This is a genomic window from Planococcus sp. NCCP-2050 (assembly GCF_023708025.1).
Taxonomy (GTDB): domain Bacteria; phylum Bacillota; class Bacilli; order Bacillales_A; family Planococcaceae; genus Planococcus.
This window is the reverse complement of the sequence record NZ_BRCX01000002.1, coordinates 284336-396515: the sequence shown is the minus strand read 5'-3', so window position 1 is coordinate 396515 and position 112180 is coordinate 284336. Positions and strand designations below refer to the sequence as shown.

Annotated in this window: 127 protein-coding genes, 2 riboswitches and 1 other annotated feature (2 of these 130 cut by a window edge); of the genes, 98 read left to right on the top strand and 29 right to left on the bottom strand. The window is 45.9% G+C overall.

Going from position 1 to position 112180, the window contains the following annotated elements:
- The 4 genes in view from NFU07_RS11360 to NFU07_RS11345 are tightly spaced (at most 27 nt apart) and all read left to right on the top strand, a layout consistent with a single transcriptional unit that may run on beyond the window.
- On the top strand, positions 1–120 hold the end of the coding sequence (locus NFU07_RS11360) for a DUF2785 domain-containing protein (protein ID WP_251478154.1). 678 nt of this gene lie to the left of the window's left edge; only the last 120 of its 798 coding nucleotides appear in the window; the start codon falls outside the window, past its left edge; the stop codon is at positions 118–120.
- Positions 121–144: 24 nt separating this feature from the next.
- Positions 145–1101, top strand: a complete 957-nt coding sequence (locus NFU07_RS11355) for an MBL fold metallo-hydrolase (RefSeq protein ID WP_251478151.1) — start codon at positions 145–147, stop codon at positions 1099–1101.
- A gap of 5 nt (positions 1102–1106) precedes the next feature.
- Entirely contained in the window at positions 1107–1592 is a 486-nt protein-coding gene (locus NFU07_RS11350) for a tetratricopeptide repeat protein (RefSeq protein WP_251478149.1), read from the top strand.
- Between the two features lie 27 nt (positions 1593–1619).
- The gene (locus NFU07_RS11345; protein ID WP_251478146.1) at positions 1620–2147 is read left to right on the top strand and encodes an SF0329 family protein; all 528 of its coding nucleotides are present in this window, start codon (positions 1620–1622) and stop codon (positions 2145–2147) included.
- 48 nt (positions 2148–2195) lie between these two features.
- Here NFU07_RS11345 and NFU07_RS11340 read toward each other — a convergent pair whose 3' ends face one another.
- On the bottom strand, positions 2196–4619 hold the full coding sequence (locus NFU07_RS11340) for a bifunctional diguanylate cyclase/phosphodiesterase (protein ID WP_251478143.1): 2424 nt from the start codon (positions 4617–4619) through the stop codon (positions 2196–2198).
- Between the two features lie 309 nt (positions 4620–4928).
- On the opposite strand from NFU07_RS11340, the gene fliW reads away from it, so the two are divergent.
- From fliW to NFU07_RS11315, 5 genes are all read left to right on the top strand, one after another.
- Entirely contained in the window at positions 4929–5375 is a 447-nt protein-coding gene (fliW, locus tag NFU07_RS11335) for a flagellar assembly protein FliW (protein WP_251478141.1), read from the top strand.
- 3 nt (positions 5376–5378) lie between these two features.
- Entirely contained in the window at positions 5379–5600 is a 222-nt protein-coding gene (gene csrA, locus NFU07_RS11330; RefSeq protein WP_052653967.1) for a carbon storage regulator CsrA, read from the top strand.
- A 182-nt stretch (positions 5601–5782) separates the two neighbouring features.
- Positions 5783–6784 carry a flagellin N-terminal helical domain-containing protein gene (locus tag NFU07_RS11325; protein ID WP_285835956.1) on the top strand — a complete coding sequence of 334 codons (1002 nt, stop codon included), beginning with the start codon at positions 5783–5785 and terminating at the stop codon, positions 6782–6784.
- 321 nt (positions 6785–7105) lie between these two features.
- Complete coding sequence (locus NFU07_RS11320) at positions 7106–7240, top strand: flagellin (protein ID WP_309296776.1); 135 nt, start codon at positions 7106–7108, stop codon at positions 7238–7240.
- A 430-nt stretch (positions 7241–7670) separates the two neighbouring features.
- Entirely contained in the window at positions 7671–7847 is a 177-nt protein-coding gene (locus tag NFU07_RS11315; protein ID WP_251478139.1) for a YjfB family protein, read from the top strand.
- 326 nt (positions 7848–8173) lie between these two features.
- Here the strand turns inward: NFU07_RS11315 and NFU07_RS11310 are convergent, their stop codons facing one another.
- The gene (locus NFU07_RS11310) at positions 8174–9052 is read right to left on the bottom strand and encodes an endonuclease (RefSeq protein ID WP_251478137.1); all 879 of its coding nucleotides are present in this window, start codon (positions 9050–9052) and stop codon (positions 8174–8176) included.
- A 189-nt stretch (positions 9053–9241) separates the two neighbouring features.
- Here NFU07_RS11310 and NFU07_RS11305 point away from each other — a divergent pair, with 189 nt between their 5' ends.
- From NFU07_RS11305 to flgL, 13 genes are all read left to right on the top strand, one after another.
- Positions 9242–9997: a glucosaminidase domain-containing protein gene (locus NFU07_RS11305; protein ID WP_251478135.1), complete on the top strand. Its 756-nt coding sequence runs from the start codon at positions 9242–9244 to the stop codon at positions 9995–9997.
- A 157-nt stretch (positions 9998–10154) separates the two neighbouring features.
- A complete protein-coding gene (gene flaG / locus NFU07_RS11300; RefSeq protein ID WP_251478133.1) occupies positions 10155–10502 on the top strand; it encodes a flagellar protein FlaG in 348 nt (115 codons plus the stop codon).
- Between the two features lie 12 nt (positions 10503–10514).
- Positions 10515–12044 carry a flagellar filament capping protein FliD gene (gene fliD / locus NFU07_RS11295; RefSeq protein WP_251478130.1) on the top strand — a complete coding sequence of 510 codons (1530 nt, stop codon included), beginning with the start codon at positions 10515–10517 and terminating at the stop codon, positions 12042–12044.
- Complete coding sequence (gene fliT, locus NFU07_RS11290; RefSeq protein ID WP_251478127.1) at positions 12045–12434, top strand: flagellar protein FliT; 390 nt, start codon at positions 12045–12047, stop codon at positions 12432–12434.
- A 14-nt stretch (positions 12435–12448) separates the two neighbouring features.
- On the top strand, positions 12449–12826 hold the full coding sequence (gene fliS, locus NFU07_RS11285) for a flagellar export chaperone FliS (RefSeq protein WP_251478124.1): 378 nt from the start codon (positions 12449–12451) through the stop codon (positions 12824–12826).
- 429 nt (positions 12827–13255) lie between these two features.
- Complete coding sequence (motA, locus tag NFU07_RS11280; RefSeq protein WP_235197859.1) at positions 13256–14053, top strand: flagellar motor stator protein MotA; 798 nt, start codon at positions 13256–13258, stop codon at positions 14051–14053.
- Positions 14043–14816, top strand: coding sequence for a flagellar motor protein MotB (gene motB, locus NFU07_RS11275; RefSeq protein ID WP_251478121.1), 774 nt, complete (start codon positions 14043–14045; stop codon positions 14814–14816). Before motA ends, motB begins: the two co-directional genes overlap by 11 nt.
- Positions 14817–14833: 17 nt before the next feature.
- Entirely contained in the window at positions 14834–15259 is a 426-nt protein-coding gene (locus NFU07_RS11270; RefSeq protein ID WP_251478118.1) for a flagellar basal body-associated FliL family protein, read from the top strand.
- 63 nt (positions 15260–15322) lie between these two features.
- Positions 15323–15757, top strand: coding sequence for a flagellar protein (locus NFU07_RS11265; protein WP_251478115.1), 435 nt, complete (start codon positions 15323–15325; stop codon positions 15755–15757).
- Between the two features lie 20 nt (positions 15758–15777).
- Positions 15778–16050, top strand: coding sequence for a flagellar biosynthesis anti-sigma factor FlgM (flgM, locus tag NFU07_RS11260; RefSeq protein WP_235197863.1), 273 nt, complete (start codon positions 15778–15780; stop codon positions 16048–16050).
- 28 nt (positions 16051–16078) lie between these two features.
- Complete coding sequence (locus NFU07_RS11255) at positions 16079–16564, top strand: flagellar protein FlgN (RefSeq protein WP_251478111.1); 486 nt, start codon at positions 16079–16081, stop codon at positions 16562–16564.
- 24 nt (positions 16565–16588) lie between these two features.
- Positions 16589–17800, top strand: coding sequence for a flagellar hook-associated protein FlgK (flgK, locus tag NFU07_RS11250; RefSeq protein ID WP_251478107.1), 1212 nt, complete (start codon positions 16589–16591; stop codon positions 17798–17800).
- A 27-nt stretch (positions 17801–17827) separates the two neighbouring features.
- Entirely contained in the window at positions 17828–18646 is an 819-nt protein-coding gene (flgL, locus tag NFU07_RS11245) for a flagellar hook-associated protein FlgL (RefSeq protein WP_251478104.1), read from the top strand.
- A gap of 254 nt (positions 18647–18900) precedes the next feature.
- Here the strand turns inward: flgL and NFU07_RS11240 are convergent, their stop codons facing one another.
- Positions 18901–19743, bottom strand: coding sequence for a flagellar hook-basal body protein (locus tag NFU07_RS11240; RefSeq protein WP_251478101.1), 843 nt, complete (start codon positions 19741–19743; stop codon positions 18901–18903).
- An 18-nt stretch (positions 19744–19761) separates the two neighbouring features.
- Positions 19762–20616, bottom strand: coding sequence for a flagellar hook-basal body protein (locus tag NFU07_RS11235; RefSeq protein WP_251478098.1), 855 nt, complete (start codon positions 20614–20616; stop codon positions 19762–19764).
- Positions 20617–20831: 215 nt separating this feature from the next.
- A riboswitch (cyclic di-GMP riboswitch) is annotated at positions 20832–20918 on the top strand.
- Positions 20919–21001: 83 nt separating this feature from the next.
- On the opposite strand from NFU07_RS11235, the gene flgB reads away from it, so the two are divergent.
- The 33 genes from flgB to NFU07_RS11065 all read left to right on the top strand — a co-directional run bounded on the left by flgB (position 21002) and on the right by NFU07_RS11065 (position 49755).
- Positions 21002–21403, top strand: coding sequence for a flagellar basal body rod protein FlgB (flgB, locus tag NFU07_RS11230; RefSeq protein ID WP_251478270.1), 402 nt, complete (start codon positions 21002–21004; stop codon positions 21401–21403).
- Positions 21404–21408: 5 nt separating this feature from the next.
- Entirely contained in the window at positions 21409–21864 is a 456-nt protein-coding gene (gene flgC, locus NFU07_RS11225) for a flagellar basal body rod protein FlgC (protein WP_052653900.1), read from the top strand.
- Between the two features lie 317 nt (positions 21865–22181).
- Positions 22182–22478 carry a flagellar hook-basal body complex protein FliE gene (fliE, locus tag NFU07_RS11220; RefSeq protein WP_235197869.1) on the top strand — a complete coding sequence of 99 codons (297 nt, stop codon included), beginning with the start codon at positions 22182–22184 and terminating at the stop codon, positions 22476–22478.
- A 32-nt stretch (positions 22479–22510) separates the two neighbouring features.
- The gene (gene fliF / locus NFU07_RS11215) at positions 22511–24151 is read left to right on the top strand and encodes a flagellar basal-body MS-ring/collar protein FliF (RefSeq protein WP_251478095.1); all 1641 of its coding nucleotides are present in this window, start codon (positions 22511–22513) and stop codon (positions 24149–24151) included.
- A gap of 11 nt (positions 24152–24162) precedes the next feature.
- On the top strand, positions 24163–25176 hold the full coding sequence (gene fliG / locus NFU07_RS11210; protein WP_251478092.1) for a flagellar motor switch protein FliG: 1014 nt from the start codon (positions 24163–24165) through the stop codon (positions 25174–25176).
- The gene (locus tag NFU07_RS11205) at positions 25169–25966 is read left to right on the top strand and encodes a FliH/SctL family protein (RefSeq protein ID WP_251478088.1); all 798 of its coding nucleotides are present in this window, start codon (positions 25169–25171) and stop codon (positions 25964–25966) included. Before fliG ends, NFU07_RS11205 begins: the two co-directional genes overlap by 8 nt.
- Positions 25947–27269, top strand: coding sequence for a flagellar protein export ATPase FliI (gene fliI / locus NFU07_RS11200; RefSeq protein WP_251478085.1), 1323 nt, complete (start codon positions 25947–25949; stop codon positions 27267–27269). The genes NFU07_RS11205 and fliI overlap by 20 nt, the downstream gene beginning before the upstream one ends.
- Positions 27266–27733: a flagellar export protein FliJ gene (fliJ, locus tag NFU07_RS11195; protein WP_251478082.1), complete on the top strand. Its 468-nt coding sequence runs from the start codon at positions 27266–27268 to the stop codon at positions 27731–27733. The genes fliI and fliJ overlap by 4 nt, the downstream gene beginning before the upstream one ends.
- Positions 27730–29055 (top strand): flagellar hook-length control protein FliK, encoded by a 1326-nt coding sequence (locus NFU07_RS11190; protein ID WP_251478079.1) that lies wholly within the window; start codon positions 27730–27732, stop codon positions 29053–29055. Before fliJ ends, NFU07_RS11190 begins: the two co-directional genes overlap by 4 nt.
- 20 nt (positions 29056–29075) lie before the next feature.
- The gene (flgD, locus tag NFU07_RS11185; RefSeq protein WP_251478076.1) at positions 29076–29543 is read left to right on the top strand and encodes a flagellar hook assembly protein FlgD; all 468 of its coding nucleotides are present in this window, start codon (positions 29076–29078) and stop codon (positions 29541–29543) included.
- Between the two features lie 30 nt (positions 29544–29573).
- The gene (locus NFU07_RS11180; protein ID WP_251478073.1) at positions 29574–30362 is read left to right on the top strand and encodes a flagellar hook-basal body complex protein; all 789 of its coding nucleotides are present in this window, start codon (positions 29574–29576) and stop codon (positions 30360–30362) included.
- A gap of 19 nt (positions 30363–30381) precedes the next feature.
- Complete coding sequence (locus tag NFU07_RS11175) at positions 30382–30627, top strand: flagellar FlbD family protein (protein ID WP_397443726.1); 246 nt, start codon at positions 30382–30384, stop codon at positions 30625–30627.
- Positions 30628–30641: 14 nt separating this feature from the next.
- Positions 30642–31631: a flagellar motor switch protein FliM gene (fliM, locus tag NFU07_RS11170; protein ID WP_251478070.1), complete on the top strand. Its 990-nt coding sequence runs from the start codon at positions 30642–30644 to the stop codon at positions 31629–31631.
- Positions 31621–32685 (top strand): flagellar motor switch phosphatase FliY, encoded by a 1065-nt coding sequence (gene fliY / locus NFU07_RS11165; RefSeq protein WP_251478068.1) that lies wholly within the window; start codon positions 31621–31623, stop codon positions 32683–32685. The genes fliM and fliY overlap by 11 nt, the downstream gene beginning before the upstream one ends.
- Positions 32686–32711: 26 nt before the next feature.
- Positions 32712–33377 (top strand): flagellar biosynthetic protein FliO, encoded by a 666-nt coding sequence (locus NFU07_RS11160; protein ID WP_251478065.1) that lies wholly within the window; start codon positions 32712–32714, stop codon positions 33375–33377.
- Positions 33377–34069: a flagellar type III secretion system pore protein FliP gene (fliP, locus tag NFU07_RS11155; RefSeq protein ID WP_235199235.1), complete on the top strand. Its 693-nt coding sequence runs from the start codon at positions 33377–33379 to the stop codon at positions 34067–34069. Before NFU07_RS11160 ends, fliP begins: the two co-directional genes overlap by 1 nt.
- Before the next feature lie 16 nt (positions 34070–34085).
- Positions 34086–34355 (top strand): flagellar biosynthesis protein FliQ, encoded by a 270-nt coding sequence (gene fliQ, locus NFU07_RS11150; protein ID WP_235197880.1) that lies wholly within the window; start codon positions 34086–34088, stop codon positions 34353–34355.
- 9 nt (positions 34356–34364) lie between these two features.
- Positions 34365–35144 carry a flagellar biosynthetic protein FliR gene (gene fliR / locus NFU07_RS11145; protein WP_235197881.1) on the top strand — a complete coding sequence of 260 codons (780 nt, stop codon included), beginning with the start codon at positions 34365–34367 and terminating at the stop codon, positions 35142–35144.
- Positions 35145–36233 carry a flagellar biosynthesis protein FlhB gene (gene flhB / locus NFU07_RS11140; protein WP_235197882.1) on the top strand — a complete coding sequence of 363 codons (1089 nt, stop codon included), beginning with the start codon at positions 35145–35147 and terminating at the stop codon, positions 36231–36233.
- A 253-nt stretch (positions 36234–36486) separates the two neighbouring features.
- On the top strand, positions 36487–38547 hold the full coding sequence (gene flhA / locus NFU07_RS11135; RefSeq protein WP_251478063.1) for a flagellar biosynthesis protein FlhA: 2061 nt from the start codon (positions 36487–36489) through the stop codon (positions 38545–38547).
- Complete coding sequence (gene flhF, locus NFU07_RS11130; RefSeq protein WP_251478061.1) at positions 38544–39710, top strand: flagellar biosynthesis GTPase FlhF; 1167 nt, start codon at positions 38544–38546, stop codon at positions 39708–39710. The genes flhA and flhF overlap by 4 nt, the downstream gene beginning before the upstream one ends.
- Positions 39703–40560, top strand: a complete 858-nt coding sequence (locus NFU07_RS11125; protein ID WP_251478059.1) for a MinD/ParA family protein — start codon at positions 39703–39705, stop codon at positions 40558–40560. The genes flhF and NFU07_RS11125 overlap by 8 nt, the downstream gene beginning before the upstream one ends.
- Before the next feature lie 450 nt (positions 40561–41010).
- Positions 41011–41787 (top strand): FliA/WhiG family RNA polymerase sigma factor, encoded by a 777-nt coding sequence (locus NFU07_RS11120; RefSeq protein ID WP_251478267.1) that lies wholly within the window; start codon positions 41011–41013, stop codon positions 41785–41787.
- Between the two features lie 29 nt (positions 41788–41816).
- The gene (locus NFU07_RS11115; RefSeq protein WP_251478057.1) at positions 41817–42287 is read left to right on the top strand and encodes a DUF6115 domain-containing protein; all 471 of its coding nucleotides are present in this window, start codon (positions 41817–41819) and stop codon (positions 42285–42287) included.
- A gap of 14 nt (positions 42288–42301) precedes the next feature.
- Entirely contained in the window at positions 42302–42739 is a 438-nt protein-coding gene (locus tag NFU07_RS11110; RefSeq protein WP_235197888.1) for a YaaR family protein, read from the top strand.
- A 33-nt stretch (positions 42740–42772) separates the two neighbouring features.
- A complete protein-coding gene (locus NFU07_RS11105; protein WP_235197889.1) occupies positions 42773–43129 on the top strand; it encodes a PilZ domain-containing protein in 357 nt (118 codons plus the stop codon).
- 346 nt (positions 43130–43475) lie between these two features.
- On the top strand, positions 43476–44849 hold the full coding sequence (locus tag NFU07_RS11100) for a purine-cytosine permease family protein (protein WP_251478265.1): 1374 nt from the start codon (positions 43476–43478) through the stop codon (positions 44847–44849).
- A 19-nt stretch (positions 44850–44868) separates the two neighbouring features.
- Positions 44869–45429: an SRPBCC family protein gene (locus NFU07_RS11095; protein ID WP_309296775.1), complete on the top strand. Its 561-nt coding sequence runs from the start codon at positions 44869–44871 to the stop codon at positions 45427–45429.
- A gap of 136 nt (positions 45430–45565) precedes the next feature.
- Entirely contained in the window at positions 45566–46339 is a 774-nt protein-coding gene (locus NFU07_RS11090; protein ID WP_251478055.1) for a hypothetical protein, read from the top strand.
- 1 nt (position 46340) lies between these two features.
- Positions 46341–46910: a histidine phosphatase family protein gene (locus NFU07_RS11085; RefSeq protein ID WP_251478053.1), complete on the top strand. Its 570-nt coding sequence runs from the start codon at positions 46341–46343 to the stop codon at positions 46908–46910.
- The gene (locus NFU07_RS17755) at positions 46907–48040 is read left to right on the top strand and encodes a GNAT family N-acetyltransferase (protein ID WP_309296774.1); all 1134 of its coding nucleotides are present in this window, start codon (positions 46907–46909) and stop codon (positions 48038–48040) included. Before NFU07_RS11085 ends, NFU07_RS17755 begins: the two co-directional genes overlap by 4 nt.
- Before the next feature lie 40 nt (positions 48041–48080).
- Positions 48081–48536, top strand: coding sequence for a hypothetical protein (locus NFU07_RS11070; RefSeq protein ID WP_251478051.1), 456 nt, complete (start codon positions 48081–48083; stop codon positions 48534–48536).
- Positions 48537–48636: 100 nt separating this feature from the next.
- Positions 48637–49755 carry a GGDEF domain-containing protein gene (locus tag NFU07_RS11065; RefSeq protein WP_251478049.1) on the top strand — a complete coding sequence of 373 codons (1119 nt, stop codon included), beginning with the start codon at positions 48637–48639 and terminating at the stop codon, positions 49753–49755.
- Positions 49756–49910: 155 nt separating this feature from the next.
- On the opposite strand, the gene NFU07_RS11060 is transcribed toward NFU07_RS11065, so the two are convergent.
- Positions 49911–51143 (bottom strand): IS110 family RNA-guided transposase, encoded by a 1233-nt coding sequence (locus NFU07_RS11060; RefSeq protein WP_251478047.1) that lies wholly within the window; start codon positions 51141–51143, stop codon positions 49911–49913.
- A 248-nt stretch (positions 51144–51391) separates the two neighbouring features.
- Positions 51392–51766: a DUF3899 domain-containing protein gene (locus NFU07_RS11055; protein ID WP_251478045.1), complete on the bottom strand. Its 375-nt coding sequence runs from the start codon at positions 51764–51766 to the stop codon at positions 51392–51394.
- A 137-nt stretch (positions 51767–51903) separates the two neighbouring features.
- Between NFU07_RS11055 and NFU07_RS11050 the strand changes: the two genes are divergently transcribed.
- From NFU07_RS11050 to NFU07_RS11025, 6 genes are all read left to right on the top strand, one after another.
- Complete coding sequence (locus NFU07_RS11050; protein WP_251478044.1) at positions 51904–53556, top strand: peptide ABC transporter substrate-binding protein; 1653 nt, start codon at positions 51904–51906, stop codon at positions 53554–53556.
- A 104-nt stretch (positions 53557–53660) separates the two neighbouring features.
- On the top strand, positions 53661–54590 hold the full coding sequence (locus NFU07_RS11045) for an ABC transporter permease (RefSeq protein WP_251478042.1): 930 nt from the start codon (positions 53661–53663) through the stop codon (positions 54588–54590).
- A gap of 26 nt (positions 54591–54616) precedes the next feature.
- Complete coding sequence (gene opp3C, locus NFU07_RS11040; protein ID WP_251478256.1) at positions 54617–55636, top strand: oligopeptide ABC transporter permease; 1020 nt, start codon at positions 54617–54619, stop codon at positions 55634–55636.
- A 15-nt stretch (positions 55637–55651) separates the two neighbouring features.
- Positions 55652–56686, top strand: a complete 1035-nt coding sequence (locus NFU07_RS11035) for an ABC transporter ATP-binding protein (protein WP_251478040.1) — start codon at positions 55652–55654, stop codon at positions 56684–56686.
- Positions 56687–56744: 58 nt separating this feature from the next.
- On the top strand, positions 56745–57368 hold the full coding sequence (locus tag NFU07_RS11030; RefSeq protein WP_251478038.1) for an NUDIX hydrolase: 624 nt from the start codon (positions 56745–56747) through the stop codon (positions 57366–57368).
- 53 nt (positions 57369–57421) lie between these two features.
- Positions 57422–57655 carry a hypothetical protein gene (locus tag NFU07_RS11025; RefSeq protein ID WP_251478036.1) on the top strand — a complete coding sequence of 78 codons (234 nt, stop codon included), beginning with the start codon at positions 57422–57424 and terminating at the stop codon, positions 57653–57655.
- A 43-nt stretch (positions 57656–57698) separates the two neighbouring features.
- On the opposite strand, the gene NFU07_RS11020 is transcribed toward NFU07_RS11025, so the two are convergent.
- Genes NFU07_RS11020 through pxpB form a run of 4 tightly spaced genes read right to left on the bottom strand, consistent with a single transcriptional unit; the run spans position 57699 to position 61331 of the window.
- Complete coding sequence (locus NFU07_RS11020; protein ID WP_235197898.1) at positions 57699–58886, bottom strand: NRAMP family divalent metal transporter; 1188 nt, start codon at positions 58884–58886, stop codon at positions 57699–57701.
- 15 nt (positions 58887–58901) lie between these two features.
- Positions 58902–59672, bottom strand: a complete 771-nt coding sequence (locus NFU07_RS11015) for a LamB/YcsF family protein (protein WP_052653795.1) — start codon at positions 59670–59672, stop codon at positions 58902–58904.
- Between the two features lie 2 nt (positions 59673–59674).
- Complete coding sequence (locus NFU07_RS11010) at positions 59675–60649, bottom strand: 5-oxoprolinase subunit C family protein (RefSeq protein ID WP_285835955.1); 975 nt, start codon at positions 60647–60649, stop codon at positions 59675–59677.
- Positions 60633–61331 (bottom strand): 5-oxoprolinase subunit PxpB, encoded by a 699-nt coding sequence (gene pxpB / locus NFU07_RS11005; RefSeq protein ID WP_052653789.1) that lies wholly within the window; start codon positions 61329–61331, stop codon positions 60633–60635. Before pxpB ends, NFU07_RS11010 begins: the two co-directional genes overlap by 17 nt.
- Positions 61332–61551: 220 nt before the next feature.
- On the opposite strand from pxpB, the gene NFU07_RS11000 reads away from it, so the two are divergent.
- The 5 genes from NFU07_RS11000 (at position 61552) to NFU07_RS10980 (ending at position 66754) form a co-directional block, all read left to right on the top strand.
- Positions 61552–62694 carry a sensor histidine kinase gene (locus NFU07_RS11000; RefSeq protein WP_251478034.1) on the top strand — a complete coding sequence of 381 codons (1143 nt, stop codon included), beginning with the start codon at positions 61552–61554 and terminating at the stop codon, positions 62692–62694.
- Positions 62691–63323, top strand: a complete 633-nt coding sequence (locus NFU07_RS10995; RefSeq protein WP_251478032.1) for a response regulator transcription factor — start codon at positions 62691–62693, stop codon at positions 63321–63323. Before NFU07_RS11000 ends, NFU07_RS10995 begins: the two co-directional genes overlap by 4 nt.
- Positions 63324–63434: 111 nt before the next feature.
- Entirely contained in the window at positions 63435–64367 is a 933-nt protein-coding gene (locus NFU07_RS10990) for an ABC transporter ATP-binding protein (protein WP_251478031.1), read from the top strand.
- A 12-nt stretch (positions 64368–64379) separates the two neighbouring features.
- Entirely contained in the window at positions 64380–65648 is a 1269-nt protein-coding gene (locus NFU07_RS10985; protein ID WP_251478029.1) for an ABC transporter permease, read from the top strand.
- Positions 65649–65650: 2 nt separating this feature from the next.
- Entirely contained in the window at positions 65651–66754 is a 1104-nt protein-coding gene (locus NFU07_RS10980; protein ID WP_251478027.1) for an ABC transporter permease, read from the top strand.
- 109 nt (positions 66755–66863) lie between these two features.
- Here the strand turns inward: NFU07_RS10980 and NFU07_RS10975 are convergent, their stop codons facing one another.
- The 3 genes from NFU07_RS10975 to NFU07_RS10965 all read right to left on the bottom strand — a co-directional run bounded on the left by NFU07_RS10975 (position 66864) and on the right by NFU07_RS10965 (position 70098).
- On the bottom strand, positions 66864–67436 hold the full coding sequence (locus NFU07_RS10975) for a hypothetical protein (protein ID WP_251478025.1): 573 nt from the start codon (positions 67434–67436) through the stop codon (positions 66864–66866).
- Between the two features lie 14 nt (positions 67437–67450).
- Complete coding sequence (locus NFU07_RS10970) at positions 67451–69076, bottom strand: sodium:solute symporter family protein (RefSeq protein ID WP_052654697.1); 1626 nt, start codon at positions 69074–69076, stop codon at positions 67451–67453.
- A 176-nt stretch (positions 69077–69252) separates the two neighbouring features.
- Positions 69253–70098, bottom strand: coding sequence for a transporter substrate-binding domain-containing protein (locus NFU07_RS10965; protein ID WP_251478022.1), 846 nt, complete (start codon positions 70096–70098; stop codon positions 69253–69255).
- 160 nt (positions 70099–70258) lie between these two features.
- On the opposite strand from NFU07_RS10965, the gene NFU07_RS10960 reads away from it, so the two are divergent.
- Genes NFU07_RS10960 through NFU07_RS10950 form a run of 3 tightly spaced genes read left to right on the top strand, consistent with a single transcriptional unit; the run spans position 70259 to position 73412 of the window.
- Complete coding sequence (locus NFU07_RS10960; protein ID WP_251478020.1) at positions 70259–70879, top strand: TetR/AcrR family transcriptional regulator; 621 nt, start codon at positions 70259–70261, stop codon at positions 70877–70879.
- A 12-nt stretch (positions 70880–70891) separates the two neighbouring features.
- On the top strand, positions 70892–71815 hold the full coding sequence (locus NFU07_RS10955) for an ABC transporter ATP-binding protein (protein WP_052653765.1): 924 nt from the start codon (positions 70892–70894) through the stop codon (positions 71813–71815).
- Entirely contained in the window at positions 71808–73412 is a 1605-nt protein-coding gene (locus NFU07_RS10950; RefSeq protein WP_251478018.1) for an ABC transporter permease, read from the top strand. The genes NFU07_RS10955 and NFU07_RS10950 overlap by 8 nt, the downstream gene beginning before the upstream one ends.
- Before the next feature lie 199 nt (positions 73413–73611).
- On the opposite strand, the gene NFU07_RS10945 is transcribed toward NFU07_RS10950, so the two are convergent.
- Positions 73612–74301 (bottom strand): LrgB family protein, encoded by a 690-nt coding sequence (locus tag NFU07_RS10945; RefSeq protein WP_251478017.1) that lies wholly within the window; start codon positions 74299–74301, stop codon positions 73612–73614.
- Between the two features lie 2 nt (positions 74302–74303).
- Positions 74304–74675, bottom strand: a complete 372-nt coding sequence (locus tag NFU07_RS10940; RefSeq protein ID WP_251478015.1) for a CidA/LrgA family protein — start codon at positions 74673–74675, stop codon at positions 74304–74306.
- A 199-nt stretch (positions 74676–74874) separates the two neighbouring features.
- On the opposite strand from NFU07_RS10940, the gene NFU07_RS10935 reads away from it, so the two are divergent.
- The 5 genes from NFU07_RS10935 to brnQ all read left to right on the top strand — a co-directional run bounded on the left by NFU07_RS10935 (position 74875) and on the right by brnQ (position 79756).
- Complete coding sequence (locus tag NFU07_RS10935; protein WP_251478011.1) at positions 74875–75522, top strand: LysE family translocator; 648 nt, start codon at positions 74875–74877, stop codon at positions 75520–75522.
- Between the two features lie 58 nt (positions 75523–75580).
- Positions 75581–76279, top strand: a complete 699-nt coding sequence (locus tag NFU07_RS10930; RefSeq protein WP_251478008.1) for an AIM24 family protein — start codon at positions 75581–75583, stop codon at positions 76277–76279.
- Positions 76280–76356: 77 nt separating this feature from the next.
- Entirely contained in the window at positions 76357–77274 is a 918-nt protein-coding gene (locus tag NFU07_RS10925; RefSeq protein ID WP_251478005.1) for a DUF2971 domain-containing protein, read from the top strand.
- Positions 77275–77299: 25 nt separating this feature from the next.
- Positions 77300–78076 carry a glucose 1-dehydrogenase gene (locus tag NFU07_RS10920; RefSeq protein ID WP_251478002.1) on the top strand — a complete coding sequence of 259 codons (777 nt, stop codon included), beginning with the start codon at positions 77300–77302 and terminating at the stop codon, positions 78074–78076.
- 300 nt (positions 78077–78376) lie between these two features.
- On the top strand, positions 78377–79756 hold the full coding sequence (brnQ, locus tag NFU07_RS10915; RefSeq protein ID WP_251477999.1) for a branched-chain amino acid transport system II carrier protein: 1380 nt from the start codon (positions 78377–78379) through the stop codon (positions 79754–79756).
- A 60-nt stretch (positions 79757–79816) separates the two neighbouring features.
- Here brnQ and NFU07_RS10910 read toward each other — a convergent pair whose 3' ends face one another.
- Positions 79817–80467: a GntR family transcriptional regulator gene (locus NFU07_RS10910; RefSeq protein ID WP_251477995.1), complete on the bottom strand. Its 651-nt coding sequence runs from the start codon at positions 80465–80467 to the stop codon at positions 79817–79819.
- Between the two features lie 181 nt (positions 80468–80648).
- Between NFU07_RS10910 and NFU07_RS10905 the strand changes: the two genes are divergently transcribed.
- Positions 80649–81026 carry a SpoIIAA family protein gene (locus tag NFU07_RS10905; RefSeq protein WP_251477992.1) on the top strand — a complete coding sequence of 126 codons (378 nt, stop codon included), beginning with the start codon at positions 80649–80651 and terminating at the stop codon, positions 81024–81026.
- A gap of 18 nt (positions 81027–81044) precedes the next feature.
- Here the strand turns inward: NFU07_RS10905 and NFU07_RS10900 are convergent, their stop codons facing one another.
- Positions 81045–81248 carry a hypothetical protein gene (locus NFU07_RS10900; RefSeq protein ID WP_251477989.1) on the bottom strand — a complete coding sequence of 68 codons (204 nt, stop codon included), beginning with the start codon at positions 81246–81248 and terminating at the stop codon, positions 81045–81047.
- 136 nt (positions 81249–81384) lie between these two features.
- Here NFU07_RS10900 and NFU07_RS10895 point away from each other — a divergent pair, with 136 nt between their 5' ends.
- The 7 genes from NFU07_RS10895 (at position 81385) to NFU07_RS10865 (ending at position 88807) form a co-directional block, all read left to right on the top strand.
- Positions 81385–82578, top strand: coding sequence for a class I SAM-dependent rRNA methyltransferase (locus NFU07_RS10895; protein ID WP_251477986.1), 1194 nt, complete (start codon positions 81385–81387; stop codon positions 82576–82578).
- 123 nt (positions 82579–82701) lie between these two features.
- Entirely contained in the window at positions 82702–83019 is a 318-nt protein-coding gene (locus NFU07_RS10890) for a DUF3817 domain-containing protein (RefSeq protein ID WP_251477983.1), read from the top strand.
- A 164-nt stretch (positions 83020–83183) separates the two neighbouring features.
- The gene (locus NFU07_RS10885; RefSeq protein ID WP_251477979.1) at positions 83184–84395 is read left to right on the top strand and encodes an MFS transporter; all 1212 of its coding nucleotides are present in this window, start codon (positions 83184–83186) and stop codon (positions 84393–84395) included.
- Positions 84396–84419: 24 nt separating this feature from the next.
- Positions 84420–84980, top strand: a complete 561-nt coding sequence (locus tag NFU07_RS10880) for a GNAT family N-acetyltransferase (RefSeq protein WP_251477977.1) — start codon at positions 84420–84422, stop codon at positions 84978–84980.
- Between the two features lie 45 nt (positions 84981–85025).
- Positions 85026–86765, top strand: a complete 1740-nt coding sequence (locus NFU07_RS10875) for an ABC transporter ATP-binding protein (RefSeq protein ID WP_251477974.1) — start codon at positions 85026–85028, stop codon at positions 86763–86765.
- A 94-nt stretch (positions 86766–86859) separates the two neighbouring features.
- The gene (locus tag NFU07_RS10870) at positions 86860–87624 is read left to right on the top strand and encodes a MerR family transcriptional regulator (protein WP_251477971.1); all 765 of its coding nucleotides are present in this window, start codon (positions 86860–86862) and stop codon (positions 87622–87624) included.
- Between the two features lie 346 nt (positions 87625–87970).
- Complete coding sequence (locus tag NFU07_RS10865) at positions 87971–88807, top strand: endonuclease/exonuclease/phosphatase family protein (protein ID WP_235197925.1); 837 nt, start codon at positions 87971–87973, stop codon at positions 88805–88807.
- Positions 88808–88853: 46 nt separating this feature from the next.
- On the opposite strand, the gene NFU07_RS10860 is transcribed toward NFU07_RS10865, so the two are convergent.
- From NFU07_RS10860 to NFU07_RS10850, 3 genes are all read right to left on the bottom strand, one after another.
- Positions 88854–89483, bottom strand: a complete 630-nt coding sequence (locus NFU07_RS10860; protein ID WP_235197926.1) for a queuosine precursor transporter — start codon at positions 89481–89483, stop codon at positions 88854–88856.
- Between the two features lie 13 nt (positions 89484–89496).
- Positions 89497–89991 (bottom strand): preQ(1) synthase, encoded by a 495-nt coding sequence (gene queF, locus NFU07_RS10855; protein ID WP_246809568.1) that lies wholly within the window; start codon positions 89989–89991, stop codon positions 89497–89499.
- Positions 89992–90086: 95 nt separating this feature from the next.
- A riboswitch (PreQ1 riboswitch) is annotated at positions 90087–90134 on the bottom strand.
- A gap of 56 nt (positions 90135–90190) precedes the next feature.
- Positions 90191–91516: a cytochrome P450 gene (locus NFU07_RS10850; RefSeq protein WP_251477968.1), complete on the bottom strand. Its 1326-nt coding sequence runs from the start codon at positions 91514–91516 to the stop codon at positions 90191–90193.
- 115 nt (positions 91517–91631) lie between these two features.
- On the opposite strand from NFU07_RS10850, the gene NFU07_RS10845 reads away from it, so the two are divergent.
- The 4 genes from NFU07_RS10845 (at position 91632) to NFU07_RS10830 (ending at position 94107) form a co-directional block, all read left to right on the top strand.
- On the top strand, positions 91632–92561 hold the full coding sequence (locus tag NFU07_RS10845) for a phosphotransferase family protein (RefSeq protein ID WP_251477965.1): 930 nt from the start codon (positions 91632–91634) through the stop codon (positions 92559–92561).
- A 94-nt stretch (positions 92562–92655) separates the two neighbouring features.
- The gene (locus NFU07_RS10840; RefSeq protein ID WP_251477961.1) at positions 92656–93189 is read left to right on the top strand and encodes a TraR/DksA C4-type zinc finger protein; all 534 of its coding nucleotides are present in this window, start codon (positions 92656–92658) and stop codon (positions 93187–93189) included.
- A 103-nt stretch (positions 93190–93292) separates the two neighbouring features.
- Positions 93293–93640: a nuclear transport factor 2 family protein gene (locus NFU07_RS10835; RefSeq protein WP_251477958.1), complete on the top strand. Its 348-nt coding sequence runs from the start codon at positions 93293–93295 to the stop codon at positions 93638–93640.
- A 68-nt stretch (positions 93641–93708) separates the two neighbouring features.
- Positions 93709–94107, top strand: coding sequence for a thiol-disulfide oxidoreductase DCC family protein (locus NFU07_RS10830; RefSeq protein WP_251477954.1), 399 nt, complete (start codon positions 93709–93711; stop codon positions 94105–94107).
- 557 nt (positions 94108–94664) lie between these two features.
- On the opposite strand, the gene NFU07_RS10825 is transcribed toward NFU07_RS10830, so the two are convergent.
- Positions 94665–95876 carry a DUF3238 domain-containing protein gene (locus NFU07_RS10825; protein ID WP_251477952.1) on the bottom strand — a complete coding sequence of 404 codons (1212 nt, stop codon included), beginning with the start codon at positions 95874–95876 and terminating at the stop codon, positions 94665–94667.
- Between the two features lie 178 nt (positions 95877–96054).
- Between NFU07_RS10825 and NFU07_RS10820 the strand changes: the two genes are divergently transcribed.
- On the top strand, positions 96055–96933 hold the full coding sequence (locus NFU07_RS10820) for an STAS domain-containing protein (protein ID WP_251477949.1): 879 nt from the start codon (positions 96055–96057) through the stop codon (positions 96931–96933).
- Positions 96934–96948: 15 nt separating this feature from the next.
- Here NFU07_RS10820 and NFU07_RS10815 read toward each other — a convergent pair whose 3' ends face one another.
- Complete coding sequence (locus NFU07_RS10815) at positions 96949–97452, bottom strand: metallophosphoesterase family protein (protein ID WP_235197935.1); 504 nt, start codon at positions 97450–97452, stop codon at positions 96949–96951.
- Between the two features lie 155 nt (positions 97453–97607).
- Between NFU07_RS10815 and NFU07_RS10810 the strand changes: the two genes are divergently transcribed.
- The 4 genes from NFU07_RS10810 to NFU07_RS10795 all read left to right on the top strand — a co-directional run bounded on the left by NFU07_RS10810 (position 97608) and on the right by NFU07_RS10795 (position 100014).
- Complete coding sequence (locus NFU07_RS10810) at positions 97608–97883, top strand: hypothetical protein (protein WP_235197936.1); 276 nt, start codon at positions 97608–97610, stop codon at positions 97881–97883.
- 127 nt (positions 97884–98010) lie between these two features.
- Positions 98011–98541 (top strand): dihydrofolate reductase family protein, encoded by a 531-nt coding sequence (locus tag NFU07_RS10805; RefSeq protein ID WP_251477946.1) that lies wholly within the window; start codon positions 98011–98013, stop codon positions 98539–98541.
- A 296-nt stretch (positions 98542–98837) separates the two neighbouring features.
- Complete coding sequence (locus NFU07_RS10800) at positions 98838–99461, top strand: cell wall hydrolase (protein WP_251477943.1); 624 nt, start codon at positions 98838–98840, stop codon at positions 99459–99461.
- 118 nt (positions 99462–99579) lie between these two features.
- Positions 99580–100014: a DUF2269 family protein gene (locus NFU07_RS10795; protein ID WP_251477940.1), complete on the top strand. Its 435-nt coding sequence runs from the start codon at positions 99580–99582 to the stop codon at positions 100012–100014.
- 48 nt (positions 100015–100062) lie between these two features.
- On the opposite strand, the gene NFU07_RS10790 is transcribed toward NFU07_RS10795, so the two are convergent.
- From NFU07_RS10790 to NFU07_RS10780, 3 genes are read right to left on the bottom strand one after another with little or no spacing between them, the layout of a single operon-like run.
- On the bottom strand, positions 100063–100872 hold the full coding sequence (locus NFU07_RS10790; protein ID WP_251477938.1) for a carbohydrate ABC transporter permease: 810 nt from the start codon (positions 100870–100872) through the stop codon (positions 100063–100065).
- Between the two features lie 18 nt (positions 100873–100890).
- Positions 100891–101766: a carbohydrate ABC transporter permease gene (locus NFU07_RS10785; protein WP_251477937.1), complete on the bottom strand. Its 876-nt coding sequence runs from the start codon at positions 101764–101766 to the stop codon at positions 100891–100893.
- Between the two features lie 4 nt (positions 101767–101770).
- Positions 101771–103036 (bottom strand): ABC transporter substrate-binding protein, encoded by a 1266-nt coding sequence (locus tag NFU07_RS10780; RefSeq protein WP_251477935.1) that lies wholly within the window; start codon positions 103034–103036, stop codon positions 101771–101773.
- Positions 103037–103247: 211 nt separating this feature from the next.
- Positions 103248–103458: a binding site (T-box leader), on the top strand.
- 75 nt (positions 103459–103533) lie between these two features.
- Here NFU07_RS10780 and trpE point away from each other — a divergent pair.
- Both trpE and NFU07_RS10770 read left to right on the top strand, forming a co-directional pair.
- A complete protein-coding gene (gene trpE / locus NFU07_RS10775; RefSeq protein ID WP_251477933.1) occupies positions 103534–104874 on the top strand; it encodes an anthranilate synthase component I in 1341 nt (446 codons plus the stop codon).
- The gene (locus tag NFU07_RS10770) at positions 104871–105461 is read left to right on the top strand and encodes an anthranilate synthase component II (RefSeq protein ID WP_251477931.1); all 591 of its coding nucleotides are present in this window, start codon (positions 104871–104873) and stop codon (positions 105459–105461) included. The genes trpE and NFU07_RS10770 overlap by 4 nt, the downstream gene beginning before the upstream one ends.
- 59 nt (positions 105462–105520) lie before the next feature.
- Here the strand turns inward: NFU07_RS10770 and NFU07_RS10765 are convergent, their stop codons facing one another.
- Complete coding sequence (locus NFU07_RS10765; RefSeq protein WP_251477929.1) at positions 105521–106375, bottom strand: dimethylarginine dimethylaminohydrolase family protein; 855 nt, start codon at positions 106373–106375, stop codon at positions 105521–105523.
- Between the two features lie 144 nt (positions 106376–106519).
- Between NFU07_RS10765 and NFU07_RS10760 the strand changes: the two genes are divergently transcribed.
- Entirely contained in the window at positions 106520–106936 is a 417-nt protein-coding gene (locus NFU07_RS10760; RefSeq protein WP_251477926.1) for a GNAT family N-acetyltransferase, read from the top strand.
- A 160-nt stretch (positions 106937–107096) separates the two neighbouring features.
- Here NFU07_RS10760 and NFU07_RS10755 read toward each other — a convergent pair whose 3' ends face one another.
- Both NFU07_RS10755 and NFU07_RS10750 read right to left on the bottom strand, forming a co-directional pair.
- A complete protein-coding gene (locus NFU07_RS10755; protein WP_397443725.1) occupies positions 107097–107474 on the bottom strand; it encodes a nucleotide excision repair endonuclease in 378 nt (125 codons plus the stop codon).
- Positions 107475–107566: 92 nt separating this feature from the next.
- The gene (locus NFU07_RS10750) at positions 107567–108214 is read right to left on the bottom strand and encodes an SDR family oxidoreductase (RefSeq protein ID WP_251477923.1); all 648 of its coding nucleotides are present in this window, start codon (positions 108212–108214) and stop codon (positions 107567–107569) included.
- A 130-nt stretch (positions 108215–108344) separates the two neighbouring features.
- On the opposite strand from NFU07_RS10750, the gene NFU07_RS10745 reads away from it, so the two are divergent.
- Positions 108345–108623: a DUF6509 family protein gene (locus NFU07_RS10745; RefSeq protein WP_251477920.1), complete on the top strand. Its 279-nt coding sequence runs from the start codon at positions 108345–108347 to the stop codon at positions 108621–108623.
- Between the two features lie 48 nt (positions 108624–108671).
- On the opposite strand, the gene NFU07_RS10740 is transcribed toward NFU07_RS10745, so the two are convergent.
- Positions 108672–109400: a SurA N-terminal domain-containing protein gene (locus tag NFU07_RS10740; protein ID WP_251477917.1), complete on the bottom strand. Its 729-nt coding sequence runs from the start codon at positions 109398–109400 to the stop codon at positions 108672–108674.
- Positions 109401–109543: 143 nt separating this feature from the next.
- Between NFU07_RS10740 and NFU07_RS10735 the strand changes: the two genes are divergently transcribed.
- From NFU07_RS10735 to NFU07_RS10725, 3 genes are all read left to right on the top strand, one after another.
- Positions 109544–110440 (top strand): DMT family transporter, encoded by an 897-nt coding sequence (locus NFU07_RS10735; protein WP_251477914.1) that lies wholly within the window; start codon positions 109544–109546, stop codon positions 110438–110440.
- 100 nt (positions 110441–110540) lie between these two features.
- A complete protein-coding gene (gene hisC / locus NFU07_RS10730; RefSeq protein ID WP_251477909.1) occupies positions 110541–111650 on the top strand; it encodes a histidinol-phosphate transaminase in 1110 nt (369 codons plus the stop codon).
- A gap of 132 nt (positions 111651–111782) precedes the next feature.
- Positions 111783–112180: the 5' end (the start) of an NAD(P)/FAD-dependent oxidoreductase gene (locus NFU07_RS10725; RefSeq protein ID WP_251477906.1), read on the top strand. Its footprint extends 511 nt past the window's final position; 398 of the gene's 909 nt are visible here — the first part of the coding sequence; it begins with the start codon at positions 111783–111785; its stop codon lies off the right edge, out of view.

Here is a 112180-nt window from a genome sequence, read left to right as displayed (position 1 = left end):
TGGTTTTTGGTGGCGAACTGCAAAGGGTTATTGAAGAGTTTCTATGTGGAAACCGGTAAGAAGCTGAATTTATCAATCTTGCAAAAGAATATTGGAGAGAGCTTAAAAGCGATGGAGTAAAGGTTTGCGGACGGGAGAGGAATTATGGGGGAGTTAAGGGCAGAAACCGATTATTTTCACTTATATGAAATGGCTGCAGGGATATTTGCGGCGGTCGCGAAACCCGGCACCGGCGCTTGGAGCAACGCGGGAGTAGTGGATTTAGGAGAAGAGCTGTTGGTCTTCGATTCGTTCAGTACGCCTTCTGCGGCACAGGAGCTGCGAAATCAAGCAGAGAAACTGACCGGAAAAAAAGTGAAGCATCTTATTAACAGCCATTATCACGGCGACCACGTTTTTGGCAATCAAGTATTTGAAGATGCTGCCATCATTTCAACTTCATTGACCCGGCAGTTATTTGAAGAACAAAACGTTCTAAAGGAAATTGCCGTTGAACAAGCGGAAATGGCGCATTATCTTCTCAGTTTGGAACATCAAATCAAAGCGGCCGAAAATCCGGTGATCCGGGCGAGCCTCATCAATCAATCGGAAGAGATGGCAAGAGTGAAAGAAGAACTGCCGCATATGAAAATGGTCTTGCCCACTGTTGCGTTTGAAGACAGCCGCATTTTCCAGGGCTCAAAACGGACGGTGGAACTGCATTGCCTGGGCGGAGCGCATACACCGAGCGATAGTTTTCTGTATCTCCCTGAAGAAAAAATCCTGTTTGCGGGCGACATCGTGACAGAAGCGTTGCATTTGCCTATCTACGACCCCGATGGCTTTTTGAAAACCTTAGAAGCATTAAAAACTTTCGAAATTGATGCGGTGCTGCCTGGCCATGGCGCGATCCACTCGGTGAAAATCATCGAAGCGATGCATGATTATCTCCTGCTGCTGAGTGATTCGGCGAAGCAAGCACACGATGAAAAAGTGGCTCTCGAGGAGTATGTAGCGGAATTTTTATTGCCGGAAGCTTACGCGAAATGGCGAGGGACGAATGGCATCCAGCGGAACTTGAAGACTGTCTATAATTTCTATGAGGCAAAAGAGAAGGAATGAATAGGATGGAAGAACAATTAAACCAAGCGATCCAGTTAAGAAATGAAGGCAAAACAAGGGAATCGAATAAGTTGCTGGTGGAATTAGCCGAGCAGTTTCCAAAAGATGCTTTGCTGAATTACCAGTGTGCCTGGAGCTTTGATGTATTGGGCGAAGAAGCGGAAGCTGTCCCTTATTACGAAAAGGCAATTGAATTGGGCTTGTCCGGAAAAGATCTGGAAGGGGCCATCATTGGCCTCGGAAGTACTTGGAGAACTTTAGGCGAGTATAAAAAATCGCAGAACGTCTTTTTGAATGGAATTGAACTTTTTCCGGAAAATCGAGCCATCCGTGTGTTTTATTCGATGACGCTCTATAATCTAAAACAGCATAGCCAAGCGATGGAAATCTTGCTTCGCTGTTTGGCTGAAACAACGAGTGACGAAGAAATTTCAAGCTATCAGAAAGCAATCGGCTTTTATGCAGGAGACTTGGACAAAGTGTGGAACTGAAATCCGAAATGATACAGGAGAAAACAAATGTACAGTCCAAAATGGAGCAAAGCGAAAAAGAAGTTGAAGAGCCTGACCTGTGAATCGCTCGCTGGCCGAGTAGATTTCCAAGTCATGAACTACCGGAAAGCACATGATGGGCTTGGGCGCGCGGTTATCACGGTAGACGGAAAAGAATTGCTCAGCATGTGCACGATCACGGCGGAGCGGGAAGAGTATGAAAAGGAATGGGCGCTGCGGCACTCGCAGGAATTCTATGAATTTGACGATGTCGATGAAAACATCCGCATCCAGGATACCGCCCATCAATTAATCAAACAAGAAGGCATCTACGCACAATACGATTTCTTCGATGCGCTCGAATCCTATTTCAATGCGCCGATCTCTGAATCGCTGGCGTCGAAAAACCACATCATCCAAATCCTTAGCTTAGTGGACCGGCGCGTCGGCAAGCGGACACTTTTGAAAATGGAAAAGAGAATCGTTCACGAACATGAATGGATCCAAAACGTTTACAAGCTCCGATGCGAAGCGGAAGGAATTTTGACAGTATAAAACAAAAAAGGCTCTCGAGACATTTCGTCTCAAGAGCCTTTTCCCATGTTACACCCCGGCAGGCGCCGGGTCTCCGTACAATCTCAAAATGTCTTCTGCAGGCAGCGGGCGGTTGAAGTAATAGCCCTGTGCCTGGTCGCATTGGCGTTCTTTCAGGAAATCCAGCTGCTCGTTCGTCTCCACACCTTCTGCAATCACGTTCAACTCGAGGTTATGCGCCATGCGGATAATCGTATCGACAAGCGCCGCGTCTTTCACATCGACATGGATATTGCGTGTGAAATACTGGTCGATTTTCAAAGTGTTGATCGGGAAAAGCTTCAAATAGCTCAGTGACGAATAGCCGGTTCCGAAATCATCGATCGACAAATGAATACCCATCGCTTTCAGTTCCATCATCGTCGCAACCGCGCTCGTCGATCCTTGAATGATGCTTTCGGTCAATTCCAGCTCCAAATACTTCGGCTCCAGGCCAGAATCGGTAAGGGCGCTGTGGACCAAGTCGCTAAGATTCGTCTGCGAGAACTGGCGCGACGAAATATTGATGGCCACACGGAATTTCGGAAGCCCCGCATCTTGCCAGGCTTTGTTCTGCAGGCAGGCATTTCGCATAACAAATTCGCCGAGTTGGATAATCGTGCCGGTTTCTTCCGCAATCGGGATGAATTCGCCCGGGGAAATCGGCCCCATATGCGGGTGCACCCACCGGACGAGCGCTTCCACGCCGATGATCTTACCGGTTTTGATGTCGATTTGCGGCTGATAGTTGATCGTAAATTCGCCGCGGTCCAAGCCTTTCCGGAGGCCGATGGCGATTTTCGAACGCCGCGATACTTCCTCGTTCATGTCTTTCGTGAAAAACTGGTAATTGTTCTTGCCTTCCTCTTTCACCCGGTACAAGGCAAGGTCCGCATTCTTGATCAAAGTTTCGGCGTCTCCCCCATCAGTCGGGTAAAGGCTGATGCCGATCGACGGTGTGATGAAAACTTCCTCGCCATTAAACTGGAACGGCTCGTTAAAGCAGTCGAGGACTTGCTGGGCAAACTCCGCCGCTTTGCTGGAATCGGTCTGCGGCAATAAAAGAATGAATTCGTCGCCGCCGAGGCGGGAAATGGTATCCCGCTCATCGGCATGCTTTTTCAGACGCTCCGTCACTTCAATCAGTAATTGATCTCCGGTCGCATGTCCAAAGGTATCGTTGACCAATTTAAAATGGTCGATATCCAAATACAGCAAGGAGAAACGCTGCTGGTTTTCAGCGGCACGGGACAACATGGAAGCAAGCCGGTCATTGAACAAGCGGCGGTTCGGCAAGCCGGTCAATGGATCCAAGTAGACAAGGCTGCTGATTTTCTCGTCCGTTTGTTTCCGTTCAGTGATGTCGCGAATGATGCTGCTGAAGAACACACCGTCTTCCGTTTCCCAAGTGCCAAGCGACATTTCGATCGGGAATACGGTTCCGTCTTTATGCAAACCTTCCAGTTCAATCGTTTTGCCGATGACTTGCGGCATGCGGGATTGATAGTAGCGAAGCATGCCGTCTTCATGCGGTTTGCGATGATGTTCCGGAATGATCATTTGCAGGTTTTCGCCGATCATTTCTTTTTTGGCATGGCCGAAAATACGCTCGGCTCCTTGGTTCCATTGGGTGATTAGGCCAGTATGGTCTGCGACGATGATGGCATCATTCGCCGATTCGATGACCGACTGGAATTTCAGCTCTGATTCATCCGACTGGGCGGCAATCCGGCGGTCGATGCGGACGCTGTTGTAAGCAAGGCTCAAAATCAGCATCGCACCAAGCCCGACCGCGTAGCCGAGCAGCGTGCCGTTCATCGATGAAGCGCTGCCGTGCACATGGCCTTCCACCGGCGTAAACGTCGCCGCGGCCATCCCGGTATAATGCATGCCCGCTACAGCAAAGCCCATTAATATCGCACTGCCGAATTTGCCCCAGTGGAAATTGGACAACCCGCGCAAACGGAATAATAAATAAAGCGCCGCAAGAGACGTAGCGAAAGCAATCAAGGCAGACAAAGCGAAAAGAAACGGATCATACTGAATATCCGCGCCCATCTGCATCGCTTCCATGCCGATATAATGCATTGAAATGATGCCAAGTCCGATAAAGAACGCCCCGACAAGCAGCCGTTTCCACGAATTCGACGGGCGGCTGATGATGCGGAAAGCCACCCAGCAGGAAGCGAGCGCCGGCAAAATCGACAGGATGACAATCGGTACACTGTAGCTGACTTCCATCGACATATGGAAAGCGAGCATGGCGATGAAATGCATCGCCCAAATGCCGAGCCCCATGACGATGGCGCCAGACAAGATCCAGCGCTTCTTCAAACCTTGCTTTGAAATGGCGAGGCGGCTGCTGATGTCGAGGGCCACGAATGCAGAAAACATTGCGACAAAGATGGAAAGGATGACGAGCGGCCAATTATAAGTGAATGAAATAGGTTCCATGATTACACAACTCTTTCTCGGTTAATGATAAGGGATTCTCGAAAAGGCGATTTATGGTAAAATTACGAGAATAACCAAAGAATACTTTATTGGAATAAAGCGAATTTCCTACTGTCTTAGGAGATAGCTCTATTAAGATAGCACATGACTAGTCTTTTTTCACTAGTTTAGAGCAGGAAATTGTAAAGATTTTATAAATGTTTAAACATTTAGGGCATAAGATATGTCTTGAAGCTTCAAAAATATCGGTTAAGCTAATAAGAGAACCTACTCATTTTATGTAATGGAACAGACAGAAAGGGGCCCATCATGAAAATTCAAACAAGCCAATTCGGCGAAATTGAACTTGCGGACGACCGCGTCCTGACATTTACAAAAGGAATTCCAGGCTTTGAAGAAATGAAAAAGTATGTTTTACTGCCTGCAGATGAAAGCAGCGACTCGCCATTCTTTTTCCTCCAGTCAATTGAATCGGCAGAACTCAGCTTTTTCCTCGTTGATCCGTTTTCATTCTTCCCGGAATACGACATCAAACTTGCGGAGCAATTGGTGGAGCGGCTGGAACTGGAAGAACCGACAGACGCCATCGTCTTAACAACCGTTTCCGTTACCGGAGAAATGAAAGACGCGACGACCAACTTGAAAGCGCCGCTCGTCATTAACAATAGGAAGAAAATCGGCATGCAAATCGTCTTGGACAATAAAACCTACCAGATCAAACAGCGTTTATTCCAGACTGAACAAGGGCAGGTGTAAGCGATGCTCGTACTTGGCAGAAAAAAAGGCGAAACGATTGTCGTCGACGACAATATCGAAATCACGGTTACGGCCATTGAAGGGGACATGGTCCGGCTCGGCATCAACGCGCCGAAGCACATCACCATCCACCGGAAAGAAGTGTATTTGGAGATTCAGGAAGAAAACAAGCAAGCGACGTCGAATGTGATTAATATCAGTGATTTTTTGAAGATGAAGAAGTGAGGAGAGGCCTGCAGAGATGCAGGCTTTTTTGATGGAAGAAAAGAAAATGGAAAAACTTTATAAAAAACTTTTAAAAAAAGCTAAACATTTCGAAACGCCCTCCGATATAAATACTGTAAGGCAGTCCAAACGGATTTGGGCGCTTGCAAAAAACAAAAAACATTACACGGAGGTAATACAAAATGATTATCAATCACAATATCACAGCTTTAAACACGCACCGTCAAATGAGTTCAGCAACTAGTGCTCAAGCGAACAGCATGGAAAAACTTTCTTCTGGTCTTCGCATCAATAGCGCGAAAGACGATGCAGCAGGTCTTTCAATTTCTGAGAAAATGCGCGGACAGATTCGTGGTTTAGAACAAGCTTCTAAGAATGCTCAAGATGGAATTTCTTTACTTCAAACTGCTGAAGGTGCATTGAATGAAACACATTCTATTCTCCAACGAATGAACGAACTTGCTACACAAGCATCAAATGGCACTTTGAGCGAAAATGACCGTACAGCTGTACAAGATGAAGTTGATGCATTGAATACTGAAATTGATAGAATTGCTTCTGCAACTAAATTTAACGGTCAGACATTGATTGACGGTAAATTTGGAACGCAGTTAGATGCTACTTCTACAATGGCAGTAGGAAATAATGGTGTGACTTCAATTGATATTAGTGGGGCAGAAAGTGGTACAACTTATACTCTTGCTAGCACAGCTGATGGTATGGAATTATCAGATGGAAAGGGTAATGCCCAAACAGTTAAAAATACTGAAGGTGATGCTGGAGTATTAGATTTTAGTCAATTAGGAGTTAAAATTGGGGTTAACGCTAACTGGACAGAAGCGGCTACTGCAGGCACAATTGTTACGAACTCCAATGATAAAGTTACTCTTCAAATTGGATCTGAAAATTCTACTGACCAACAATTAGGACTTTCTATTGACAAGATGAACAGTGATGCAGATTCTTTAAATACTAAGTCTATTGATGTGAAAACTGCAACAGGTGCACAAGCTGCAATTACAGTCATTCAAAAAGCGATTGACACTGTTTCTTTGGAAAGATCTAAGATGGGTGCAGCTTCAAACAGACTTGAGCATACAATCAATAACTTATCTAGTACTTCTGAAAACTTAACAGCAGCGGAATCACGTATCCGCGACGTTGATTATGCCGAAGCCGCGTAAGCGAGCAGAGGTACAGTCGTCCTGGCCGGTAACAGCCAGAGATTACGACCGGGTGAATTGCTGGAAACCCCTTATAGCTTTTATTGCCACAACGCAGCTGGAAACGGCAGACGTGATGGTTCGAAAAAATAAAAGATTGGGCAATCAGCAGCCAAGCTCCTGTCTCGAAAGAGTGGAGAAGGTTCAACGACTAGGATAGACCATCTAATGCGCAAGCTATGGTGATGAAATCCGTAGGTGACACAGTGTACATCAGCACTGACAGATCCGAAGTGCCCGGCCCCTACTAAATTAGAGGGTGAAGATATAGTCTAGTCATTTATGAAAGTAAATGTTCGCACGATGGCGAAAGAAATGATGGAACAAACAAGAAATTCAATTCTTGCACAAGCATCACAAGCAATGTTGGCTCAATCCAATCAAATGCCTCAAGCAGTATTGCAACTGTTGAGATAATTGATCGAAGGGCGTCTAACCGGGTAACGGGTTAGATTATGACTGGGTGAATTGCTGGAACTTCCTAAAGCTTCATCAACCACAGCGTAGCTGGAAACGGCAGGCGTCACGGTTTGAAAATGATGAGGATGGACCAATGGATAATCAGCAGCCAAGCTCCTGTGAAGAAATTCTGGAGAAGGTTCAACGACTAGGATAGACCGTCTAAGGCGAATGCTATGACGATGAAATCCGTAGGGTGGCAAACGCCATTCGAAGTGCCCAGCCCCTTAAGTGTTAAGGGTGAAGATATAGTCTATTCTATGATCGAAAGACATAGCGGCAAAGCAAGCCAACCAACAGCCACAAGCTGTTCTTCAATTACTACGTTAATCTTAATGAAAACCGGGAGCCTAGAAATAGGCTCCTTTTTCTATAAGGAGGATTTCAAATGGATATCGCAGCTTTATCAATGGCATTGAGCCAGATGAATGTAAGACAGGAAGCGAGTATATCAGTTATGAAGAAGTCGATAGATCAAGCAGAAGTGAATGGTGACAGTGTTGTAAAGATGCTGGAGCAATCTGTTCAGCCGCACCTTGGCGGGTCGGTGGATTTGAAAGGATAAGTTTTTAATGAAATGAGCAGCTACAAAATATCTGTGACTGCTCATTTTAATTTTGTGAAAAGGAGAATGGGATAATGAAAGAACAAAAAGAAGTTCTGGAGTAGCAACTTCAATGGACAAAAGAGCAAATCAAGATTTTAGATGATATGGATGAAAAGCTGCAAGTAATGAAAATGATAGCAGAATATGCTTCTGGAAATGATCTTTCATATAGAAGAAGTAGAAAAGTTGAACGGCCAAATAAAGATTTACAAATTGAATACAACTTTCTTGAAGCTCAGCGGAACATTAATTTTCATTAGGAGGGAGTATAATATCTTTTGAATTTATAAACGGAAGCAATATGCGGTTATTTGGCTAATAGTTAATCCGGTCTTACACTTTAATCTTACTAGAAGATCTTTATAATCTTCTTTAATTTTTATCTGATACGGTCTAGTAGCAATTGTTTTATTTTGTGCCGAAATATTCTCTTTGAAAAATTCGGTATGATTTTCAGAAAGCGCCATTAAAAAGGGCAATTTTTTATAATGATTGTTTATTTCAACAGTAGGGTTTTTAACAATAAATTCGGTAGGCAAGTAAATAGTGGAGCGTTCTGCAATTACTTTAGATCCATTTAAACTTTGCCTTTTTCTGTTCATAGATTCGTGTATATAAGGACCGACTAACTTTAAGAAATAGAGGATTTGAAATTGGTCATACAAGATAAGCCGGTTTTGAGCATCGATTGAGAAGCTAAGATGATATTTCTTTTGAAGAAAGTCAATGAGGAATTGATTCTCTAAAGGTGTGAAGCTATCAGTTGAAAAGATAACTTTTTTCACAATGCCATTCTCTTGTTTTAAATGGCCGTCATCTTGATACCACCAAGCAAATGTTTTTTCGTTGAAATGTTTCTCAATATAAGAGAAAGGTAATTCTTTCTTTCCATGAGGGTACCAAATTTCGTATAGCTTACTAAATTCATCTGAAGTACGGGATTGGACAATATAACTTTCTGTGAATCCGGCTGTCATTCTTGTATCTACAATTTTTCTGTATTTGGGAAGGTTTAATGGAAGGGATTCTGAAAGTTGTTCATAACAATTTTCACTCCAACCTTTATCGTTTTTACAATGAGTAAATTGGAATCTCGGTTTTCTTGTTCCTTGTTTTGTCAAGCATCCGTCACCTAGTAACTTTCCGCAAAGTAAATCGTGCATTTCCGCCGCCTCCTAAAACACTCCGTTTTTTCTAGTATAAGAGGGTATCTTTCACTAAGTAAAATCTGGACAAGTTTAATTTCTCCTAACAATTTTTTATTATTGCCACAATTATCCTATTCTTTTTTCCTCCAATATCCTATACAATAAACGTGCATTCATTTAAGCAAAAAGGTGGGAACCCTCGAAATGACCGGTCCAGTTTCTTCAAATTGGTTTTATTACATGACTATGGCTTCTATGGCGCAAGCAGCGCCTTCGATAAATCAGACAAATGCGGCATCGCCGATGGGCGGCATGCCGAACGATAATTCGCTGTTCATGATGATCCTGAATGCAGCGATGCAGAATATGCAGCCGGCTTCTGAACAGACGATGCAAATGCCAACTCAATTACTTCCACAGACAAACGGTTCGTTTACACCGATTCAAGTGACGATCAAACCACTCGAATCGGAAACAGCATCGACTGCTAAGAATACGGCTTCGCCAATCGATACGAGAGCCGTTCCGACAAGTCCGCAAGATACGAGTGACTTCGGCTTTAAGCCAGTGCAGTTTATTAAGCTTGAGAATACGCTCGACGGAAAACTCAGCGGCGCGGCGAACCATTTCATCAATGCCGGGAAAAAATACGACATCAATCCTAACCTTCTTTCAGCAATCGCCATTCATGAAACCGGCAACGGCTCGTCAAACGCCGTCAACCAGAAGAACAATGTTGCCGGCATGATGGGCAAGAACGGCCTCCGCAGCTACGACTCGATCGAAGATAGCATTTTCGACATGGCACGGAACTTGCGGAAGAATTATTTGAATCAAGGAAAAGACACCATCGCAGCAATTGGCGCGAAATACGCTCCAGTTGGTGCAACGAACGATCCGACTGGACTCAACAACCACTGGACGCAAGGCGTCAGCAAGCAATTCAATAACCTAGCTTAAAGAAAGGCCGGTTCCTCCGTGAATCGGTTTTATTTTTTTGCGGAAATCCGTTAAAAAATGATTTCGTTTGCCGATAACTACTATAGATAGGTGACGGTTCGAGCTCGCTTTCGGGATTCAACCGACCCGCTAATTGAACGGTAAGGGAGAGTTAACCATGGAAGTGAAGCAGCCGCCTGTAGTTTATATTCCAGTCAAGACAGTTGAAGCAGCAATTGTACCTGCTGTTCAGCCGAAAGAAAAAACAGTGGAACTCGAAGCCGAAAAAACGGCGAACGTTACAAAAGAAAAGCTCATTGAAAAAGTGGAAGGCATGAACGATTTCCTTGAGCCGACGAATACATCGGTTAAATTCCAATTCCATGACGAACTGGGCGAATATTACGTCCAAGTCATCGATACGATCACCGACGAAGTGATCAAAGAAATCCCGAATAAGAAATTCCTCGATATGTATGCCTCTATGGCCGAATTCGCAGGATTGCTAGTAGACGAAAAACTGTAAGGAGTGAGCCTCATGCGTATTGGTGGATTAGCATCAGGAATCGACACAGATTCCTTAGTAAAAGAAATGATGGCGGCACAAAAATTGCCGCAGGATAAATTGACACAGCAAAAGACGTTCACGGAATGGCAGAAAGACGCTTACCGTGACGTAAACTTATCGCTATCAAACTTGCGGACACTCGCAAGTGATATGCGTCTTCAAAGTTCGTTCAATTCATACAGCTCGACCGCTACAGGAGGCAGTGTGACGCCGGAAACAACTGCGCTGTCGGTTAGCGGTTCTTATACGGTTAAAGTGAATAGCTTGGCAGCGGGTGCGAAAATCAACTCAGCGGCACCGATTAAAAGTTTTGCTAATCCGGCTGTTGCAGCAAAATCGACTGATGCAATCGGTACAGCTGGAAGCATCACCATTAAAGGGTCGGGCGCAACTGCAACCGACATTGTTGTACCGATCTTGGCTACTGACACGTACGAACAAGTAGCGAAAAAAGTCCAAGAAGCGACGGCTGCAAAAGTTCCTGAGCTGCGGATGAGTTTTGATAATACGACATCAAGCTTTTTCATCTCGACAAAAGGCATGGGTGGAGATCAGAACTTCACGATGAACTTCAGTACGCCGGAACTGGCAGGGCAAGTCATTAATGCTAAAGATGCGGCAAATGGAGATGCCGTTATTACAAACTTTTCAACAAGCGCTGCAACAGAAAATAGTTTCATGAAAGCCGCAACAAATGGCTCGGTAAAGTTTGACGGCATCACAGTTGATAACCTGACGTCCAATAAAACGACAATTAACGGTTTAACTTTAAATCTAGTTCAGGTCGGGGAATCAACTATCACCGTCCAAGCAGATCCAACAAAAACTTTCGATAAAATCAAAGGCTTTATTGATAAATACAATGAAACGATTGCGGACATTGAAAAACAATTAGTCGAAAAACGCTATCCGGATTTCCAGCCGCTTTCTGCAGAACAAAAGAAAGAAATGACAGACAACGAGATCGAATTATGGGAAGAAAAGGCGCGCAGCGGCTTGCTTCGAAACGATCCGATTTTAAGAAGCGCCATCCAGGAATTGCGCCAGTCGTTTACAAGTCCGGTTGCGGGCATGCCTGCAGGCAGCATCAATATGCTGTCGCAAATCGGCATCAATACCGGAACATGGTCGGAAGGCGGAAAGCTTTTCATTGATGAAGATAAATTGAAAAAAGCGTTGACGGACAAGCCGGATCAAGTAATGGCGCTCTTTACGAATCGGGTTGATGATAAAAACGTCGGTGTCGGCGGACGTGTTTATGATGCTTTGAATAATGTCGTGAAAAAACTAAGCGATAAAGCGGGCAGTCCAACAAGCCTGGTCGATAATAGCCAAATTACGAAATACATCAAACAGATGGACGAAGAGATCAGCCGCTGGCAGACACGTCTCGAAAAAATCGAAGACCGCTACTGGAAGCAGTTCACGGCGATGGAAAAAGCCATCAGCCAGATGAACTCGCAAAGTTCATGGATTTCACAAAGCTTAGGAATGATGTAAATGGACAAACAGCATGAAAATTTGCAGGAGCTTCTGGAATTGACGGAAGCGATCCTTGCAAAAGCAAAAACAATTGGTTCCAAAATGGACGATAACCAGACGGAAGACTTGGTGGAAATCCAGATTTTATTCGATAGGCGGCAAGGAGTGATTGACCGCATGGAAGCTTCGAAAAACGGAGCGGAGTTCAACTGGTCTGCTGAAGGCAAAGAAATGGTGAAGAGCTTACAGACAGCGGAGCTCGAATTGAATCCGCTCATGAACAGCCTGCACCAAGCATTCACGAACCAGATGAATCGCATCAACCAAACGAAACAAATGTCCAAGAAATACCGCGGCGCTTACCAAAGCACACCAGTGGACGGGACGTTTTTAGATATACGGAAGTAAGAGGGGGAACTACGATGGCAACGATTAATCCTTATCAGGCGTATCAGCAAAACTCGGTGATGACGGCATCTCCGCAGGAATTGACGCTAATGCTTTATAACGGCAGTTTGAAATTTATGAAGCTCGCAAAAAAGGCGATGGCGGATAACAATTTCCAAGAAAAGAACACCAATATCATTAAAGCGCAGAACATCACGCAGGAATTGCGCGTTACTTTGGATCCGGACGCTGAGATCTCAAAGAATATGGAACAATTATATGAATACATGTACACGCGCTTGATCGAAGCGAATACGAAAAACGACGTGACGATCTTGGAAGAAGTTGAAGGCTTGATGATAGAGCTTCGCGACACATGGAAACAGGTTATGGGGCTTGTGAAGAACAGCTGATTTAAGTAAATTGAATAAAAATAATCCTTTATAACCGCGCCGGTCGCTTTGGGCATGACTCCCGCAATAAGCCGAGAAGAACACTCGTCTTATTGCTTCGTCTAGCCCTTGGACGCGCCGGCGCTAAGAAATTCCTTGGTATGGAGCAAAACAGCGGAGACTCCCGTGGGATAGCGAAGTGCCGAACTAACTTGGGCGTTAGCCCAAGTTAGTTCGGCGCAAGCCAAGAGTTGACCGAAGCCTGCGAGGGCAAGTCTTTGCGACGAAGCTAGCGCAGCGATGCAGGAGCACAGGTTTTGAAAAGCGGAGCTGTTTTGCGGAATATCATCTAGTATAACTAGCTAGTTCTGACAGAAATAGAAAAACTCAAAAGCAGGCACAGCAGGGGTAGAAAACATACTTTTTAACGAGTGAAATGAGGTTTTTGGTGTGGATAAGACATCATGGATAGGCGTAATACTTGGTTTTGTCGTATTGGTCGGCGGGATGATCCTTAAGGGATCAGATCCGGTCGCTTTATATAATCCGGCGGCGCTGGTTATCATCTTCGGCGGAACGATTGCCGCAGTGATGGTTGCGTTCCCGATGGATGAATTGAAAAACGTTCCGGGCCTGTTCAAAGTGCTGTTCGGCGGTCCGAAAATCATTCCAATCAAGGAAATGATTCCGACGTTCACGGAATGGGCATTATTGGCACGAAAAGAAGGCTTACTAGCTTTGGAAGAGCGCGCAGAAGAAGTGGAAGATCCATTTTTGCAGCGCGGCTTGAAAATGGTCGTTGACGGCCAGCCGCAAGAATACATCCGCAGCTTGATGGAAGAAGAAATTGCGGCAATGGAAGAACGCCATGAAGTAGGCGCGAAGATTTTCTCGCAAGCGGGGACGTATGCACCGACGCTCGGAGTTTTGGGAGCGGTTATCGGACTCGTTTCGGCGCTTGGCCACTTGGACGATATCGCACTTCTTGGGAAATCGATTTCAGCGGCATTTATTGCGACGCTATTCGGGATTTTCACGGGTTACGTGCTTTGGCATCCATTTGCGAATAAGCTGAAGCGCAAATCCGAACAGGAAGCGAAGATGAAAATGATCATGCTGGAAGGCTTGCTTGCCGTACAGGAAGGCTTGCCGGTCCGCACCGTGGAAGAGAAATTATTGACGTACTTGCCGGCGAAAGACCGCGTCTTGAAAGAACCGGAAAAAGTGGGTGGTCAGGTTGAAGCGTAAGAAAAAGCATGAAGATCATGTCGATGAGTCGTGGTTGATCCCTTACGCCGATATTTTGACGCTGCTTCTCGCGCTGTTCATTGTTTTATTCGCCGCGAGTGAAGTGAACTCGCAGAAGTTCCAGGAAATCTCGCAGTCGTTCAATAAAGAATTGCAAGGCGGCACGGGCATCCTGGAAAACCAGGCGCCGGTCGAGACGCCGGACACGACTTCGAAATTAGCGGATCTCGGGGAAGACGAACCGGGAGACGACGAGGGGCCGAAAACGGCTGAAGAAATCGCTTTGGAACAGGATTTTAAAGAGCTCGGAGAAGTACGTGAAAAGATTGAAGCGTACATCAAAGAAAAAGGGCTGTCGACCAGACTGGAAACAGAACTTACCGGAAAAGGCTTGCTTTTGACGATTAAAGAAGGCGTCTTATATCCTTCCGGAAGCGCGGAGATTACAGAAAATGCTGAGAAAATGGCGGCTGAAATCGCCGAACTTTTGATTACCGATTTGCCGCGGAATATCTATATTGAAGGCCATACCGACAATGTGCCGGTCCAGACCGATGATTATCCGTCCAACTGGGAACTCAGTTCGGAACGCGCCATCAATTTCATGAAGATCCTTCTTGAAAACGATAAGCTCGATCCGCGGACATTCAGTGCGACCGGCTACGGCGAGTACCGTCCGATCACATCAAACGATACAGCGGAAGGCCGTGCAGAAAACCGCCGCGTGGAAGTGTTGATTTCCCCGTACGGCGAAGAAATTTAACGAGATAGAGGTGCACCATGGGGAAAATGAAAGTGTTGGTTATTTTATTGATCGCGGTCGTGGTCCTTGGCGGAGGTGCGATGTATTATTTGAAGAGCACAACTGCTGAAGCGGAGACGGAAAAAAAGCTGTCGGCTGAAGAGTTGGTGGAAATGAGCATCGACACGGATATCATTACAACAAACCTTGCGACTGGCGAAAATTATGCCGTAGTCCAGTTCAATATCCAGCTGAACAGCAAGAAAGCGAAAGAAGCGACGGAAAAGCGCACAGCTGAAGTGCGGGCAGCGATCATTTCAACCGTAGCCGGATTCACGAAAGAAGAATTGGTCGGCAAAGAAGGCATCGCGATGCTTGAGACGGAGCTGAAAACGAAGTTGAGCGAAACCATCACCGAAGGCAAAGTGGAGCGCGTGCTTGTGACTGAATTTAAATTGCAATAAAATTAAATTTGGACTAAACATTTTGGCGGGGATGCCGATATAAATAATAGAAAGCACCAGGTGATGGATGTGCACTCAAACCAATTGGAAAATTGTGTACTATGCGGCCGGCTTTATTTGAAATCCTACACCGATTTTTGCTTGGATTGCTACAAGGAAATCGAGGCGGATTTCAAGAAAGTCGATGCCTTCATAAAAGACGAAGCGAACCTCGAGGCGACACTTGAAGAGCTGAGCGAAGCGACAGATGTCTCTGAAAAGCGCATTGCCGATTTTATTCGCGACGGGCGCATTTACGGGGAGGATTTCCCAAACTTGGGTTACCCGTGTGCGCATTGTGGTACAGTGATTAAAAGGCAAGTGCTATGCAACTCCTGTTACCAGGAGTTCTCTTCGGAAATCAACCGGACCTTGAAGCGCGACAAACTCGTGGACGAGATCGGCAGAAAGCCGCAGGAGCGGGCAGGAAAGTACTGGCAGGTCAAGCAGGACAAATAAACGAACAGGGCGGTGAAGGAATGAATATCGATAAAACAAATGGTTCTTCCTTTATTCAATCTTATCAAAAACAGATGCAGGTCTCGCCGGTGGAACGGTCAAAGCCGATCCAGAAGGAAGACGAAGTGCAGATCTCAAACCGGGCAAAAGAGATGTTTGAGAAGAACACAGGGGTAGACATGGACAGACAAGAAAAAATCAATGCTTTGAAACTCCAGATTCAATCAGGCGAATACGAAGTCAACAGTTCGAAAGTGGCTGAAAGCGTCTTTGATTTCTGGTATGACAAGTAGAACGCTGCTTTAAAGAGGAGGGTGTCGAATGCTTACATCATTAGCCGCGACGCTAGAAGAATTAATCGGCATCCAGAAGCAGCTCCTGGACTTTGCGGAACAGAAACGGATTGTTTTGATCGAGCGCAAAGTCGATGAGCTGAATGGATTGGTAAAAGAGGAAGCGAAGCTTGTCAAACAGCTGAACCTGGCTGAAAACGGGCGGGAACAACTGGCGGCACAACTTCGGCAAGAACATCCGGACCTGACGTTCAGTGAGTTCGTGGCACAGCTTCCGGACGAAATCATGAAAAAGAGATTGCAGACGCAGATCGAAACACTGCAGGAATTGCTGGTCGAACTGCAAGCGAAGAATAAAATCAACGAGCGGCTCCTGATCGATTCGATGAGCTTTGTGCAGCACATGATCGATCAAGTCACGAAAACAAAACAGCAAAACTTCAACTACCAATCGCCAATGGGCCAACCAAAATCACAAACCGGCAACCGCGGCTTTTTCGATACAAAAGCGTAAACGTGCCAGAAAGCAGGGAATTACATGGTTTCAACATTTCATGGATTAGAGCTAGGGAAGCGCGGCTTAAACGTCGCCCAAACGAATATCACCACAACGGGCCACAATATCGCCAACGCTAACACAGAAGGCTATTCACGCCAAAAAGTGAACTCCAGCTCGACGCCGTCTTTGGATATCTGGACAAATGGCCAAACCAGCCAGCTTGGAACCGGAGCTCAAGTTGACTCGATCATCCGTGTAAGAGACCGCTTTCTGGATGCGCAGCACCGCGACCAATCGTCGACACTCGGCGAATGGAAAGTACGGCAGGAAACACTCGGCCGCCTTGAAGTGGCGATCAATGAACCGAGCACGACCGGATTGAACGCCGCGATGGACGGGTTGAGTGCAGCGTGGCAGGATGTGCAGAACAATCCGAGCGACGCATCGGCTCAAGCTGTGTTGAAAGAACGTGCAGAAGCGTTTGTGGAAACAGCTCAAGCGATGAATAAATCAATGGGTAATATTACGGCGGATCTTGAATCGCAGCAAACGGCGGCGCTAGAAGAAGCCGGCAGCTTAATGAAGCAAATCGATCAGTTGAACGCGAGCATTAAGAAAAGCGGCAACTTGTCGAATGACTTACAGGACAAGCGGGATGTATTGATTGGCAAGCTTTCGGAGATTGTGCCGGTGACGGTTACAGATAAGAAAGACGGGACAGCGGAAGTCACATTGCCGGATGTCTTTGATACAGATGCGGACGGCGGATTGATGCTGAAAGCGGGCGCAGATGTTCCTGGCGGGAAATTGGCTGGGATTCAGAAGTCACTTGAAATCGCAGACGGATATCAAACAGAGTTAAATTCAACAGTTGAAAAATTCGCTGCAGCGAATGGGAATTTATTCGCATCAAAAGGAATTGCCGATGCTGATTTCATCACGAACTTAACGGTGGGTACGACGATTGATGCAACCACTTTAAATGAAACGGATCTTGAAGCGGCTCAAGGCGACTTCCGCGCACTTGTCAGCAAGCTCGGTGCACAAAGCCAAACAGCGATGAATACCGTAGCAAACCATGAATCGGCATTGCTCGCAACAGACAACCGCCGCCAATCAGTGGTTGGAGTTTCCATCGACGAGGAAATGGCGAACTTGATCATGTTCCAGCACGCATACAGTGCGGCTGCCCGATTCATTACAACGACGGACGAAATGCTCGATACTATCATTAACCGCATGGCGAATTAATGTTTTAAGCAACGGAGGTAGATTGCGATGAGAGTCACTCAACAAATGCTGCATCAAAATTCGGTCCGCAACATGGGACAGAATTTGAGCCGCTTCGAAAAAACCAATAGCCAAGTGGCATCCGGCAAGATGCTTGAGCGCCCCTCAGATAACCCGAATGGGGTCAGCCAAGCGATGAGCTTGAAAAGCTCGCTTGCGGCTAATGGCCAATATGAAAAAAATATCGACACAGCCAATCTGCTGCTTGATGAAACCGATCAGACAATCGGCAAAATGACGGACGTGATGCAGCGTGTCCGTGAACTGGCGGTCAATGGCAACAACGGAACATTAGCACCGGAAGACCGGGCGACAATCGCAGCGGAAATCAAAGAGCTGGCGAACCAGCTTGAAGAGTTTTCAAAAGCGAAAGTGAATGGCCAGGATTTATTCGCTGCAGCTAAGGGTGGGGAGAGAGAATTCACTATCAGCAACGGCATCACGATCAAAGCGACTACTTCAAAAGAAGCTTTGTTTGGAACTGGTGATCAGCTAATCCAATCAGTGAAGGATTGGGCAGACAGCATCAGCAAAGGCGAAGAAGTGAAGCTGGACGAAATCGATGCTACATTCAATGGGTTATTAAGCGTCCAATCCGAAGTCGGAGCGCGCGCAAACCGAGTAGAAGCGTTTGAAAACCGCTTGCTCGACAACAATTTGCAGCTCCAGAAAATGCTATCGAGCATTGAAGATGTGGATTACGCAGAAGCGATGATTCGCTTGAAGAGTGAAGAAAGCGTCTACCAAGCAAGCCTTGCTTCTTCCGCTAAAATCATACAGCCTACATTGATGGATTTCTTGAGATAATATAAATAAAAGCTGGAGCCGTTCTTAATCGAACGGATCCAGCTTTTTTGTTTTGTAATTTTTTTGTTAAGTTTTTTATTGCATCTCAAGTTGTATTTTAGTCGAAATCAATCGCTTATGGTCCGAAATCAACTCTACACGAGCTAAAATCAACCCAACCCCACTCGAAATCAACTCAGTCACCCGCGAAATCAATTCACTCCCGAATTCAGGCAAAAAAAAGAAGCAGCTGCTTTCACAGTTGCTTCAAAATCTTATCCGCGAATTGTATTCACGAGCCCCATCATGTCGTCAGCGAAGGAAATGGCTTTCCCTTGCGACTGGATCAAGCGCTGTGTGGCAATCAGTTCGGTCATTTCTTCGGTCAAATCAACGTTCGACGTTTCAAGAGAGCCTTGGTTGATGCGGAAGTTTTTATTGTTCTGCTGGCTGAGGTCTACTACCTGCAAAGTGCCATTCGCCACCTGTTCCGCTTCTGTGCCAGGAAGCTGGTAACGGTTGCCGCCAATTTTCTCGAGCAGATTGGGACGGTTGATGTCCGCGATGCTTAACTGGATTTGTGTCGGCTGCTTGCCGGCGTCTTTATACGTCACTTGCAGCGTGCCGTTTTGGTCCGCTTTAATCGAAGCAAAATCGTTATCGAAAGAAATCGGATTGTTGTTGCTGTCGAGTACCGCATCGCCGTTCGAAGTCACGAGATTGACTTGGTTGGAATTCAGGACGGGCTGGACTTGGAAAGAGCCATCTTTTGTATAGAAAGTTTTTCCTTCAGAAGCCACCCGAAAAAAGGCGGAATCTCCCTGGATGCTGAAATCGAGCGGCCGATCCGTTTGCTGGATTGAACCTTGCTCGTTGCGGAGGCTTGTCTGCGTCACCCGGACACCGGACCCGACGCGTAAGCCATTCGGCGTTACGCGACCGGTTTCGTTGTTGGCGCCGGCTTGCCGCGTGATTGACTGAACCAGTGTATCTGAGAAATTGGCTTCTTGGCGTTTATAGCCGTTCGTGTTGACGTTGGAAATATTGTTCGCGATCACGTCGACTTTTTTCTGCAGTTCACGCATCGAAGTGGCAGCGGAATTCATTTGAATGTTCATATCTTAAAGACCTCCAGATTAAACGCGGCCAATTTCATTGACTGCTTTTTCCATGCTGCGGTCATACGCTTGCAGCACTTTTTGATTTGTTTCAAAGCCGCGGTACGTAGCCATCATATCCGTCATCGTCTGGGTAAGGTCTACATTTGACTGTTCAATGAACCCTTGCTTGACGAACGAACCGGAATTATTCAATAAAGCGACGGTTTCCGCGTTTTGCGGCGCAGCATCCGGAGCGCCTTCCCAACGGAGCAAACCATGACCTTCTTTAACAAATTGCTGCGGATTTTCGGTATAGCCAATCCATAGGCTATTTGTCGCGTCTCCGTTTGCCAGAGTAATTTGGCCATTATCTGCTACGGTGAAGTCTGTCGAGTTAACGGGAATCGGCTGCATGTTTTGGCCAAGGACGTTATTGCCGTCTGCCGTTTTCAAGAATCCATCTGTACCAACGGAAAACTGGCCGTTTTTCGTATAGCGGACTTGTCCGTTTTCGCCTTGAACCGCAAAAACGAGCGATCCTCTTTGCTGAGTTTCAGGATTCAAGGGAAGCAATTCATCCATAAGTGAAAAGTCCGTGTTGTTGCCTGTATCTTTTAAAGCGCCTTGGGCAAAAGAAGGGATTCCTTCTTGAGCATAAACACCTGTATTCAACTGTCCAATTGTCGTTTGGGAGGATGGACCTTTTTGGCCGTTCGCTGAAACTTTTCCAGCTTCCATAGCTTTGATCAATTGCTCAGGAAATGCACGCAGCACGGTCTGATCTTCTTTAAAGCCGGGTGTAGCGGCATTCGCTAAATTATTTGTTAGGATTTGCTGCTGCCGATTATGGGCAAGCATTCCAGAAGTGGCTGTGTATAAACCACGGAACATAAGCGATTCTTCCTTTCGTACGAAAATGATAGAATATTACCGCGTTAGCATACCATATGACTGGGGCAAAAATATACACGAATATGGAAAAAATAGTACAAAAAATTTTTTGAGAGAAAAATATACAAAAATAAAAAAACATGATACTATAATTTGGTACAATTTTTTGAAAATGGTACTAATTATCGAGGCAAATAAGTAAAATAGTCGTATCATGTCGACAATGGCAAACTTTCTCGAAAGAAAAGGACGCAAAGCCACGGGCCTAAATATTTTATATACAAGGTAGCCGGGTTGCCGAAAGATGGTAGGTTTTTTATAAATCCACCTTTTCTTAGAGGTGGATTTTTATATGAAAAATTATGATGAAAAAAGGAGTCAAACGATGAATATCTTTCCTCAATCGTTTCAAACACTGGAACAAGCCTTGTCTGCATCGGCTTTAAAGCAAAAAGTCCATGCAGCGAATATCGCTAATGTCGATACCCCGAATTACAAAAGCAAGCAAGTGGACTTTCAAGCAATCCTGAATAATGCGGCAGCTAACCAGAAAATGGTCAGCTATAAAACCGATGCGAAACACGTCGAATTCAGTGGCGGTGCTTCAAATGCTGTTCCTGGCATAAAGGAAAATAATTCCACAGCATTTAATCCAAACGGCAATAACGTAGATATGGACTATGAAATGGCGGAATTAGCGAAAAATCAACTACACTATAATGCACTGACAGAGCGAATTGGTGGGAAATTTAGCACTTTAAGCACTGTTATTAACGGAGGTAGGTAAGTAAAATGAGCTTGTTTAATGGATTGAATATTAGTGCTTCAGGTTTAACGGCAAACCGCTTGCGCATGGACGTCGTATCCTCTAATATTGCAAACGCAAATACGACGAGAGCTGAATTGGTGAACGGGGAATGGGTTCCTTACCGCCGTAAATCAGTTCAATTGTCCCAAAGCGGCATCTCACCTTTTCAACAACAACTTCAATCGGCCATGAGCAAAGGGAACTCCCAAGTCTCCGGCGTCGCCGTTTCCAAAATTGAAGAAGACCAAACCCCTTTCGTCCAGACTTACGATCCGACCAATGCTGATGCGGATGAAAATGGTTATGTCCAATCACCGAATGTAGACCCGATCAAAGAAATGGTCGACCTTATGTCTGCAACTCGTTCATATGAAGCGAATGTCACTGCAATGAACGCTTCGAAAAGCATGTTCATGAAAGCATTGGAAATCGGAAAATAATAACTAATATAAGTTGAATTGAAGAATTAGCTTTTACACACCGCTTCGGCCGCTCTGGGCAAAGCTCCCGCAATAAGCCGAGAAGGACGCTCGTCTTATTGCTCCGCTCAGCCCGGGGACGCGCCGGCGCTAAAAGATACCTTGATATGGAGCAAAACAGCGGAGACTCCTGCGGGACTAGCGAAGTGCTGAGATCCACTCGGGCGTATAGCCCGAGTTAGCTTAGCGCGAGCCCGCGGAAAGCGTAGCTGTTTTGTGGAATATCAGTTACAGCTATTCAGTTCAACTTATATAATCACATCGTAACGGAGGCCATGATGGAAAAAATAAGTCAGATCCAAACCCCTTTTATCCAAAACCAATCAATCGCAAAACCCCAAACTGAAAACAAGACAGAAGGATTTAGCGAAATTTTTAAAAACCAATTAGAAGAAGTCAATAAGCTCCAAAATACTTCAGATAAATTAACGAATCAGCTCGTGACGGGTGAAGTGGAAGATGTTTCACAAGTAATGGTCGCGGCTCAGAAAGCCAGTCTTTCTTTGCAGCTTACGGTACAAGTCCGCAACAAAGTAGTGGAAGCCTACCAAGAAGTGATGAGAATGCAATTATGATTCTTAATGCAAAGAAGAGGGATGTATGATTCATGAAAGAAAAATTAACCGGTTATAAAAACAAGGCTCAAGAATCCTGGGGCAATTTATCGCCGACGATCAAATGGACGGTGGCAGGATCGTTTTTTGCAACAATTGTGCTGATTTCTGTTTTTGTGTTCATGAATTCCAAGACCGAATACGCGGTTCTTTATTCTGACCTGTCCGCATCAGAGGCGGGCGAAATCAAAGCTGCCATTGAAGGGCAAGGAATTCCTGTTGAAATTTCAGCAGACAGTAAAACGGTCAGCGTCCCGGCAGAACAAGTATCAAATTTAAAAGTAAGCCTAGCGGCGGATGGCATTCCAGAGAGCGGCAACGTAAACTACAGTATTTTCAGTGAAAATATGGGCTTGGGAATGACCGACCGCCATTTTGATGTCGTCGAACGCGACGCGATGCAAAATGAACTTGCAGGTTTGATTAAACAAATCGACGGTGTGAATGAAGCGAACGTCATGATCACACTTCCAAAAGAAAATATTTGGATCACTGAAGAAGAGCAAGTTGCAACAGCTTCTGTTGTTGTTCAAGGAGATCCTGGTTTTCAATTGGACCAAAAACAAGTAAATGGCTTATACCACTTGATCAGCAAGAGTGTACCGAGCTTGCCCGCAGAAGAAATTGTCATCATGGACCAGAACGGACAAGCTTTTGAAATGATAGAAGAAGGCCAGATGGACACGACGTTGTCTGTCTATCAGCAGCAAAGAGAAATCAAGCAGGATATCGAAAAAGACATCCAGCGCGAATTGCAGCAAATGCTCGGCATGACGCTCGGCCAAGATAAAGTGGTCGTATCGGTTATGGCGAGTGTCGACTTTACAAAAGAAAAGCGCGAAGAAAACTTGGTGGAGCCGGTCAATACAGAAACCGGTGAAGGCATAGATTTGAGCGTTGAGCGAATTGTTGAGTCGTATTCGAGCGAAGGCGCAGTTGTAGAAGAAACAACCGGAACCGGTGATACGGAAATTGCGAACTACCCGGCAGCTGGAGAAGGCGGAACGAGCGAATCTGAAAAAACAGAAGAGCGGATCAACCGGGAAGTCAATCGCATCAACCGGCAGATTGAAGCAAGCCCTTATATCATTGATGATTTGACGGTAAACGTAGGAGTTGAACCTCCGAATCCGCAGAACGTTGCGAGTTTGACGCAGGAAAATATCGACGACATTAGCAACTTATTGAAAAACACAGTAGCGACAGCATTAAGCATGAACGGTACAGAAGTGACGGAAGAAGACTTGGACGACCGGATATCGGTTTTTGCAACGGAATTCCAAGGGAAACCGCAACTTGTTGAAGAAAAACCGGTAGTGACTTCATGGTGGAGCAAAATCCCGGATGGCATTCTTTTAGGAGTTGCCGGAGCGATGGCGTTATTGATCATCGTATTGATCGTTGTATTAGTGAAACGCAGAAGAAAAGTCGATGAATATGACGATGTAGATCTGGACTTCGATATGTTTGAACAGCCAGTCCTTGACGGCGGCGGAATCAACGAAATCGAAGAGATCGATTTGTCGGAACTGGGCTCAAAATCAAATCCGAAGCGTAAGACAATTGAGAAACTGGCTAAAGAACGCCCGGAAGATTTCGCGAAATTGTTGCGCTCATGGATGGCAGATGAATAGGAGAATGGCGCATGTCTAAACGGACAAAAGGATTAAGCGGCGTCCAGAAAGTAGCCGTTTTACTGGTCGGATTAGGGCCGGAAGTATCTGTTGAGATATTCAAGCAGTTGACTGAGGCGGAAATCGACCAATTGACTTTGGAAATTTCCAATGTGCGGCAGTTGAAAAACAGCCAGACGGAACAAGTACTCAATGAATTTTACGGCATGATTCTTGGGCAGGATTTTATGAATGAAGGCGGTTTGGATTACGCGAGGGATATTTTGGAAAAAGCGCTTGGGAAAGATAAGGCGCTCGAAACGATCGGCCGTTTGACGAGCCGTTTGGAAGTGAAACCGTTCAGTTTCGCCAGAAAAGCAGATCCGAATCAGATCTTAACGATTTTGCAGCATGAACATGCACAGACAATTGCCTTGGTTTTATCGTATTTAGATCCAAAACAAGCTTCACAAATTCTTTCGCAATTGCCGCCTGCTAAGCAAGCAGAAGTGGCAAAGCGAATTGCCATGATGGAAAGTACTTCTCCGGAAGTGATCCATCAAGTAGAACAGATTTTAGAACGCAAACTTTCAGCAACGGGTTCACAAGATTACACATCGACCGGCGGCGTAGAAGCCATTGTGAAAGTGTTGAGCAAAGTGGACCGCGGTACGGAAAAAGCGATTCTGACAGAACTCGAAATGGAGTCTCCGGAATTGGTCGAAGAAATCAAGAAACGCATGTTTGTCTTTGAAGACATTGTTCTTCTCGATACACGCACCATTCAGCGCATTATTCGCGAAGTGCAGGACATCGATTTGGTGTATGCATTGAAAGTGGCGAACGAAGACGTCAAAGAAGGCATCTACCGCAATATTTCAACGCGCCGTGCAGACAGCATCAAAGAAGAAATCGACACAATGGGCCCGATCAAGCTGAAAGATGTCGAAAATGCCCAAACGAATATTGTTTCCTTGGTTCGCAGCTTAGAAGAAAAAGGTGAAATTACAGTAGCCCGCGGAGAAGGGGAGGAAATGATTGTCTAATATCATTCGTTCCTATCCGTCTTCCAAACTGGAAAAGAAAATTATACGCACAAAAAAGATTGAAAATAAGGCATTCCAAATAGAGGTCCCAGAATTGGACCCCGTGCAACAAAAACAGAGTTTACTGCAGGAAATTGAATCGCTGAAATTGCAGCATGAAAACTTGCGGAATCAAATCAATCTTGACCAGCAACAAGCACAGCTTGAGATGGCAAATTGGCGCGATTCGCAGCGAGAACAAGCTGAAATCGAAGCGAAGAACTTAGCCGAACAAGCGGCAGAACAAGGTTTTCAATCGGGTTTTGATGCCGGCATGGCTCAAGCTTCGGAAGAATACCGGGAAAAACGTATGTATATGCAAGAACTGATCGAACAAGCTTATGAAGAAAAAGCGAAAATCGTTAAACAGGCTGAACCGTTCCTGTTATCAATGAGTGTCCGGATTGCTGAAAAAATCGTAAAAAAAGAACTCAAACAGCATGATGATCAATTATTGAACATCGTCCAGCTTGCACTTAAGCATCTCGAAGAGTCGGAAGATGTCGTGATGCAAGTGGCTTTAGAAGACTACCCGATACTGTTACCCTTCTTCGATGAACTTAAAACCTATATTCGCGGAGATTCCGAATTAAAATTAATTCCGGTCGCCAATCTTTCAAAAGGCGGCTGCATGATCCATACAGCGAGCGGCTCTTATGACGTCACAGTCAGCGGGCAGCTCGAAGAAATCAAACGCCAATTACTCGCTTATAGTGAGGAGCAGACAAATAATGAACCAACGCACAGATGAGTACCTGGAGCTATTAGAAGAAATCGAACCGGTGAAAAAGCACGGCAAAGTGATTCAAGTCATCGGACTTACGATTGAATCGAAAGGACCTTATGCGAAAATCGGTGAACTTTGTCTTTTGTACCCAAACCATTACGAGCGGCCGATCGAAGCGGAAGTGGTCGGCTTTAAAGAGAATAAGATTTTATTGATGCCGCTGCAGGATCTTTCACAAGTCGGACCGGGCTGTTTGGTCGTCGCAACGGGGGTTCCGCTGCAGATCAAAGTAGGACCGTCCATTCTCGGGAAAATCCTGGACGGCACCGGCAAACCGCTCGATGAGAGCACATTGCCTGCCGGATTAACGAAGTATTCGACGAACAATATGCCGCCGAATCCGTTAAAGCGCCCGCGCATCACCAAGTCTTTGGAAGTCGGTGTCCGTGCTATTGATGGACTCTTGACAGTCGGACAAGGCCAGCGCATCGGCGTATTTGCCGGAAGCGGCGTCGGAAAAAGTACCTTGCTCGGAATGATCGCACGAAATACCGAAGCGGACATCAACGTCATCGCATTGATCGGCGAGCGGGGACGCGAAGTCCGGGACTTTATCGAACGTGATCTCGGTCCTGAAGGGTTGAAGAAATCCGTGGTCGTCGCAGCGACATCCGATCAGACACCGCTTCAGCGCATCAAAGGGGCATTGACAGCGACAGCCATCGCGGAATATTTCCGCGACCAAGGCAAAAACGTCATGCTGATGATGGACTCTGTTACGCGTTTCGCGATGGCGCAGCGTGAAGTCGGCCTCGCAGTAGGGGAGCCGCCGACCAGTAAAGGCTACACGCCTTCTGTATTCGCGCTGCTGCCGAAGCTGCTGGAACGGTCCGGAACTTCAAGCAAAGGATCGATCACTGCATTCTACACCGTCCTCGTTGACGGTGATGATATGAACGAACCGATTGCCGATGCAGTCCGCGGGATTCTCGACGGCCACATTGTACTCGACCGGAAGATTGCACAAAAAGGGCAGTTCCCGGCGATCAATATCATGTCGAGCGTCAGCCGTGTCATGCACGAAGTTGCAACAAAAGAACATAACCAGGCTTCAGTGGAATTCAAGCGGCTGCTTGCAGCGTACGAATCTTCCGAAGACCTGATCAATATCGGTGCTTACAAGAGCGGCGCCAATAAAGAAATAGACGATGCCATCCGTTCCTATCCGCTGATCCGTGAATTCCTGCAGCAGGATATCTACGAAAAAGCCAAGCTTGATGAAAGTGTTGAACGGTTAACCGCACAATTTGGAGGAATCAAAACGTGACACAATTCAACTTTCGATTTCAAAAGATCCTTGATTTAAAAGGAAATGAAAAAGGGTTTGCCCAAATCCAAATGGCCGATGCCATCAAACAACAAGAAGCAGGATACGAACGCAATGCGATCATCTATCAAAAGCTTGCAGAAGCTGAACACATGAAAAACGAGAAGCAAGAAGACGGCGTCAACATCTCTGAACTCCGCATGCTTGTCAATTACATCCACCAGCTGCAAGAGCAATTGCTTTATTCTAACCGTGAACTGGAGCGGCTGCAGAACAATGTCTCCAGATCCCAAAATCATTTGCAGGAAAAAGCACAGGAAGAAAAAACCTGGGACAATTTGAAACAGCATAAAGCCGACCTGTTCCATGAGCAGAATAAAGTCATCGAACAGAATTTCTTCGATGAACTGGCCAGTACGCGTTTCTACCGCACATCCCAATCCAATATCGCTGAAAGAGGGTGAATCCGATCGACGCCTTGAAGGTATCTTTTCAACCAGCGGTCAACCAGACCGCAAAAGCTTCTAAAACAAAAACAGAAGGAACAGCTGCAGAACTTGGCGCCTTTTCTCAGCTTTTAGCTTCTGCTACCGCTGAAACAACGGAAACAGGCTCTGAACCGACGACGGAAATCCAAGCGCAGCTGGAAGAAATCTTGAAGGCCCTTCAGGATTTGCCCGAAGAAGAATTAGCGCCTGAGCAGCAGGAAATGCTATCAGCCATTGTCCAGCTCTTATCCCTTCAAGTGAAACAGCTTGAAACAAGTCTGGAAGAACAAAATTTGATTCAAGCAAAACCGATAAATCCAGAAGTTGTCCCCGCCGCACAATCCGGAGACCAACAAAAGACATCGGTTTTATTGCAGCAGATTCAACAGAAACTCCAGCAATTGATGAATAACGATATTACAGAGTTCGATATACCTAGAGAATTTGTGGGGGTTGAAACAGAAATTCTTTCTGCAGATCCTGAACAGCTTGAACAAGCAGTAAAACAATTAACCCAAATGGTCCAAGAGCTTGAAAATGCAGAAGCGGTGAGCGGGAAACCGACTGCTTCTCAACAGTCAGAGAAGATGGAGCAAGTAATGAAACAACTGGCTCAATTAAATCTGGATGTTGAAGCCCAAGGCCTACCTGCAGAAGTGGCTAAGCCGCCGCTAGCTGAAGCTGGGCGAATGGTTCAAACACCCTCTGCTTTTCAAGCCTTAGAAATAGAGAACTTTTCAGTAGAGTCGGCTCCGCAAACAGAAGCCCCTGCAGCTCCGGTTGAAAGTGCAAAAGCACAAGCTGTTCAACCGGCACCTCGGGCGGAAACACCCGTAGTGCGCATGGCCAATTTAGTGGAGGACTTAAGCGGACTGCTTCGCGGATCGATGCGCTTGAGCGGAACTGGTGAAAACGCCCAGATCAAAGTGAGCATTTTCCCTGAACATCTCGGACACTTGGATATCCGGTTGACGACAGTTGACGGCAAAGTGGCAGCGCAGATTTTCACGAGCAGTTTGATGGCAAAAGAAGCGATTGAAATGCAGCTGAACCAGCTGCGCAATACGATGCTTCAGCAAGGCATCAATCTCGACCGCATCGAAATCACACAGCAAAGCGCGGAGCAATCATTTGGACAGCAAACGGCGAACCCGGAACAGCGCTCGAATCAGCAGCAAAAGCAAGGCACGCCGAACAATAAAAACGGTTATCAGCGAATTGAAGAGGAAGTGGCAGCCGCAACTAGCCGCCGCCAAGCTCCAGACGGTTCAATGATGAAAGTCGATTACACAATTTAACCGGAGAAAGGAGCGTTTCCATGAATGTAGCCAATTCAACTTCAGTCAACACGCAGTCAACCGCAGCAGCAAAAGCGACCGAGCCAAGCAACGCACTCGGCAAAGACGCATTCCTGCGGATTCTGGTGACACAAATGAAAAACCAGAACCCGCTTGAACCGTTGAAAGATACCGAGTTCATCGGCCAGATGGCTCAGTTCAGCAGCCTTGAGCAATTGACGAACTTGAACACGACGATGACCAAATTCGTCGGCGGCCAAGGCAACTCATCCTTAAGCGACTACGCGGATTTGATCGGCAAGAAAGTTTCTTATGAACAAACCGAAAACGGAGAAGTGAAATCAGGGGAAGGCATCATCAAAGCCGTATCGATGAAAAACGGCGAAGTGGTGTTCGAACTTCAAGATCTTGACGCAAAACTGCCAATCGGTTCTATCCAACGCATCGAACAAGCCACGGAATTAAAAAATGAACAGGAGACCGTCTGATCCAGCCGGTACTCGAAAGGGGAAAATCACATGTTGCGTTCAATGTATTCAGGTGTTTCAGGTATGAAAGGCTTCCAAACAAAATTAGACGTTATCGGAAACAATATTGCTAACGTCAATACAATCGGCTACAAGAAAAGCACAATCAACTTCCAGGATCTGCTGAGCCAGAACTTATCAGGCAGCGGCGTGAATCCGATGCAAGTTGGATTGGGCTCAATGACTTCTTCTGTAAATACGATCCATACACCAGGGTCTTCAATGACGACGGGCGTTGGTACAGATATTTCGATTATGGGAGATGGATTCTTCGTGGTCCAAGATCCTGACACTCCTACTAACCAATTCTTAACAAGAGCAGGAAACTTTGTTGTAGAGGCAGATGGAGATTTAGTAACAACTCAAGGCTATAAAGTGTTAAATGCAGCCGGTGCCCCGATTACAGGTTTAAACAATGTTGACTTGAATATAAGTCGTACAGGTGTAATTACAGGTAAAAGAACTGATGGTACAGATATAGCAGCTATTAATATAGGAATAGTGAATCCGCCAAATCCAACTGGATTGAGCAAGTTTGGAGGCTCACTTTATGAACTTACAGATGCTTCAGGTGGAAGAACTGCAGCTGGAGCTATGAATATTCAGACAGTGGCAGACGCTAACACACAATTAGGCACAGGCATGTTAGAAATGTCGAACGTTGACCTTACGGAAGAGTTTACGGAAATGATCGTAGCGCAACGCGGATTCCAAGCAAACTCACGGACAATCACCACTTCTGATGAAATTCTTCAAGAAGTTGTTAACTTGAAACGCTAATTTGGGAGGGACAGGCTGAGTGAGGGGATGCCCCTTCTCAGCTGCTTATATGATCAAATTGACAAAATTGAACCGGACGCCGTTTACGCTGAATGCGATTTACATCGAACGGGTTGAAACGATTCCAGATACAGTGGTCACCATGCTTTCCGGCAAGAAGATCCATGTGCTGGAATCAGTGGATGAAGTCATCGACAAAGTGACGGCTTACTATCAGAAGATTAATCTTCTGCCTAGTCTGCAAAATCCAAATTGGGATGAATGAAGGGAGGGACAACGGTGGAAAATTTATTGACGGATGAAAACATTGAGGCTCTGCTTGCGACCATTAAAGAAGAAGCGCCGAAGCCGAAAGTGGAAATGAAGAAACGGAAAGTGCAGACTTACGATTTCAAAAAAGCGCTGCGCTTCTCACAAGACCAGATCCGGACATTGACGCGGATCCACGAAAACTATGCACGGTTGCTGACTTCGTATTTATCGACTTTATTGCGGAGCTACGTACAGATTTCTGTAACGTCGGTTGAACAATTCTCTTATGAAGAATTTATCCGCAATGTGCAGAAGAAATCGGTGCTGGGCGTTTTCAAAGCTGCGCCGCTCCAGGGCAGCATGCTGATGGAATTTTCTCCGGATGTCACTTATATCATGCTCGACAGAATGCTCGGCGGCCAAGGCGACATTGCCCCGGAACCGAGTGATCTGACTGAAATTGAATTGAGCGTCATCGAGCGGGTCTTCATCAATGCATTAAACAGCTTTCAGGAAGCCTGGTCTTCGGTCGTGAAATTAAATACGGAACTAAAGGAAATTGAAGTGAATCCTCAATTCCTGACGACTTCACCGCCAAACGAAACCGTGATTCTCGTTTCCTTGCATGCGAAGATCGGCGAAGTCGACGGCATGATCAATATTTGTCTGCCGCATGTTGTCTTAGAACAAGTCTTGCCAAAATTGTCGGCGCGCCACTGGCTGGCCAATCAGAAAAAAGCGATTGAGAGCCATGAAGCGGTTGCGCTTGAAAAGAAAGTACAGAACACCCACATGGAAGTCCGGGCAGTACTTGGGAAATCGATGATCGAAGTCGGCGATTTCCTGAACTTGAAAATCGGCGATGTGATTCGGCTTGACGAAGCTTACGACGATCCGGTTGTCGTGATGGTCGATGAAAAACAGAAATTCTTTGCGCAGCCCGGTGTTTCAAAGGGCCGGACAGCTGTACAAGTCACTGCGGTTTACGGAGAAGGAGAAGAATCGAATGACAACTGAGAAATTGTCTCCAGATGAAATCAATGGCCTGCTTGGCCAAGGAGCGGAGGGAAAACCGATGTCCACAAATACATTATTGCAAGTTGAAAAAGAAGCCTTAACCGAATTGCTGAATGTTTCACTCGGCGGTTCATCCACAGTGCTTTCCACGCTGTTCACAGAACAAGCGAAAGTGAGCACGCCTTCCATCTCCATCAAACGAAAAGACGATTTACTATCGGCGACTGCCGCTCCTTTCTTCGTTGTGCTCGGGGAATATACAGGAGGCGCAGAAGGCATCCAGATTCTATCGGTCAATAAAAGCGATGTCCACATGCTCGCAAAAGCAATGGATGCAGAAACTGAAGCGGAAGATATGGAGAAACAATTCCAGATGCTCCAGGAAATGATCACAGCGATGTTTGCTTCAGTGACCCAGTCGATGGAAGCTGTGCTTGAACAGGACATTTCCTACTCACTTTCAGGCATGGACGTCGTGGAAAAGCAAAAAGATTTTCCAGTATCAAAATTCACCCAAGAAGAATGGTTCGTTGAAGCGGGCTTCCAAGTGAAAGTCGGCAGCTTGAACAAAGCGGATTTCCATCTTTGCATTCCGGTGCAGCTGGCGAAACAATTAGTGGGAATTTTAACGAATGACATACAGGAAGAGTACGTAGAGGAGCCACAGCAGATGCAATTTGAATCGAACAACCAAACGCAGTCAACCAGCAAGCTAAGACGGACAAACGAAGAACCGAATATCCAATCGGTGCAGTTTTCGAGTTTTGATGAAACGGCTTCTGTCCAATCCGAACCGAATAATTTGAACATGCTGCTGGATATTCCGCTTCAAGTGACAGTGGAACTTGGGCGTACAAAACGCATGGTCAAAGAAATCCTCAGTGTTTCCCACGGTTCTATCATTGAACTGGATAAGTTAGCCGGAGAACCGGTTGATATATTGATCAACAATAAATTGATTGCGGTAGGAGAAGTGGTCGTCATCGATGAAAACTTCGGCGTCCGCGTCACTGACATTCTAAGTACAGCAGACCGCATTTCCAAATTGCGCTAATGCTTGAAGCAAGGAGAACATCGAGTTTGAACCAGAAAAAAACTTTTTATGTAGCAATGGCCGTCTTTTTCTTATCTCTTTTTGCATGGTTCACGCCGGCTGCAGCCTACGCAGCGGCGGATACGAACGTCACGGACTGGTTGGAAGAAAAAGATAGCGACGCAGAAAAGCCGGCTGAAACTGTAGCAGTAGAGCCGGTGGAAAAGCAAAGCTTCGTATCGATTATTGCCAAACTCTTTTTCTTTACGGCGTTGATCGTCGTGCTGATCTACGGACTGATAAAGTTCTTAGCAGTCCGCCAGCAAAAACTGCAGCCGAACCAGGCTGTTAAATTGATGGGCGGCACCCCGCTCGGGAACAATAAGTCGCTGCAGCTTGTCAAAGTCGGCGGCAAAATCTACATGATCGGTGTCGGAGACGAAGTCACCTTGATCAAAGAATTCACGGATGAAGTGGAAGTTGGCTCAATCGAAAAAGATTTGGAGAAACAGCCGACCCTCTTCTCGAATCCGAAGTTCAAACTGCCAACCAAAATTTTTGGCGGAACGACGGAACCGACAGAAATCGAAATGCAGTCCGACCGAGGCTTTGAGAATTTATTCAAACAAAGTTTGAACAAACAAAAGCAGAAACAGCAGCAGTTCGAACAGCGGCTTTCTGAGAGCGACGATGATAAAGAAGGTAATTCATGATGATGCTAGATATTCTTTCGTTCATAAATATACCAGGCATCGACATCGGCGGCAGTGATGCGCCGGAAGATGTGGGTACGACGCTCCAGCTTTTTGCGCTTTTGACGATTTTGTCGCTGGCACCGGGAATTCTCATCATGATGACAAGTTTTGCACGCATCATCATCGTGTTGTCGTTTGTCCGCACAGGGCTCGGCACCCAGTCGATGCCGCCAAACCAAGTATTGGTCGGCCTGGCCTTATTCCTAACTTTTTTCATCATGGCACCGGTGTTTACGGAAATAAACGAAACAGCGCTTCAACCGTATTTATCAGGTGAAGTGACCCAGGAAGAAGCGCTCGACAGTGCATCGCTTCCGATCAAGACCTTTATGGCAGAACATACACGTGAGAAAGATCTCGCCTTGTTCTTTAAATATGCCGGCCTCGAAAAACCGGACAGCATCGCAGAAATTCCGCTGACTTCCTTGATTCCGGCGTTTGCCATCAGTGAATTAAAGACGGCGTTCCAAATCGGCTTCGTTATTTTCATCCCGTTCTTGATCATCGATATGGTCGTGGCCAGTACGTTAATGGCGATGGGGATGATGATGCTTCCGCCGGTAATGATTTCGTTGCCATTTAAAATCTTATTATTTGTCTTAGTTGACGGCTGGTATTTGATCATCGAATCCTTGCTGGTCAGCTTCTAGCGAAGGGAAGAACACGATGACACCAGATGTAGTAATTAAACTCGCGGAACAATCGATTTATATGATTCTGATCATTTCTGCACCGATGCTCTTAATCGCGCTTGGCGTCGGCTTATTGGTCAGTATTTTTCAGGCGATGACGCAAATCCAGGAACAGACTTTGGCCTTCATTCCGAAAATCTTGGCCGTGTTCTTGTCGATCATCATCTTCGGACCGTGGATGCTGACGCTGCTACTGGATTTCACAAGAGATCTATTCCAGCAGCTTCCGCAAATGATCGGGTAGGGGACGCATATGGAAGAAATTCTTCAAGCATTGCCGTATTTCCTTTTAATCTTAGTCCGCATCAGCAGCTTCTTTATCATCGCGCCGCTGTTTTCACAGCGCGGTGTACCGACGCAGTTCAAACTGGGGCTTGCCGCTTTTCTTTCCTTGCTGGCGCTGTCCGCATTGCCGGTAGAAGAGACGCTTGCGCTGGACGGCTATTACATCATGATGGTCATCAAGGAATTCGGCGTCGGCATTGCACTCGGTTTTACCGCTGCACTCGTCCTGTATACCGTCCAGATTGCCGGCGCGTTCATCGATTTTCAAATGGGTTTCGCGATGGCGAGTGTAATGGATCCGCAAACTGGATCGCAAGTGCCGATTATCGGACGTTTTAAATACATTCTTGCCTTGTTGTTCCTGTTGACGGTCAATGGCCATCACTTGATGCTCGACGGCGTCATGCAGAGCTTGCAGACAATTCCGGTCGAATCATTGTCTTTTGATATCAAGTTTGAAGACCTTGCAAAGTTTATATCGGATCTTTTCGTTGAAATGTTTATGGTTGCGCTGCAAATTTCTTTGCCGATTGTCGGATCTTTGTTTTTAGTGGATGTGGCACTCGGGATTTTAGCGAAAACCGTTCCGCAATTAAACATTTTTGCTGTCGGTTTCCCGGTGAAAATCTTAGTGGGCTTTGTATTATTGATGTTTTCAATGCCCTTTTTCTTTTATTTGCTGCAAATGTTATTCGGACAGATCATGGAAAGCATGGCGGAGTTGACCCGCTTAATAGGGGGAGCATAGATGGCACGGAGATTGACCTTGGACCTGCAGTTTTTCTCAGGCGAAAAAACAGAAAAAGCGACGCCTCAGAAACGGCAGGAATCCAAGCGGAAAGGGCAGGTTGCCAAAAGCCAGGAATTGCCCGCAGCCATGATCATGATCGGCGGCATCATGCTGCTAAGCTTTCTTGGCGGCTGGATGCTGGATCAAATCTTGGCTATCTACCGCGTGAGCTTCACCCAGTATATCGGCTGGGAATGGACACCGAAAAACGTCCGGACCTTGTTTGAACAAATGACCTTCGATGCCATGCTGTTGATGGCGCCGATTATGGGAGTTGCTATTATCTTCGGCATCCTCGGAAACTTCGTCCAAGTGGGTGCTATGTTTACAACTGAACCATTAAAGGCCCAATTGAGCCGGTTAAACCCCATACAAGGCGCGAAGAAAATCTTTGCGGTCCGTGCGCTTGTCGAACTGGCAAAATCGCTAGCGAAGATTGCGATTATCGGCTACGCCGCATTCAGTGTCCTTTGGGGAGAAAAAGATGAACTGTTTTTATTGTCGCAGAAAAGCCTTAGCTACTCGCTGAGCTTCATCGGCGGATTAACGCTGAAAATGGCGCTTGTGGCCGCCATTATTTTATTGATATTAGCTGTATTTGACTATATGTACCAAAAATACGAATTCGAAAAAGGCATCAAGATGTCGAAACAGGACATCAAAGATGAATACAAGAAATCCGAAGGGGATCCTTTGATCAAACAGAAGATCAAAGAAAAGCAGCGTTCGATGAGTATGAACCGCATGATCCAGGACCTTCCATCAGCCGATGTGCTGATCGTCAACCCGACGCATTATGCCATCGCCATTAAATACGACGCGGAAACAATGGCCGCGCCGACTGTCATTGCCATGGGGAAAGACCATCTGGCACTGAAACTTAAAGAAAAAGCAAAAGAATTTGGCGTTGTGATTATGGAAAATAAACCGCTCGCCCGCGCATTATACGCACAAGTGGATGTAGGGGACCCTGTCCCGGAAGACTTGTTCTTAGCGGTCGCAGAAGTTTTAGCATATATATACCGGTTAAAAGGAAAGATTAGATAAGTGGAATAGAAATTAGCTTTTATATGCCGCTTCGGCGCTTTGGGCATGACTTTCGCAATAAGCCGAGAAAACCACTCGTCTTATTGCTTCGTCTAGCCAAGAGTTGGCCGAAGCCTGCGAAGGCAACTCTTTGCGACGAAGCTAGCGCAGCGATGCAGGAGCACGGGTTTTGGAAAGCGGAGTTGTTTTGCGGAGTATCTATAAAAATAGCGAAAACAATCAATCCAATTATAAAGAGTGAGGAGGAGAACGCGTGAAAATTAAAGATTATGCCATATTGGTTTCAGTCATTATGATTGTGGTCATGATGGTAATCCCTCTTCCGACTCTCCTGTTAGATGTATTGATCATGGTTAATATCAGTATCGCGTTAACCATTATTTTAGTAGCGATGAACACAAAAGAAGCGTTGGAATTCTCGATTTTCCCGACCTTGCTTTTGTTAACTACCTTATTCCGCCTCGGCTTGAACGTCTCAACAACGCGCTCGATTTTAACCAACCAAACAGGCGGTGAAGTTATTGAGACATTCGGTTCGTTTGTAGTCGGCGGCAGCGCCATTATCGGGATTTTGGTCTTCTTGATCCTTGTCATCATTCAGTTTTTGGTCATCACGAAAGGTTCGGAACGTGTTGCTGAAGTTGCAGCCCGTTTCACGCTCGATTCGATGCCAGGTAAGCAGATGAGTATTGATGCCGATCTTGGAGCTGGAATGATTTCCGACCAGGAAGCGAAAAAGCGCCGGGAGAAAGTCAGCCAGGAAGCGGATTTCTATGGTGCCATGGATGGTGCCAGTAAATTCGTTAAAGGGGACGCCATTGCCGGTATTATCATTACCGTTATTAATATCGTAGGCGGTTTGGCGATCGGGGTTGTGGTTCACGGCCTGCCATTTGGCGAGGCAGCAAACCTCTTTACGCTCCTTTCCATCGGAGACGGGCTTGTCAGCCAAATTCCGGCATTGTTGATTTCAACAGCTGCCGGCATCGTCGTAACCCGTGCGGTTTCTGAAGGGAACTTGGGATCCGATATCACTAAGCAATTATTCGCGTATCCGAAATTGCTTTATATTGTAGCTGGAACTTTGACTTTGCTTGCTATCTTCACACCGATCAGCCCGATGCTGATCTTGCCGGTCGCAGCGGTCGTTGCCTTTGGTGCGTTCCGGATGCAGAGCAATCTGAAAAAAGAAGAAAAAGTCGAGAAAGAAGCGAACATTGGCGGCCAGGAAGCGGAAGAATTGAAGAAGCCGGAAAGCGTCATCGATTTATTGCATGTTGACGCTATCGAATTTGAATTCGGCTACGGCTTGATTCCGATTGCTGATAAAAACCAGGGCGGCGATTTGCTTGACCGGGTTATCATGATCCGGCGCCAATGTGCGATGGAGCTTGGCATCGTGGTGCCGGTCATCCGTATCCGCGATAATATCCAGCTTCAGCCGAACGAATATGTCATTAAAATCAAAGGCAACCGTGTCGCTTCCGGACAAATCATGCTGGACCATTACTTGGCAATGAGCCCTGGAGTGGACGATGACAGCATCATCGGCATCGAAACAGTGGAACCGGCATTCGGCATGCCAGCGCTTTGGGTCAATGAAGAAATGAAAGAAGAAGCGGAAATGTCAGGCTATGCAATCGTCGACCCGCCTTCTGTTGTATCGACCCATCTGACAGAAGTCATCAAGCGCCATGCACATGAATTGGTCGGGCGCCAGGAAGTGAAAGCCTTGATCGAGAACGTCCGCGAAAATTCGCCGGCCGTTGTCGAAGAATTGATCCCGAATTTGATGGCGCTTGGTGAAGTGCAAAAAGTGCTCATGAAGCTCTTGAAAGAGAAAGTATCCATCCGCAATATGCTGATGATTTTAGAAACCTTAGCAGACTATGCAACTTACTCAAAAGATCCGGATGTCTTAACGGAATATGTGCGCCAAGCCTTATCACGCCAGATTACATTGCAATACGCAACGCCAGGACAGCCGCTGCAAGTCATTACAGCAGGCGCGAGCTTGGAGAAGAAATTTGCAGAATCGGTGCACCGTTCAGACCAAGGGAATTATCTATCGATCGATCCGGAAACGTCGCAAGTGATTTTCCAGAACATTTCTGAACAAGCAGGCCAGCTGCAGCAAACCGGCGTCCAGCCGATTCTGCTGACATCGCCTGCAACCCGCATGTATATGCGTCAATTTATCGAGCGGTTTGCGCCGGACCTTCCTGTTCTCTCTTATAACGAACTGGAGCCGGACATTGAAATCCAAAGTGTTGGAGCAGTGAATATTTCAAGTGGGGCGGTTAGTGGGCTATGAGATTGAAAACATACATCGTCAATAACGTAACGGAAGCGATTCCGATGATAAAAAAGGACCTTGGCACAGATGCCTTGATCTTGAATACGAAAAAAGTGAAAACAGGGGGGTTTCTTGGCTTTTTCAAAACGGAAAAGCTGGAAGTTATTGCAGCAGTGGAAACAAAGGCGCCGGAAAAAGCAAAAGTGAAAGCGGAAACGAAGCCGAAGCAAAAACAGCCGGTGAAAACAGCAAAAACCCAGCAAGCGACGGTCATTCCTTTCCAGCAGCGAGAAGCCATACAAAAGAATGACTCGATGACGGAAGAATTGATGAGCGAAATCAAAGGAATCAAACAATTCATGCTGCAGGTAATGGAAGAAGACCGGTTGCCGGTAGCTTTGAAAGGTTTGAATAAGCGATTGATGGAGCAGGGCGTTTCAAAAGAAATCCAGTCTGAGCTCTATGCGAAGTTGATAACGGCACTGGAACAAAATCCAAAAATGTCTGAATCAGAAATACGCGAATTCGCCCGGACGGAAATCATCGAAATGATCGGCTTCCATCAACCGGCACCGGTTGATAAAAATCCGGAAATCATTTGTTTTATTGGACCGACAGGGGTTGGGAAAACGACGACGATTGCGAAAATCGCGGCTGATTTCATGCTGCGGGAAGACAAGAAAGTCGGGTTGATTACGTCGGATACTTACCGCATTGCCGCAGTTGAGCAACTGAAAACTTACGCTGGTATTTTGAATATCCCGATCGAAGTCGTTGAATCTGCTTCTGAGTTGACCCATGCGATGGAAGTGCTGAGCGACTGCGACATTGTGCTAATGGATACGGCGGGAAGAAACTATCAGCAAAAACAATACATCGAAGAGCTGGAAGCTTTGCTAAGCGACAAAAACAAAGTTCAGATCAATTTGGTGTTGAGCCTGACTTCTAAATACGAAGACATGAAAAAAATCGTCGATAACTTCCAGACGATTGTCATGGATGAGCTGTTATTGACCAAAATGGATGAAACGAGTTCATCCGGTGCGATCTTGAACTTGATCCATCATTATTCCATCCCGATACGTTACATTGCCAACGGACAAAGTGTTCCAGACGATATCTTCACAGTTACTCCTGAATTAATCGCAGACTTCGTATTAGGGGAAGATGAAAATGATTGATCAAGCAAAATTACTAAGAGAAAAAGTTACGCAAAAAAAAGCCAAAAAAGACAAGCGTCCAACGCGGGTCATTGCCGTCACAAGCGGCAAAGGCGGAGTGGGGAAATCCAATTTCGCTTTAAATTTCGCGCTTAGCCTCGTCCAGCAAAATAAGAAAGTGCTGATTTTCGATGTCGATCTTGGATTCGCGAATATCGATGTCCTGCTCGGCCGGTCGCCGCAAGAATCCATTGCGACGATGATTGAAAAGGATCTGTCCATCTGGGACATCATCGAAGAAGGGCCGAATGGCCTCCAATTCATCTCAGGCGGAACCGGATTCGACGAAATGTTCCGGTTGGATGAAACCAAAATGACGAAATTTTTTGATGAACTGAGCCAAATTCAAGGCCATGTCGATTACATCATTCTTGATACAGGTGCAGGGCTTTCTTACGAGAATCTGCGTTTCATCTTAGCTGCTGATGACGTTATTTTGGTGACAACCCCAGAACCGACTTCTATCACAGATGCATATTCCGTTGTGAAAATGGTCCATGCAAAAGACGAGAACGTCCATATCAAATTAGTCATCAACCAATGCACCAGCGATAAAGAAGGCACACAAACAGCCGAAAACTTCAAAAAAGTTACAGAGCAATTCTTAAACAAGCAAATCGGTACCTTGGGCTATATTCCAAGCGATGCGCAAGTGCCGAGCGCAGTGAAAAAACAGGTTCCTTTCACCCTCGCCTATCCGAACGGCCAAGCATCGAAGGCGATGCAAGCATTAACCTGCGATTATCTAGAACTTCCCGTTCCTTATAAACTCGGACTCAAAGGCTTTTTACTTAAAATGCTTTTTAAATAAAATCTTTTTTAGATAAGTTGAATTAAAGATGTAGCATTAATACACCGCTTCGGCGCTATGGACAAGTGCACAAAAGATTATGCTCCTGCGCAAAGCTCGTCGCAAAGGAGGCGCTAAAGCGCTCCTTGGCTCCCACAATAAGCCGAGAAGACCACTCGTCTTATTGCTCCGCCCAGTCCGGAACCGCGCCGGCGCTGGAGAACTTTCTATAGATATGGAGCAAAACAGCGAAGACGCCTTGGGGACCAAGCGAAGTGCTGAGATCCACTCGGGCGTTCAGCCAAGACTTGACCGAGGTTTTGCGAGGGCAAGGCTTTGCGACGAGTTTGCGCAGGAGCACAGGTTTTCGTTAGCTCAGCGCGAGCCCCCGGCAAGCGAGCTGTTTTGCGGAATATCGACTACAAAAACTAACAAAAACAAAACATGATCACATAGATGGTGGTGACACTCATATTGAATACAAGATTATCAAAAGACGAACGCAGTTACTGGAAAGATTGGCAGCAGCATAAGGATCCGGAAGCCGGGAACTACTTAGTCGAACGCTATCTTCCGCTGGTCGATTACATCATACAGCGCTTTGCGTTCAGTTTGCCGAAAACCGTAGATAAAGACGATATACGCAGCCTTGCATACGAAGGACTGCTGGATGCATTTGATAAATTCAATATCGAGCGCGATTTGAAGTTTGAGACTTATGCAACTTGGCGGATCAAAGGAGCCGTAATTGATGGACTCCGGACGCGCGACTGGCTCCCCCGGTCGATTCGCGACAAAGTCAAAAAGATCGAGAAAGCGTATATCGAACTCGAACAGCAAAATAATGCGTCCGTTACAGATGAAGACGTCAGTGCTTATCTCGGCATTACAAAAGCCGAGCTCAACAAAACCGTAGCAGAAGCTGCCTTGTCATCAATGGTTTCAATCGATGAGCCTGATTACAATGAAAACGATCCATCCGGCAAATACAATACGCTTGAAGACAGCGGGGCCGCTTCCCCTGAAAAGCATTTAACGGATCAAGCGATTAAAGAATCGTTGGCACAGGCCATTGATCGGCTTCCGGAAAAAGAAAAATTAGTCGTTTCGCTTTGTTATTTTGAAGAGCTGAAACTGACGGAAATTGCCGAAGTATTGAGCGTCAGCGTTTCCCGCGTGTCACAATTGCATTCAAAAGCGATTTTGCGTTTGCGTGCAGCAACGCTTGCTGTACACGATCATTATTAGAAATAGCTTAGAAGGTCAAGGTGATCCCGATGGAATGGTTATTAATTGAATTGATAGTCCTTGTATTATTGCTGAACATCCGTGCGATTGTAGTATTGGTGCAAAATAAGCAAAAACGCGAGGAATTGAGTGAAGATACAGCCCTTATTCACCAAGGGATGGAAGAATTTGTAGAAAAAATAGAAAAAGAGAACGAAGAACTCTATCAAAAACTTGCTGATTATATTAAAGTAAGAGAAGACAAGTTCGAAAAAAGAATCCGTCTACTGGAAAAGCAGCTAGTTGTGGGGAAAATAGAGGCTCCAGTGCAACTGGAAATGCCTGAACAACAAGAGGAAAGCCATCTTTTTGACGAGGTTGAATCGGATCAAGAGAAAATTTCGAAATTGCATAAGCAAGGGTTTGCGCCAAAGCAAATAGCAAAAGTGCTGAAGATGGAGCATGGCGAAGTGGAATTGATCGTCAATATGCTAAAGAAAAAGAAAAGCTATCAAAAATGAAATGAGGGGTTCTTTTGCGGATCGAAGGTCAAGCAAAATTTCCAAGTGAATTGATGCGTAAAGGGGCTGTCGAAGGGAAGTCTACAGATGCCTTCGCCACTATTATGCGGAATTCTCAGTCAAAACTGCAATTGGATTCACTCAACCAGTTAATGGATCGCATCGATTTTCAAGGCCAGCGTTTAGCGAAACAGCGCACCATTGAAAATCTGATCGATTATAAGAATTCAGTGAAGCAATTTGTCAGTGAATCATTGAGCTACGGCTTGGAACTATCAGAGAAACAAAGTTTCCATCCGAATGGCGGCATGAAATCCCATCAACTGGTGGAAGTGATCGATGAAAAGCTGCTCGCGATCAATGATGAAGTGCTGGACAATGAAAAAGAAGGCATCGAAGTGCTTCGCCTGGTCGGAGAAATGAAGGGCCTGTTAGTGAATCTCTATATGTAAGCAAAGATTTCTACAAGTAATGGGGGAGCAAAAATGAGCAAGAATCGACGTGAATTTTTTCGTGTGGATTTTGATGGGTTGATTGATGGGGAAATTAGACGCGAAGGCTGGGAAGAGGCATTGCCGATTGAAATCGAAAATGTCAGTGCTGGCGGCCTTGTGTTTTACTCTCCTGAGGAATTTCCGATGGATGAAAAGGTTGAATGCAGCTTCCGTATTTTAGGGCGCCCTTTCCTTTTAGATGGATCGATTGTCCGCAAAACCAAGAAAATGGTCATGAATGAACACGGAGTGGCATTTACGGTCGACCAAGGCACGTCATCCGAATTATTCAAGCAATTAAACTATTACCAGATTCGTCAGCGCAAAGGCGACTTAATCGAAGAATAAGGCATCTTTTGGTATGTTAATATATTAAAAAAGAAATAAAGAGTTTGAAATTTTTTCAAAAGAAAAGCGACTCTTAGCCAGTTAAGGCAAAAGCATTTTCTGCTTCGTCACTAAAATGCGCAAAAATATGTTATAATCAAAAAACAAGTGGTTTAACCCGTTCGAGCACAAGATGCTGCCGGGAAAATCCACCTGTTTTTTTTGTTTGAGTGGCGGCATTTCTGCCCGGAAACTCTGCTGTTCCTAGACAAAAGAATATTCTAAGTATGGAAAGGAAGTCGATCGCATGAGATCTGAGATTACTGCAGATCAAGAATGGACGAAAAAGAAAGAAGAACAAAAGAGAATGGTTCCGAAAAAAGAAGCGACAGATGACTATTCCTTTGACCGCGTGCCGCGCGAAGAAAGGAAAATGGGTTGGCTGAGCATAACGAATATCACATTCGGCATCGCTACCGCTATTTTTTATTTTCAGATGGGATCTGTCATGGCCCTGCAGTTTGGAGCCGTCAATGCCCTCATCTCAGCAGGATATGCAATCGTTGTAGCGGGTATTTTAGGTTCAATCATTGTGTATCTATCCGCAAAATCAGGTATGAACGTTAACTTACTTTCCCGCGGAGGATTCGGTTACATCGGAGCTTCCCTCACCTCATTAATCTATGCTTCGAACTTTATCATGTACTGCGCTTTTGAAGGAATGATCCTTGTTTCAGCAGTCCATGCCTACTTCCCCGCCATCCCCATGTGGCTTTTAATCGTATTTTTTGGCGCAATCGTCATTCCGCTCAACTGGTTTGGCATTAAACAATTGGACAAACTCCAAAAATGGTCGCTGCCGATTTTCGGCGCATTCCTAATCGCTGCCATTTACATGGCTTTCAATACAACTTCCGTATATGAAGGCAATTTCTGGACGTATATGCCAGAAGGTGTGCAAGTCGGCGGAACGGCCCTTTTGCTTTGCATCGGCATGCAGCACGGCATCATGGGGCTTACTGCATTGATCGCATCTGATTACGCGCGCTTTTTAAAACCGAAAGACATCAAAATCGGTTCAATCGCCATCGGTTTTATTCCGCAGATTTTCTGTTTCGGTGTAATGGGCGGTTTAGGGATCTGGTTCGGCGTTACCTTAGGCGAATCAAACCCGGGCGTTTACATTGTCTTGCTTCTCGGACTTGGCGGCGTGCTATTTACGATGCTGACGCAAGTGCGCATCAACATCACGAATATCTACAGCAGTTCGCTGTCGTTATCGAGTTTCTTTGAAAACATGTTCCGCTTTACGCCAGGAAGACGTTTCTGGATCGTCGTGGCAGGGGTCATCGCCATTATCCTGATGCTTGGCGGAATCGTCGATCATCTTGGAACGGCAATGACTTTCCAAGGAGTTGCCTTAATGACATGGGCTGCCGTTTTAGTGGCCGATGCTTTAATCGTCAAACGCCTCTTGAAAATCGGGCCGCGCTACTATGAAGCGCGCCAGGAAAAATTGTATAAATGGAATCCGGTCGGCGTCATTTCGCTTCTGATACCGAGCATCCTCGGCACGATTGCAGCGCTTGGCTATATGGGCACGTTCCTGCAAAGCACGGCCGCGTTCTTCTCGGCAATTCTCGCTGCCATCATGACGGTGGTCCTGGCTGTCCTGACAAAAGGCCGCTACTACGGCGACCGCGATGCGGAGGATATTCCAAGCGAAGATTATGTTGCCTGAAACAAAAGCTTGAGCTAATATGGCATTAAAGCTGGTGCTGCAATTGCTTGGCACTCCATTACCGAACGCTGAAAGGGTGGATCTGATGGCAACGTCAACCGTAACTTTAACCATGGCGCGAAGATTTCAAACCACGGAAGAAAAAGTGTTTGCTGCTTGGACCAAACCGGAACTCATGAAAAAATGGCTACTCACTTCTGAAGCAACCAATCAAAAGGCCGTTAACCAACCTGTGCAAGGCGGCAGTTGGGAAATCATCGACCGGCGAGGCGGCACCGATTACCGGGCAATCGGCAATTACATCGAAGTAAACCCGCCGCATAAGCTGGTGTTCACTTTTGAAATGCCGGAATTCAATAGCTTGGAAGACCGCATCACCGTTTGGATTTCTTCAGTAGAAAACAGCGTGGAAATGGTCTTTATCCAAGAAATAGTTGTGCCGCATGAAGAAGGCTGGACAGATGAAGACATTAAGCGAGCCGGCATGGAATTCAGCGGCCAATCCGAAGAAGGTTGGGACCAGATGTTCCAAAACCTGCAGCAATTGGTTGAGAAACCCGCAAGCGATGAAATGGAATGACAAATGTGATAAGGGCTGTGCAATAAGTCAAATAAAGACTTATTGCACAGCCCTTTTGTTTACAGTTTTTTAAAGGAATCACCGCGTTTTGAACCGAAATACATATGTATCGATAGTTTCGAAAGAGGTGGAGAAAATGAATGCACCTGAAGAAATCGTGAAAGTCTGGAGGGAATTTGATGGATTTCCAATGGAAACATTGACGAAAGCTTGGTATTACGAGAAAGCTGGGGCCAAAAAGCAGCGTTCTATTGAATTAATGAAAGCCCATCGCGAAAGATACGGGATTACGGGGAATTGTTTTGATTTGGCGCTTTGGTTATTGGAAGAATTTAAAAAAGCTGGCATAAGGGCATATCCGATTGGCAGCCATTTGGGTACAATTGAAGCACATGCGGCCATTGCTGCTGAGGATAAGGAAGGCTATCGGTATTTATGCGATTTGGGCGACCAATGGCTGGAACCGATACTGATCGAGGAGAGCAGTAAATCGTTTCAAAGCGGTAAGCTAGCCGGCTTTTTTCCGGCTGCTGAAGTGGAAGTATTGCCCGGGAAATCCGAAGTGGAGATTCTCTACTACCGCCCGAACGGAAAAATATCCAATCAGAAATATGCATTGGAACCGGTAAGCGAAGACGCTTTCTGGGAAGCGGCGGAGTTTTCGCAGAACCATATCTATCCGAAAGTGCTTTTTGAAACACGTATGCCCTATAAAAATGAGATTGCCCACTGGGAATTTGAGGACTGGCAAAGTCGTCTAAGCACTTCCCAAGGGCTCATTGAAGATACGCCGCTCTCAACACTGGATGAGTGGGTGGAGCGGCTGCATCAAAAGAGTGGATTTGATCGGAGTTTTTTAAAAGAAGCACTCGAAATTTATAAAGAAATGAATAGCGGAAAGAGTGGATAAATTGCAGACGCATTTATATTTAGTGAGGCATGCACATTCTGTTTATTCAAGGGATGAACGGAATCGGCCCTTATCGGAAAAAGGATTTCAGGACGCACAGAAAGTGGCGGAAGCATTAAATGAAGAAGAAATCGACCATGTGCTGTCCAGTCCGTATAAACGTGCAATCCAAACCGTCGAGGGCTTGGCGGAAGAGTTAGATCAAGAAATTGAATGCTATGAGGATTTTAAAGAGCGTTTATTGAGCAATGAACCATTACTCGACTTTGAATCGGCGATTGCGCGCGTTTGGGAAGATGAGCAATTCGCTTTTCCAGGAGGCGAATCTAACCGTGATGCCCAAAAGCGAGGGGTGGCGCAATTAACGGAAGTTTTAGAGCGTTACGAAGGAAAGCGCGTGGCAATTGGCATGCACGGCAATCTGATGGTGCTGATCATGAATTATTTCGATGCTAGCTATCATGTGGATTTCTGGCGAAAACTTCAAATGCCGGATATCTACTGTTTGAGTTTTGAAGGGACAGAGCTTGTCGCTGTAAAACAAATCACGCTAAAGGTGGAAATCGAGTGATTAAAGCAGTTATTTTTGATTTAGATGGAACCTTGCTGGATAGGGATACCTCATTAAGCGCATTCATTGAGTCACAATATGACCGGTTGAACGAAGTCTTAAAACATATTCCCCGAAAGCAATTTTGTGACCGTTTTATTGAACTGGACGCTAAGGGATACATTTGGAAAGACCAAGTATATGCTCAATTAGCGAAAGAATACGCGATTCAAGGAATATCGCCGGAAGAATTACTGAAGGATTACCTGAAGAATTTTGCAATTCATTGTCAACCCTTCCCGCATCTCATAGCAATGCTTGAAGCATTAAAAAGAAGCGCCTTTCGCCTGGGTATAATTACCAATGGTAGAGGACAATTTCAACTAGATAATATTCAAGCGCTTAACATAGCCTCCTATTTTGATGTGCTGTTAATTTCGGAATGGGAAGGATTGAAAAAACCGGATTCTGCTATCTTTCAAAAAGCTTTGGAAAAACTAGGCGTCCTTGCTGAAGAAGCGGTTTACATCGGCGATCATCCGAAAAACGATATCCAAGCAGCGAAAACCGCCGGAATTCTGGGAATATGGAAAAGGGGTCCCTTTTGGGAACCAGGGCCATCCGGGTTGTCTATCGAAAGCTTGTCGGAAATTCCGGACCTTATTGATAAGATAAATTTATTAGTTCGTCCTTACCGCCCGGAAGACCTGGAGGCGCTCGTCGACCTATTCTACGAAACGGTCCACACCGTCAATGCCGCTCAGTACAAAGAGGAGCAGCTAAATGCATGGGCACCAATAGATGAAAAAGAAGAACGTATCGAAAAATGGCGGGATTCGCTTGGCCGGAATGTCTCGTTTGTCGCGGAACAAGCAGGAAAGATTGTAGGTTTTAGCGACTTGCAAAAAGATGGCTATTTGAACCGGCTTTATGTCCATAAAGACCATCAGCGGCAAGGGATTGCTGCCGCTCTATTAAATGCGGTCGAAAAAGAAGCCGAGAAATTGGCTCTCGCTGAAATCACTGTAGGTGCCAGCTTGACTGCGCAGCCTTTCTTTGAAAAGCATGGCTACGGAATGATGCGGCAGCAAACAGTCGTGCGAAAAGGAGTGGCATTGATCAATTTTAAAATGGTGAAGACAATGTATTGAGCCGCTTTCGTGCGTGGCTATTTAGAAGGGAAGCGATGAAATGAAAGAAAACTTTCATTTTGAATTAACTGCTTTTATGGACGATGAATTTAACATGCGGGTGCCGGAAAATGAAGATTACGGATATTGGCTATTGCTGACGGATCGTTTCTTGAAAACGGCCAATCAGATTGAGATTCATTGCTGGAATGAAGAGTTTGAGGCAATGGAAGGGTTAGAGAGCCACTTGCAAAAGCAAGAGGAAGGACTTTATACCGTATTTTCAGGAGAAATGAGCCCTGCACTAAACCAGCTGTTAACAGAAGAATATTTGGACAGCAAGGGAAGATTTAAGTGGTTTTCGATTTTCCTGTCTTCAAATGGTACAACTGCTTTCACTGCAGAACATTGGGCGACTGAATTTTTTGTCCCTGATATTTCCAAAGAAACGGAGCTTTATATTAGAAAAATAATGCCTGCCGACACCTCCTTCCATTTATATGCAGACAAAGTTTAAAAGTCCCAATAATCGTATATTAAAATGGACTTTGGACTATTTTTTGATACACTTAGGTAATAGTTCAATCGGTTAGTGAAGTGAATTGGGAGTTGGCGCAATGAATGCTTTATTGTTTTTTTTCCTGGAAAATATGGCATTAATCATCGCTTTGATGTATTTAGCCTTGAAATTAAAGGAAGCTCTATTGGTCGAATGGAAGAGTTCCACTCAATTCTTTTGGATCTCTTCGGCATTTTTCAGTTTTTTAGCGTTTTCAGTGATGCACAATCCTTTTATCCATGAAGGGATGCGCCTTGATCTTCGGGAAGTGCCGATATTCTTTATTTCTTATATCGCTGGATGGCCGTTCGGTATGCTATCGGCCATTGTTCCTGGAATTTTCCGGGCATCGCTTGGCGGACCGACTGTGGTCGAAGGAATTTTGCAATCGTTGATTTTGCCTATTATTGTCGGAAGCTTGTTCCGCGAAAAAATTTCCTTTAGTCATTTGTATACGATTGTAAATATTAAGCGGATGTTATTCGGGTTTGTGATATTTGAATTAATCAAAACGATTTGGATGCTGCTTACGACGCCAGCAACGCTGTTTATTGTCGGAGCGATGTTCTTTTTTGCCAGTATTGCCATATTAGCGATGGCTATGATTTTAAACGGGGAAAACCGGAACTTGATCTTGCGGAAAGAGCTTGAATTTTATTCAAACCAAGATCCAATGACGCATTTGCCGAATATCCGTTTCTTTAAAAACAAGGTTGGCGGATTGGTCGATCAAAAACTGCCGATTTCGATCGCCATGGTGGATGTGGACTATTTTAAAGTTTACAACGACACGCATGGACATCAAAAAGGGGATCAAGTGCTGAGGACGATCGGCCAATTGCTCATCGACAGCACTGAAGACCACGATGTAGTCGCCAGGTATGGCGGCGAGGAATTCATCCTTTGTTTTACAGAAGAAACCGATCTGGAACAAATTTTTGCAAAAGCCGACAAAATGCGTAAAGCTATCGAAGAGTACCGGTTTGACGGTGAAGAGCGTCAGCCGGGAGGCATCGTTTCTGTTTCGATAGGCACAAGCTATTCAGACGGCTCAGCGTCTCTTGATCAACTTATCAAAGAAGCCGATAACGCTCTTTACCAATCCAAAAAAAGCGGACGCAACCGTGTAACTTTTTATAAGCAGGAAAATGAAAACCTTCAGCCCATAAACGGCTGAAGGTTTTCTTACGATTAGTCAATAGATTTCCCTCAACTTGAACTAAACTCTTTGGATATTTTTCTCTCCTTGGAGGCGTTTATTGGTTCTGACTAAAAATTGGGCATGCCAAAAAAACCTCCGGCTTTTTCATTTTTTCGCAGGGGCGGAATGTGCTAAACTGTAGGTGCCACGGTGCAGGGGCTCAGCCTGTAGTCGTAGCGTAATTGGTGTGTGATCAAGTGGTGGATCGTTTTGAGCAGCTTGTTCATACACGCCACCACGGCAACCTTATGACATTTGTTGTAAGGTTGCTTTTTTAATTTCTGATAATAATCGACCAGGTGGTTCTGCGACAGGCGCTGTTGCTTAAGCATGTTCATGATGATGATGTAAAGCAGCTTGCGGAGGTGTTTGTTTCCCCGTTTATTGATGCGGTCCCTCGCAAGAAACTTACCGGATCGGTAACGGCAGATATCGATGCCGGCAAAGGCATTCAACTGCTTATGATTCTCAAATCGCCGGATATCGCCGATCTCGGCAAGCAAGCGAACGGCGGTATTGTCTCCGATGCCCGGAATACTTAATAGAATGGCATACTCGTCTAGTGGAAAGGCCAGTGCCGCCATTTTCTCGATACATATCTCTTTCAGGAAGACCAGCTCCTGGAAGCGTTTGGCGTAAAGCCGAACCAGCTCACAAGCAAGGTCATCGACCTTTACTGCAGGATAGGCATTGCCTGCCGCCTCCAACAGTTCGATGGCTTTTTCTTCTGCTTTTTTCGCGGACATCCGCTTCTCGGTGTTGGCGAGAATCCGGTTTTTGAGCACTGTTTTGGAGTTACCCAGCACGAGATCGGGATGCGGAAACAACTGCACCAACCGCAGAAAGAGATCCGATTTTGTCGTAAACAAGCCCGTCAGTTCCGGGAACGTGAGCTGCAGTTCCGCGTGGAGACGTCCTCGTACCACAGCCAGCTCCTCGTCCAGATCCGTGTAATGTCGGGCCATCTTCTTGAGTTGCCGGTAGATATCTGAAGAGGGTGTCTCCAAGCGGCGTTCATTCTGGAAGTGGCTGCTTGCGAGCTGGTGGGCGTCCGCCCGGTCGGTCTTGTGATTCCGCAGCCGGTCGCTCTGCAATTTGGCTTCCAGCGGGTTTAACAGGCAATACGGATAACCGTTTTCCTGCATGAACCGTTCGAGTGGCCGGGAATAGACTCCGGTGGCTTCAAACACTAGGTGAGGCACTTCATCATAACCTGCGGTTAGGTCGTCAATCAGCCTCTTCAGTTCTATGAAATCTGTGCGCGTGTGTCTGATTTCTTTTTCGGCGATACAGGTTTTCAACGCGTTGTAGACCACGACGTAGCTTTTCCCCATACTGACATCAAAAGCGATGACATGTTTCATCTCCCACACTCCTTCGTTTGGTTTGGAAGCTTCACCGGACCTTACCGATTCCCATTTCTTCTACACGATCTCAATGGATCCCACATACTCAAACCTGATTCAGATAAGGGGGTGAAGGAGGTCCGTTTTTATGCCGGATTCTAGATCCCAAAACCGCCTCGACCTCCGCTTCACCTCTACTATAAGAAAAAATAGTAGGACAAACCAATGCCTTGGTTCGTCCTACTAATCTTAGTATGTTTTTATGGTTAGGAGAGAAAATAATAAAGCGCAGAAGACAGGATTAAGCTGCAAAGGCTTAGCGCAATGCCGATAAAGAGCAAATCTTTCCGGATCGGGAAGTTTTTTTGGTAAGGCATAGCGTCGCTTGTGCGCCTTTCGCTTTCGCGTATGTATTTTTCCTTATGGTTAACCCGTGAGAAAAAGTTTTTAAAACTTTTGATGAACGCATTGAAAAATTCCGCTTCGATCAAGACCATTACGGAAGCAGCCATAATCAAAAGCAAGCCGATTAAAAAAACAGCGTCCAGCCATTTGGCCAAATTCCATGGTCCATATAATAAAAAGGATACAGCGAAAGATGCGAGAAGAGATCCCAACAGAATGATGAGTTTATTGGTCATGGGGCATGGTCCTTTCAGTGGATAATTAAAGATTAACACGGTTCCTTTATTTTTGAAAATTAAAATATCTTATTGCGTAATAGTAGAATAACAATTATGATTAAAAAGAATTATTAGAAAAATTAGGGGGTAGGGAAATGGAGAGAAAGATTAGAGCACAAGCATTATTATTGTTGATGGCTTTTGTGTTGATTCTGTCTGGCTGTAATTTTAGTTCTTCTGACAGCGGCAATTCAGAAGGCTCCAACGCAGATGGAGGAGAAGGTGAAGCAAGCCAGGTCTTGAATATCTCGGCAACAGCGGACATTCCTACTCTGGATTCTACAAAAGCACATGACGGCGTTGCATTTACCGTATTGAACAACGTCAATGAAGGGCTTTACCGCCAAGATGAAAACCACCAGCCAATTGAAGCTTTAGTAACGGAACATACAGAAAATGAAGACCAAACCGTCCACACGTTCACATTGCGTGAGTCTAAATGGAGCAATGGGGAGCCTGTAACGGCGCAAGACTTTGAATATGCATGGAAACGCGTGATGAAAGATGCAAGCCCGTACAATTTTATGTTCGTTACGGCAAGCATCAAAAATGCAGAAGCGATCATGAACGGCGAAGCGGATGCAGACGAATTAGGGGTTAAAGCAATCGATGAGCAAACTTTGGAAGTAACGCTTGAAAGCGCCAACCCATTATTGGAATCATTGCTTACTTTCCCGACATTCTTGCCGCAAAACCAGAAATTCGTTGAAGAACAAGGCGACCAGTACGCATTGGAAGCCGAAAACATCCTGTTCAACGGTCCATTTACGTTAACGGATTGGACGCACGAACAAGGTTGGAACTATGAAAAGAACGAAGACTACTGGGATGCAGAAGCAGTTAAATTGGATAAGATTAATGCTTTCGTAGTAAAAGATCCAACGACAGGCGTTAACTTATACGAAACAAACAAAGTTGACCGCATCGAACTTAGCTCAGAATCAGTGGATCAGTATAAAGAAGATCCAAACTTTGACACAATCCTTGAACCAAGCATGATTTTCCTTCGCTTCAACCATACACATCCGGTTCTTGGCAATAAAAACATCCGCCAGGCAATCAATATGGCAATCGATAAAGAAAGCTTGACTGATGTTATTTTGAAAGACGGTTCGACTGCATTAAACGGGGTAGTTCCTAAAGGCTTCTTCCAATCTCCAGAAGGAGAAGATTACCGTGATTTGAACGGTGACTTCAACACAGGATCAATCGAAGATGCTCAAAAACTATGGGAAACTGGATTGAAAGAAGCAGGCGTTTCGGACTTGACTGTTTCGATCAACATCTCTGATTCTGACGACCATAAAAAAGTGGCAGAATATCTTCAAGCACAATTAGAAGATAATCTTCCAGGCTTCAAATTAGAAATCAAAGCGGTTCCTTTCGCTCAACGCCTTGAAATTGAAAAAGCGATTGAATATGATTTGTCCTTGTCTTCATGGGGCCCTGACTACAGTGACCCGATGACTTACCTTGATATGTGGGTAGAAGGCGGATCCGCTAACCGTATGGATTACCATAACCCGAAATTGGACGAATTGGTAAATCAGGCGCGCGTGGAAACAGACCTATCTAAACGCTTTGAAATGCTGTTGAACATCGAGAAAATCCTATTGGAAGAAGATGCAGCAATCGTGCCTCTTTACCAAGATGGAACATCAATCTTGATGAGAGAAAAAATCAAAGGTTTAATTGTACACCCTACTGGTGCTTCACATACGTATAAGTGGGCATCAATCGAAGAATAATCTACAGTTATGCAGCTTTAGATACGAGGGTGTGGCCGGAAATCCGGTCCCCTCGTATTTTTTCATCCAGAAGGTTACTCAACTCATAGAATAGAGGTGTTTCCATGAAGGGATATTTACTTAAGCGGATTGGGTATATGCTGATTACGCTTTTTATCATCGTGACAGCCACATTCTTCCTCATGCAGCTTCTGCCGGGGACGCCGTTTACGAACCCTGAGAAATTAGGCGCTGAGCAATTGGCCGTATTAAATGCAAAATATGGATTGGATCAGCCAGTAGCTATCCAGTATTTTCACTATCTTGGAAATTTGGTGCAAGGCGATTTAGGCTATTCTTTCCAGCATGAAGGCAGAACCGTTACAAGCATGATCAGCACCCGAATCGGGCCGTCCGCCTTTATCGGTTTGCAGGCATTAATCATTGGTGCCATTCTCGGGCTTATTCTCGGCATCATTTCGGCTTTGAAGCATAATTCGATTTTTGATTATGGTTCAGTGGCGCTTGCAGTCATCGGCATGTCGATCCCTTCTTTCGTCTTTGCGGCATTGCTGCAATATTATATCGGTGTAAAGCTTGAATGGCTGCCGGTTGCGCTCTGGGAAGGCTATTCCAGCACTTTGCTGCCGTCTATCGCCTTATCGGTGACAGTCACTGCGACAGTCGCCCGGTTTATCCGCAGTGAAATGCTCGAAGTGCTCGGCCAGGATTACGTCATAACGGCCCGTGCAAAAGGAATGCGGGAAAATCAGGTCATTGTAAAGCACGTCATCCGCAATGCGTTGATTCCGGTGGTCACTATGCTTGGACCGCTAGCGGTTTCGATTATGACAGGGACACTCGTTATCGAGAAAATCTTCTCGGTTCCAGGGCTCGGAGAACAATTCACCTTATCCATCCTGGTACTGGATTACAGCGTCATCATGGGAATCACGATCTTCTATAGTGCGTTATTTATTTTCGTCGTGTTTGTCGTCGATATCATTTACGGCTTCTTAGATCCCCGCATCAACTATAAGGGGGAAGCGACATGAAAGAATTCGACGTAAAACTTCCAACTATGCATGCACAGAACGATTACAGCCTAGACAATATTCCAGACGATTTATTCGTCAAAGCGCCTTTAGATCAAAAGAAGAGCGAAGAGATTTCGACGCCTTCTGTTTCGTTTTGGAAAGAAGCATTTCAGCGCTTGGCTAAAAATAAAGGCGCTATGATTTCTCTCGTATTGCTTGTTATATTGATTATTATGGCGTTGATCGGTCCAAGCATGAATGAATTTACGTACCGGGGACAGAATTTGGCGCATTCGAATATGCCGCCTAAAGTCGCGGGCCTCGAATGGCTCGGCTTTGACGGTTTGAACGCCCAAGGCACCGATGTCTATGCCGAGCGCGAAGTCGCTACAAATTACTGGTTCGGCACAGATGAATTCGGCCGTGATTTATGGACGCGTGTGTGGAAAGGAACGCAAATCTCTCTATTCATCGCGTTAGTTGCCGCATTTCTCGATTTGGCCATCGGCGTTATTTACGGCGGCATCTCCTCGTTCTACGGAGGCCGGGTTGATAATGTCATGCAGCGGATCATTGAAATACTCATGGGGATACCGAACTTGATCGTTATCATCCTCTTCATTCTCGTCCTTCAGCCTGGGATTACATCAATTATCCTGGCGATGATTGTCACCGGCTGGGTCGGCATGGCCCGGGTTGTCCGGGGGCAGATCCTTCAGCTGAAAGGACAGGAATTTATCTTGGCCTCCCGCACATTAGGGGCTTCGAACAAGCGGTTGATCTGGAAACATTTAATGCCGAATATTATGGGTCCTGTCATTGTCACCGTCATGTTCACCATTCCGACAGCGATTTTCTTTGAAGCCTTCCTGAGCTTTATCGGTTTGGGTCTGCAGGCACCACAGGCATCGCTCGGTGTATTGATTGAAGATGGCTATAAATCGATGCGGTATTTCCCGTATAAACTGATTTATCCGGCACTCGTCATCAGTGCCATCATGATTTGCTTCAACTTGCTTGCAGACGGGCTGCGTGATGCGCTCGATCCGAAGATGAAAAAATAGGGGAGGGTCCAGAAAATGAAGAATACTATCTTAAAAGTGGAAGATCTGCATGTTTCATTCAAGACCCAAACCGGGAAAATCACGGCAGTGCGAGGCGTCAATTTCGAGTTGAATAAAGGCGAGACTTTGGCGATTGTCGGAGAGTCCGGTTCTGGGAAATCGGTGACGGCCAAGTCCATTATGCAGCTATTGCCGAAAAGCACGACCGAAATTTCAAAAGGTGATATTGTCTACGATGGCAAAAGCCTGTTGGAGCTTTCAAGCAAACAAATTACCGATATCCGCGGATCGGAAATATCGATGGTGTTCCAAGATCCGATGACCTCATTGAACCCGACGATGAAAGTCGGAAAGCAAATTATGGAAGGCCTTCAGCGCCATCAAAAAATGACGAAGCAGCAAGCGCGGGAGCGGGCATTGGAAATGCTGAAACTGGTGGGTATCCCGAAAGCAGAAATGCGGTTGGACAGCTTTCCTCACCAATTTTCAGGAGGAATGCGTCAACGGGTCGTGATCGCTTTGGCGCTCGCCTGCAACCCGAAAGTGCTGATTGCCGATGAACCGACGACAGCGCTTGATGTAACGATTCAGGCGCAGATCCTGGATTTGATGAAAGATCTTCAGCAAAAAACCGAAACCGCGATTATCTTGATTACACATGATTTAGGAGTCGTGGCGAATATGGCAGACCGGGTAGCGGTCATGTACGGCGGGAAAATCGTCGAACAAGGGACGCTGGACGAGATTTTCTATAATCCTCAGCATCCGTATACATTGGGCTTGATGCAATCCATGCCGAAAATGAACGAAGACCGTTCAAAGCCATTATTGCCAATCGGCGGATCTCCGCCAAATCTGGCAACGCTTGGAGAAGGCTGTGCATTTGCAGCACGTTGCCCTCATACAATGAAAGTGTGCCACAGCTTTACGCCGCGTGATACCGTAGTGGGAGAAGACAACCACACAGCCGCTTGCTGGCTGCAGGATCCGCGTGTGCAGAAGCCGGAAGCAGAACCGCTGGAAACAGCGGAAGTGGTTGGCGCCACTTGAAAATTCAAAAGCCTGCCTGCATTTTGGGGCAGGCTTTTTGATTGGGGAGGCAAAAGACATGGAAACAGAAAAGCTGCGTGTGTTCGATGAAGACGGCAACGCGATTGGCGTAGCAAGCCGCGAAGAAGTGCATCGAAGGGGCTATTGGCATGAAACGTTCCATTGCTGGATGGTTAGCCGGAAAGAAGGAAAAGGTTTTGTTCACCTTCAGCTTCGGAGTCCATTGAAAAAGGATTTCCCCAATCTTTTTGATATTACAGCAGCAGGCCATTTGATGGCAGAAGAAACGGTGGAAGATGGAATCCGAGAAGTTGAAGAAGAGTTAGGGCTGACGGTCGCATTTGAAGAGCTCATCCCTTTAGGCATCATTAAAGACCAAATTCACTTGGATGGTTTCCTAGATAATGAACGGTGCCACAACTTTCTATATCGTATATCAGAAAACCCTCACGCAGTGTTGGAGTTACAAAAAGAAGAAGTGGCAGGCATGGCCACTGTTGAATTCACCGCGTTTGCACAGCTATGCCTCGGAGAAAGAACGGAAGTTGAAGCAAAAGGATTTGAAGTGGCAGAAGATGGCGAAAAGAAACCGTTTGTAACCACTATCCGCATGGATAACCTGGTGCCGCACAGCACGGATTACTTAAGAGAAGTGGTGGAAGGGATATCACGAGTACTTTAAGGACGCTGAAATTCATTTCCTGGGAAATAAGCTTTCGATGAAAGAGGTGTGCGATGAATAGTGATAAGCGGAACCGCTTAGAAGAAAATCCATTCACTTATAGCATCAGTAAAAATCAGACCGTTTTCATTTCTTACGAAGGCAAGCAAATAAAAATTGCTAAAGGAAAAGAAGCGGAGAAATTGATCGGGAAGATTCAGCAAGCTGAAACCGATAAAGACGTGCAGTTGGTTTTGGCAAAGGCGACAGGAAATTTCAAGCACGGCAATGAAAAGATGGGAAAGTAAAAAAGGGCGCCCAGATGGATTTCCACCTGGGCGCATTTTATGCTTATTCGAATAATTGAGGGATGCCGTTCGACAAGGTATAGATTCCCATCCACGCCATGGCAATAACGATGATAATGCCAAAAATGGTCATCCAAAGCGGATGTTTATAGTCTCCGACAATTTTCGCTTTATGGGCAGCAATCAGCATTACGCCGAGTGCAATCGGCAAAATCAAGCCATTCAATGAACCGACAAGCACGAGAATCAGAACCGGCTGGCCAATGAAGACGAAAACGGAAGTCGAAATAACGATGAAGGAAATGACCAGGAACCGATTGTATTTTTCCAAAACCGGGCTGAACGTCCGGATAAAAGAAACAGATGTATAAGCGGCACCGACAACTGAAGTGACAGCAGCTGCCCACATCACGACTCCGAAAATCTTATAGCCGACGTTTCCGGCTGCCAACTGGAATACAGAAGCCGGGGGATTGTCAGGATTCAGGGAAAGCCCTTGGGATACGACTCCAAGTACAGCTAAGAATAAAATGATGCGCATAATGGAAGCGATCCCGATGGCATAGATGGAACTGCGGGTCACTTCCGGAACAGCCGCTCTGCCGGTCAATCCGGCATCGATCAAGCGGTGCCCGCCGGCAAAAGTGATATAGCCGCCGACCGTCCCGCCGACAAGTGTCACAATTGCAAAAATGTCGATATTGTCGGGAATAAAGGTTTTGGTCACTGCTTCTCCAATAGGAGGCTGGGCGGTGAACATGACGTAAAGCGTCAGTGCAATCATCACAAAACCGAGGATTTGAGCAAAGCGGTCCATCGCCTGGCCCGCTTCTTTTACGACGAAAATGCCTACGGCGAGCAAGCCGCTCAAGATAGCGCCTGTTTTCGGATCGATGCCGAAAAGTACATTCATCCCCAGCCCTGCACCGCCGACGTTTCCGATATTAAATGCCAGGCCGCCCATTACCACTAATAAGGCGAGGAAATAGCCAAGCCCCGGCAGCACATCATTGGCAATATCTTGTGCGCGTTTGCCGGAAACCGCAATAATCCGCCAAATATTCGTCTGTGCCCCGATATCGATGATGATGGAAATTAAAATGACAAAACCGAATGAGGCCAGCAATTGCTCTGTAAAAACGGTAGTCTGTGTTAAAAATCCAGGACCGATGGCAGAAGTGGCCATGAGAAAAGCGGCACCTAGCAGAATACTGCGGTTTGATGTTTTCATCCAATCCCTCCTCCTTTAAATGAATTCCTCCACTTTTTGAATCGTGATTCCTGCATGGCTCAGCGACTTCGACAAGCTCTCAGCAAATTCCAACGCCGCCACGCCGTCACCGTGAATGCAAATGGTTTCTGCCTTCAATTCGACGTCTTGATTTTGCAGCGTCTTTACCTTGTTCTCTTTAACCATGCGAATCACTTGTTCTAGTGCCGAGTCTGTATCGGTAATCAGCGCATTCGCTTCTGTACGCGGCGTCAAACTGCCATCGAGTTGGTAAGTGCGGTCTGAAAAGACTTCGCTCGCTGTCCGCAAGCCGACTTTTTCACCGGCTTTCACCAATTCGCTGCCGGATAAGCCGAATAAGATCAGCTCAGGGTCAATCTTATAGACGGCTTCTGCAATCGCTTCAGAAAGCACCGCATTTTTAGCCGCCATATTGTACAAGGCGCCATGCGCTTTCACATGCTGCAAGCGTCCGCCTTCGGCTTGGACAAATCCGGATAAGGCGCCGATTTGATAAACCGTCAAGTCGTATGCTTCTTGCGGCGAAATCGCCATATTCCGGCGGCCGAAACCGACAAGGTCTTGCAATCCGGGGTGGGCGCCGATGCCGACGTTCTTATCCAACGCCATCTTCACCGTTTTCCGCATCGTTGCCGGATCACCGGCATGAAAGCCGCAGGCTATGTTGGCAGAAGTCACGAAATTTAAAATCTCCGCATCATTCCCCATTTGATAAGCGCCAAAGCTTTCTCCCATATCACAGTTTAAATCCACTTTATAGCTCATGTTCATTCCTCCCTTTTCAATTGGATGCCAAGCTTTAATTGGCGGATCTGCTGTTCTTGTTCAAGAAAAAGATTTTGTGCTTCTTCGAGCGTGATTTCTTTGAAGCGAATCCGGTCACCAGGCTTTAATTGAGTGGCGAGCGGCAAGTCGACGGAAGCAATCTGTCCGATTTTGGGATAGCCGCCTGTCGTCTGCCGGTCTGCAAGTAGGATAATCGGATTGCCATCAGCCGGTACTTGGATGGATCCGAAAGCGACAGCCTCCGAAATCAATTCCTTTGGTTCAATCAATGACAAGCGCGGACCTTCCAAGCGGTAGCCCATACGGTCCGAATCGGTCGAGATGGAAAAAGCTTCGGTAAAAAGCTGCTTCTGGCTCATGTCGTCGAATAAATGAAATTGGCGGCCGCGCATCAAACGGACAACGGGCTCAGTTGAGTAGCGATAGGCAGGAACTTGCCATTCCACTTCTTGATGAGCAGCCTTGGCTAGCGCATCTGCTGCCTCGTCTCTTAGCTTTTCAATTTGCAGCTCATCGCCAGCGGCTAAGGCACGCCCTTTAAATCCACCGATTCCTGCCCGCAAATAAGTCGATTTGCTGTTCATGACGGAGGTTAGGGAAATTCCCCCAGCGATGGCCAAGTAAGTGCGGCAGCCAGAGCGGGGAGCGCCGAATTTCAGGACGCTTCCTTTATTTACTGAAAGAGTGCGCCATAGTTTGACCGGGCTGCCGTCGATTTCTGGCGAAAGGTCAGCGCCGCATATGGCGATAAAAGTTTGTTCTTGAAATTCAATGGCCGGACCTACTAAAGCAATTTCGAGTGTGGCTTCTTGTTCCGCATTGCCGACAAGAAGATTCGCTATCCGATGGGCAAAAGGGTCCATCGCACCGCTCGCGATGACGCCGTATTTCTGAAAACCGGAACGGCCAAGATCTTGGACAGTGGTTTGAAGCCCGCCTTTAAGGATTTTCAGCATGGCGATCCTCCTTCCAAGAAGCGTATTCTTGTTCTGTAATTTGCGTAAAAACGATTTTATCGCCAGCGCGCAATAAACTTGGAATTTCCTCTTCCGGACGGAAAAGGCGCATCGGCGTACGACCGATCAATTGCCAGCCGCCGGGAGTTTCAATCGGATAAATTCCTGTTTGCATGCCGGCAATGCCGACGGTGCGTTCTGGAATCCGAAGTCTCGGAGAATCCCGCCTCGGCGCCGCAATTTTCTCAGACATGCCGCCGATAAAAGGAAAGCCCGGGGCAAAGCCGATCATGTAGACGGAATACTCGCCGCCTGTATGGAAATCGATGACTTGCTGCTGGGTGAGTCCGTTGTGCTCAGCTACAAATTCCAAGTCAGGACCGAACTCACCGCCATAGCAAACCGGAATTTCAACAGTTCTCGGGGTTACAGCCAGTTCTTCTCCAGTTTGGCTGAACAACTCTTCAAGTTCTAATTTAACTGTTCCATATAAAGCCTTTATCGGGTCATAAAAAACAGTGACTGTTGTAAAAGCTGGAATGGTTTCAATAAGCCAGGAAGGAGGAGAAGCTTCAAGCAATGCCGAAATGGTGCGTACGGCTTTTTGTGCAGATTCATTAATTTCGTTTCCGACTTCAATGACAATCGCTTGGTCGCTAAGTGGAGAAAAAGAAAAATCCATATTGCCACCTCTTAATTAGATTATTTTAATTATTTTATCCAGTATAAGTCTTAATAGATGAACGTGAAAGGATGCGCTGGAATTTAAAGAATATTTATTGTAAGAATCGAAGGAATCTTGAAACGGAAGCTTGGCGGCTCTCGTATGTAGATTAGAGATTTTCGGATGAATGAAATTTAAAAGCAGTAAAAAATTTAACGCGCTGGAGGCGAAATGCTACATGCGGTCCTATTGGTTTTGGTTAATGGTGTTAGGGATTTCCTGGACGATGGGAATTGTCCAGTTATCGGTTGATATGAGTGAGTTGCCGCTTCGCATCCTTGGAAGTGCATTGTTTTTCGGTTTTTTCTTCTTAGCGCCTTTAGTAAGGAAAACGCCATTGCTCGCATTTATGAATTTGGCATTGATGGCGCTATTGGCGATCCTCATTTTCTGGCCGCAACAAGAAGGGGCCTTGAATCCATATCCGCTATTGGTATTTACTATAATTGCCGGGAAAGCGGTCTATCGTCTTTCTGCAAAGTTGGCTATAGCAATCGCTTTGATATTGGTGGCAGGCGCTTTGCTGCATAGTTTAGCCGGAAATTCAGGGCTAGCACCTGTGTTTATCGGCCTTTACAGTTTAATGGTATGTGCGGCTCTAGTGTTCTTTAAGAGAAGCCATGTAGTAGAAGAAGGACTGAAGGAACGAAATGAAGCGCTGTTGAGTGAATACCGGAAAATGAAGCGCCGGCTCTTGACGAATGAACAGGCAGCGAGGCAGGAAGAACGCACGCAAATTGCACGCGATATCCACGACTCGGTCGGCCATAAGCTGACCGCGCTCTTGATGCAATTGGAAGTCTCGCGGCTGCAAGCGGAAGGCGAAACGGCAAGACAGCTGGAAGAATTAAAGAGCTTAGCGAAAGAAAGCTTAGAAGAAACACGCAGCGCCGTGAAAACCTTGAAACACGATGAACCGGGAGGCGTAACGGCAATCATCAGTTTGATCCGCAAACTGGAAGCTGAAAACTTTCTTCGCATCCAATTTGCGGTTAAGCATGGCGCTTTATCTGCGCCTCTCAGCAATGACCAGATGGTGATTGTTTACCGGGCAGTGCAAGAAGCATTGACGAATATCATGCGGCATAGCGGCGCACGGGAAGCGGATATTGTCTTCGAAGCGCCTGCAGGAAAAGTGTTCCGTTTCGTAATCACCAATAAAGCAGCAAGTACGATTTCATTTCATGAAGGGTTCGGTTTGTCTTCCATGCGGGAGAGAATCGAGCAAATCGGTGGTGAATTCAGGGCAGGGCCGGAAAACGGGTTGTTTGTCGTTAGCGGTTCGTTGCCATTAACGGATGAGGAGAGTGGATTGGAATGATCCGAATATTACTAGCAGAGGACCAGGCGATGGTGCGGCAAGGGTTGAAAATGATGATTGAAACCGCCCCCGGCATTGAAGTGACTGGAGAAGCGGTGAATGGAAAACAGGCAGTCGCGCTATGTGAAACCCAAGCGTTTGATCTGATCATCATGGATATCCGGATGCCTGAGATGGATGGGCTTGAAGCGACGCGCATCATCCTCTCGCGCTGGCCAAAATGCAAAGTGTTGATTTTAACGACTTTCAATGATGATGAATATGCGCTCGAAGCGCTGAAGAGCGGCGCTTGTGGTTATATGTTAAAAGATGCCGATACGTCAGAGTTGATCCGATCCATCCGAAGCTGTTTAGAAGGCGGTTTGGTGTTGGAGGACCAAGTGGCTGCCAATATTATGCCGAAATTGATTAAACAGCCTGTTCAAGAAAAGGTGCTCGAGTCGCTGACGCCGAGGGAACTCGATATCATTTGCCGAATCGGTGAAGGGCGAAGCAACCGGGAAATTTCCGATGAACTGGCTTTATCCGTTGGGACGGTTAAAAACCATATCAGTATGATTTTGGACAAATTGGAGCTTCGCGACCGCACCCAGATTGCGATTTACGCCATCCGCCATGGCCTTGTTTAACAAAAAATGACGGAAGTCATGGCATTTTCTAAAAGTAATGACGCAAGACAGTGGGCGCACTGTCTTTTTTTACATACACTGGGTTCACAAGATCGAAAGGAGAGGGAGATTTTGCTCGAAACCGAAGAACTGAAAAAGGTATTCAAAGGCAAGACCGCCGTGGAAGGGGCCAGTTTGTATTTAGACAAAGGGGAATCGGTCGGGTTGCTCGGGCCGAACGGCGCAGGAAAATCCACGACGATTTCCATGATTTCAACTTTATTGAAACCGACGTCTGGAGATGTGCGGCTTAACGGGAAAAGCGTGATTAAGAATCCAAGTGAGATGAGGCGGGTGCTAGGGGTGGTACCGCAGGAAATCGCTCTTTACGGGGAATTGACGGCGTATGAAAATTTAAAGTTCTTTGGGCGGATCTACGGCCTTTCGGGAAAGGCCCTTGAAGATGCGATCCAACGTTCCTTGAATTTGGTCGGCTTGGTTGAGCGGCAAAAAGAAATTGTTAAAACCTATTCCGGCGGGATGAAGCGCCGGGTGAATATTGCTGCGGCAATGATGCATGAACCTGAAGTGATTATTATGGACGAACCGACTGTCGGAATCGATCCGCAATCCCGGAGCCACATTTTAGAAATGGTGCGGGAACTCAATCAGGAAAAGGGACTGACCGTCCTCTATACGAGCCATTACATGGAAGAAGTGGAGCGGTTGTGCGATCGGGTTTATATCATGGACCACGGGAAAATCATTGCGAGCGGGACAAAAGAAGAGCTGAAAAGCATCCTTTCAAGTGAAGAAACGGTATGGATTGAATTGGACCGGCCCTATCCCGAATTTTTCAAAGAGCTGCAAAAGATTAAAACAATCAAACAGGCAGCGGGGACTGAAAAAGGCATTAAGCTCATTATTCCGAAAGGGAGCCGGATATTAGGCGAAGTATTTCAGGCTTCTGAGCACCATCAAGCACAAATCATCAACGTCAACGTCCAGACCCCGAGCCTCGAAGATGTGTTTTTGCATTTGACCGGCCGGAAACTGAGAGATTGAGGAGGCAGTCCCATGTTTACGTTTTTGAAAAAAGACCTGCTTGTTTTATTTCGCGACCGGACTGAGCTGATCATTCTCTTGGCAATGCCGTTCATTTTGATTGCGATTCTGGGCTTTGCATTAAGCGGGCTTCTTAGTGGGAATTCGGAAGTCCTGTCGATGGAAGTCGCGGTTGTCCAGGAAGACGACGAGCAGCAAGGACTCAGCCGCTTTAAAGGGGTATTGGAGACTTCGGAACTGCCAGCTGAAGCGCAAAACGGCATGATAGCGGCAGCAGAAGAAATGAGCCCTTCGGCTCTGCTGCAGGAAGTTTTGAAAGATGAAAGTTTGAGCAGTTTAGTAACGGCGAGGGAAATGGATTCGGCCGCCGCTAAACGTGCGCTCGAAGATGAGGAGATCGTCGCCATTCTCACACTCCCTGAAAACTTCACGTTCGATGCCTTGCAAAAAATGATGCTGGGCATAGGCAACGGGAGTGAGCTTCAATTGATGATTTCCGATTATGCAGAAACGCAGTCTGGAGTGTTCCAGAATATTTTGGACGAATTTGTTTGGTCGCTGAATTTTGAAAGTGCGATTACGCAAGCAGCAAACGGAGAGCGTGCAGCTAGTGAAACCCCATCCGAAATCGGAGGGGTGGAAAGCGTCTCTGCTGTCGCGCCAATCAGTTCTTTCCAATACTATACGATTGGCATGGCGGTTATGTTTGCGCTTTTTGTGGGCGGTTCCATCGCCGGCATTGCTTTTGTGGAAAAACAGCAATTTGTCTTTAATCGGATCTTGCTGTCAGACCGCCATCCCTTCGCTTATCTTGGAGGAAAAGCCATTTCGGCAACATTGGTCACTTTTTTCCAGTTGTGTATTTTGTTCTTCTTTTCATCGTTGATTTTTCAAGCCTTCGATTTGACGGATCTGTCCTTTTGGCCAGGCATGCTATTGATCGCTTTTTGTTTGGCGCTATGTGTAGGAGCGATTGCGGCATTTCTAACGGCTTTACTGATGCGGTTCAATAATGACACCATCGCTACGGTGTTTTCAGGCGGCATTGTCACGATTTTCGCCTTTTTAGGCGGAAGCTTTACACCGACTGAAGGCTTGCCTGTTTTCATCCGGCAATTGGGAAGCTGGACGCCGAATGGTGCTTCTTTGAATGCTTTTCTGTTGTGGGTGCAAAACTTGGATATCGGCCTGCTTTGGGAACCGCTTAGCCGGGTTCTATTGGCAACGGTCATCCTGTTCGTTTTAAGCTTTCTGTTATTTCCAAGAAAAGGGGAGGCGTAAGCATGAAATCAGTATTTCTATTGCAGTGGCAAAGATTTCGCCGGGCCCCAGTCATGGTCTTGTCATTCTTGGTCATGACCATTGTCTTTGTAGCAGCATTGGCCGGCAATAATCCGGCGGAAAGGTCGGCTATTCTTGCTTATGCTGATGAATCATTGCCTGTAGCGGAGGCCGAAGAATGGGTGGCTTCGTTAAATGAATCGGAAGAGTTTAAGTTTGAATTGATGAATGAAAATGAGGTGCGTGAAGCGGTTTCCGCAGGGGATACCCCGCTTGCGTTGCGACTCATGGATGACGATTACCGGATTGTGCTGGCGGCAGACGATATGGGACGCTTTGTCCTGGAAGCATTTTTGGATCGGAAATACCGCGAGGAAATACGATTTCAGCAAATCGAACAGCAAATAGCCGGAGGCGATATCCGGACAGAAGTGGCAGCTGGTTTGGAAGAACCCGCACTCCAAGTAACGACTTCCACTTTGGACGGCAAGGCGGAATTTCAGTACGACAACCAATTGCAGCTGCTGTTTGGGATGACGCTGTTTTTCTCGGTTTATACCATCATGTTTAGTTTGATGAAAATTGTAGAAGAAAAAAGAATGGGCACCTGGAATCGTTTGATCTTATCGCCAGTCGGGAAATGGGAGATCTATCTTGGCCATCTGGCGTATAGCTTTACCATCGGGTATGTGCAGATTTCCTTGATTTTCATTTTGTTCAAGTATGCGTTCGGATTTGATGTGGGTGACCGTTTCGGTGCCATCTTGCTGATTATCGCTTGCTATACGTTCGCTATCGTCGCACTCAGCATGCTTGTGATGAGCCTTGTCAGCCGACCGCAGCAGCTTCAAGCGATCGTTCCGATTATCGCAACAGGCATGGCCATGATCGGCGGCGCGTTTTGGCCGATTGAATTGGTCAGCAACAACATCTTATTGACGATTTCCAAAATCCTGCCGATCACTTACGGATTGGATGCACTGAAAGGCGTCGCCATCTATAACCGAAGTTGGCAAGAACTGAGTGAACCGTTGTCGATTCTCTTGCTATTCGGCGTTGTCTGCATGGGCATTGGGATCAATTTGATGGAACGTCGGAGTTCTTGATCGAAACGTGCTTTTCTTTTAAAGGCGAAAAATGGAAATAAAACAAAGGAGCTGCCGCATAAGTTATTCTTAACTTATGCGGCAGCTCCTTCTGGTTAAGTGCGGCGAATCATATGACTCCTGTCTCGGCACCGGTGGGCTTGCTTTGTAGTTCAGCTTCTTTTAAAAAGGCTTTCATCACGGAATCTTTTAATTTTATATCTATCTTACCGGACAAGCCGTCGATCACCAGCATATCCGTTTCTTTTCCTTTTAAATAGCCAATCCAGTACGGTACATAGAGCAGAAAAGGGCTCCCGACTTCCAGCCGAATGCTGCTCCGGCGCTTTTCCTTGATGAAAGCTTCACTGTAGACCGCATCATAGGCAAGCGTCGGATTTGCTTCTTCTCCAATAGGCAGAACCGGAACCCCCGCTTTCAATTCATCCAGTCTCTGCTCTACTGGAAGAATGACAGAATGGCTTTCATAAGTTTCGATGCCAATCAATCCGTCGATTGTTTCGTTGATGAAACGGCTCTGCAATTGATAGGGGAAAATATAATACGGCAAAAACACCATTTCGATGGATCTTAATTTCTTTTTGCCATTAAACCATTTCGAAATCCAATTTGCGATATGTTCATGCATTGTTTCGACAGCTGCAGCTTGGGCCACTTCCGGTTTTAAGCAATACTTCTCCATGATTATTTCCCCCTTCAATAAGCGATTTGCAGAAGAATGAGCAAGCCGACCAGCAAGAAGAAATAGGCAATCAAAATAAATGGCCATTTCTTCATGCCTTTGCTGTCTTGTTCCATTACTTCTATGGCTTCGGCTGAACGCTTATCCAATACTTTCTTCGCTTCTTCTTTGTTCCAGATATAGGTGTACTGATCCAATTGTTCGGCATCAGGTTTGCCGGACAGGAAGCTGACGAAATAGCCGACCGCTACCGCCACGACAGCCCCAACCAAATTATTATAGAGATAAGAAATATCGGCCAGGCGGTCGACGAGGAGCACGGAAATCATACCAGCAATGACACCGGTGAATGCACCAAGGCCGTTTGATCTTCTCGTGAAAATAGCCAGGATGAAAACGCCGAGCAAAGAACCATAAAAATAAGAGCCGATCTTATTGATGACTTCAATCAACGGTCCGAGATTTCCGGCGAAGAAAGCGAAGACCATGGCATAAATTCCCCAAAGAATCGTTGCCCAGCGTGAAGCTGACAAATAATGGGCTTCTGAAGCATTTTTCTTCATATACTTTTTATAAAAGCCTTGGATTGAAACGGCTGACAGTGAGTTTAAAGCCGAGTCAAGGCTCGACATGGCACCAGCAAATACACCGGCAATGATAAGGCCCGAAATGCCTGCAGGCAATTCATTGACGATGAACCGGGGAAATAGTTCGTTGATGTCATCGTATTGGGGAGCGCCGGTATGGCTGTAAAATGCATATAACATGACCCCGATGAAAAGGAATAATAGCATTTGAGGAACCAGTAAAAAACCAGTGAAAATCAAAGAATATTGGCTTTCTTTTACGGATTTGCTAGTCAAGACGCGCTGAATCTGGCTTTGGTCCACGCCAAAGTAAGCAGCATGAAGGAAAAAGCCGCCGAATATCCCGGCCCAGATGCTGTATTCCACACTCAGATCAAATGAAAAATCAAAAGCATCGAGCAATTGGGCATCAGATGAAACTTGCAGGATTTCACTCCATCCGCCGGGAATTTGCAAGTAGATGGCAATCGCACTGATGATAGCCCCGAACCATAAAACAATCATCTGGGCGACGTCAGTCCAAATAACCGCTGAAATTCCACCAAAAACCGTATAGGCAATCGATAGAACAGCCATCAAGATAATGGTGAAATTGATATTCCAACCGGTAATGACGGAAAGGACCAAAGCCGGGGCAAAAAGCGTGATTCCTGTCGCCAGGCCGCGGGAGATTAAAAATAAGCTCCCCGTTAAGAGGCGGGTTTTCTTATCAAATCGTTTTTCGAGGTATTCATAAGCAGTGTAGACATTGGTCCGGTAGAAAAAAGGGACAATCGTGACAATTAGGAAAGCCATTGCCAGCGGAACATTAATGAATGTGGTGATTCTTTCCAACCCGCCTTCGTAACCCCAGCCGGGAGTTCCGATAAACGTTATGGCGCCGGCTTGGGTAGCCATCACTGATATGCCGATGGACCACCAAGGAATTTTCCGGCCGCCGAGAAAATAATCTTTGGTTGAATGCTGATTTCTTCCTACATAAACACCAAGTACCGCTACAACTAACAAGTAAGCAATTAAAATTCCATAATCCAACGCAGTAAAATTGGCCAATTGAACCATCCTCTCTTATGTATGAATTAGAGATAGCCACCTCATATGTATTTATTTGGATGTTCCCTAAAAAAATTCAGCATAAACGCTCCGATGTATAGAAAAATCTGTTTTTTGAAAAAGTATTTGATCGTAAAAGAAAAAGAGGAACCGCTGCTCGCGGTCCCTCTTTGCTTTTATTCCTCGATTTCAACTTTCTGGGTAACATCTGCTCCGTTGAAGAATTCAGCGGAAATTTCCGCGATTGTGCCGTCTTCAAGCATTTCTTCAATAGCGCCATTGATGTTTTCAGCCAGTTCCTGATGATCTTTGTTCATTACCACGCCGACATCAGAAGGGCTGTATTTCAAGTTCGGATGAATCGTAATTTCCAGTTCCGGGAAAGCTGCGATCGCCAAAGTCTGCAGGTAATAATCGTTCAAAATGACGTCCGTGCGACCGATTGCCACGTCGCGAAGGTAGACTTCGTTCGTAGCGTTGTCGTAGACAACTTCTTCAGCGCCGTATTCACGTGCTGTATCCATATAGACGGAAGTAGAGGCGCCGGCTGCTTTCTTGCCTTTTAAATCTTCCAAAGTTTCGATGCCTGACAAATCGTCTTTACGGACAATGGCTGTCCCGTATGAATATTTAAAAGGTGTTGAGAAAGTAAATTTCTCTTCACGGTCTTCCGTAATCTCAATGTCGTTAGAAGCAAGATCCACTTGCCCGGTCTGTACGGAAGTCAGCATTTCGTCAAACCCGAGTTCGGTGAATTCAATTTCAAGTTCCAAGCGTTCCCCCAGTTCCCGTACAACTTCCACCTCGAAGCCGGTCAATTTATCTGTACCTTCTTCGCGGTAAGAAGTGGGGAATAAGGTGCCGGATGTCGCCACATTCAACGTACCTTCTTCTTGAATTTCATCCCATGCTGTCGCTTCTTCTTTAACCGTTTCTTCTTCGTTGCCGCAAGCAGCCAATAATGACAAGGAAAGCGTTCCCGCTATCAATGCCAACCCTTTGTTCGTGAATAACCTCTTCATTTCAATCTCCCTTTCTTTTATAAATACTCTATTCAAAACATATCATTTAATTGCGCAAATCAAACCTGTTTCAAAATTCTTTTTATTCTATTGACCATCGTGGTCGAAAGGTGTATTCTAGAGTCGACCAAGATGGTCTAAAGAGGGCGGGGAACGAAATATGGAGAAATTCAAAAGTTTAGATGTGTTGAAACAACAGGCCATTCTAGAAGCGGCATTGGAAGAGTTTGCGGAATATGGATACGATACCGCTTCCACTAATCGCATTGTCAAAAAGGCTGGAATCGGAAAAGGCATGTTGTTTTATTATTTTAATAGCAAGAAAGAATTGTTCCATCATTTGGTGAGTTATAGTTTTGATCTCGTTGTAAAAGAATATTTCAATTTGGTGGACCTGTCAGAAAGGGATTTTATCGAACGGTTTAAACAGGCGTCGAAAGTGAAGTTGAAAGCGCAGACGGAAAACAGGCATGTATTCAATTTTATCGGGATGGTGATGCTCGAAAAGGAGCTGGAGCTGCCGGAAGATCTGCAAAAGCAATTCAAAGAATTACAGCGCTTGGGCTATGCACTGCTTTATGAAGGAATTGACAAATCATTGTTCAAGCAAGAGATGGATGTTGAAAAGACCTTCAATTTAATCCGCTGGGCTATTGAGGGCTATCAAAATGAACTGCTGCGAAAGCTGGAAGGGCAGAAGATGGCAGCGATCGATTTTGATCCGTATTGGGAGGAGTTTTATGAATACCTGGATATTTTAAAACGCAGCTTTTATAAGTAAGGGGTGAAAGTGATGAGCGTATTGAAAACTAGCGGGCTGACGAAAATATTCGGTGATTTTGCAGCGCTAGACGGCGTAGACATTGAGGTAGGCGCAGGTGAAGTGTACGGCTTTATCGGTCCGAACGGCGCCGGTAAATCGACGACAATCCGAGTGCTGTTAGGGATTTTAAAAGCGAGTTCCGGCAAAGCGGAAATCTTTGGGATGGATGCTTGGAAAGAATCGGTGAACATTCATAAAAGGGTGGCGTACGTACCGGGAGATGTGAACTTATGGCCAAATTTGACGGGCGGTGAAGTAATCGACCTGTTCATGAAGTTGAATGGAAACGGTGATAAGGGGAGAAGAGACGAATTGATCCGTCGATTCGATTTGGATCCGACCAAAAAATGCCGGACCTATTCGAAAGGGAACCGGCAAAAAGTCGCGCTGGTTGCCGCTTTTTCGTCTAACGCAGATTTGTATATTCTGGATGAACCGACTTCAGGCTTGGATCCGTTGATGGAGCGCATCTTCCAAGAATGTGTCATGGAAGCGAAAGTACAAGGGAAAAGTATTTTATTGTCGAGCCACATCTTATCGGAAGTGGAAAAATTATGCGATAAAGTGGCGATCATCCGGCAAGGGAAAATTATCGAAACCGGCAGCTTGCAGGATCTCCGGCATTTGACAGGGACGGTCATGCTTGTCGAAACACAACGGCCGATGCCTTTATTGCATGAAGTCAAAGGAGTTCGAGGCATCAAGGAACAAGGGGATGCCCTTTCTTTCCAAGTGGATGCGGAGGAATTGGATCGTGTGATCCGCTATGTCAGCGAATTTGGCATCGTCCGGATGGAAAGCGCTCCGCCAACATTGGAAGAATTGTTCATGCGCCATTACGAAGAAAGCAGCGAAGTGGACCGGAAAGCGGAGGAGGCGGTACACCGTGGCTAATCACCTTTTTGACGGAACCGGTGAGCTGATTCGGTTAATCGTGCGGCGCGATCGCATCCGGATTGCCGCTTGGCTCCTAGGCTTTGCGCTGATGACATTGGCCACCGCCGCCGCTTTTACCGATTTGTATCAAAATGCGGCAGAACGGCAAGCGCTCGCGGAAACGATGAAGAACCCGGCGATGACCGCGATGGTAGGACCAGGATTCGGTCTGGCGAACTACACGAACGGAGCCATGATGGCGCATCAAATGCTCTTGATGACCGCAGTCGTTGTCGGATTGATGAGTGTGTTGCTGGTGACGCGGAATACCCGTGCAGAGGAAGAAGACGGACGAACAGAAATGATCCGATCACTTCCGGTTGGCCGGTTGTCCGGATTGCAGTCGACTTTATGGGTCATGCTGGCAGTCAATGTCCTGCTCACTTTAATTATCGGTTTCGGTTTGTATGCGCTCGGAATTGAAGGCATGGATTTGGAAGGCTCTCTTTTATACGGGGCAGCTTTAGGCTCAACAGGTTTTGTGTTCGCCGCTATTACGGCCGTATTTGCCCAGTTGTCTCAAAGTTCGCGGGGAACGCTTGGCTGGTCAGTAGCTGTATTGGTGCTCGCGTATTTGATCCGAGGGATTGGAGATGTCGGCAACGAAGTCTTGTCCTGGTTCTCGCCGCTTGGCTGGGCAGTCCGCTCGGAAGTCTACGTCAATAACTACTGGTGGCCGGTTTTATTGACCATTGGTGTGGCTTTGGCAATTTCAGGACTCGCCCTTTACTTGAATTCGATCCGTGATTTGGGTTCAGGATTCTTTCCGGCAAGAACGGGCCGGACCCACGCATCTCCGGCAATGTTGAGCCCTTTCGGTTTGGCGTTCCGTTTGCAGCGCACCGGAATCATCGCTTGGGCGATCGGCATGTTCGTGCTCGGAGCTTCTTATGGCTCGGTGCTTGGAGACTTAGAAGCCTTTTTCGCCGATGTGGATTTGATGCAGGAGCTGCTGGTCGTCCAGGAAGGCTTTACTCTAGTGGAACAATTTTTGCCGATTTTGATGTCTGTGCTCGCGATTATCGGTGCCATTCCGTCTCTCCTGGCCTTTTTGAAATTAAAGAGTGAAGAAAAAAATGGCCGTATCGAACATCTCCTGGGAAGAGCGGTATCGAGAACCCGTTTGATGGGAAGTTATTTGGTGCTCGCTTTTCTTATCAGCATTGTGATGACTTCCATGGCGGGCCTCGGAATGGGGATCGTCGGCAATTCGTTGATGGACGAAACACTGCCGCTTTCCACTTTCTATTATGCAGCCATCGTCTATTTGCCTGCTATTTGGGCGATGATTGGCTTGTCGGCCTTGTTAATGGGGTGGTTCAAATCGTTGACCGGTTTTGTCTGGCTTTATTTGGCGTTTTCCTTTGTGGTGGTTTACATGGGCAGCCTGTTTCAATTTCCGGAATGGGTGGTGAAAATTTCACCATTCGGCCACATCCCCAGATGGCCGATCGAATCGATGGATTTCGGAACAGCCGCCGTGCTGACAGGAATTGCAGTCCTATTGGCGATTGCCGGCGGTATCGGCTACAACAAAAGAGATATCGGACTGTGAACAAGCCGGTGGAAGATGAAATCCTTCATTTTCCGCCGGCTTTTTGCGTGGATTCGGCTGAACGCGCGTATTTTTGTTTGAGCGCGCGCAAATCTTTCTGAACGCGCGCATTTTCAAACCAACGCGCGTATTTAGAGCTGAACGCGCGCATTTCGAAATAATCGCGCGCAATTTCGCCAAAACAAAAAGCTGTTCTTCGCTAAAAGAACAGCCAAACGATAGCGGGACCGAGAAATGAGCCGACAACCGCACTTAATGTCATCGCAACAGAGCTCATGGACGCTTCTTCGGGTCCGTATTCAAATGCTTTCGAAGTCCCAAGGCCATGAGCTGAGGAGCCGAGGCCGATGCCGCGCCCAATGGGTGAGTCGATGCGCAGCACTTTCAAAAGCCAAGGGCCAGCCAGGATGCCGGTAAATCCGGCTACCATGACGAACACAGCTGCCAGCGAAGGAATGCCTCCAAAGCCTTCTGCCAGTTGCATCGCCACCGGAGTGGTGATGGATTTCGGTAAGATGGTCAGCACGACTTCTTCCGAAAACTGAAAAGCCTGGGCGAGCAGCATGCCGCTGAACATTCCGACTGCAGCACCGCCCGAAACACCGATGACAATCGGCAGCAAATTTTGCAGCAGCAAATCGCGCTGCTTATAGAGTGGAACTGCTAAAGCGACAACTGCCGGCCCGAGCAGTGAACCAATCCACTGGCCGCCAAGCATATAGCGGTCATAAGGAATGTCGAAAACGAGCAAGAGAGCAATCAACGCAACTGTCGTAGTCAAGACCGGCGTCAGAATGGTCCATCTATATTTGACATATAGACTGTTTAAAACGAGGTAAAGGCCGATTGTCAGCCCGGCAAACAGCAAGGATAAAAGAAAAACAGCCATGGTCAGTCCACCTCTCTTTCGCGAGGGGAATGCGCCGTTCGCTGGCTAAGATAGCCGGATACAGCCATCGTCAAAAGTGTGCTGAAAACGCCAATGACAATCAGCAAGATGCCTTTTCCTGTAAAGACATCGCCGTAGTTCATAACGCCGACTGTCGCGGGAATGAAATAAAGCGACAAGAAAGCGAGCAGGAACTGGGCACCGGATTCGATCCAGCGAAGGGGATAAATTTTCAAGGCTAAAGCTGAGAATAACAGCAAGAACCCGATGATGCTGCCGGGAAGCGGCAAATGCAGGAAGTCGCCCAGCCATTCACCGGCTAAATAAAACCCGTATAAAACGAGAAACTGAATAAAGATAATGAAAAACTTCATAAGCGATCGCGCCTTCCGATTGAAATGCGAAACAAAGCGGTTAAGCTTCATTGTAAATAATTCTACATCATTTTAAGCGAAAAGCGAGGGGCTGCGGCTTAGAAAGGAATTCGATCCGGTCTTAAACGAATCGATGTTTAAGCTCGAAGGAAAATGGATAAGGGAAGCAAAACGCCAAGGCAATGATGGAGGTGCGGTGATGGCTGCAGACTTGTTGGGGTTTGTCGTTCTTGGGTTCTCGCTTTCTGTTCCGGTCGGCGCAATCACGATTGAGATGGTGAAAAGAGGGATGCATGGCGGTTTTTGGCCCGCCTGGTTTGTCGGGTTAGGCGGCATGTCAGCGGATATTCTCTTGATGCTGCTGATTTATTTTGGAATAGCCGCTATGTTGATGACGGCTGCTGCGCAAACCGTAATGTGGAGCATCGGCTTCATCGTGCTGGTCTATTTAGGGATGGATAGCATTCGGTCGGCGGCCGCACCTTTTGACTTGGACCCGGGAAGAAGGGCGGGAAATAAATCACTGGCGGCTTGCTTTTGGTCCGGCTTTGCCATTGCGATTTCCAATCCATTGAATATCCTTTTCTGGGTAGGCATATACGGAGCGGTCCTGTCGTCCACGCTTCAAGGCAAAAGCGGTGGAAGTGTCCTTTTTTACAGCAGCGCCATTTTCATCGGCATCGCAATCTGGGACGCAATCGTTGCGGCAGCAGTTCATTTTGGCAAAAATTTTGCGGGGCATAAATTTATGAAAGTCTTTTCAATTTGCGCAGGCTTCGCCCTCATCGGTTTTGGTTTATATTTCGGGTGGCAGGCGCTGCAAAATATTCTGGCGAGTTTTGTTTGAAACCTGCGAACCCGCTATCCGTAAATGAAGACAGGCCAATTGAAAGGGGAAATGGAACATGGGGAATTATACAATTTCAGAATTTGTGCGCAAGACACAGCAAGACGAACAGGAAAATGATTATTTCGAGCTTGAGACCGAGCGGATATTGGAAGTGAATTTAATGGATACGGTATGGGCAAAAGCCGGCTCCATGATTTCTTATACCGGCCAGATTAAATTTGAACGTGAGCGCATGCTTGAACATGGCGTCAGCAAAATGTTCAAAAAAGCATTGACCGGCGAAGGCACTTCATTAATGAAGGCAACAGGGCAAGGCCGCCTGTATTTAGCCGATCAAGGGAAGAAAGTGACCATCTTCGATTTGAACAATGAATCCATTACGGTAAACGGCAATGATTTATTAGCTTTTGAACCGAGCATTGAATGGGAAATCAAACTGATGCGAAAAGTCGCCGGCATGATGGCCGGGGGATTATTCAATGTCCAGTTAAGCGGGAAAGGCCGAGTCGCCATCACTTCCCATTACGAGCCGCTCACACTTCTCGTACGCCCAGGAGAATCGGTTATCACGGATCCTAATGCAACAGTTGCTTGGTCAGGGAATCTGGTGCCGGAATTCAAGACTGACATCAGTTTCCGGACCTTGATCGGCCGAGGAAGCGGGGAATCGATTCAAATGGAGTTCAAAGGCGAAGGTTTTGTCATTGTTCAGCCATTTGAAGAAGTTTACAGTGCCGGAACAACCACTTCCTAATTTCAATTAGCGGGTGCTGTTTCAGGCAAGGAGATTCGGGAATAAGGGAACCATCAACCTTAAGAAAGGGGGGAGCCATGGCCAGGCACTCCCGATTGGAGGATGAGCTGGAATGGCAGTTTCAGAACCAACTCGATAAGCAGATACGAAAAACGTATGAAACCGGTCAGACGCTCTACCACTACACAAGCTTGCAAAGTTTGATGGGAATGGTGGAAACCAATAATTTGTGGATGAGTAAAGGGACTTTTTTGAACGACTCGAGTGAATTGATTTATTTTTCGAATGTCTTGAAAACGGTAATCGGCAAGATGGAGATCCAAACAGAAACTGAACTGTGGAAGTTATTTATCAACGAGCTCGAAGCGGCAATGGACCATTTTTTGAAGGAAATAGAAGAAAGCGGATTTGAAGTTTATATCTTCTCTCTATCTCATTCTCGGGATTCATTGGCTCTTTGGTATAACTACGCAAAAGGAGAAGGCTATAATCTGGGGTTTTACGCAGAAGATCTTTTGGGGAAACTGGGGAACTTGCCAGATGGGCACCGGGCGCTCCACGGCTTTGTCGAATACGATTGCAAAGAACAGGAATTGCTATTGATGAACTTTTTAATGGAAACATTTAAAGTGGCTATCAATCACGACATCCAAAAAGTGAAAAAAGCATTGCCCAAGCATTTCTTTACGGTGATTTCCAGCTGCGCAGTCTTTTTCAAAGACCCTGCTTTTAAAAGTGAAGAAGAATACCGCATCGCTTTATTGGATACAGGCGATAAATTAAAGCAGGCGGTGAGCTTTAGGGCCCAAAACGGCATCATTATCCCTTATATCGCAGTGGACTTTAAGGGGAGATTGCCGCTCAGCCACATTACCATCGGCCCTAAGAACAATATCGATATCGCCAAAAGAGGCATGGAACATTATATGAAGAGCAAAGGATATGACATGGACCAACTCACAATCAGTAAATCAGTAGCGGCCCTTCGGTATTGATTTCATTAAAATGAGGAGTGATTGAATGTATCCAGATCTAGTAGGAAAAACAGCCATTGTTACTGGGGCATCTAAAGGGATTGGCAAGGGCATTGCTGAACGTTTCGGAAAAGAAAAGATGAATGTGGTGGTGGATTATTTCACGGATCCGGAAGGTGCTGAAGATACCGTAGCTGTTATCCGTGAAAATGGCGGCAATGCAGTGGCGGTTAAAGCCGACGTTGCCAATGAAAAAAGCATCGCCAAACTGGTTGAAGCGGCATTAGAGAATTTTGGTTCTCTGGATGTATTGGTGAATAACGCGGGGTTCAGTGAAAGCGCGCCGACAGAAGAGATGGATTTGGAAACGTGGCAGCGCGTGTTGGATGTGAACTTGACCGGCGCCTTTATCGCGAGCCGGGAAGTGCTCAAGTATATGTCAGAAAACAAGGTGCAAGGAAGCATCGTCAATATTACGAGTGTGCATCAAGCCATTCCAAAAGTGGACAATGTCCATTATGCCGTCACAAAGGCAGGGCTCAAAATGATGACGGAAACTTTAGCTCTTGAATATGCCGACCAAGGAATCCGCATCAATGCCATTGGTCCGGGAACGATCCATACACCGGCAAACCCGGCTGAAGAACAAGAAGGCGAAGAACGGGCAAAAACGATGGAGAAAATACCGATGAAAAAAATCGGCAAGCTCAAACATATTGCGGCTGCCGCGGCTTGGCTTGTTTCAGCAGAAGCGGATTATGTTACCGGTGCTACACTGTTTGTGGACGGTGGCATGACTTTATATCCATCCCAATTAAAATGAAATAAAGTCGTTCATTCAATTAAATACAAGTGCAAAACAGCTTTGCAGCCAGCGAAGCTGTTTTTTATTTGATTGTGATATTATTTCGAGAAAATGGTCTTTAGAACCAAAATTATTGAATTGACAGATTTTTTAAAATATCTTCATAAAATTCCTTGCATTTTAGCTTAAATATTGTATTATTACTTTAAGCGATATATTGCATACGGAATTTTGAGTGACGAAGTATTATTTTGAAATCATTAAATGTTGAAATACAGCCTCTTAGGCCAGCGTTTCAGTCATCAAGGAGGAAAAAAGATGGACCGTAAGTTATCATTTAGTCAATATTCAATTGTAGGTATGATGTTGTTTGCTTTATTCTTTGGAGCAGGGAACTTAATTTTTCCGGCACAGCTTGGCCAATACGCAGGATCAGAAGTATGGATCGCCATTGCTGGATTCTTAATCACGGGTGTAGGGCTGCCATTGCTTGGGATTTTAGCAATCGGCTATTCGAAAAGCAGTGATTTGCAGGATCTCTCTAGCCGGGTGCACCCTGTATTCGGGCTTGTTTTCACCGCATTATTGTATCTGACAATCGGGCCGTTCTTCGCTTTGCCGAGAACTGGAGCCGTTTCTTATGAAGTAGGGATTGCACCATTTATCGGAGAAGGCAATCTGGCAATCGGCTTGATCATCTTTTCCATAATCTTTTACGCCATTTCCCTGTGGCTTTCATTAAACCCTTCAAAATTAGTTGATAATATCGGGAAGTATTTATCTCCTGCGATTTTATTGACGCTTGCGGCTTTGTTGATCATGGCGATCATCAAACCGATGGGTTCACCTGAAGCTCCTCAAGAAGCCTATGCAAGCGGCGCTTTTTTGAAAGGCTTTACGGAAGGCTATAACACCATGGATGCATTGGCATCTTTAGTATTCGGGATTATCGTCATTGCAACCGTCCGTAAATTGGGTGTGAATTCTCCAAAAGGAATCTTAGGCGCAACATTGAAAAGCGGTATCGTGGCCGCTGCACTTTTGGCGATCGTTTATACGGGAATTGCCTACCTTGGCGCAACGAGCACAAACACATTAGGGCTTATGGATACCGGCGGCCCTGTACTAAGCGGCGCTTCTGCCCATTATTTCGGGACATTCGGTGCGTCTTTACTGGCCATCATCATTACGCTGGCATGTTTGACAACGGCGATCGGGTTGACAGTAGCGAACGCGGAATTCTTCCATAAATTGACGCCGAAGATTAGTTATAAAACATATGTCGTTATATTCTCGGTCTTCTCATTGATCGTTACCAATGCGGGCCTTGCGAATATCATCACGTATTCGATTCCAGTATTGATGTTCTTGTACCCACTTGCGATTGTTTTGATTATCTTGGCATTCTTGTCGCCATTGTTCAAACATGACCGTCTTGTCTATGTATCAGCGATTACGGTGACGTTTTTCATCGCTATCATTGATGGCTTTAAGACGTTGACGAGTTCACTTGAAATAGCGAATCCGGGCTGGCTGCAAGCCATCATCGATTTCTATGCTTCCTCGTTGCCGCTTTATGCGGATGGGCTCGGCTGGTTGTTGCCGGCACTCATCGTCATTGCGATTACGGGAGTCATTGCCCGCAGCAAAAAAAGCGTCAATGTCCAAGGTGTACAGAACGAAGCTTATAATAAATAAAAGTAGAAAAAGCTGCAACAGAAGCGAATATGCTTCTATTGCAGCTTTTTTCTTTGAGAATTAATGGGTCAATTCGTCTGTGGTACGGATCCAATTCGATTTCATGAGTTGAGCGGCCTTGTCGCCGTCTTTCTCTTTCAATGCTTCAATGATCTGCACGTGTTCGTCATGTGAATGCATCGTCAATATCAATGAATGATGGAAAAACTGTCTTCTTACATGGGCTTGCAAGCGATTAAGTATGGTTGTGATATACGTATTATTTGCTGCATCCACCATATATTGATGAAACTCCTCGTCAATTCGAAGCGATGAAGAATGGTCTCCGGATTTAATGGCTTCTGCAAAACGGCGGTTCGTATCTTCCAATAACTCAATCAACTCATCGTCCAAATTCGGAATGGCCAGTTCAGCCGCTAGAGCCTGTAATGCAGCAAGAGGGGGCAATAATTCTTTAATGTCTTCCTTGTCGACTTTTGTAACGCGCGTCGCTTTTCCTGGGAACATTTCAACGAAGCCTTGTGCTTCCAAAAGTTGAAGGGCTTCTCGTATCGGCGTTCTGCTTAAATTTAAGGCAGTTGCAAGTTCAGTATCTGTCAATTTTTCTTCAGGCTGCAAAGTACCATCGATGATCCACTGCTGCAGTTGAAGATATGCGCTTTCTTTCGCAGTGACCCGAACAGGTTTTGCGTGGTTTACTGGAATCGGCATAAAGTACTCTCCCTTTCTGATGCATGAATTAAGTATAATTATACACTAGTTTGTAGAAAATGGATATATGCATTATGCAATATATTACTTGCCAGCTGCTTTTGGAATGATTTGCTGTTTTATTTTTATGGTAAAGGGAATAGATGGAATAACTAGCGGGAAGAAGAGGAGTGTGGAAACCTTGCTGACATTTACACCGAGCCAAGACACGAATACAGTAGCAGTGGAATTTGACGGGAAAGCCCGTTTGGAAGATGCATTGAAACTGGATAAAATCATCCAAGAGAAATTTTCGGAAAAAGGAAAGTTTAATATTTATGCGGTGATCTATGATTTAGACGATACCACGATTCAGGGAATCATAGAAGGCATGAAGATGGATCTCAATCGCTGGAATCACTTTGAAAAACTTGCGGTCATCAGTGAAAATGACTGGAGCAAATTAAAAGCGAAACTGGAAGAGTTGCTTCCAGGCATTGATATTAAACATTTTGAAATGGAAGAAATGCACGAAGGCTGGGACTGGATCCAAAAAGCGGAAAAGCGCGATGCTCTGTAGCATCGTGCTTTTCTGCTTCTAGAATTCTTCCACATGGATCAACTCGGCTTTTACGATGTGATACATATTAAGCACGATGGATTTTCCTTGTTCGTTTTCCACTTGGATAAAACTGACGGCAACACCTGGGAAATTGTCTTCTAGCGACCCTTCAATGCGGATGCTTCTCAGCCACTCGCCGGTGGTCAAGAGAATATCATAGGTGTAGAATACTTTCTTCATGCAAATTCCTCCTTCAGGAAAGATGAATGAATCTGAATCCGGCAGAAGCGTTTGGTATGCGAAGGTATGAATGCGCCATGCTTTGTATTACACTTATTATAAAACAAATGGGCTTTGACAGATAGGATGAGAAATGATGAAACAGGAAATTACGGTAAAATTGAATGATAAATTCAAAGCGAGCTATGCGGCAGGCTATCCGTTGATCGAAAAAGAGGCTTTAGCCGATACTCAAATGTTGAAAGAAGAAGGAGCACTTCTCAGGTTGACAGATTCGCAAGGGCGCTTTTTAGCCCGCGGCTATTACGGCAAGCAAAATAAGGGGCTTGGATGGATCTGGACGCGCAATGAAGAAGAAAGCATCGACCAGGCTTTCATGGAACGCAAGTTGGCTAAATCCATTAACAGAAGGCAGCCCTATTTCGATGATCCGGCAACTACAGCTTTTCGCGTAGTGAACGGAGAAGGTGACGGCTTCGGAGGGTTAACGATCGATTATTACGGCGGCTATTACTTATTGAGCTGGTACAGTGAAGGAATTTACACGTTTAAAGAAGACATCATTGCGGCGCTTCAGAACGTAGTGGAATTCAAGGGGATCTACGAAAAGAAACGTTTTGACACGAAAGGCCAGTACATTGAAGACGATGATTTTGTAGCCGGAGAACGCGGCGAGTTCCCATTGATTGTTAAAGAAAATGGCATGAATTATGCCGTTTACTTAAATGACGGTGCAATGACCGGTATTTTCTTAGACCAGCGTGATGTGCGCCGGACGATCCGGGACACCTATGCAAAAGGAAAAACCGTCTTAAATACTTTCTCATACACCGGTGCTTTTTCGGTGGCTGCCGCATTAGGCGGTGCGGCAAAAACCACGAGCGTAGATTTGGCAAAACGCAGCTCGAGCAAGACCATCGAGCAGTTCAGTGTGAATGGAATTGACTACGAACAACAAGACATCCTCGTCATGGACGTTTTCAATTATTTTAAATACGCAAAGCGCAAAGAATTGAAATTTGATGTGGTCATCTTGGATCCACCGAGTTTTGCCCGTTCGAAAAAGTACACGTTCAGCACGTCAAAAGATTACACCAACTTGATGCGTGAAGCCATTGCTATCACAGAAAAGAACGGAATCATCGTTGCTTCTACCAATAGCGCTTCATTTGGCATGAAAAAATTTAAAGGCTTTATCGATAAGGCTTTTAAAGAAGAAGGAAAGAAATACAGCATTGTAGAAGAATTCACTTTGCCTGCAGATTTCCGTGTCCAAAAAGAGTTTAAAGAAGGCGACTATCTAAAGGTCTTGTTTATTAAGTTGAAATAGGCCTGAAACTATGGCGAAATCTTGAAGAGGTTCATGGAACATTTTCTAAATCAAGAGGCTGGCTCTTGTGCCAAGAAGCCTACTCTCCCTATAATGGTAAGCAGAGAAACAAGGGGGAGAACGATGAAAAATTCACTGAAAAACTTTCGGATCATGGGCTTGATCGAAGGAGGTTCCTTATTGATCCTTCTTTTCATTGCCATGCCATTGAAATATTTTGTTGATTTGCCGGAAGCGGTCAGCTTTGTGGGGCCGATCCACGGTGCGCTATTTACGTTATACATTCTCTTTATCGCTTATATGACGTTCATTGCCAGATGGCCGTTCCGTTTTTCGATTGGTGCATTCGCTGCTGCGTTTATCCCGTTCGGCAATATTGTTTTGGACAAACGGCTTGAAAATTGGAAGCAAAATCATTCAACAAAAAATAGTTTGGCTTAATCATCCGGCTGCGGAATAAATTCCGCAGCCGGATTTTTTTGCGCCGGAATCTGTCGATTGGTCCACAACTAGATTATAATAAAAGCACAAAGAAGACTTTGTTTTCGAATTCTTCTACCCGTCAGAACGGGCTAGCATGCACATACATAATTGGAGGCGGGTTGATGGCAAAATCAATAAGTTCGTCCATGGCTGGAAATCCGGTTTATCCGGTCATGTTTGCAATTGGCGCCTGCCATTTGCTGAATGATTCATTGCAGGCAGTCATTCCCGCGATGTTTCCGATACTCGAGAAGGATTTGAGGCTGACTTTCACGCAACTGGGATTGATCGCATTCGCGTTGAATATTGTCGCGTCGCTCCTGCAGCCGGTGGTTGGATTTATAAGTGACAAGAAACCGATGCCGTTTGCGCTGCCGTTCGGCATGACCAGTTCGTTTCTCGGGATGGCGGGGCTCGCCTTTGCGCCGGAATATTGGATGATTCTCTTATCGGTCGTTTTTCTAGGATTCGGTTCGGCCGTATTTCATCCGGAAGGTTCACGGGTGTCGTATATGGCAGCGGGAACGAAGCGCGGATTGTCCCAATCGATCTTCCAGGTCGGCGGAAATTCTGGGCAGGCACTCGCTCCATTGATCAGTGCCTTTATCCTCGTCCCGCTTGGGCAAAGAGGGGCCGCGCTGTTTTTATTTGTAGCTGCACTTGGGATTTTCATCCTATCGAGGATTTCGGTCTGGTATAAAGAAGAGCTGGCGCAGCAAAAGCTGCAAAAAGGGAAAAAAGTGCTCCTTTCTTCATTGCCGGAGCTGACGAAAAGACAAGTTGGTGCAGCGTTGTCATTGTTGCTGATCATTATTTTTGCACGCTCATTCTACGTCACGAACATGACGAGCTTTTACATTTTTCATTTGATGGAAGCTTACGGATTGACCATTCAGACAGGGCAGCTCTACATCTTCCTGTTCTTGGCGGTCGGCGCAGCCGGAACTTTTTTCGGCGGGCCGCTCGCAGACCGGATTGGCAGAAAAAACGTTATTGTGCTGTCGCTTTTGGTGCCGATTCCGCTAGCCATTGCACTTCCGTATGTTCCGCTTTTCGCGGTGCTGATTTTGCTCGCATTGATTGGGTTTTTTATCATGCTGAGCTTTTCTGTGACGGTCGTTTATGCGCAGGAGCTGGTGCCGAGCAAAATTGGGACGATGTCCGGGCTAACGGTCGGCTTGGCTTTTGGAATGGGTGCTATTGGGGGCGTGGTCATTGGGATCTTGATGGATTCCATCGGCGTTTACGAAACAATGGTCGTGGTGTCGTTCTTGCCGATTATCGGCTTAGTCGGGCTCGGTTTGCCGCGCGACCGGAAAATTACTGCTAGTTAATTAATCGAAAAGGGTGATGGAGAAATGGCTATAGCAATTCCTGAAATTCCAACGAAAATCGAAACAGAGCGTTTAGTGCTGCGGATGCCGAAACCGGGAGACGGGGCTGTCATCAATTCAGCGATTCGGGCATCCATTAATGAGTTGAAGCCGTGGCTTCCGTTTGCGCAAACAACACCGACGGCTGAAGAAACCGAAATCAATATTTTAGAAGCGCATCTCTTGTTTATGAAAAAAGAAAATCTTCGTTACGTAATCTTCAGCAAAGAAACTGGTGAATTTATTGGAAGCACCGGTTTTCATAGCATAGAATGGGATATTCCGAAAATGGAAATCGGCTATTGGATCAATACGGAAGCGAGTGGCTTCGGCTATATGTCAGAAGCCATTTCGGCATTGACGGATCTTGCGTTGAATGGCTTTGGTTGTAAGCGCCTGGAAATCAGATGCGATGCGGAAAATTACAAGAGCCGGGCCATTCCTGAAAAGTTAGGCTTTGTATTGGAAGGCGTTTTGCATAACGATGAATTATCCGTGGACGGCAAAAACCTGACTGACACGTGCATTTATGCAAAATTCAGCTGAGCGAATAAAACAGAAGTTTGCTCAAAGGAAATGGAGCTTTTATCTATGAAGAAACAACAAGAAACGAACGGTCTCAAACCCTTTATTTCATTGATCCTTTCGTTGAAGATTCCAAAATGGGCGCTTATCTTTGGTCTTGCGACGAGCGTTGTAACGACAATAGTGGGTCTTGCGGTGCCGTTATTAACGCGGGATTTGGTCGACGGCTTTTCGGTGGAAACCATCAGCCCATGGCTTGTCGGAGCACTCGTTGCCGCTTTCATTTTGCAGGCCGTCATTAACGGAATATCCATTTATCTATTGAGCATGGTGGGGCAGAAAATCGTAGCGGAATTGCGTGACCGGATGTGGGTGCATTTGATCCGGCTGCGCGTCCCTTATTTCGATCAGCAAGCAAGCGGGGAGACGGTCAGCCGGGTTGTTAATGATACAGGAATTGTCCGGAATCTGATTACTGACCACTTCCCGCAGTTTATTACGGGCATCATCTCCATCATCGGAGCAGTCACTATTTTGCTGCTGCTTGATTGGAAAATGACCTTGATCATGCTGATTTCAGTACCGCTTACGATTGCCATCATGATTCCGCTTGGACGACGGATGGCGAAAATCTCCAGAAGTTTGCAGGATGAAACGGCGACTTTCACTGGCCATGTTCAACAGACATTGAGCGAAATCCGTTTGATGAAATCTTCGACCGCTGAAATGATTGAAGAAAAAAGAGGCCAATCAGGCATCCAGACCTTGTTTCAAATAGGGTTAAAAGAAGCGAGAATCTATGCCTTGATTGCGCCGCTAATGTATACCGTAGTGATGGCCGTGATCGTGATGATTATCGGGTACGGCGGAATCCGCGTAGCAGAAGGGACGATGTCGACGGGCTCTCTTGTGGCGTTCCTCTTGTATTTGTTCCAAATCATTATGCCGATGACCGGCTTTGCTTTATTTTTCACAGAACTTCAAAAAGCAAAAGGGGCAACGGAGCGTATTATTGAAATCCTGGATCTGCCGCTTGAAGAAGGGCAGGAAGGTCTGCAAATCGATATCGCGAATAAAACCTTGCGGGTTTCGAACGTCAGCTTTTCCTATGAAAAAGGCGAGCCAGTATTAAAAAATCTTTCCTTTGAAGCGAAGCCGGGTGAAATGATTGCTTTTGCCGGTCCAAGCGGTGGAGGCAAAACGACGGTCTTTGGATTGATTGAACGATTTTATGAACCGGAAGACGGAACCATCACGATAGGTGAGACTCCGATAAACGAATTATCAATGCTAGCTTGGCGCAGCCAAATCGGCTATGTTTCCCAGGAAAGTGCGATGATGGGCGGAACCATCCGGGAGAATTTGGTGTATGGACTCCCGGAAACCGGAGCTATTTCAGATGAGGTATTATGGAACGTTGCAGAAATGGCCTACGCGAAAGAATTCATTCAAGAATTTCCAGAAGGGTTGGATACGCAAGTCGGAGAGCGCGGGGTGAAATTATCGGGCGGCCAGCGCCAGCGAATTGCCATTGCGCGGGCGTTCTTAAGAGATCCCAAAATATTGATGATGGACGAGGCGACCGCAAGCCTTGATAGCCAATCGGAGGGCATTGTCCAGCAAGCATTGAGCCGGTTGATGGAAGGGCGTACTACCTTGGTCATCGCCCATCGCTTGTCGACCATTGTGGATGCGGACCAAATTGTCTTTATTGAAAAAGGACAGGTGACGGGCATCGGAACCCACGAAGAACTTAGCCGGATGCACGGCCTTTACAGTGAATTTGCGGAACAGCAATTGACTTGATTAGAGGTTGATAAGGCTAGATGGGCGCTTGCGCTTTTCGGGCTTGACCTTGACGCTGCGTTAAGGTGTAGAGTGGTTTTGAGGAGGTGAGCGGATGGAATATACGGTCCGGAAATTGGGCAGGCTGGCAGGGGTCAGCACGCGGACGTTGCGGTATTACGATGAAATTGGGCTCCTTGAACCGGCAAGGAAGAATTCATCTGGTTACCGGATTTACGGGCAAGCCGAAGTGGATAAGCTGCAGCAAATCCTCTTTTACCGGGAGCTTGGCGTCGATCTGGAAAGCATCAAGAACATCGTCAATGATCCATCGTTTGACGGCCCGTCAGCTTTAAAAAGACATCGGCAGCAGCTCCTTGAAAAACGCAGGCAATTGGATGTTTTGATCACTAATGTGGAAAACACCATTTCTGCAGTGGAAAGGAAGAGTGAAATGGCAGACACTGAGAAGTTTAAAGGCTTTAAACAGCAGCTGATTGAGGACAATGAAAAGCATTACGGCGAGGAAATACGCGCGAAGTACGGCGATGAAACAGTCGACCAATCGAATGTGAAGATGCTGAACATGAGCGAAGAAAAATACGCAGAGTTTAAGCGGCTGGAGCAGGAAGTGCTAGATACTTTGGCGTCGGCTATTGAAACCGGCGATCCGGCTGGTGTTCTTGGACAAAAAACAGCGGACCTTCATAAACAATGGCTGTCTTTTACATGGCCGACCTATAGCAAAGAAGCTCATGCCGGACTTGCGCAAATGTATGTCGACGATGAACGTTTTGCGGCTTATTACGACAAAGCTCGTCCGGGAGCAGCTAAATTTTTGCGCGATGCTATTTTTGTTTACACAGGGATGACTAAATAAGGAACGGTTTCAGTGCTTGTTGAAAAACAGGCACTGGCCGTTTTTTTGTTTAACTTTTAAAGCGATCCAGGAATTTTTCAAAGAGTCGGGAGTATTTATTTGAAAGTCGGGAGTATGCCAATAAAAGTTGGGAGTATTCGACTCCAAGTTAAGAATAAAGAGAAAATTCGCTTTTTGTGAGAACAACTCTTCTTCTATTTTTCTACTATTTCGGCTTAAATGGTTTACAAATTCTTAACAAAAATTCACATTTTATTTACAGCATTTCGATCAAAAATTTGCTAAACTAAACCCATCTTAGTCACTTAGCCAAGGCCATGCGTTACTATTCAGGAGGAGAGTTTTCATGGAAGAAAATAGGACGGTGTCCACTATTCCACTTAAGGTTATGTCATTCAATATCGCTCACGGGATGGGAATGGACAATAAAGTGGATTTGGAGAGAATCGCCTATATCATTGAACAGTCAGGGACAGAAGTGATCGGCTTGCAGGAACTTGACCGTTATTTTGATGAACGCAGTTCGTTTATTGATCAGGTAGAATGGTTGAGCGAAAGGCTCGGCATGTATGCGGCTTTTGGAGCAAATCTAAATTTGGAGCCCATTGAAGCAGAAAGGCCTCGAAGACAATACGGAAACGCTGTGTTCAGCAAGTATCCTATCAAGTATGTAGAAAATCATTTATTGACTGAAGTGGAGTCCCCGTTTACGCCAAGTGAACAACGCGGTATTTTAGAAGCGGTGATTGAAGTGAAAGGCACCTACCTTAGTTTTTATAACACGCATTTATCCTTGAAAGAAGAACAGCTTCAACTAAATGTAGATGAAATTTTGGCTATTATGGACAAAAGCCATTTTCCAAAAGTGTTGACCGGAGACTTTAATGCGAATCCGGAACAACCGCAGATCAAACGGTTAACAAATTGGTTGAATGATGCGTTCGCGGATGTAGAAGAAGGGAAATCCTTTACATATCCAGCACCCCATCAAGATGGAAGTGACGGCGTCATGTTAAAACCGATAACCCGCATTGACTACATTTTGACGGATTCACTGTTGCCGCCAAAACAGGCATCGGTTATTGAAACTTCGGCTTCTGACCATTTGCCGATTGTAGCGGAACTTGTCTTGGCTAGTGCAGCAAAACCGACAAAATCTGCAGCAGGCATGAGAAATCAATAAACCGAAAAAAGCCGGAAGCATCCTTTGCTTCCGGCTTTTTTCATGCTTATGAATAGCTGTGTTCAGCTGCTATGCGTTCGCGCCGGCATATTTTCACCAGCAAATAGACAAGCGGTGTGTCGAGAGCCGCAGCGCACCATTTGAAAGCGTATTGCGTGAAAATCATGGCGATCAATGCAGAAAGCGGCATCGTTCCGTAAAAAGCGATAACGATAAAAATCGTCGTATCGACCAACTGGCTGACCATCGTCGAAGCATTATTGCGCAGCCACAATTTCGACTCGCCGTGGCGGTCTTTTAATTTGTGGAAAATGGTAACGTCCAGGTTTTGGCTGATGAAATAGGAAACGAGGCTCGCTAGCGTGACACGAAAGCCCGCTGAAAAAATGGTTTCAAAAGAAGCCTGATCACCGAAAAACGGAGCCGAAGGCAACTGGATGGCGAAATAGATAAATGCCAGGGCGCATAATTGTGTGATGAAACCGGCAAATACCGTTTTTCGCGCCGCTTCTTTTCCGTACACCTCAGCAATGGTATCGGTAATCGGAAAAGTGAACACATACACGATGACCGCAGCTGGCAGAACGAGCCACTCGCCGATGCTGAAAAGTTTTACCGCCAAAATATTCGAGAGAATCAACAAGCCGACAAAAGCGCCGTTTAAGTAAAGCAACATCTAGACGGCCCCCTTAGCGATTGGTAATCGTTTCAGGATACATGTCGTGATTCATCATCCGGTACGATGCCATTTCTTCGTATTTTGTTCCAGGTTTGCCGTAATTCGTATAAGGGTCGATGGAAAGGCCGCCGCGCGGTGTGAATTTCCCCCATACTTCAATATAGCGGGGTTCCATTAATTTAATCAGATCGTTCATGATGATATTGACGACATCTTCGTGGAAATCGCCATGGTTGCGGAAGCTGAATAAATACAATTTCAAGGATTTGCTTTCCACCAATTTTTTATCCGGGATGAAGCTGATGTACATTGTCGCGAAATCCGGCTGTCCCGTTTGCGGACAAAGCGAAGTGAATTCCGGGCAATTGAATTTCACGAAATAATCCCGTGTGTGGAGATTATCAATCGGTTCCAAAATGTCCGGGTCGTACTCGAATTTGTATTTGGTGTTCTGATTGCCGAGCAATGATAAGTGATCTAATGTGTCTTCGTTTCTTCCTGCCATGAAAAAAGGCCTCCCTCAAGTAGCCGGCTTGAGAGAGGCCTATAAAAAACGGAAAAAGAAAAGCCGAATCGCATGTGGATTCGGCTGAGTTTCGTCAATCCATAGTTTTTTATAGAGGGTGAAATGCTATGAACCTCTCCCGTTGCCGGGTTATAAAATTAGTCTAGCTCATTCATAGTAAAAGACTTTCAGGTCCATGTCAATGGGTGTAGGAAGCTCTAACAATACTCTGTCCATGTTCACGGAAAAGAATATTGGCGGGTGACTCTTTCATCTTCCGGACGTTGCTGATGATAAACCGGCTCTTCGGCATGGTCGGCATGCGCGTCATGTCGTATGCTAAATCCTGATTCGGCACGCTGTAGCTGATATTCTCCGTGAAGTATTTAAAGAACGCCTGCATGACCATAACCGTCATCCATTCACCGGCACAGCGGTGGCCGGCGTAATGATCACCGCCGCCTTGTTGGACGAATGAGAATGGACTGCCTTTCCAATTTTCAAAGCGTTCCGGAATAAATTCATCGGCTCTATCCCAGCTGTCGGGATGGCGGTTCGTACCGAAAATATCGAGGACGACCATCATGTTTTCTTTGAAATGATAGCCATGCCAGACAAAATCCTTTTTCACTTTTGCTGCCATTGCTGGAGTGAAAGGGTAATAGCGGCGGACTTCCTGCGCAAACATATGGCTGTAATTGTTCTGGTCTTCCTGCAATTTCGTTTTTGTTTCCGGGTACTCATGAATGGCAAGTGCACCGAACACAATAAGGAATGAGGTCGCGAGCATTGGGCGATATGAATTATTCAAGTCGACCGCAGCGGTGTGGAGATCCAATAATTTCCCGTCTGTTCCGCGATGGTTGGCAACGATATAGGCAGCGGTATACGGCGGCGGGTTAAAGACACCTGAGCGGATATCCTGAATAATGTCTTTCAGCCAGGCTTCCTGACTTTGCCGGGCAGCCGCCGCGCGTTTAAACCGCGCAATAGATCCGTTGAAGGAATCGACCATCGATACCAATTCTTCGGTGCGCTGCTTTACTTCACTTTCTTTTAAAGGAAGGCCAGCCCAATGGCAGATGGCGCGCGTTAAAATTTCTTGGACTTCATCCAGCAGCACAACTTGGTCCATTGTTTCCCACTGGCTCGCTTTCGCATCGAGTTCTTCAATGGCCATCCGTTTAATATCTTCAAGGCGTTCAGGCGTCATCATCGAAAGGAACATGCGCTTCAAATGGTGATGCTCTTCACCGTCTCGACCGTGAATACCGCCTTCGCCAAGCAAAGTTTTCTTCAGAGGTTTCGGCATCGCGCTTTTTCGTTTAAAGTATTGATTATCATAAAAGAGGGAAGCGGCTTCTTCGCCGGAAATGCACACAGCTTTTTGGCCCATGAGACGGGTTTCAAAAATATCGGATCCCAGTTCTTGGCGCCGGCTCGGCATAAAGTTAAATCCTTCATTGATTAAGGATAAGGTGCTATCTAATTCCTTTGCACGGGGGATTGGCGTTTTCACTTTCATTGATTTCAGCTCCTCAAAATTTTGGCTTTATCTGAAGTAAGGCTATAGCTTAAAATATACCCTCTGCTGTTTTGAATAAACGCTGAACGGGGTTCGCATGGAAGGGAGACAACCGATGATGAATAACCAATACGAAGTGACACCCGAAATACAGGCATGGCTTCAAAAGTCGCTCGGCAGCAAAAGTGAACTAAATGAGATGGTCCCACTGAAAGGCGGAACTTCTTCGCATTTGTTTGAGTTCACTGCTGTACGTGAAGGACGGTTTGAATCATTCGTCTTGCGCTTATTCACGCTAAAGGAATGGCTCATGATGGAGCCGGATCTGGCAAAACACGAGGCGGCTAGTTTAAAGGAAGCCAAAAAGACCCGCTTGGCAGTTCCAGAAATCGTGGCTTTTGATGAAACGGGTGAATTTTGTGGAATGCCGGCCGTGCTAATGACCAAAATTAGTGGAGAAGTCGTGCTGCAGCCGGTCGATGAAAAACAGTGGTTGAAAGAGATGGCAATCGCTTTATCAAAAATCCACCGCCATGCCGCGGAAGACTTCGAATGGGAATATTTCGCTTATAACGATGCATTGAAAATGGAGCGGCCTGTCTGGTCGGGTTACGCAGACGAATGGATGCGCGCTTTCTATATTGTCGGCGGTATTCGGCCGGCTGCGGAGTTTTGTTTCATTCACCGGGACTACCATCCCACAAATGTACTATGGGAGGATGGCCGGATAAGTGGGGTTGTGGATTGGGTCAATGCTTGCCGGGGACCAGCTGGAGTAGATATCGGGCATTGCCGCGTCAATCTTGCTTTGCTGTATGGGATTTCTGCAGCCGACGAATTTTTAGCGGCTTACGAGCAAGCGGCAGGAGAAAATTTCACTTATGACCCTTATTGGGATTTGGCGGCATTGGTAGACGTTTCGGAAGGCCCGCCAACCGTTTATCCGGGTTGGGCTGTGTTTGGAATGACTGGTCTAACAGATGAATTGATCCGGCATCGGCTCGATGCATATCTCCTAAGTTTGTTAAAGCGTTTTGATGAATAAAATAGAGGTGCTCGGAATTCTAAAATTCTTGCAGGTTTGATTTCTCCTAAAAAGGAAATATACAAAACAAGCAAGCTTTTGAGGAGGAACCAAGATGACGGATCAACAATTAAAGGGATTAAAAGAACAATTGATCGAACAAAAGAGTTCTTTAGAAGATCGTGTTGAACATACTGAAGAATTTGATACGACAGAGCTGTCAAATTACGATAACCATCCGGCAGATAATGCCACCGACTTGTTCGACCAGGAACGCGGAATGGCGCTTAACCAATTCAAAGAAGATGAATTGGATGATGTCAACGCGGCGTTAGCGGCAATCGAAGAAGGAACTTATGGAAAATGCACCGTTTGCGGAAAAGACATTCCGTATGAACGGCTCGAAGCATTGCCGACAGCTTTGACATGCATCGACCATGCCGACCAAAACCCGGATTTAACCACGCGTCCACCGGAAGAGGATGTGCTCCAAGGCGCTACTGGCCAGCCGGTCGAGAAAGAAGACGGCCGCCTGCGCGACTACACGGATTCCTTTGAAGACGTAGAAGACTACGGTTCTTCAGATGGGCCGCAGGATCAGCCTGGAAAAGATGAAGACATGAAAGAATTTTACGAAGACGAAAAATAAAGGTCGGCCTCTGCTTCTTGCAGAGGCTTTTTGCGTTGAGAATATATTGACGCTCCTGCATTTATTCCCTAGAGTAAAAAGAAATACAGGAGGGGGAAACGGCATGAAGGAGTTGGAACAGGAGATTTATAAGCTGGAGTGCAGCCATATCCATCCGGACGTCCGCGTTTCTAGAGAGAAACTGGGAGATGTGCTGGATGATGAATTTTACGAAATCGGCAGTTCGGGAAAAATTTGGAGAAGGGCGGATTACGACGGCGATCATGCACTCACTCCTGACGAGATGGAAATTTCCGATTTTCTTCTGCATCCACTCGGCGAAGAAGCGGTATTGACCACTTATCAGATCTGGAATAAAACCAGCGGAAAAAAATCCTTGCGCAGTTCCGTATGGAAAAAGCGGGCTTCTGGCTGGAAACTCTTCTTTCACCAAGGCACGCTTTCCGAATGAGTCGTGTTTGAGCGAAGCAAAAAGAGGTTATTTAAGTATTAACATGTTTTTGCAAAGGAGGGATTTAGATGGATCATGCCGTAGTGTTATTTGACGGAGATTGTAATTTCTGTGACTCAAGCGTTCAATTCATCATACAGCACGACCCAGCCGGCTATTACCAGTTTGCGTCACTTCAAAGCGACGTCGGAATGGAGCTGCGCAAAAAATATGGCGTGCCGGACGATGTAGACAGCTTAGTGCTGATCAAAGACGGAGAGGCTTACGTTAAGTCGGAAGGGGCCTTAATGATTTCCCGCCATTTAACGGGTTTGTGGAAATTAGCATACTATCTAAAGCCGTTTCCTCGCGCTGTGCGTGACGGCGCTTACGATGTGTTTGCTAAAAACCGCTATAAGGTTTTTGGAAAGCTCAACAGCTGTATGCTGCCGCCGCCTCACATCCGCAAACGCTTTTTGGATAAATAAAACAAGCTGGATGCTAAATGCATCCAGCTTTTTGATTTGTGGAAAGGGCTAAGGTTAAAATGGCCGCTTCCGCTTTTCTTTGTCCAGCTGCAAGAGCCAGCTTCTCGGGTCTTAAGTCAGCCCGCTGCGGCGGCAACAGCCTCCTCGCGTTCTGCCTCAAGCCTGTCGAAGCTATCCGGCTCTTTCCGCTTTTCTAATGTCCAGTTCCGTCGCCTAGCCGCTCGAGGTCGCTTCAGCCTTATCAGCAATGGCAGAGAACGCCATTACCGCTAAGGCTTCCAGCGCTTGTCGCGGCTACATAGGCGACTGCACTTTTCTTACTGTCCAGACTCCAGCGGCCAACCACTCGGGGTCATAAGCCCACTCAGCTGTGCGGCAAAGAGCGCCGCTTCGCTGAGCGGGCTTATGCCTGTCGTGGCTAAACGGCCGCTTCCGCTTTTCTTTGTCCAGCTGCAAGAGCCAGCTTCTCGGGTCTTAAGTCAGCCCGCTGCGGCGGCAACAGCCTCCTCGCGTTCTGCCTTAAGCCTGTCGAAGCTACCCGGCTCTTTCCGCTTTTCTTACTCAAAGTTTGATATTCTCCAATATTGGCTGGCGATGGAGCGGGACATCCAGGCGAGGCCTTTGCTTTCGGCTTCGTGGATTTGGAACCAGTCGTCCATTTTATCGTTTTTCAAGTAAACTTCGTGGTTAGGTGCTTGGTCGTGCAGGCCGACGATGTCGTATTGGCCGTTGCGGTAAAACGTTGCCGATACGTCATAGTCGATATTCGGCGACGTCGTTAAAGGGTTGCCGACGCTATGCGTTAAGGAGATGTTGACATTCCGGTCGTCTTCTTTCACTTTCTCCACCTGTACTTCAGTAGAAGAAGCGACGTCTGCTTTCCGGAATTTTTTCCGCCAGTCATAGGCGATGCTGACGCCTACGTCTTTTTTGAATTCAATGCGGGATTCTTCATCTCGCAGCTCGAGCGTGAAATTCACTTGGGTCCGGTAATCTTTTGCTTCCGCATCGAATCCCCGCCCGTCTCCGCCAAAATAGCGGTTGGGCGATAGCAAGTTAGGGTTCTGCAGAAGATCGTCGGGAAGGAAAGTCGTGTAGCGGAAATCCCATTTGCGATTTTGGTCAGAAACATCGGTTTTTGGCGAGTCCCCTAAAAGTTTATCGAGTGATGCCAGTTTTTTCGTTACCCAAAACTCTTCCATCGCTGCTTTATCTTGAGAAGATTTGATGTTGATAAACCCGAAGATGTTGGCCAGGAATGATTTCTCTTCACTGAAATCGGTTTCGGATCGTTCGAGCGGACGCTTTGCACGAATCCAATAGGTGTAGGCTTGGTCTTTCTCAATATCCCGATCCGTATATTGTCTTTTCTTGATTGTATCTATCAGTTCGCCGTCGCGGTAAATTTCGTATGAATCCACGCCTTCGATGCCTCCCCAGGCCAGTGCAATTTTTGAAGGGGTGACAATGGTGGTAAAGGCCCGTTGCTGGAGGAGATTGACAATGTCTTCCGAATGATTTTCTGTGCTGGTCTGCATTTTAATTCGCTCGGCTTTATTGCCTGAGCTGTCTAGGCGATCAATCGTATACGTATACATTTCACCCGGTTCCAGGTTTTCATCTGTGAAGCTATGCTTTGTTCCTTCGTAAATTACGTTGGCGTCTCTTTTGACGACACAGGTATCGCCCGTTTCGGTCCATTCAAAGTAAATGCTTGTATCGGTTTGCTTCAATAAATCGATTTCCAGGTGCGTATTTGCCTTATTCATTCGTCTGCCTCCTTCAAGTGGGTTTGGTAAACTATACCCGAATCCCGAATTTCCTGAACATTACTAGGAAGCAAGATGGAGCCGGCTTGTACATTTGCAAAGCCCTTGAACAAATAGTATGTTAAAGAAAGAGTGTTGGCAGTGATTTACAACAGAAGAAGCGCAAGGAGGGCGAAGAATGTCTTTAAATGAAACCCAAGCATCTAGAAGTTTTCGGAATTTCGAAGAAGCGGCAGATCATATCTTAGCGTTGTTGAGTATGCAATTGGATATCAATACCTTATTCATTGCCAAAAACGACGGCCGAAGAAATGAAATCGTTCGAGCGGTCAATGCAAAAGAAACATTGGTCGAAGAAGGCCATTCATCTCCTCTGAATCAAACCTTTTGCAGTTTAAGCATCAATCACGGGAAAGATGCGCTGATCATTGAAGACATTTCTGCAGATCCTCTTTCGAATGAGCTCGAAATTGCTTCGCGTTTTGGACGCGGATCATTTGTGGGAATTCCTGTTTATTATGAAAATGGGGAAGTGTATGGCACCATCTGTGGCCTTGACACCGAGTCCTTTGAATTCACGGAAGAAAATCAGCGGCTCTTCGAAATGATGTCCTCGCTCCTGACTTATGTCCTCGAACTTGAAAAAGCGAATGAACAGATTCAATTTCTTTCATCTCCTCTTGTTCCTGTTACGAAAGGCGTGGCAATTTTACCGATTATCGGTGATATTACGGCTAAACGTGCGCAGTTTATCTTAAATGATGTATTAGTCAAATGCAGCGACCAAAATCTCGATTATTTGGTCATCGACGTTTCAGGGGTTTCGCAAATCAATTCGGTGGTCGGGGAATACTTGCTGAAGCTTGTCAGCATGTTAAAACTGATTGGCATTGCTCCAGTATTGACAGGAATCCAACCATATATGGCTTTAAAAGTTCCGCATTTCGCGGAAAGTTTAAAAGGCATCCTGATTGAAGCGAATCTTGAAACGGCTTTAAAGCAGCTCGGATTTGTACTGATGAAAGAATGTGAAGGAAAAACGGACCGGCGCGGGTAGCGGCGGTCCGTTTCTTTATCCTTCTTCTTTATCAAAAAATAGATGTTTGAGTTCCCAGCTATCGCCAATTTCAAGGAGGCCAAATGAGTATTGAGATTCGCGCCGCTTGTCAGTAGGGGAACCGGGATTAAATAAGGTCACGCCTTCAACTTCGCGCCTGATCGGTGTGTGGGAATGGCCGAAAACAATTATATCGACATTCTCACCTTCGAAAGCCTCAAAGGCTCGCTGCTCGGTTGTTTTCCGGATGCCGTCTCCATGCACGACACCGATTCTTAAATCGCCGAATGTGAGGATCTTTTTCTTGCCGAAGCGGTCTAGAATCTCCCAGGGATCGACATTTCCGGTGACGCCATCTGTTTCGGCGTAGGCCGCCAATTCATAGTACACGTCTAAAGTTTGCCAATCGCCTGCATGGATGATGAAATCTGCAGTTTGGCATTCATCAACCAACTTCTGCGGCAGTTTTTTTGAGCGGTTTGGAATATGCGTATCGGAAACAATGACAATCTTTTGCACTTGCACCCCTCCGTCATTTCAAGATACTTAAACTGTATCAGAGAAATGGGAAGCCGTCTAAGCTAATCCGGTTTGTCGCCAAACTGAAATGATTAACTTTTCAAGGAAAAGGGAACATAGCTTTATAAGCAAATACGGTTCTTGGAGGAATGGCAATGGCTAATAAAACATTTGTCTATACAGGAATGGCGGTAGCCAGCGGAATTCTATTGCTCACTGCATACAACAAAAACAAGAAAAAGAAAGTCTGGGTCTTCGAAGACAACGATATGCGAAATAGCGTAGAAGTCGACCGTGAAGAAAGCGTAAACGCTCCTTATGATGAAGCGGAAATCGGATTGACGAAATTGGATTCAGCTTATCGTTCGGAATGGCAAGCGAATGGCTTTCCTCAAACGCATAAAGGAATGAAAGAACTCGAAGATTCTTGATAGCCATGAAGCGCTGGGATGAAAATCCTCGGCGCTATTTTTTATGCTTAGTTAACTTCCGGATAGGCAGCATCGTGATATAGTGAATGAAACGCAGCAAGTGATCAAACTTGGAAGAGGTGAAAAAATGGGCGAGCAAAGAAAGGTTGTCTGTTATATAGCCGAGAGCTTGGATGGCTATATAGCGACCGAAGACGATTCGTTGGACTGGCTTTTCAAAGTCGAAATGGATGGAGACGCCGGCTATGCTGAATTCATGGAAACGGTTGATACGGTCGTAATGGGAAGGCGCACCTATGAGTGGGTGATGGAAATGGAAAAAGGAAAGTTTCCATATGAAGACAAAGAATGCTATGTGTTTTCGACTAGATCGACTGAAAACAGTGAACACGCTATTTTTACTAACGAAGACATCCCGAGTTTTGTCGAACGGCTTCGAAAACGCCAAGGAAAAAATATTTGGGTAATCGGAGGCAGCTTATTGATTGAAGCTTTTCTGCGGGAAGATTTGATAGACGAATTCATAATTTCAATCGCACCCGCCTTAATTGGCAAGGGCATCCCACTGTTCCAAAAACTTGATAAGGAAATTGAATACGAGCTGAAGTCGGTCAAACAATCCGGACAATTTGCACAGCTGCATTTGATTCGGAAATAACCATTCAAAAGGGCTTGCGAAAGCCCTTTTTTCTTTTATGTCGCTATGGAGAATAGAGAGTGCCTGCAGGATTAGATTGCTCATTTTTGAATCTTTTATCCTTTAAGGACATGAGCATAAATTCATAAAGTTTATCGAAAAAACCTTTCTTTCTTCAATAAAAATCAAACAGACGCGACTTTTGAACTTTTCTTTCCGATAAAGAAAGTAGGTCTGATGGATATGATTCACCCCACTCGAACTCTATACTGGGATAAGGAACACTCAATGGTTCCGGAATAGAAGGGAGAGAAAGCATGAAAATCATTAAAACATTCACTTTTGTCTTGTTTACTGTATTCTTTCTAAGTTTTTCTCAAACAGAAGCAGAAGCTCATTCTGGAGATCTGCAATTAGGCTCTACGGGGCAGCAAGTAACCGAATTGCAGACATTATTGAAGAAGCTCGATTATTTCCATGTAGATCCCACAGGCTATTACGGCCCGATAACTGAAAAAGCGGTGAGTCGTTTCCAGCGCGATTTCAATATTCCTTCAACGGGCTATACAGGTCCTTTGACGCAAAACAAAATCGATCAAGTTAAAATGATGGCGCGTACGGTGCATGGAGAAGCACGGGGCGAAAGCTATAAAGGGCAAGTAGCCGTTGCAGCAGTTATTTTAAACCGCATCGATTCAGCCCATTTCCCAAACAGTACATACAATGTCATTTTCCAGCGCAACGCCTTTACGGCTGTAAATGACGGCCAGTATTGGCTGAACCCGAATTCTTCCGCTTACCGAGCTGTGAGAGACGCGATGCAAGGAGCCGATCCGACAGGCGGGGCGACGTATTACTATAATCCTGCAGGTGTAACGGATACGTGGATTTTCACTCGCGACGTCGTTACGAAAATTGGCAAACATTATTTCGCCAACTGATTAAATGCAAGTTAGATAGAAAAGGAGTGGCGCAGATGATCTGCGGCCGCTCCTTTTTTAAATTATTCCGGTAGCCTATAATAAAGAAAGAACGAAAAAAAGGACGTTGAAATGATTTATGCTATATACATTGATTTTATTCGCGCATATCATGAGCGCTATTTTATCCATCGGGCCGTTTTTTGTACTGATCCCTTTGCTGAAACGAATGGAAGGGGTGGCGGAAAACGTGTTGGAAGCGCAAATTCAAACATTTAAATCTGCGATCCGGCTTGTTAAACACGCAGGGCACGTATTGGTAGCTTCGGGTGTGCTGATGATTTGGCTCGGCTATTGGCCATGGTCCACTTCATGGATTGTCATGACCTTAGCTATCATGTTCGCTTCGGTATTTTTCCTTGCGCGGGCTTTCAAGCCGACTTTAAAAAAATTCGAATCGCCTGGCGCTGACCGTAAAAACTTGATCGAGAAATTGAACCGTTCTGTCTGGATCTACATTTTCCTCTTGCTCGTGATGCTTTGGCTCATGGTCGCAAAACCGCAGCTTTGGTAATGAGAAAGGCCGGTGCCCAAAACGGGTACCGGCCTTTCTTCGATATATTTATCCTTTTACCGCGCCCGCTGTCATGCCGGCGACGAAATAGCGCTGCAAGAAAACGTAGGCAACGACCATCGGCGCGGATGCAATGACGACACCGGTGAACAGCATCGGATAGTTAGTGGCATATTGCCCTCTGAACTCCAATAAAGCGAGCGGCAAAGTTTTATAAGCGTTGTCCGTGATGAACAGCAACGGATAAAGCAAGTCGTTCCAATGCATCACGAAAAGAAAAATAGCGGTTGCCGAAAGAGAAGGCAGGGACAAGGGAATGGCGACTTTCGTGAACATCTTCCAATTGCCCGCGCCGTCGATTGTCGAAGCTTCGAACAATTCTTTTGGCAAAGTTTTCATGAATCCGGTCAGGATGAAAACAGCGATCGGCAAGGTAGAAGAGATGTTGACCAAAATTAGTCCAACTAAACTATTGGTAAGCCCGATATTCAGCACGAGCGAGTAAAGCGGCACCATGATCACTTGGGCCGGCACCATCATGCCGAGCGTAAACAAGGCGAAAAGAATATTGCCTAGCCAATTGCTGAGCCGTGTAATGCCGAAGGCGATCATAGCGGCAAACAATAAGGTCAGGGAAACCGAGAACAAAGTGACGACGGTACTGTTCATAAAATAACCGGCCATGGTCTGTTCTTGGAAAATAGCGACGTAATTATCGAACTTAATGCCGCCTTCAGGAAAGCCAAGCGGGTTTGCAAAAGTTTCCTGAAGCGTTTTAACAGAAGTCAGCAAGACCATGACTAGCGGAATTAGGATTAGCAAAGCATAAACGAATAGGGAAAACCTTTTAAAAAACAAGCTGTCGTCCTCCTTTCTTCAGTAAGAAACCCGATCCGATCGCAATGCTTTAAATTGCAGGAACGTGATAAAGGCGATAATAATCATAAAGATCACGGAAATCGAACTCGCGTAACCGAATTGATAGCTTCTAAAAGCGACTTCATAAATATAAGTCGCAATGATTTCAGTCGAGTTATTCGGTCCGCCGCCAGTCATGGCAAAGACCAGGTCGAATGCTTTAAACGATTGGATGGTCGTATAAGCGACGACAATCGTAGCAGAAGGAGCAAGCAATGGCCACGTGACGCTTCGGAAAGTCTGCCATTTGCTGGCGCCTTCGATTTTTGCCACTTCGTACATTTCCTGCGGGATCGCTTGCAAGCCGGCAACGAAAACGATGAGCATCTGGCCCGCGTGAAACCAAATCTGGGTGATGGCCAATGAGTAGATGGCGATATTCGCATTGCCGAGCCAGTTTTGTGCAAGGAAATCGAGTCCCACTAATTCAAGCAGCTGATTTAAAATCCCAAGGGAAGGATCATAAATGAATGACCAGATAAATGCTACCGAAACTGATGATAAGATCGTCGGGAAAAAGTACAACGCGCGAAGAAATACAGTAGTCTTCGTATTTTTCAAAACAATCATCGCAAAAGCGAGGGCCACGATCGTTTGAAAAATAACAACAACCAACATGAATTTCAAGTTGTTGCCGACGGTTTTCCAGAAAATCGAGTCTCCGGTAAGTGCTCTTTCAAAATTATTGAATCCGACAAATTGAAACGCTTCACTGAAGCCATCCCAATCTGTAAACGAGTAGAAGAGGGCGCTAACAGTCGGATATAGAAAGAAAATGCTATAAAGGATCAATCCTGGGATAAAAAATAAATAAATGGTTTTCGAAGTTTTCATGACATCATTCCCTGTTTTCGTCTACGATTTTCTGGGCAGCTTCTGCCGCTGCCATTGGATCTTCACCGCCGAGTACGTTTTCAATTGAACTCAACACCGCATCTTCGATTTGTGCGTTGGTGATTAAGAAGCGCGGCTGGAACCGTGTTTTCTTTTCGTCAATCCAGTAAGCAGTATTTTTCAATTCCTCTGATTCGTAATTCACGTCTGTAACTGTTAAATGCTGGCCTGTACCGTTCGCATATTTTGAAGCGATTTCAGGCTCGCTGAGAAAATCGATGAATTTCTTCGCTTGTTCCTGTTTTTCAGACTTGCTGTTGACCGCAAGCATGAAAGTAGCGGTATTGATGCCTTCATACACGGCTTCGCTTTCTTCAACTGTAATTGGGGCAAGCAGATCCAATTGCAAATCCGGATTTAAACCCATGATCGAAGCCATATGATAAGAACCTGTCGCGATCATGGCAGCTTCCTCATTTGCTACCATTGCCATAGCGGAATCAGCATTCGTTCCTAATGCATTCTCTTGGATATAGCCTTTTTGCTCAAGCAATTGGAAGTCTTCCAAAGTCTTGACCCACCATTCGTTTGTCAAAGACTCTTCTCCGCTTTGCAATTTTGCAAAGACGTCTTCATCTAAGGCGTTATTCATCATCATGCTGTTCATGAATTGGTTAGGGCCAATATCTGCACCTGGGAAAGCGATCGGCGTGATGCCATTTTCAAGAAGTGTATCGGCCATTTCTTGAAACTCAGTCCAACTCTTTGGTACCTCTAATCCTAATTCTTCAAACATGCCTTTATTGTAGACCGGAATATTAAATACGAGCTGGTAAGGAAGCGCCATTTGTTTGCCGTCTTTCTGCCCGACAGAAATTAAATTTTCATCAAATTTCGAAACAAACTCTTCTTCTGTCAAGTCGGCAAAAATGCCTGCTTTTTGCAAGGATTCAAATTGGGCTCCTGGGAAAGAAGTGAATACATCGCCTGTAGAACCTTCTTGCAGCATGCGCTGTGCAGTAGCTTGGTACTGGTCGGAAGGATAAATGTTCATTTCAACAGCAATGTCGGGGTTGGCTGCTTCAAACTCGGCAATAATCTCATCGAGTACAGCTTTGTCTTCATTGCGCCAATGCATGAAACTGATGGTCGTCTTATCGCCGGAACCTTCTCCGCTGCTGTCACTTCCGCCGCTCTCACCTGCACAGCCGGTTAAAATCAACAGTAAAGTCAACATTCCTGCTAATAAAGAGAAAGATTTCTTCTTCATTTGTATAGCCTCCCTTGTTATAGGTTATCGTGCTTAATAATAGTTATACCGTAAATTTATTGATTAATACAGAATTATCCGATAGAAAGAACAGTGGATGGTTGACATTGAAGTAGGAATTGAATAAGATAGGAGCAACCTTTTTGTACGGATGATGGCAGAAGGTGCCGGGAGCGGCATCGCCAAAGTACAGTTGAGCTGAGAATAGCAGAGCAAATCGATGAATAAGAAGAGTAGCGCGTGATCTCCACTCAAAGAGAGCCAGTGGCAGGTGGAAACTGGTGTGGAACGGGCGTGAATGGACTTATGAGTGATTCCTTGAAATCGGAGTAGAGGAATCCGTTGCCCCGCGTTACAGGGGATCAAGTGAAAGCTGGATCAGCTTTAACATGAGGTGGCACCGCGGTTGAACCGTCCTCTGCAGGGATTTTATTTCCTGTAGGGGTTTTTTTATGGTTTAAATGCGCTGTCTTTTAACTTAGAGGAGATGAGCAGAGATGAAAACTAAGAAAATTGATGGTGATTCCCTGACACCGATCATGGTGTTCAACCGGTTGAAAGGGCCAAGAAAATGCCTGCTTGAAAGTTCGTTGAAAACGAGCCTTACGGGCCGCTATTCGTTTATCGGAGCAGACCCTTCCAAAACATTTATCGGGCATGGAGAAAAACTGGAAGAGCAGGATTTTAGAACGGGAAAAGTCATTCACCATACAGGGAAGCCGCTTGAACTATTAAAGTCCCTCCTTCCAGTTCACGATGCGGAATTGGAAGGCATCCCGTTTACAGGAGGAGCTCTCGGCTATATCGGCTACGATGCCATTCAAGCGTATGAGCCAATTGAGGCAGCCAAGGAAAACAGTTTGGCGATGCCGGATATCCATCTGCATTTATACGAAACGATCATCGTTTTTGACCACGTGAAAAATGATGTCACCATTATTTCGTTCGAAGACAAGCTTGGTGAAGTGGAACAGCAATTGCGCGTACCTGAAAAAGGAGAGGAAAGGGAAAGCCAAGACCCTTTGGATTTTGCATCGAAAACGGATGCAGCTGCATTCCGTGCGCAAGTGGCGCAAGCGAAAGAGCATATCCGAAAAGGCGACGTTTTTCAATTGGTCCTATCGCAGCGTTTGTCGGCTTCCTATACAGGCAGTGCCTTCGACTTGTACCGGAAATTGCGCAAACAAAATCCGTCACCGTATCAATTCTATATCGACTTTGAGGACTATGCGGTAGTGGGGGCCTCTCCTGAAAGCTTGTTGACCATCCGCGGCGGCCATATGGTGACCAATCCAATCGCTGGCACAAGAAAGCGCGGGCGGACAGAAGAGGAAGACCAGATGCTTGCTGAAGAGCTGGCAAATGATGAAAAGGAGCGCGCGGAACATCAGATGCTGGTCGATCTCAGCCGCAATGATGTCGGCAGGGTAGCTGCAATCGGTTCAGTGAAGATTCCAAAATACATGGCGATTGAAAAATACCAGCACGTGATGCATCTCGTTTCAGAAGTGACCGGCAACTTGAATACAGCGATGCACCCTCTAGATGCTTTGGTGTCATGCCTGCCTGCTGGGACGGTTTCCGGAGCTCCGAAAGTGCGCGCCATGCAATTGATCCAGCAGTACGAAGAAGAGCGCCGCGGTGTATACGGAGGGGCTATCGGCTATATCGGCTATAATGGCAATTTGGATGTGGCGCTTGCCATCCGGACATTTGTCGTCAAGGATCAGTTTGTCCATGTCCAAGCGGGTGCCGGCATCGTCTATGATTCGGATCTGCAAGCCGAGTACGAAGAGACATTGCATAAAGCACGTTCACTGACGGAGGTGTTCGGATGATTTTATTGATCGATCATTATGATTCATTCACTTATAACATTTATCAGGCGGCAGCAGAACTGGGAAAAGAAATTAAAGTGGTCCGCTACGGTGTGATGACGGTAGATGAAATTGTTGCGCTCCAGCCGGAAGCCATCATCTTATCTCCCGGTCCGGGGCATCCGGAAGAGTTGCCGGAATCCCTGCAGTTGATTGAAGCTGTCTATCAATCCATTCCAGTGCTTGGAATTTGCTTAGGACACCAATTGATCGGCACTGCATTTGGCGGAAAGGTCGTTCAAGCACCGGAGATTCGGCATGGCAAAGTTTCAATGGTCAGCCACAAACAGCAAGGAGCCTTTGCAGGACTCTCCACGCCTTTGCCGGTCATGCGCTATCATTCGCTTGCGATTGAAGAGAGTTCGTTGCCGGATTGTTTTCAAGTCCAGGCAGTGGCAGAAGATGACGGCACAATCATGGCAGTAAAGCATCGGGATTATCCGGTCTTTGGCTTTCAGTTCCATCCTGAATCGATCGGGACGCCTGAAGGGAATCGATTGATAGAAGGATTTTTAATGGCTGCAGAAAAGCAGGCGGCTTTAAAATGAAAAAGGAAATCCCCGGTTTTACTAGGGATTTCCTTTTTTGATCAAACGATTGTAAAATTTTATTTTCTTGTGATGGGCATCGTACAGCAGCGGAAAGCGCCGCCGGATTTGATGATTTCAGAAAAATCGATTTCAATGACTTCAAAGCCATGGGCTTTTAGCTGTCGATTAACGTCTTCGTTTTGCGGTTGGCTGAATACGCGTCTGTTGCCGATTGATAATACATTCGTACCGAGCGCAAATTGTTCTTTGGCATTGACCGGAAGGAGCGTATAGCGTTCTGCTAACATTTCTACAGTTTCTGTATCCAATGCTTCCTCAAAAATCAATGCTTCGGTCGGAGAAAGGATGTTGAATACGCAATCCAAATGCAGGTATTTATCATTAAAAGAAATCGGAATGACGTTAAAATTCGGAAGCTTCTCTTGCAATTCGCGAACGGCATTTTTTGAAGTCCGGCTGCTGATGCCGATGTAGAGGGTATCGCCGTCGATGATGACATCGCCGCCTTCTACCCGGTTGCTGCCGAGGGTTTTTGAACGAATCTGCTCAGCGTCAAGCCAATCTTGCAAGACGCATTCTTCTCCTTGGCGGATGGAAGAAGCCATTTCACCGATAAACACTGTATCGCCTACTGTAAAGCCGATGTCGCGGGTGAAGACTTGTTCGGGGTATTCCTCAGAAGGATCGAGCAATACGGTTTCCACTCCTTGAGCCTTTAAAGCTTCGACAAATTTTTGATGCTGCTCCATCGCAATCGCTACATCAATATTTTCTTCTTGATATCGCTTTTGGACATCATTGATGACTTCTTTTATTTCCATATAGTTGGGCGGGCAAAGCAAGACAAAACGCAAAGGGTCGTATTCACTTCTGCACCAAGCCGACGGAATTTCTTTTGCATAAGATGACATAAAGGTTCCTCCAAAAAACGTAGTTAGTAGTTTACTATTCCCTCTATCAAATGCGGTTAAAACCTGGAAAAGGCGTGCAAGCAGCGAAGCTGGATGCGAAAATAAGGAAGAAAGTGCATAAAAATAAGTTGGGGGAGATACGGGATGAAGATTGTGCAGCAGGAAATAAAAGAGGACCGTGATTTTATACGCGGCAAAGTCATTGAACACAATATGGCCAATGTGCCGGACGAAATCAAATCGCCGATAGACGAAGTAAGTTTTATCGCACGCGATGACAGCGATGAAATCATTGGGGGAATTACTGGAACCGGATTTTGGCGCCATATGCACATCGATTTTTTGTGGGTTGATGAAAATGCGCGAGGACAGGGAATTGCGGAACAATTGATGGGGCAGATGGAACAATACGCGCGCCAGGCAGGCTGCCATTTAATGGTCGTAGATACATTTAGTTTTCAGGCACCGGGCTTTTACAAAAAACAGGGATTCGTTGAATTTGGCGTGCTTGAAAATCATCCGCCTGGCCATAGCCGCCATTATTTTGAAAAGCGGCTTTAGGGAATAACAAAAGAAGCGCGTAACGCATGGAAATTTTTCAGGGTGCATATAAATTCATTTATGAATCCTGTGAAATTTATTTTTAAAAATGTATAATCGTCGCGTAAATACGGAAAAAGAAAAGCCCGCAGAATGAATTCATTCTGCGGGCTTTTTCGAATCAGTCTTTGTAGAAGACTTTATCAACGTTGTATTTTGCTTGAAGCGCATTGATCAAATACGTTTCGTAAATCTCGCGTTCCATCGGATCTTCCACGATGGAAACAGTGATGCGGTAGACTTCATCACGGTGATTTTTCAAAGGCGATACATTGTCTTCGAAATGTTTTTTCACACGCTGGCGAAGTTTGCGGGCTTTGCCGACAAACAGCAATTCGCCGCTATGGTTGAAGAACTGAATAATGCCGCCTTTATCACGCGGAATTTCATGCAAATCAATAAAACCATACAATGGCTTTATGATGGCTTCATCTCCAGTTACTTCTTGTTTGCGCTGTGTAATTGTCACATCCGCTTTTGGGGGTTGAATATTAATCATAATTATCACGTCCTCTATTATCGTATGGCTTATCGTACCATAAATAGGAGCGAAAATCTATCCGCCCTTAATTCACGCACTAAGACAGACGATTACAGGGAATCCAATTCAGAAGCTGTCGTATTGCCGCCTTGCAGCACTTCAAAAGTTTTATGGTAAGTGTTTGGACGGTCTAATACCGTCACTAAAACACTCGCTACATCAGCGCGCGGAATGGAACGGCCTTCCATGGAAGTAAAGCCGGAACTTGACACTTCGATGCTGCCGGTTTTATCTTCATCCGATAAAGCACCAGGGCGGACGATCGTATAATCCAAATTCGTCGATTTTAGGATTTCATCCGCTGCTCGCTTAGCAACAAGGTATGGCTTCATTTCTTCGCCGCCGGCATCCGGATCGTTCGTACCCATCGAACTCAACTGAACAAAGCGTTTTACGCCATTTTCTTCTGCATATTTAGCCGCTTTGGCGGAGCCCCATAAGTCGATCGTCAAAGTTTTGTCCGGACCGGTCGAACCGCCAGATCCTGCAGCGAAAATGACTGCGTCCACTTCGCTGAAAGCATCACTGAAATCTTTTTCCAAATCAGCGAGAACCACTTTTTGTGCACCCAATTCTTTCAAATGGTCCACCTGTTCTTCTTTGCGCACCATTGCCACAGCTTCATGTTCGGATGCTGAAAGTTCTTTTACGATATTTCGTCCAACTTGTCCATTTGCACCAATTACTAATACTTTCATCTAATATTCCACTCCTTTATTTGTTTCGGTTTTATCTGTATTCCCGTTGCCGTTCGATTTAAACAGATGTACGAAAGGCTACCCAAATGCCTGTATAAAGGCTAGAATAAAGGGACGGAGGTGTTATGACATGGAAATTACGAATTACAGCATTTCTCAGATAAAAGACCCGACAGGCATCATTGAAGGCGAGCGCTACGAGTTCTTGCTTGATGTAGAAGTTGACGAAGACGATGAGTTGTATACAGAAGGCGGCTTGGAACTTCGCGTCATTTTCGCAGTCGAAGGGGAAGAGACGCGCATTGCCTTTTACAATTTTATAGACAAATTGAGCCGGAATGCGTTGGAATTCGCTCTTGAAGAAGACGAAGAAGCGGAAGTTCTCGCTTACTGCCAAGGAAAACTATAAAATCAAAAACCCCCAGCTAGCACAGAAATGCTAGCTGGGGGTTTTAATTTAAATTTTCACGTCAATTTTAGCTGCCGCTTTCAATTCTTCAATGCGGTCATAAACAGCTTGCTGTGTGTTTTGCTGTTCAAGCGATTGGCGGATGGTCGGCTCCATCTCTTCGTAAGCTGGAGCTTCTTGTTCAGATGACGAAGCGAAGCCATCATATGCTTCTTTCACTTCTTCGTCAGTCACTTCTTTTGCTTTTACTTCTTCCGCTACATATTGCTCGTAGACGATTTGGTCACGGAGCTGGCCTTCCATATCATCCAAAGTGAATCCGGTTCTTTCCAAAGCTTCGTTCATCGCTTTTTCATCTTCGAATTGGCCTTTCAATGATTCAAGACGCTCTTCAACAGCGGCATCTTCCGCTTTATAGCCTTTTTCTTCCGCATCCTGCAAAATCAGTTTATTGCCGACGATCACAGTAATCGCCTGTTCTTTCACCAATTCCGCATTTTCCGGTTCGGATGCTTTTTTGCCGTCTGCTGCCAAAGTGCTTTCCAACTGGCGTGCGACACTATTATAGACATTTCCTAAAATCTCTTCTTCATTAACAACGACTACGACGTCTTCTTCAGCAGGCAGCTCCAATTCTGTCGGCTGCTCTTCCGTGGTCTCTTCCGCTGATTTTGCAGCTTCGTCCTCTTTTGGCTGTGTCTCTTCATTATCTGAGCAAGCTCCCAATGTTAACAATAAAAGAAAAGGGGCTAATGCAAATTTCATTTTTTTGATCATCTGAAAATCTCCTCTATGTTTGTCTCGTTACAGTAAAACACATTTGTACGCTGGACACAAATAGTACCCTTGCCTCGTGCCAATAATGCCATTATTCTGTACAATAAACTATTATAGACAATCTTACTATCGGGGGCTGTATGATGGCAAAATATTGGAACCGGGCAACTGCACTTCTCGTTCTGCTGGTTTTTATCTGGGGAATCAGCTGGTCCATTTATAAAGCAGCGCTCGATTTTACGCCGCCGATCCTTTTTGCGGGGGCCCGCTCGCTGATTGGCGGGCTGTTATTGGCACTTGTCTTGCTGCCGGTTTGGAAACGCATCAAGTGGCGGGAAAATTGGCCGGCCTATACCATTTCGGCTTTATTGAATGCGGTTCTTTTTTACGGGCTGCAAACAGCAGGCCTCAATTACTTGCCAGGCGGATTGTTTTCGGTCCTTGTCTATTTTCAACCGGTTCTGATCGGCATCTTCGCCTGGCTTTGGCTGGGCGAGAAAATGACGGTTTTTAAAATAACCGGACTGTTTTTAGGCTTCCTTGGCATTTTGGTTATCAGTGCAGACAGTTTATCTGGAACTTTATCGGTAACCGGGATTGTCTTAGGGCTGCTTGCTGCTCTTAGTTGGGCCTTGGGTGTCATTTATGTGAAAAAAGTCAGTTTGCGCATTGATTCGATGTGGATGGTTGCTTTGCAATTCATCATCGGCGGCATCATTTTAATCGCAGCTGGAAGCTTCACAGAAAACTGGACAGAGATTACATGGAATGCCACTTACCTTTTTGGCCTTGGATTCGGTTCCACATTCGGCATCCCAATCGCCTTCGTTATTTATTTCCACTTGATGAATAATGGGGAAGCAAGCAAAGTAGCGGCGTTCACTTTTTTAGTCCCGCTGATTGCGGTTTTAACCGGGACCGTCTTTATGCATGAACCGGTAACCGCAACTTTAGTCATCGGCTTATTATTGATTGTTTTAAGCATCTATTTGGTCAACCGCCAAAAACCAGCGATTAAGCCGCTGATTTCCTCGGATTAAGTAGAATCGAGTAGCCAAGCAGCGTTGAATTGTATGTCTTAAATGGTATGATTATAAATACATTAAAATAAAAATACATAATACTGTTGGAGGAATCAATATGACAAACCCCATTACAATTAAAGCACGCAAAACTTTAGAAACGATTCAGCCTTATTCTCCAGGGAAACCGATCTGGGAAGTCCAAAAAGAATTGGGATTGGATCGCGTCATAAAATTAGCTTCAAATGAAAATCCGCTTGGCCCTTCTCCGAAAGCTGTAGAAGCTATCCAAACGGGGTTAGCTGAATTGAATCGCTATCCCGATGCCGATGCGACAGTATTGAAGCAAGCCATTGCGGACCGCTATGAAGTTACTCCTTCTCAAGTCATCACGACGAATGGCGCGGACGAATTGATCACGTTAATTTCGGAAGCGTTCCTTGAACAAGGAGATGAAATTATTGTGCCATCGCCTTCATTCAGTGAATACGATTTCGGCGCACATATTATGGGGGCAGACGTCGTACCCGTGCCATTTGCTGCCGGTTTCGAATACGATGTGGACGCCTTGATCGCCGCAGTAACGGAAAAAACGAAAATCATCTATATTTGTTCGCCGAATAACCCGACAGGCACGTATATGCAAAAAGCGGACATCGAAAAATTGCTGAATGCTGTCAAAGACGTACTCGTCGTCATCGATGCAGCATATAGCCATTTCGCCGAGGCAGCGGATTATACGGACGGCATTGAGTATATTAATGCAGGGTACCCCGTTGTCGCACTTCAGACATTCTCGAAAATCTACGGCATTGCAGGGGTGCGGGTCGGATTCGGAATTGCACCGGAATCGATTGTGCAATCCATTTTAAAAGTGAAAGAGCCATTCAACGTCAACACGCTTGCCCAAATAGCGGCCACTGCAGCCATTTCAGACAAGGAACATGTTGAAGCTTCTCAAACGGCCAATAAAGCAGGGCGTGAGCAGCTTTACAAAGCTTTTGATGAATTAGGTTTGGCGTATACATCAAGTATGGCTAACTTTGTTTTGGTGAATGTAGGGCCTAACGGAGAAGCGCTTTATAAGGAATTGATGGCTAAAGGTGTTATTGTACGATACGGAAAAACGTGGGGCTTGCCGGAGTACATCCGCGTTTCAGTCGGGACAAAAGAAGAAAACGAATTCTTCATTGAAGTTTTGAAAGGTTTATTGGCTAAACAAGTGTAAAAAATTGCCGCTTCCAATCAGGAGGCGGCTTTTATATTGGCTGAAATTCGAAAAACAGGGCTTTTCCTCCGTTTATCCTGTTATGTAAGCGGGAAACTCTATGATTAAACTGATTTATAAAGGATGGATGTCATGATATATGATTGCGCAATTATTGGAGGCGGGCCAGCTGGACTGAACGCCGCTTTGGTTCTTGGAAGATCCCGCAGAAACACGCTATTGTTCGATGATGACCACGGCCGGAATTTAGTCACTCGTGAATCGCACGGGTTTATTACACGCGACGGCATCTGTCCTGAAGAATTTAAGAAACTGGGACGTCAAGATATTGCCAAATATGACTCGGTAAAGTTGAAAAACAGCCGCGTAAAAGAAATAAAGCGCGTGACGGAAACCCATTATGAATTGACGACGGAGCAAGGCGAGACTTTCCATAGCATCAAGATTATCCTGGCTACCGGATTGAAAGAACAGCTTCCGAATATTCCGGACATAGAGAAATTCTATGGAACGAGCCTTTTTAGCTGTCC

Coding starts and splice junctions, on each gene's coding strand:
- NFU07_RS11355 (WP_251478151.1), top strand. CDS start 145: ATGGGGGAGTTAAGGGCAGAAACCGATTATTTTCACTTATATGAAATG.
- NFU07_RS11350 (WP_251478149.1), top strand. CDS start 1,107: ATGGAAGAACAATTAAACCAAGCGATCCAGTTAAGAAATGAAGGCAAA.
- NFU07_RS11345 (WP_251478146.1), top strand. CDS start 1,620: ATGTACAGTCCAAAATGGAGCAAAGCGAAAAAGAAGTTGAAGAGCCTG.
- NFU07_RS11340 (WP_251478143.1), bottom strand. CDS start 4,619: ATGGAACCTATTTCATTCACTTATAATTGGCCGCTCGTCATCCTTTCC.
- fliW (WP_251478141.1), top strand. CDS start 4,929: ATGAAAATTCAAACAAGCCAATTCGGCGAAATTGAACTTGCGGACGAC.
- csrA (WP_052653967.1), top strand. CDS start 5,379: ATGCTCGTACTTGGCAGAAAAAAAGGCGAAACGATTGTCGTCGACGAC.
- NFU07_RS11325 (WP_285835956.1), top strand. CDS start 5,783: ATGATTATCAATCACAATATCACAGCTTTAAACACGCACCGTCAAATG.
- NFU07_RS11320 (WP_309296776.1), top strand. CDS start 7,106: ATGAAAGTAAATGTTCGCACGATGGCGAAAGAAATGATGGAACAAACA.
- NFU07_RS11315 (WP_251478139.1), top strand. CDS start 7,671: ATGGATATCGCAGCTTTATCAATGGCATTGAGCCAGATGAATGTAAGA.
- NFU07_RS11310 (WP_251478137.1), bottom strand. CDS start 9,052: ATGCACGATTTACTTTGCGGAAAGTTACTAGGTGACGGATGCTTGACA.
- NFU07_RS11305 (WP_251478135.1), top strand. CDS start 9,242: ATGACCGGTCCAGTTTCTTCAAATTGGTTTTATTACATGACTATGGCT.
- flaG (WP_251478133.1), top strand. CDS start 10,155: ATGGAAGTGAAGCAGCCGCCTGTAGTTTATATTCCAGTCAAGACAGTT.
- fliD (WP_251478130.1), top strand. CDS start 10,515: ATGCGTATTGGTGGATTAGCATCAGGAATCGACACAGATTCCTTAGTA.
- fliT (WP_251478127.1), top strand. CDS start 12,045: ATGGACAAACAGCATGAAAATTTGCAGGAGCTTCTGGAATTGACGGAA.
- fliS (WP_251478124.1), top strand. CDS start 12,449: ATGGCAACGATTAATCCTTATCAGGCGTATCAGCAAAACTCGGTGATG.
- NFU07_RS11270 (WP_251478118.1), top strand. CDS start 14,834: ATGGGGAAAATGAAAGTGTTGGTTATTTTATTGATCGCGGTCGTGGTC.
- NFU07_RS11265 (WP_251478115.1), top strand. CDS start 15,323: ATGGATGTGCACTCAAACCAATTGGAAAATTGTGTACTATGCGGCCGG.
- flgM (WP_235197863.1), top strand. CDS start 15,778: ATGAATATCGATAAAACAAATGGTTCTTCCTTTATTCAATCTTATCAA.
- NFU07_RS11255 (WP_251478111.1), top strand. CDS start 16,079: ATGCTTACATCATTAGCCGCGACGCTAGAAGAATTAATCGGCATCCAG.
- flgK (WP_251478107.1), top strand. CDS start 16,589: ATGGTTTCAACATTTCATGGATTAGAGCTAGGGAAGCGCGGCTTAAAC.
- flgL (WP_251478104.1), top strand. CDS start 17,828: ATGAGAGTCACTCAACAAATGCTGCATCAAAATTCGGTCCGCAACATG.
- NFU07_RS11240 (WP_251478101.1), bottom strand. CDS start 19,743: ATGAACATTCAAATGAATTCCGCTGCCACTTCGATGCGTGAACTGCAG.
- NFU07_RS11235 (WP_251478098.1), bottom strand. CDS start 20,616: ATGTTCCGTGGTTTATACACAGCCACTTCTGGAATGCTTGCCCATAAT.
- flgB (WP_251478270.1), top strand. CDS start 21,002: ATGAATATCTTTCCTCAATCGTTTCAAACACTGGAACAAGCCTTGTCT.
- flgC (WP_052653900.1), top strand. CDS start 21,409: ATGAGCTTGTTTAATGGATTGAATATTAGTGCTTCAGGTTTAACGGCA.
- fliE (WP_235197869.1), top strand. CDS start 22,182: ATGGAAAAAATAAGTCAGATCCAAACCCCTTTTATCCAAAACCAATCA.
- fliF (WP_251478095.1), top strand. CDS start 22,511: ATGAAAGAAAAATTAACCGGTTATAAAAACAAGGCTCAAGAATCCTGG.
- fliG (WP_251478092.1), top strand. CDS start 24,163: ATGTCTAAACGGACAAAAGGATTAAGCGGCGTCCAGAAAGTAGCCGTT.
- fliI (WP_251478085.1), top strand. CDS start 25,947: ATGAACCAACGCACAGATGAGTACCTGGAGCTATTAGAAGAAATCGAA.
- flgD (WP_251478076.1), top strand. CDS start 29,076: ATGAATGTAGCCAATTCAACTTCAGTCAACACGCAGTCAACCGCAGCA.
- NFU07_RS11180 (WP_251478073.1), top strand. CDS start 29,574: ATGTTGCGTTCAATGTATTCAGGTGTTTCAGGTATGAAAGGCTTCCAA.
- fliY (WP_251478068.1), top strand. CDS start 31,621: ATGACAACTGAGAAATTGTCTCCAGATGAAATCAATGGCCTGCTTGGC.
- fliP (WP_235199235.1), top strand. CDS start 33,377: ATGATGCTAGATATTCTTTCGTTCATAAATATACCAGGCATCGACATC.
- fliQ (WP_235197880.1), top strand. CDS start 34,086: ATGACACCAGATGTAGTAATTAAACTCGCGGAACAATCGATTTATATG.
- fliR (WP_235197881.1), top strand. CDS start 34,365: ATGGAAGAAATTCTTCAAGCATTGCCGTATTTCCTTTTAATCTTAGTC.
- flhB (WP_235197882.1), top strand. CDS start 35,145: ATGGCACGGAGATTGACCTTGGACCTGCAGTTTTTCTCAGGCGAAAAA.
- flhF (WP_251478061.1), top strand. CDS start 38,544: ATGAGATTGAAAACATACATCGTCAATAACGTAACGGAAGCGATTCCG.
- NFU07_RS11125 (WP_251478059.1), top strand. CDS start 39,703: ATGATTGATCAAGCAAAATTACTAAGAGAAAAAGTTACGCAAAAAAAA.
- NFU07_RS11115 (WP_251478057.1), top strand. CDS start 41,817: ATGGAATGGTTATTAATTGAATTGATAGTCCTTGTATTATTGCTGAAC.
- NFU07_RS11105 (WP_235197889.1), top strand. CDS start 42,773: ATGAGCAAGAATCGACGTGAATTTTTTCGTGTGGATTTTGATGGGTTG.
- NFU07_RS11100 (WP_251478265.1), top strand. CDS start 43,476: ATGGTTCCGAAAAAAGAAGCGACAGATGACTATTCCTTTGACCGCGTG.
- NFU07_RS11095 (WP_309296775.1), top strand. CDS start 44,869: ATGGCATTAAAGCTGGTGCTGCAATTGCTTGGCACTCCATTACCGAAC.
- NFU07_RS11090 (WP_251478055.1), top strand. CDS start 45,566: ATGAATGCACCTGAAGAAATCGTGAAAGTCTGGAGGGAATTTGATGGA.
- NFU07_RS11070 (WP_251478051.1), top strand. CDS start 48,081: ATGAAAGAAAACTTTCATTTTGAATTAACTGCTTTTATGGACGATGAA.
- NFU07_RS11065 (WP_251478049.1), top strand. CDS start 48,637: ATGAATGCTTTATTGTTTTTTTTCCTGGAAAATATGGCATTAATCATC.
- NFU07_RS11060 (WP_251478047.1), bottom strand. CDS start 51,143: ATGAAACATGTCATCGCTTTTGATGTCAGTATGGGGAAAAGCTACGTC.
- NFU07_RS11055 (WP_251478045.1), bottom strand. CDS start 51,766: ATGACCAATAAACTCATCATTCTGTTGGGATCTCTTCTCGCATCTTTC.
- NFU07_RS11050 (WP_251478044.1), top strand. CDS start 51,904: ATGGAGAGAAAGATTAGAGCACAAGCATTATTATTGTTGATGGCTTTT.
- NFU07_RS11045 (WP_251478042.1), top strand. CDS start 53,661: ATGAAGGGATATTTACTTAAGCGGATTGGGTATATGCTGATTACGCTT.
- opp3C (WP_251478256.1), top strand. CDS start 54,617: ATGCATGCACAGAACGATTACAGCCTAGACAATATTCCAGACGATTTA.
- NFU07_RS11035 (WP_251478040.1), top strand. CDS start 55,652: ATGAAGAATACTATCTTAAAAGTGGAAGATCTGCATGTTTCATTCAAG.
- NFU07_RS11030 (WP_251478038.1), top strand. CDS start 56,745: ATGGAAACAGAAAAGCTGCGTGTGTTCGATGAAGACGGCAACGCGATT.
- NFU07_RS11025 (WP_251478036.1), top strand. CDS start 57,422: ATGAATAGTGATAAGCGGAACCGCTTAGAAGAAAATCCATTCACTTAT.
- NFU07_RS11020 (WP_235197898.1), bottom strand. CDS start 58,886: ATGAAAACATCAAACCGCAGTATTCTGCTAGGTGCCGCTTTTCTCATG.
- NFU07_RS11015 (WP_052653795.1), bottom strand. CDS start 59,672: ATGAGCTATAAAGTGGATTTAAACTGTGATATGGGAGAAAGCTTTGGC.
- NFU07_RS11010 (WP_285835955.1), bottom strand. CDS start 60,649: ATGCTGAAAATCCTTAAAGGCGGGCTTCAAACCACTGTCCAAGATCTT.
- pxpB (WP_052653789.1), bottom strand. CDS start 61,331: ATGGATTTTTCTTTTTCTCCACTTAGCGACCAAGCGATTGTCATTGAA.
- NFU07_RS11000 (WP_251478034.1), top strand. CDS start 61,552: ATGCGGTCCTATTGGTTTTGGTTAATGGTGTTAGGGATTTCCTGGACG.
- NFU07_RS10995 (WP_251478032.1), top strand. CDS start 62,691: ATGATCCGAATATTACTAGCAGAGGACCAGGCGATGGTGCGGCAAGGG.
- NFU07_RS10985 (WP_251478029.1), top strand. CDS start 64,380: ATGTTTACGTTTTTGAAAAAAGACCTGCTTGTTTTATTTCGCGACCGG.
- NFU07_RS10980 (WP_251478027.1), top strand. CDS start 65,651: ATGAAATCAGTATTTCTATTGCAGTGGCAAAGATTTCGCCGGGCCCCA.
- NFU07_RS10975 (WP_251478025.1), bottom strand. CDS start 67,436: ATGGAGAAGTATTGCTTAAAACCGGAAGTGGCCCAAGCTGCAGCTGTC.
- NFU07_RS10965 (WP_251478022.1), bottom strand. CDS start 70,098: ATGAAGAGGTTATTCACGAACAAAGGGTTGGCATTGATAGCGGGAACG.
- NFU07_RS10960 (WP_251478020.1), top strand. CDS start 70,259: ATGGAGAAATTCAAAAGTTTAGATGTGTTGAAACAACAGGCCATTCTA.
- NFU07_RS10955 (WP_052653765.1), top strand. CDS start 70,892: ATGAGCGTATTGAAAACTAGCGGGCTGACGAAAATATTCGGTGATTTT.
- NFU07_RS10945 (WP_251478017.1), bottom strand. CDS start 74,301: ATGGCTGTTTTTCTTTTATCCTTGCTGTTTGCCGGGCTGACAATCGGC.
- NFU07_RS10940 (WP_251478015.1), bottom strand. CDS start 74,675: ATGAAGTTTTTCATTATCTTTATTCAGTTTCTCGTTTTATACGGGTTT.
- NFU07_RS10935 (WP_251478011.1), top strand. CDS start 74,875: ATGGCTGCAGACTTGTTGGGGTTTGTCGTTCTTGGGTTCTCGCTTTCT.
- NFU07_RS10930 (WP_251478008.1), top strand. CDS start 75,581: ATGGGGAATTATACAATTTCAGAATTTGTGCGCAAGACACAGCAAGAC.
- NFU07_RS10925 (WP_251478005.1), top strand. CDS start 76,357: ATGGCCAGGCACTCCCGATTGGAGGATGAGCTGGAATGGCAGTTTCAG.
- NFU07_RS10920 (WP_251478002.1), top strand. CDS start 77,300: ATGTATCCAGATCTAGTAGGAAAAACAGCCATTGTTACTGGGGCATCT.
- brnQ (WP_251477999.1), top strand. CDS start 78,377: ATGGACCGTAAGTTATCATTTAGTCAATATTCAATTGTAGGTATGATG.
- NFU07_RS10910 (WP_251477995.1), bottom strand. CDS start 80,467: ATGCCGATTCCAGTAAACCACGCAAAACCTGTTCGGGTCACTGCGAAA.
- NFU07_RS10900 (WP_251477989.1), bottom strand. CDS start 81,248: ATGAAGAAAGTATTCTACACCTATGATATTCTCTTGACCACCGGCGAG.
- NFU07_RS10895 (WP_251477986.1), top strand. CDS start 81,385: ATGAAACAGGAAATTACGGTAAAATTGAATGATAAATTCAAAGCGAGC.
- NFU07_RS10890 (WP_251477983.1), top strand. CDS start 82,702: ATGAAAAATTCACTGAAAAACTTTCGGATCATGGGCTTGATCGAAGGA.
- NFU07_RS10885 (WP_251477979.1), top strand. CDS start 83,184: ATGGCAAAATCAATAAGTTCGTCCATGGCTGGAAATCCGGTTTATCCG.
- NFU07_RS10880 (WP_251477977.1), top strand. CDS start 84,420: ATGGCTATAGCAATTCCTGAAATTCCAACGAAAATCGAAACAGAGCGT.
- NFU07_RS10875 (WP_251477974.1), top strand. CDS start 85,026: ATGAAGAAACAACAAGAAACGAACGGTCTCAAACCCTTTATTTCATTG.
- NFU07_RS10870 (WP_251477971.1), top strand. CDS start 86,860: ATGGAATATACGGTCCGGAAATTGGGCAGGCTGGCAGGGGTCAGCACG.
- NFU07_RS10865 (WP_235197925.1), top strand. CDS start 87,971: ATGGAAGAAAATAGGACGGTGTCCACTATTCCACTTAAGGTTATGTCA.
- NFU07_RS10860 (WP_235197926.1), bottom strand. CDS start 89,483: ATGTTGCTTTACTTAAACGGCGCTTTTGTCGGCTTGTTGATTCTCTCG.
- queF (WP_246809568.1), bottom strand. CDS start 89,991: ATGGCAGGAAGAAACGAAGACACATTAGATCACTTATCATTGCTCGGC.
- NFU07_RS10850 (WP_251477968.1), bottom strand. CDS start 91,516: ATGAAAGTGAAAACGCCAATCCCCCGTGCAAAGGAATTAGATAGCACC.
- NFU07_RS10845 (WP_251477965.1), top strand. CDS start 91,632: ATGATGAATAACCAATACGAAGTGACACCCGAAATACAGGCATGGCTT.
- NFU07_RS10840 (WP_251477961.1), top strand. CDS start 92,656: ATGACGGATCAACAATTAAAGGGATTAAAAGAACAATTGATCGAACAA.
- NFU07_RS10835 (WP_251477958.1), top strand. CDS start 93,293: ATGAAGGAGTTGGAACAGGAGATTTATAAGCTGGAGTGCAGCCATATC.
- NFU07_RS10830 (WP_251477954.1), top strand. CDS start 93,709: ATGGATCATGCCGTAGTGTTATTTGACGGAGATTGTAATTTCTGTGAC.
- NFU07_RS10825 (WP_251477952.1), bottom strand. CDS start 95,876: ATGAATAAGGCAAATACGCACCTGGAAATCGATTTATTGAAGCAAACC.
- NFU07_RS10820 (WP_251477949.1), top strand. CDS start 96,055: ATGTCTTTAAATGAAACCCAAGCATCTAGAAGTTTTCGGAATTTCGAA.
- NFU07_RS10810 (WP_235197936.1), top strand. CDS start 97,608: ATGGCTAATAAAACATTTGTCTATACAGGAATGGCGGTAGCCAGCGGA.
- NFU07_RS10805 (WP_251477946.1), top strand. CDS start 98,011: ATGGGCGAGCAAAGAAAGGTTGTCTGTTATATAGCCGAGAGCTTGGAT.
- NFU07_RS10800 (WP_251477943.1), top strand. CDS start 98,838: ATGAAAATCATTAAAACATTCACTTTTGTCTTGTTTACTGTATTCTTT.
- NFU07_RS10795 (WP_251477940.1), top strand. CDS start 99,580: ATGCTATATACATTGATTTTATTCGCGCATATCATGAGCGCTATTTTA.
- NFU07_RS10785 (WP_251477937.1), bottom strand. CDS start 101,766: ATGAAAACTTCGAAAACCATTTATTTATTTTTTATCCCAGGATTGATC.
- NFU07_RS10780 (WP_251477935.1), bottom strand. CDS start 103,036: ATGAAGAAGAAATCTTTCTCTTTATTAGCAGGAATGTTGACTTTACTG.
- trpE (WP_251477933.1), top strand. CDS start 103,534: ATGAAAACTAAGAAAATTGATGGTGATTCCCTGACACCGATCATGGTG.
- NFU07_RS10770 (WP_251477931.1), top strand. CDS start 104,871: ATGATTTTATTGATCGATCATTATGATTCATTCACTTATAACATTTAT.
- NFU07_RS10765 (WP_251477929.1), bottom strand. CDS start 106,375: ATGTCATCTTATGCAAAAGAAATTCCGTCGGCTTGGTGCAGAAGTGAA.
- NFU07_RS10760 (WP_251477926.1), top strand. CDS start 106,520: ATGAAGATTGTGCAGCAGGAAATAAAAGAGGACCGTGATTTTATACGC.
- NFU07_RS10755 (WP_397443725.1), bottom strand. CDS start 107,474: ATGATTAATATTCAACCCCCAAAAGCGGATGTGACAATTACACAGCGC.
- NFU07_RS10750 (WP_251477923.1), bottom strand. CDS start 108,214: ATGAAAGTATTAGTAATTGGTGCAAATGGACAAGTTGGACGAAATATC.
- NFU07_RS10745 (WP_251477920.1), top strand. CDS start 108,345: ATGGAAATTACGAATTACAGCATTTCTCAGATAAAAGACCCGACAGGC.
- NFU07_RS10740 (WP_251477917.1), bottom strand. CDS start 109,400: ATGATCAAAAAAATGAAATTTGCATTAGCCCCTTTTCTTTTATTGTTA.
- NFU07_RS10735 (WP_251477914.1), top strand. CDS start 109,544: ATGGCAAAATATTGGAACCGGGCAACTGCACTTCTCGTTCTGCTGGTT.
- hisC (WP_251477909.1), top strand. CDS start 110,541: ATGACAAACCCCATTACAATTAAAGCACGCAAAACTTTAGAAACGATT.